The organism is Paracoccus homiensis, from assembly GCF_900111675.1.
Lineage (GTDB): Bacteria > Pseudomonadota > Alphaproteobacteria > Rhodobacterales > Rhodobacteraceae > Paracoccus > Paracoccus homiensis.
Window position 1 is genome coordinate 279,866 of sequence record NZ_FOHO01000003.1, and the last position, 111,511, is coordinate 391,376.

General features: G+C 63.9%; 115 protein-coding genes (2 of these 115 cut by a window edge). 66 read left to right on the forward strand and 49 right to left on the reverse strand.

Translation table 11 applies throughout. The features are described 5' to 3' along the window. Positions 1 to 906, reverse strand: partial view of a Leu/Phe/Val dehydrogenase gene (locus BMX67_RS06015; RefSeq protein WP_090733280.1) — the 5' portion only. It extends 132 nt beyond the left edge of the window; the window shows 906 of its 1,038 coding nt (coding positions 1–906); the start codon lies at positions 904 to 906; its stop codon lies off the left edge, out of view. A gap of 230 nt (positions 907 to 1,136) precedes the next feature. Continuing rightward, positions 1,137 to 1,643: a single-stranded DNA-binding protein gene (gene ssb / locus BMX67_RS06020; protein ID WP_090733282.1), complete on the reverse strand. Its 507-nt coding sequence runs from the start codon at positions 1,641 to 1,643 to the stop codon at positions 1,137 to 1,139. A 219-nt stretch (positions 1,644 to 1,862) separates the two neighbouring features. Here ssb and BMX67_RS06025 point away from each other — a divergent pair, with 219 nt between their 5' ends. Beyond that, entirely contained in the window at positions 1,863 to 2,477 is a 615-nt protein-coding gene (locus BMX67_RS06025; RefSeq protein WP_411958233.1) for a lytic transglycosylase domain-containing protein, read from the forward strand. Here BMX67_RS06025 and BMX67_RS06030 read toward each other — a convergent pair whose 3' ends face one another. The 6 genes from BMX67_RS06030 to scpA all read right to left on the reverse strand — a co-directional run bounded on the left by BMX67_RS06030 (position 2,478) and on the right by scpA (position 8,278). Continuing rightward, positions 2,478 to 2,807, reverse strand: coding sequence for a DUF6665 family protein (locus tag BMX67_RS06030; protein WP_090733285.1), 330 nt, complete (start codon positions 2,805 to 2,807; stop codon positions 2,478 to 2,480). It abuts the gene before it with no gap. A 75-nt stretch (positions 2,808 to 2,882) separates the two neighbouring features. Then, positions 2,883 to 4,172: a homoserine dehydrogenase gene (locus BMX67_RS06035; protein WP_090733287.1), complete on the reverse strand. Its 1,290-nt coding sequence runs from the start codon at positions 4,170 to 4,172 to the stop codon at positions 2,883 to 2,885. 89 nt (positions 4,173 to 4,261) lie between these two features. Then, complete coding sequence (locus tag BMX67_RS06040; protein WP_090733289.1) at positions 4,262 to 4,702, reverse strand: methyltransferase family protein; 441 nt, start codon at positions 4,700 to 4,702, stop codon at positions 4,262 to 4,264. A 3-nt stretch (positions 4,703 to 4,705) separates the two neighbouring features. Continuing rightward, the gene (locus tag BMX67_RS06045) at positions 4,706 to 5,224 is read right to left on the reverse strand and encodes a hypothetical protein (RefSeq protein ID WP_090733290.1); all 519 of its coding nucleotides are present in this window, start codon (positions 5,222 to 5,224) and stop codon (positions 4,706 to 4,708) included. Between the two features lie 2 nt (positions 5,225 to 5,226). Continuing rightward, positions 5,227 to 6,051, reverse strand: coding sequence for a glycosyl transferase (locus BMX67_RS06050; RefSeq protein WP_090733292.1), 825 nt, complete (start codon positions 6,049 to 6,051; stop codon positions 5,227 to 5,229). 91 nt (positions 6,052 to 6,142) lie between these two features. Next, positions 6,143 to 8,278: a methylmalonyl-CoA mutase gene (scpA, locus tag BMX67_RS06055; protein ID WP_090733293.1), complete on the reverse strand. Its 2,136-nt coding sequence runs from the start codon at positions 8,276 to 8,278 to the stop codon at positions 6,143 to 6,145. Between the two features lie 57 nt (positions 8,279 to 8,335). Between scpA and BMX67_RS06060 the strand changes: the two genes are divergently transcribed. Both BMX67_RS06060 and BMX67_RS06065 read left to right on the forward strand, forming a co-directional pair. After that, positions 8,336 to 8,860: a DUF4174 domain-containing protein gene (locus BMX67_RS06060; RefSeq protein ID WP_090733295.1), complete on the forward strand. Its 525-nt coding sequence runs from the start codon at positions 8,336 to 8,338 to the stop codon at positions 8,858 to 8,860. 114 nt (positions 8,861 to 8,974) lie between these two features. Then, positions 8,975 to 9,175 carry a hypothetical protein gene (locus tag BMX67_RS06065; RefSeq protein WP_090733297.1) on the forward strand — a complete coding sequence of 67 codons (201 nt, stop codon included), beginning with the start codon at positions 8,975 to 8,977 and terminating at the stop codon, positions 9,173 to 9,175. Here the strand turns inward: BMX67_RS06065 and BMX67_RS19530 are convergent. Next, a complete protein-coding gene (locus BMX67_RS19530; RefSeq protein WP_175479825.1) occupies positions 9,141 to 9,836 on the reverse strand; it encodes a hypothetical protein in 696 nt (231 codons plus the stop codon). The two genes, BMX67_RS06065 and BMX67_RS19530, sit on opposite strands and share 35 nt — an antisense overlap. Before the next feature lie 69 nt (positions 9,837 to 9,905). Here BMX67_RS19530 and BMX67_RS19535 point away from each other — a divergent pair, with 69 nt between their 5' ends. Further along, positions 9,906 to 10,319, forward strand: coding sequence for a DUF4174 domain-containing protein (locus tag BMX67_RS19535; RefSeq protein ID WP_175479826.1), 414 nt, complete (start codon positions 9,906 to 9,908; stop codon positions 10,317 to 10,319). 43 nt (positions 10,320 to 10,362) lie between these two features. On the opposite strand, the gene BMX67_RS06080 is transcribed toward BMX67_RS19535, so the two are convergent. From BMX67_RS06080 to BMX67_RS06105, 7 genes are all read right to left on the reverse strand, one after another. After that, positions 10,363 to 12,411: an acetyl-CoA carboxylase biotin carboxylase subunit gene (locus tag BMX67_RS06080; RefSeq protein WP_090733302.1), complete on the reverse strand. Its 2,049-nt coding sequence runs from the start codon at positions 12,409 to 12,411 to the stop codon at positions 10,363 to 10,365. 102 nt (positions 12,412 to 12,513) lie between these two features. Beyond that, positions 12,514 to 12,735, reverse strand: coding sequence for a hypothetical protein (locus BMX67_RS06085; RefSeq protein WP_090733303.1), 222 nt, complete (start codon positions 12,733 to 12,735; stop codon positions 12,514 to 12,516). A 63-nt stretch (positions 12,736 to 12,798) separates the two neighbouring features. Further along, entirely contained in the window at positions 12,799 to 13,011 is a 213-nt protein-coding gene (locus tag BMX67_RS06090; protein WP_090733305.1) for a hypothetical protein, read from the reverse strand. A gap of 75 nt (positions 13,012 to 13,086) precedes the next feature. Then, on the reverse strand, positions 13,087 to 13,335 hold the full coding sequence (locus tag BMX67_RS06095; RefSeq protein WP_090733307.1) for a hypothetical protein: 249 nt from the start codon (positions 13,333 to 13,335) through the stop codon (positions 13,087 to 13,089). 132 nt (positions 13,336 to 13,467) lie between these two features. Beyond that, the gene (locus BMX67_RS06100) at positions 13,468 to 13,884 is read right to left on the reverse strand and encodes a hypothetical protein (RefSeq protein WP_090733309.1); all 417 of its coding nucleotides are present in this window, start codon (positions 13,882 to 13,884) and stop codon (positions 13,468 to 13,470) included. Between the two features lie 81 nt (positions 13,885 to 13,965). After that, a complete protein-coding gene (locus BMX67_RS19970) occupies positions 13,966 to 14,097 on the reverse strand; it encodes a hypothetical protein (protein WP_281249146.1) in 132 nt (43 codons plus the stop codon). A 205-nt stretch (positions 14,098 to 14,302) separates the two neighbouring features. Continuing rightward, complete coding sequence (locus tag BMX67_RS06105; RefSeq protein ID WP_090733311.1) at positions 14,303 to 15,835, reverse strand: acyl-CoA carboxylase subunit beta; 1,533 nt, start codon at positions 15,833 to 15,835, stop codon at positions 14,303 to 14,305. A 173-nt stretch (positions 15,836 to 16,008) separates the two neighbouring features. On the opposite strand from BMX67_RS06105, the gene alr reads away from it, so the two are divergent. The 6 genes from alr to BMX67_RS06135 all read left to right on the forward strand — a co-directional run bounded on the left by alr (position 16,009) and on the right by BMX67_RS06135 (position 21,164). Continuing rightward, complete coding sequence (gene alr / locus BMX67_RS06110; RefSeq protein WP_090733313.1) at positions 16,009 to 17,025, forward strand: alanine racemase; 1,017 nt, start codon at positions 16,009 to 16,011, stop codon at positions 17,023 to 17,025. Then, a complete protein-coding gene (locus tag BMX67_RS06115) occupies positions 17,022 to 17,786 on the forward strand; it encodes an MlaE family ABC transporter permease (protein WP_090733315.1) in 765 nt (254 codons plus the stop codon). Before alr ends, BMX67_RS06115 begins: the two co-directional genes overlap by 4 nt. Then, positions 17,783 to 18,493 (forward strand): ABC transporter ATP-binding protein, encoded by a 711-nt coding sequence (locus BMX67_RS06120; protein WP_090733316.1) that lies wholly within the window; start codon positions 17,783 to 17,785, stop codon positions 18,491 to 18,493. Before BMX67_RS06115 ends, BMX67_RS06120 begins: the two co-directional genes overlap by 4 nt. A gap of 157 nt (positions 18,494 to 18,650) precedes the next feature. Continuing rightward, entirely contained in the window at positions 18,651 to 19,727 is a 1,077-nt protein-coding gene (locus BMX67_RS06125; RefSeq protein ID WP_425438966.1) for a PhoH family protein, read from the forward strand. After that, on the forward strand, positions 19,720 to 20,217 hold the full coding sequence (gene ybeY / locus BMX67_RS06130; RefSeq protein ID WP_175479827.1) for an rRNA maturation RNase YbeY: 498 nt from the start codon (positions 19,720 to 19,722) through the stop codon (positions 20,215 to 20,217). The genes BMX67_RS06125 and ybeY overlap by 8 nt, the downstream gene beginning before the upstream one ends. Then, the gene (locus tag BMX67_RS06135) at positions 20,214 to 21,164 is read left to right on the forward strand and encodes a transporter associated domain-containing protein (RefSeq protein WP_090733320.1); all 951 of its coding nucleotides are present in this window, start codon (positions 20,214 to 20,216) and stop codon (positions 21,162 to 21,164) included. Before ybeY ends, BMX67_RS06135 begins: the two co-directional genes overlap by 4 nt. Here the strand turns inward: BMX67_RS06135 and BMX67_RS06140 are convergent. Then, positions 21,158 to 22,114 (reverse strand): alpha/beta fold hydrolase, encoded by a 957-nt coding sequence (locus BMX67_RS06140; RefSeq protein WP_090733322.1) that lies wholly within the window; start codon positions 22,112 to 22,114, stop codon positions 21,158 to 21,160. The two genes, BMX67_RS06135 and BMX67_RS06140, sit on opposite strands and share 7 nt — an antisense overlap. 3 nt (positions 22,115 to 22,117) lie before the next feature. Further along, positions 22,118 to 22,402 (reverse strand): SCP2 sterol-binding domain-containing protein, encoded by a 285-nt coding sequence (locus BMX67_RS06145; protein WP_090733324.1) that lies wholly within the window; start codon positions 22,400 to 22,402, stop codon positions 22,118 to 22,120. A gap of 119 nt (positions 22,403 to 22,521) precedes the next feature. Here BMX67_RS06145 and BMX67_RS06150 point away from each other — a divergent pair, with 119 nt between their 5' ends. The 12 genes from BMX67_RS06150 (at position 22,522) to BMX67_RS06205 (ending at position 33,614) form a co-directional block, all read left to right on the forward strand. Next, positions 22,522 to 23,037: a hypothetical protein gene (locus tag BMX67_RS06150; RefSeq protein ID WP_245739234.1), complete on the forward strand. Its 516-nt coding sequence runs from the start codon at positions 22,522 to 22,524 to the stop codon at positions 23,035 to 23,037. 10 nt (positions 23,038 to 23,047) lie between these two features. Then, the gene (locus tag BMX67_RS06155) at positions 23,048 to 25,894 is read left to right on the forward strand and encodes a helicase-related protein (RefSeq protein WP_090733539.1); all 2,847 of its coding nucleotides are present in this window, start codon (positions 23,048 to 23,050) and stop codon (positions 25,892 to 25,894) included. Beyond that, the gene (locus tag BMX67_RS06160; RefSeq protein WP_090733328.1) at positions 25,891 to 26,166 is read left to right on the forward strand and encodes an RNA-binding S4 domain-containing protein; all 276 of its coding nucleotides are present in this window, start codon (positions 25,891 to 25,893) and stop codon (positions 26,164 to 26,166) included. The genes BMX67_RS06155 and BMX67_RS06160 overlap by 4 nt, the downstream gene beginning before the upstream one ends. Before the next feature lie 37 nt (positions 26,167 to 26,203). Next, a complete protein-coding gene (locus tag BMX67_RS06165; RefSeq protein WP_090733329.1) occupies positions 26,204 to 27,247 on the forward strand; it encodes an NAD(P)H-dependent flavin oxidoreductase in 1,044 nt (347 codons plus the stop codon). A gap of 160 nt (positions 27,248 to 27,407) precedes the next feature. Next, entirely contained in the window at positions 27,408 to 27,746 is a 339-nt protein-coding gene (gene fdxA, locus BMX67_RS06170; RefSeq protein WP_090733331.1) for a ferredoxin FdxA, read from the forward strand. Between the two features lie 368 nt (positions 27,747 to 28,114). Then, complete coding sequence (locus tag BMX67_RS06175) at positions 28,115 to 28,624, forward strand: CarD family transcriptional regulator (protein ID WP_090733332.1); 510 nt, start codon at positions 28,115 to 28,117, stop codon at positions 28,622 to 28,624. Between the two features lie 132 nt (positions 28,625 to 28,756). Next, positions 28,757 to 29,674 (forward strand): manganese-dependent inorganic pyrophosphatase, encoded by a 918-nt coding sequence (locus tag BMX67_RS06180; protein WP_090733541.1) that lies wholly within the window; start codon positions 28,757 to 28,759, stop codon positions 29,672 to 29,674. Next, positions 29,674 to 30,543 carry a TIGR01459 family HAD-type hydrolase gene (locus BMX67_RS06185; protein WP_090733333.1) on the forward strand — a complete coding sequence of 290 codons (870 nt, stop codon included), beginning with the start codon at positions 29,674 to 29,676 and terminating at the stop codon, positions 30,541 to 30,543. The genes BMX67_RS06180 and BMX67_RS06185 overlap by 1 nt, the downstream gene beginning before the upstream one ends. A 184-nt stretch (positions 30,544 to 30,727) precedes the next feature. Then, positions 30,728 to 31,171: a MaoC family dehydratase gene (locus tag BMX67_RS06190; protein WP_090733542.1), complete on the forward strand. Its 444-nt coding sequence runs from the start codon at positions 30,728 to 30,730 to the stop codon at positions 31,169 to 31,171. 30 nt (positions 31,172 to 31,201) lie between these two features. Further along, entirely contained in the window at positions 31,202 to 32,131 is a 930-nt protein-coding gene (locus BMX67_RS06195; RefSeq protein WP_090733334.1) for a bifunctional riboflavin kinase/FAD synthetase, read from the forward strand. Next, positions 32,131 to 32,571, forward strand: a complete 441-nt coding sequence (locus tag BMX67_RS06200) for a YcgN family cysteine cluster protein (RefSeq protein WP_090733336.1) — start codon at positions 32,131 to 32,133, stop codon at positions 32,569 to 32,571. Before BMX67_RS06195 ends, BMX67_RS06200 begins: the two co-directional genes overlap by 1 nt. Next, on the forward strand, positions 32,568 to 33,614 hold the full coding sequence (locus tag BMX67_RS06205; RefSeq protein ID WP_090733338.1) for a threonine aldolase family protein: 1,047 nt from the start codon (positions 32,568 to 32,570) through the stop codon (positions 33,612 to 33,614). Before BMX67_RS06200 ends, BMX67_RS06205 begins: the two co-directional genes overlap by 4 nt. On the opposite strand, the gene BMX67_RS06210 is transcribed toward BMX67_RS06205, so the two are convergent. The 5 genes from BMX67_RS06210 to BMX67_RS06230 form a co-directional block, all read right to left on the reverse strand. After that, complete coding sequence (locus tag BMX67_RS06210) at positions 33,611 to 34,081, reverse strand: CinA family protein (RefSeq protein WP_090733339.1); 471 nt, start codon at positions 34,079 to 34,081, stop codon at positions 33,611 to 33,613. The genes BMX67_RS06205 and BMX67_RS06210 overlap by 4 nt on opposite strands. Further along, positions 34,078 to 34,569: a phosphatidylglycerophosphatase A family protein gene (locus tag BMX67_RS06215; protein ID WP_090733341.1), complete on the reverse strand. Its 492-nt coding sequence runs from the start codon at positions 34,567 to 34,569 to the stop codon at positions 34,078 to 34,080. Before BMX67_RS06215 ends, BMX67_RS06210 begins: the two co-directional genes overlap by 4 nt. A gap of 3 nt (positions 34,570 to 34,572) precedes the next feature. After that, a complete protein-coding gene (locus BMX67_RS06220; RefSeq protein ID WP_090733342.1) occupies positions 34,573 to 35,721 on the reverse strand; it encodes a bifunctional 2-C-methyl-D-erythritol 4-phosphate cytidylyltransferase/2-C-methyl-D-erythritol 2,4-cyclodiphosphate synthase in 1,149 nt (382 codons plus the stop codon). Then, positions 35,718 to 37,898, reverse strand: coding sequence for a phosphoribosylformylglycinamidine synthase subunit PurL (gene purL / locus BMX67_RS06225; protein WP_090733344.1), 2,181 nt, complete (start codon positions 37,896 to 37,898; stop codon positions 35,718 to 35,720). The genes BMX67_RS06220 and purL overlap by 4 nt, the downstream gene beginning before the upstream one ends. Positions 37,899 to 38,205: 307 nt before the next feature. Continuing rightward, on the reverse strand, positions 38,206 to 39,120 hold the full coding sequence (locus tag BMX67_RS06230) for a LysR family transcriptional regulator (protein ID WP_090733345.1): 915 nt from the start codon (positions 39,118 to 39,120) through the stop codon (positions 38,206 to 38,208). Between the two features lie 162 nt (positions 39,121 to 39,282). Between BMX67_RS06230 and BMX67_RS06235 the strand changes: the two genes are divergently transcribed. From BMX67_RS06235 to BMX67_RS06270, 8 genes are all read left to right on the forward strand, one after another. After that, entirely contained in the window at positions 39,283 to 42,672 is a 3,390-nt protein-coding gene (locus tag BMX67_RS06235) for an indolepyruvate ferredoxin oxidoreductase family protein (protein WP_090733346.1), read from the forward strand. A gap of 68 nt (positions 42,673 to 42,740) precedes the next feature. Beyond that, positions 42,741 to 43,553 carry a glutamate racemase gene (locus tag BMX67_RS06240; protein ID WP_090733347.1) on the forward strand — a complete coding sequence of 271 codons (813 nt, stop codon included), beginning with the start codon at positions 42,741 to 42,743 and terminating at the stop codon, positions 43,551 to 43,553. A 20-nt stretch (positions 43,554 to 43,573) separates the two neighbouring features. Further along, positions 43,574 to 44,023, forward strand: a complete 450-nt coding sequence (gene ccmE, locus BMX67_RS06245; protein ID WP_090733544.1) for a cytochrome c maturation protein CcmE — start codon at positions 43,574 to 43,576, stop codon at positions 44,021 to 44,023. A 159-nt stretch (positions 44,024 to 44,182) separates the two neighbouring features. After that, positions 44,183 to 44,794 carry a holin-associated N-acetylmuramidase gene (locus tag BMX67_RS06250; RefSeq protein ID WP_090733349.1) on the forward strand — a complete coding sequence of 204 codons (612 nt, stop codon included), beginning with the start codon at positions 44,183 to 44,185 and terminating at the stop codon, positions 44,792 to 44,794. Then, the gene (locus BMX67_RS06255) at positions 44,785 to 45,327 is read left to right on the forward strand and encodes a holin family protein (RefSeq protein WP_090733350.1); all 543 of its coding nucleotides are present in this window, start codon (positions 44,785 to 44,787) and stop codon (positions 45,325 to 45,327) included. The genes BMX67_RS06250 and BMX67_RS06255 overlap by 10 nt, the downstream gene beginning before the upstream one ends. An 89-nt stretch (positions 45,328 to 45,416) precedes the next feature. Further along, positions 45,417 to 47,378 (forward strand): heme lyase CcmF/NrfE family subunit, encoded by a 1,962-nt coding sequence (locus BMX67_RS06260; RefSeq protein ID WP_090733352.1) that lies wholly within the window; start codon positions 45,417 to 45,419, stop codon positions 47,376 to 47,378. Beyond that, positions 47,375 to 47,833: a cytochrome c-type biogenesis protein gene (locus BMX67_RS06265; protein ID WP_090733353.1), complete on the forward strand. Its 459-nt coding sequence runs from the start codon at positions 47,375 to 47,377 to the stop codon at positions 47,831 to 47,833. Before BMX67_RS06260 ends, BMX67_RS06265 begins: the two co-directional genes overlap by 4 nt. A 66-nt stretch (positions 47,834 to 47,899) precedes the next feature. Further along, the gene (locus BMX67_RS06270) at positions 47,900 to 48,670 is read left to right on the forward strand and encodes an enoyl-CoA hydratase-related protein (protein WP_090733355.1); all 771 of its coding nucleotides are present in this window, start codon (positions 47,900 to 47,902) and stop codon (positions 48,668 to 48,670) included. Here BMX67_RS06270 and BMX67_RS06275 read toward each other — a convergent pair. From BMX67_RS06275 to BMX67_RS06285, 3 genes are all read right to left on the reverse strand, one after another. Then, a complete protein-coding gene (locus tag BMX67_RS06275; RefSeq protein ID WP_090733358.1) occupies positions 48,667 to 49,353 on the reverse strand; it encodes an NUDIX hydrolase in 687 nt (228 codons plus the stop codon). The genes BMX67_RS06270 and BMX67_RS06275 overlap by 4 nt on opposite strands. Next, positions 49,350 to 49,751: a DUF983 domain-containing protein gene (locus tag BMX67_RS06280; RefSeq protein ID WP_090733360.1), complete on the reverse strand. Its 402-nt coding sequence runs from the start codon at positions 49,749 to 49,751 to the stop codon at positions 49,350 to 49,352. The genes BMX67_RS06275 and BMX67_RS06280 overlap by 4 nt, the downstream gene beginning before the upstream one ends. Positions 49,752 to 49,846: 95 nt before the next feature. After that, positions 49,847 to 51,232 (reverse strand): diguanylate cyclase, encoded by a 1,386-nt coding sequence (locus BMX67_RS06285; protein ID WP_090733361.1) that lies wholly within the window; start codon positions 51,230 to 51,232, stop codon positions 49,847 to 49,849. 114 nt (positions 51,233 to 51,346) lie between these two features. On the opposite strand from BMX67_RS06285, the gene BMX67_RS06290 reads away from it, so the two are divergent. The 5 genes from BMX67_RS06290 (at position 51,347) to dacB (ending at position 55,343) form a co-directional block, all read left to right on the forward strand. Further along, positions 51,347 to 51,637 carry a DUF3572 domain-containing protein gene (locus tag BMX67_RS06290; protein ID WP_090733363.1) on the forward strand — a complete coding sequence of 97 codons (291 nt, stop codon included), beginning with the start codon at positions 51,347 to 51,349 and terminating at the stop codon, positions 51,635 to 51,637. A gap of 58 nt (positions 51,638 to 51,695) precedes the next feature. Further along, positions 51,696 to 52,253: a heme NO-binding domain-containing protein gene (locus tag BMX67_RS06295; RefSeq protein WP_139206460.1), complete on the forward strand. Its 558-nt coding sequence runs from the start codon at positions 51,696 to 51,698 to the stop codon at positions 52,251 to 52,253. After that, positions 52,250 to 53,251, forward strand: a complete 1,002-nt coding sequence (locus BMX67_RS06300) for a GGDEF domain-containing protein (RefSeq protein ID WP_090733366.1) — start codon at positions 52,250 to 52,252, stop codon at positions 53,249 to 53,251. The genes BMX67_RS06295 and BMX67_RS06300 overlap by 4 nt, the downstream gene beginning before the upstream one ends. A 65-nt stretch (positions 53,252 to 53,316) precedes the next feature. Next, positions 53,317 to 53,928, forward strand: a complete 612-nt coding sequence (locus tag BMX67_RS06305; protein WP_090733545.1) for a nicotinate-nucleotide adenylyltransferase — start codon at positions 53,317 to 53,319, stop codon at positions 53,926 to 53,928. Continuing rightward, the gene (gene dacB, locus BMX67_RS06310; RefSeq protein WP_245739235.1) at positions 53,925 to 55,343 is read left to right on the forward strand and encodes a D-alanyl-D-alanine carboxypeptidase/D-alanyl-D-alanine endopeptidase; all 1,419 of its coding nucleotides are present in this window, start codon (positions 53,925 to 53,927) and stop codon (positions 55,341 to 55,343) included. Before BMX67_RS06305 ends, dacB begins: the two co-directional genes overlap by 4 nt. A gap of 3 nt (positions 55,344 to 55,346) precedes the next feature. Here dacB and BMX67_RS06315 read toward each other — a convergent pair whose 3' ends face one another. Continuing rightward, positions 55,347 to 55,769 carry a tellurite resistance TerB family protein gene (locus BMX67_RS06315; protein WP_090733548.1) on the reverse strand — a complete coding sequence of 141 codons (423 nt, stop codon included), beginning with the start codon at positions 55,767 to 55,769 and terminating at the stop codon, positions 55,347 to 55,349. Between the two features lie 90 nt (positions 55,770 to 55,859). On the opposite strand from BMX67_RS06315, the gene BMX67_RS06320 reads away from it, so the two are divergent. The 9 genes from BMX67_RS06320 (at position 55,860) to BMX67_RS06360 (ending at position 69,022) form a co-directional block, all read left to right on the forward strand. Next, positions 55,860 to 57,452 (forward strand): lysine--tRNA ligase, encoded by a 1,593-nt coding sequence (locus tag BMX67_RS06320; protein ID WP_090733368.1) that lies wholly within the window; start codon positions 55,860 to 55,862, stop codon positions 57,450 to 57,452. A 165-nt stretch (positions 57,453 to 57,617) separates the two neighbouring features. Next, complete coding sequence (locus tag BMX67_RS06325; protein ID WP_090733370.1) at positions 57,618 to 59,912, forward strand: glycosyl hydrolase family 28-related protein; 2,295 nt, start codon at positions 57,618 to 57,620, stop codon at positions 59,910 to 59,912. 261 nt (positions 59,913 to 60,173) lie between these two features. Continuing rightward, entirely contained in the window at positions 60,174 to 62,129 is a 1,956-nt protein-coding gene (gene acs / locus BMX67_RS06330) for an acetate--CoA ligase (RefSeq protein ID WP_090733372.1), read from the forward strand. A 117-nt stretch (positions 62,130 to 62,246) separates the two neighbouring features. Continuing rightward, positions 62,247 to 62,504 (forward strand): DUF4212 domain-containing protein, encoded by a 258-nt coding sequence (locus BMX67_RS06335; protein ID WP_090733374.1) that lies wholly within the window; start codon positions 62,247 to 62,249, stop codon positions 62,502 to 62,504. Between the two features lie 13 nt (positions 62,505 to 62,517). Then, entirely contained in the window at positions 62,518 to 64,326 is a 1,809-nt protein-coding gene (locus BMX67_RS06340) for a sodium:solute symporter family protein (RefSeq protein WP_090733375.1), read from the forward strand. Between the two features lie 63 nt (positions 64,327 to 64,389). Further along, on the forward strand, positions 64,390 to 66,201 hold the full coding sequence (locus BMX67_RS06345) for a DUF294 nucleotidyltransferase-like domain-containing protein (RefSeq protein WP_090733377.1): 1,812 nt from the start codon (positions 64,390 to 64,392) through the stop codon (positions 66,199 to 66,201). Beyond that, on the forward strand, positions 66,198 to 66,689 hold the full coding sequence (locus BMX67_RS06350) for a hypothetical protein (RefSeq protein WP_090733378.1): 492 nt from the start codon (positions 66,198 to 66,200) through the stop codon (positions 66,687 to 66,689). Before BMX67_RS06345 ends, BMX67_RS06350 begins: the two co-directional genes overlap by 4 nt. 3 nt (positions 66,690 to 66,692) lie before the next feature. Beyond that, entirely contained in the window at positions 66,693 to 67,064 is a 372-nt protein-coding gene (locus BMX67_RS06355) for a response regulator transcription factor (RefSeq protein WP_090733380.1), read from the forward strand. Continuing rightward, on the forward strand, positions 67,058 to 69,022 hold the full coding sequence (locus BMX67_RS06360; protein ID WP_090733381.1) for a 3'-5' exonuclease: 1,965 nt from the start codon (positions 67,058 to 67,060) through the stop codon (positions 69,020 to 69,022). The genes BMX67_RS06355 and BMX67_RS06360 overlap by 7 nt, the downstream gene beginning before the upstream one ends. Here the strand turns inward: BMX67_RS06360 and BMX67_RS06365 are convergent. The 3 genes from BMX67_RS06365 to trpA form a co-directional block, all read right to left on the reverse strand. After that, positions 68,971 to 69,405, reverse strand: coding sequence for a hypothetical protein (locus tag BMX67_RS06365; RefSeq protein WP_139206462.1), 435 nt, complete (start codon positions 69,403 to 69,405; stop codon positions 68,971 to 68,973). The genes BMX67_RS06360 and BMX67_RS06365 overlap by 52 nt on opposite strands. Positions 69,406 to 69,448: 43 nt before the next feature. Further along, a complete protein-coding gene (locus tag BMX67_RS06370) occupies positions 69,449 to 70,171 on the reverse strand; it encodes a molecular chaperone DjiA (RefSeq protein WP_090733384.1) in 723 nt (240 codons plus the stop codon). A 231-nt stretch (positions 70,172 to 70,402) separates the two neighbouring features. After that, entirely contained in the window at positions 70,403 to 71,200 is a 798-nt protein-coding gene (gene trpA / locus BMX67_RS06375; protein WP_090733385.1) for a tryptophan synthase subunit alpha, read from the reverse strand. A gap of 132 nt (positions 71,201 to 71,332) precedes the next feature. Here trpA and ychF point away from each other — a divergent pair, with 132 nt between their 5' ends. Beyond that, the gene (ychF, locus tag BMX67_RS06380; protein WP_090733387.1) at positions 71,333 to 72,430 is read left to right on the forward strand and encodes a redox-regulated ATPase YchF; all 1,098 of its coding nucleotides are present in this window, start codon (positions 71,333 to 71,335) and stop codon (positions 72,428 to 72,430) included. Here the strand turns inward: ychF and BMX67_RS06385 are convergent. From BMX67_RS06385 to BMX67_RS06405, 5 genes are all read right to left on the reverse strand, one after another. Further along, the gene (locus tag BMX67_RS06385; protein ID WP_217645790.1) at positions 72,420 to 73,154 is read right to left on the reverse strand and encodes a gamma-glutamylcyclotransferase; all 735 of its coding nucleotides are present in this window, start codon (positions 73,152 to 73,154) and stop codon (positions 72,420 to 72,422) included. The genes ychF and BMX67_RS06385 overlap by 11 nt on opposite strands. Positions 73,155 to 73,440: 286 nt before the next feature. Further along, on the reverse strand, positions 73,441 to 74,757 hold the full coding sequence (locus BMX67_RS06390) for a TRAP transporter large permease (RefSeq protein ID WP_090733388.1): 1,317 nt from the start codon (positions 74,755 to 74,757) through the stop codon (positions 73,441 to 73,443). Then, positions 74,757 to 75,302, reverse strand: a complete 546-nt coding sequence (locus tag BMX67_RS06395; RefSeq protein WP_090733389.1) for a TRAP transporter small permease subunit — start codon at positions 75,300 to 75,302, stop codon at positions 74,757 to 74,759. The genes BMX67_RS06390 and BMX67_RS06395 overlap by 1 nt, the downstream gene beginning before the upstream one ends. Positions 75,303 to 75,362: 60 nt before the next feature. Beyond that, positions 75,363 to 76,388, reverse strand: coding sequence for a TRAP transporter substrate-binding protein (locus tag BMX67_RS06400; protein ID WP_090733391.1), 1,026 nt, complete (start codon positions 76,386 to 76,388; stop codon positions 75,363 to 75,365). Further along, a complete protein-coding gene (locus tag BMX67_RS06405) occupies positions 76,385 to 76,915 on the reverse strand; it encodes a gluconokinase (RefSeq protein WP_090733392.1) in 531 nt (176 codons plus the stop codon). Before BMX67_RS06405 ends, BMX67_RS06400 begins: the two co-directional genes overlap by 4 nt. 77 nt (positions 76,916 to 76,992) lie before the next feature. Here BMX67_RS06405 and gntR point away from each other — a divergent pair, with 77 nt between their 5' ends. After that, complete coding sequence (gene gntR / locus BMX67_RS06410) at positions 76,993 to 78,039, forward strand: HTH-type transcriptional regulator GntR (RefSeq protein WP_245739236.1); 1,047 nt, start codon at positions 76,993 to 76,995, stop codon at positions 78,037 to 78,039. 15 nt (positions 78,040 to 78,054) lie between these two features. Here gntR and tpiA read toward each other — a convergent pair whose 3' ends face one another. The 3 genes from tpiA to BMX67_RS06425 form a co-directional block, all read right to left on the reverse strand. Next, entirely contained in the window at positions 78,055 to 78,801 is a 747-nt protein-coding gene (gene tpiA, locus BMX67_RS06415; protein WP_090733394.1) for a triose-phosphate isomerase, read from the reverse strand. Between the two features lie 79 nt (positions 78,802 to 78,880). After that, the gene (locus BMX67_RS06420; RefSeq protein ID WP_090733396.1) at positions 78,881 to 79,252 is read right to left on the reverse strand and encodes a HesB/IscA family protein; all 372 of its coding nucleotides are present in this window, start codon (positions 79,250 to 79,252) and stop codon (positions 78,881 to 78,883) included. Between the two features lie 77 nt (positions 79,253 to 79,329). Beyond that, entirely contained in the window at positions 79,330 to 79,686 is a 357-nt protein-coding gene (locus tag BMX67_RS06425) for an SUF system Fe-S cluster assembly protein (protein WP_090733398.1), read from the reverse strand. A 142-nt stretch (positions 79,687 to 79,828) separates the two neighbouring features. Here BMX67_RS06425 and tgt point away from each other — a divergent pair, with 142 nt between their 5' ends. From tgt to BMX67_RS06440, 3 genes are all read left to right on the forward strand, one after another. Continuing rightward, positions 79,829 to 80,962, forward strand: coding sequence for a tRNA guanosine(34) transglycosylase Tgt (gene tgt, locus BMX67_RS06430; RefSeq protein WP_090733400.1), 1,134 nt, complete (start codon positions 79,829 to 79,831; stop codon positions 80,960 to 80,962). Positions 80,963 to 81,061: 99 nt separating this feature from the next. Beyond that, positions 81,062 to 82,231 carry a ribonuclease D gene (gene rnd / locus BMX67_RS06435; RefSeq protein WP_090733553.1) on the forward strand — a complete coding sequence of 390 codons (1,170 nt, stop codon included), beginning with the start codon at positions 81,062 to 81,064 and terminating at the stop codon, positions 82,229 to 82,231. A 4-nt stretch (positions 82,232 to 82,235) separates the two neighbouring features. Further along, on the forward strand, positions 82,236 to 83,222 hold the full coding sequence (locus BMX67_RS06440) for a GNAT family N-acetyltransferase (protein WP_175479828.1): 987 nt from the start codon (positions 82,236 to 82,238) through the stop codon (positions 83,220 to 83,222). Here the strand turns inward: BMX67_RS06440 and BMX67_RS06445 are convergent. Next, a complete protein-coding gene (locus tag BMX67_RS06445) occupies positions 83,219 to 83,962 on the reverse strand; it encodes a PAS domain-containing protein (RefSeq protein ID WP_245739237.1) in 744 nt (247 codons plus the stop codon). The two genes, BMX67_RS06440 and BMX67_RS06445, sit on opposite strands and share 4 nt — an antisense overlap. Positions 83,963 to 84,195: 233 nt before the next feature. Between BMX67_RS06445 and gmk the strand changes: the two genes are divergently transcribed. The 10 genes from gmk to BMX67_RS06495 all read left to right on the forward strand — a co-directional run bounded on the left by gmk (position 84,196) and on the right by BMX67_RS06495 (position 94,318). Then, positions 84,196 to 84,828: a guanylate kinase gene (gmk, locus tag BMX67_RS06450; RefSeq protein WP_090733404.1), complete on the forward strand. Its 633-nt coding sequence runs from the start codon at positions 84,196 to 84,198 to the stop codon at positions 84,826 to 84,828. Then, complete coding sequence (locus tag BMX67_RS06455) at positions 84,825 to 85,346, forward strand: gamma carbonic anhydrase family protein (RefSeq protein WP_090733406.1); 522 nt, start codon at positions 84,825 to 84,827, stop codon at positions 85,344 to 85,346. The genes gmk and BMX67_RS06455 overlap by 4 nt, the downstream gene beginning before the upstream one ends. Continuing rightward, positions 85,343 to 86,452 carry a sensor histidine kinase gene (locus BMX67_RS06460; protein ID WP_245739239.1) on the forward strand — a complete coding sequence of 370 codons (1,110 nt, stop codon included), beginning with the start codon at positions 85,343 to 85,345 and terminating at the stop codon, positions 86,450 to 86,452. The genes BMX67_RS06455 and BMX67_RS06460 overlap by 4 nt, the downstream gene beginning before the upstream one ends. 60 nt (positions 86,453 to 86,512) lie before the next feature. Beyond that, positions 86,513 to 87,268 carry a ribose-5-phosphate isomerase RpiA gene (gene rpiA, locus BMX67_RS06465; RefSeq protein ID WP_090733558.1) on the forward strand — a complete coding sequence of 252 codons (756 nt, stop codon included), beginning with the start codon at positions 86,513 to 86,515 and terminating at the stop codon, positions 87,266 to 87,268. 5 nt (positions 87,269 to 87,273) lie between these two features. Continuing rightward, a complete protein-coding gene (gorA, locus tag BMX67_RS06470; protein ID WP_090733408.1) occupies positions 87,274 to 88,653 on the forward strand; it encodes a glutathione-disulfide reductase in 1,380 nt (459 codons plus the stop codon). Positions 88,654 to 88,765: 112 nt separating this feature from the next. After that, complete coding sequence (gene hflK / locus BMX67_RS06475; protein WP_090733410.1) at positions 88,766 to 89,962, forward strand: FtsH protease activity modulator HflK; 1,197 nt, start codon at positions 88,766 to 88,768, stop codon at positions 89,960 to 89,962. An 11-nt stretch (positions 89,963 to 89,973) separates the two neighbouring features. Continuing rightward, positions 89,974 to 91,146 carry a protease modulator HflC gene (gene hflC / locus BMX67_RS06480; protein ID WP_090733560.1) on the forward strand — a complete coding sequence of 391 codons (1,173 nt, stop codon included), beginning with the start codon at positions 89,974 to 89,976 and terminating at the stop codon, positions 91,144 to 91,146. A 187-nt stretch (positions 91,147 to 91,333) separates the two neighbouring features. After that, positions 91,334 to 92,869, forward strand: a complete 1,536-nt coding sequence (locus BMX67_RS06485) for a DegQ family serine endoprotease (RefSeq protein WP_090733411.1) — start codon at positions 91,334 to 91,336, stop codon at positions 92,867 to 92,869. A gap of 97 nt (positions 92,870 to 92,966) precedes the next feature. Continuing rightward, a complete protein-coding gene (locus tag BMX67_RS06490) occupies positions 92,967 to 93,290 on the forward strand; it encodes a 2Fe-2S iron-sulfur cluster-binding protein (protein WP_090733412.1) in 324 nt (107 codons plus the stop codon). 353 nt (positions 93,291 to 93,643) lie between these two features. Beyond that, a complete protein-coding gene (locus BMX67_RS06495; protein WP_090733414.1) occupies positions 93,644 to 94,318 on the forward strand; it encodes a sugar transferase in 675 nt (224 codons plus the stop codon). Between the two features lie 64 nt (positions 94,319 to 94,382). Here the strand turns inward: BMX67_RS06495 and BMX67_RS06500 are convergent, their stop codons facing one another. The 5 genes from BMX67_RS06500 to trhA form a co-directional block, all read right to left on the reverse strand. Further along, positions 94,383 to 95,135, reverse strand: a complete 753-nt coding sequence (locus BMX67_RS06500; RefSeq protein WP_090733416.1) for a WecB/TagA/CpsF family glycosyltransferase — start codon at positions 95,133 to 95,135, stop codon at positions 94,383 to 94,385. Positions 95,136 to 95,208: 73 nt separating this feature from the next. Further along, entirely contained in the window at positions 95,209 to 95,535 is a 327-nt protein-coding gene (locus tag BMX67_RS06505) for a DUF1330 domain-containing protein (protein ID WP_090733418.1), read from the reverse strand. A 79-nt stretch (positions 95,536 to 95,614) separates the two neighbouring features. Next, positions 95,615 to 96,835: an MFS transporter gene (locus BMX67_RS06510; RefSeq protein ID WP_245739248.1), complete on the reverse strand. Its 1,221-nt coding sequence runs from the start codon at positions 96,833 to 96,835 to the stop codon at positions 95,615 to 95,617. After that, positions 96,832 to 97,473, reverse strand: coding sequence for a bifunctional 4-hydroxy-2-oxoglutarate aldolase/2-dehydro-3-deoxy-phosphogluconate aldolase (gene eda, locus BMX67_RS06515; protein ID WP_090733420.1), 642 nt, complete (start codon positions 97,471 to 97,473; stop codon positions 96,832 to 96,834). The genes BMX67_RS06510 and eda overlap by 4 nt, the downstream gene beginning before the upstream one ends. A 119-nt stretch (positions 97,474 to 97,592) precedes the next feature. Beyond that, entirely contained in the window at positions 97,593 to 98,246 is a 654-nt protein-coding gene (trhA, locus tag BMX67_RS06520; protein WP_090733422.1) for a PAQR family membrane homeostasis protein TrhA, read from the reverse strand. 152 nt (positions 98,247 to 98,398) lie between these two features. On the opposite strand from trhA, the gene BMX67_RS06525 reads away from it, so the two are divergent. The 5 genes from BMX67_RS06525 to BMX67_RS06545 all read left to right on the forward strand — a co-directional run bounded on the left by BMX67_RS06525 (position 98,399) and on the right by BMX67_RS06545 (position 104,030). Next, positions 98,399 to 99,874 carry a trimethylamine methyltransferase family protein gene (locus BMX67_RS06525; RefSeq protein ID WP_090733424.1) on the forward strand — a complete coding sequence of 492 codons (1,476 nt, stop codon included), beginning with the start codon at positions 98,399 to 98,401 and terminating at the stop codon, positions 99,872 to 99,874. A 170-nt stretch (positions 99,875 to 100,044) separates the two neighbouring features. Then, a complete protein-coding gene (gene rpsB / locus BMX67_RS06530) occupies positions 100,045 to 100,824 on the forward strand; it encodes a 30S ribosomal protein S2 (RefSeq protein WP_175479829.1) in 780 nt (259 codons plus the stop codon). Positions 100,825 to 100,906: 82 nt separating this feature from the next. Continuing rightward, positions 100,907 to 101,785, forward strand: coding sequence for a translation elongation factor Ts (tsf, locus tag BMX67_RS06535; protein ID WP_090733427.1), 879 nt, complete (start codon positions 100,907 to 100,909; stop codon positions 101,783 to 101,785). Positions 101,786 to 101,926: 141 nt separating this feature from the next. After that, the gene (locus BMX67_RS06540; RefSeq protein ID WP_090733428.1) at positions 101,927 to 102,511 is read left to right on the forward strand and encodes a (d)CMP kinase; all 585 of its coding nucleotides are present in this window, start codon (positions 101,927 to 101,929) and stop codon (positions 102,509 to 102,511) included. A 52-nt stretch (positions 102,512 to 102,563) separates the two neighbouring features. Further along, the gene (locus BMX67_RS06545; RefSeq protein ID WP_090733430.1) at positions 102,564 to 104,030 is read left to right on the forward strand and encodes an aldehyde dehydrogenase family protein; all 1,467 of its coding nucleotides are present in this window, start codon (positions 102,564 to 102,566) and stop codon (positions 104,028 to 104,030) included. Positions 104,031 to 104,132: 102 nt separating this feature from the next. Here the strand turns inward: BMX67_RS06545 and ade are convergent, their stop codons facing one another. From ade to BMX67_RS06570, 5 genes are all read right to left on the reverse strand, one after another. Continuing rightward, positions 104,133 to 105,827, reverse strand: a complete 1,695-nt coding sequence (gene ade, locus BMX67_RS06550) for an adenine deaminase (protein WP_090733431.1) — start codon at positions 105,825 to 105,827, stop codon at positions 104,133 to 104,135. Between the two features lie 75 nt (positions 105,828 to 105,902). Then, complete coding sequence (gene hisH, locus BMX67_RS06555; RefSeq protein WP_090733433.1) at positions 105,903 to 106,532, reverse strand: imidazole glycerol phosphate synthase subunit HisH; 630 nt, start codon at positions 106,530 to 106,532, stop codon at positions 105,903 to 105,905. Further along, positions 106,532 to 107,119, reverse strand: a complete 588-nt coding sequence (hisB, locus tag BMX67_RS06560; protein WP_090733434.1) for an imidazoleglycerol-phosphate dehydratase HisB — start codon at positions 107,117 to 107,119, stop codon at positions 106,532 to 106,534. The genes hisH and hisB overlap by 1 nt, the downstream gene beginning before the upstream one ends. 45 nt (positions 107,120 to 107,164) lie before the next feature. Then, entirely contained in the window at positions 107,165 to 108,520 is a 1,356-nt protein-coding gene (locus BMX67_RS06565; RefSeq protein WP_411958090.1) for a TrkH family potassium uptake protein, read from the reverse strand. Further along, positions 108,517 to 109,173 (reverse strand): potassium channel family protein, encoded by a 657-nt coding sequence (locus tag BMX67_RS06570; protein WP_090733435.1) that lies wholly within the window; start codon positions 109,171 to 109,173, stop codon positions 108,517 to 108,519. The genes BMX67_RS06565 and BMX67_RS06570 overlap by 4 nt, the downstream gene beginning before the upstream one ends. A 228-nt stretch (positions 109,174 to 109,401) precedes the next feature. Between BMX67_RS06570 and BMX67_RS06575 the strand changes: the two genes are divergently transcribed. Together BMX67_RS06575 and BMX67_RS06580 are read left to right on the forward strand one after the other, a co-directional pair. Next, the gene (locus BMX67_RS06575; RefSeq protein WP_090733437.1) at positions 109,402 to 111,159 is read left to right on the forward strand and encodes a BCCT family transporter; all 1,758 of its coding nucleotides are present in this window, start codon (positions 109,402 to 109,404) and stop codon (positions 111,157 to 111,159) included. 105 nt (positions 111,160 to 111,264) lie between these two features. Beyond that, positions 111,265 to 111,511: the start of a hypothetical protein gene (locus BMX67_RS06580; protein ID WP_175479830.1), read on the forward strand. 308 nt of this gene lie beyond the right edge of the window; only the first 247 of its 555 coding nucleotides appear in the window; its start codon is at positions 111,265 to 111,267; its stop codon lies off the right edge, out of view.

Below are 111,511 nucleotides of genomic sequence, written 5' to 3' on the forward strand. Positions count from 1 at the left end.
GTCGTCCTGACCGTGGATTTCGCTGGCGACGCTGATGATGCCGCCGGCATTGACCACGTAGTCCGGCAGGTAGGTGATGCCGCGTTCCCGCAGCAGGCTGCCGACCGCGGGCGTCGCAAGCTGGTTATTCGCCGCACCGCAGACCAGTCGCGCCGACAGATGTGGGACGTTGTCCTGCGTCAGCACGCCACCCAGCGCACATGGCGCGAAGATGTCGATCTGCGGCTGGAAGATCTGATCCGTGGGGCAGGCGGCAGCGTGCAATTCGTCGCAGGCCTGCTGAACGGCGGCTTGATTGATGTCCGACACGATCAACTGCGCCCCTGCCTGATGCAGCTTCTGCGCCAGCGACATGCCGACGTGACCCAGCCCCTGCACCAGAACCCGGCGACCGGTCAGATCGGCGTCGCCGAACACATGCCCGGCGCCCACGCGCAGGCAGCGGAACACCCCTTCGGCCGTCCAGGGCGACGGATCGCCCGAGCCTTCCGACAGCCCGACCGCATAACGCGTTTCCTGCGCGGCATGGGCCATGTCCTGCGGCGAGATGCCGACATCCTCGGCGGTGTAATAGCTGCCCTTCAGCGCATCGACGGCGCGACCGAAGGCGCGCATCATCCCGGGCGTCTTGTCGCGACGCGCATCACCGATGATCACCGATTTTCCGCCGCCAAGACCCAGCCCGGCCATCGCATTCTTGTACGTCATGCCGCGCGCAAGGCGGGTCACGTCCGCGATGGCGGCATCCTCGTCAGGATAGGCCCACATGCGGCAGCCCCCCGCCGCCGGACCCAGCACCGTCGAATGCAGGCAGATCAGCGCGATCAGCCCGTGTTCGGGATCTGCGGCGCGGACCAGTCGCTCGAAGCCTTCGGGCGGGGTCAGATCGGTGATGGTCAGGGTCATGGCAGGCTCCTCCGGATCGTGATGCGCGTGCTGTGGCGCGGAATTCCGGATGCAGAAACCCCGCCTTTCGCCGTCACGCAAGCGCAGGTTTTTTCGCAAACTGACGACCGCCCCGGCGGAATTTGCGATGCGCGACACCGACGCCCCGCGCAATATTCTGAAGCGGGGATGGTCATGCGAAAGGGGCGGCCCATCGGACCGCCCCTTCGTGATTCGCCGTGCCGATGCGATCAGAACGGGATTTCGTCGTCGTAATCGCTGCGACCGCCACCCGAGGGGGCGCCGCCGCCCGAACCGCCGCCGCGGTAATCGTCATAGCCGCCACCCGAGCCGCCGCCATAGCCGCCGCTGTCACGACCGCCACCGCCGCCGGGCGCGCCTTCGCCGCGGCCATCCAGCATCTGCAGCGTGCCGCCGAAGCCCCGCAGAACGACTTCGGTGCTATAGCGGTCCTGACCGGACTGATCCTGCCATTTACGGGTTTCCAGCTGACCCTCGACATAGACCTTGCTGCCCTTTTTCAAGAAGCGCTCGACCACGTTGACCAGCCCTTCCGACATGATCGCGACCGAATGCCATTCGGTCTTTTCGCGACGCTCGCCCGTGTTGCGGTCTTTCCACTGTTCAGAGGTCGCGATGCGCAGGTTGGCGACCTTGCCGCCGTTCTGGAACGTGCGGATCTCGGGGTCGCGGCCCAGATTGCCGATCAGAATGACCTTGTTGACGCTGCCTGCCATGATGCTTTCCCGGTTCCTTGTATGATCCCGTCCGTCTATCCCAGCCGTGGCAGATGCTGCAAGCAATTCGCGTGGTCCCGGTCGGGGGCGGATTGGGCAAGAAACCGCCGACGACATTCATCCTTTGATCAGGGTCGCGGCAGCTTTGCTGGCGGGAAGGGTTTTTTTCTGTATAGTGGCAAAAAAACGACAGGATCCGAGGGCAGAGTGATGAGTGTCATGTCTCTCATGAAGGTCGCGATTTGTGGCGCGGTCATCGTCGCAACGGCGGCGCCGGTTTCGGCGCAGGGGCTGCGACTGTCGGGAAGTTCATCGAAATCGCGGGCCGAGCAATTCGCACGGCAGACCCGTCTGATGGATTCGCGACTGGCGACGCAGTATCAGCAATCGGCACGGTTACAGCCCAACGGCGCCAATCGCAGCATCGTCGATATCGAATTGTCGCCGAATATCCCCGCCTATCGCGGGCGCAGCAGTCAATACACTTCGCATGCCCGCGCCGCCGCGCGCAAACATGGCATCCCCGAGGATCTGTTTCTGCGGCTGGTTCAGCAGGAATCCGGCTGGAACCCGCGGGCGAAGTCGCACAAGGGCGCGATGGGTCTGGCGCAGCTGATGCCGGGGACGGCGGCCAAGCTGGGGGTCAATCCGAACGACCCGATCGACAATCTGAACGGCGGGGCGCGTTATCTGCGGATGATGTATAACCAGTTCGGCAACTGGAAGCTGGCACTGGCCGCCTATAATGCCGGGCCGGGCGCGGTCACGAAATATGGGGGCATTCCGCCCTATCGTGAAACCCGCAACTATGTCCGGATCATCGCGGGCAGCTGATCAATCGGGGTGGGGCCGTGGTTGCGCCACGCCCATTCTTTTCTGCACGTCGGCCGGGATCTGATAGATCCGGATCACGCGCGGCCAGTCGCGCAGGCCGCTGCTTTCGCGCATCACCATGAATTCCCACGCAATGCGGGCGGCCCTGTCCAGGGATTGTGCGCGGTTTTCGGTATCTGACGCCGAAAGATCAGCAAGGGCGCGTTCCAGCTTGCGTCCGGCCCCGCCAAGGGCCGAGGCTCGCTCGGCCTGAATTTCCTGTTCCAGAAGGTCAGGGTCCGCCTGTTTGCGGGCGGTTTTCCAATCCAGACGCAGCAGGAAATCCGACATGGCGACCTTTCATCAGGCAACGCCATCAGCCTAGCGGGTGGGCGCAGGATCGCAACCCCGCGCCCGCGAAAGGGCCTAGACCTCTTCGATGCGCAGTTCGACCGGCTCGCCGACCAGAACGCCGGTCTTGGGCAGCGCCTCGACGGCATAGTCGATGGCATCTGGCGTCGTGCGGTGGGTCACGACCAGCACCGGCACGCTGGTGTCGCTGTGCTGACCATATTGGCGCATCCGGTCGATCGAGATGCCGGCATCGCCCAGAACCGAGGCGACCTTGGCCAGCGCACCCGGTTTGTCCTGCAGTTCCAGACGCATGTAATAGGCGGCGGGAACGGCGGTGCGGGCGGCTTTTGCCGGGGTCAGGGTGCCTGCGGGCTGACCGAACATCGGCAGGCGCACGCCACGCGCGACATCCACGATATCCGAGATGACGGCGCTGGCGGTCGGGCCTTCACCCGCGCCTGCACCGCGCAGGACGATCTGGCCGACGCTGTCGCCTTCGACCACCACCATGTTGGTGCCGCCGGCCAACTGACCCAGCGGGCTGTCGGCCGGGACCAGACAGGGCGACATGCGCTGTTCAAGACCGCGCGCGGTCATCTGGGCAACGCCAAGCAGCTTGATGCGATACCCCATATCGGCGGCGCGGCGGATATCGTCGATGCTGACACGCTCGATCCCCTCGATCTCGACCGCGTTGAAATTGACCTGCGTGCCGAAGGCGATCGAGGACAGGATCGCCAGCTTGTGGCTGGCGTCGATGCCGCCCACGTCAAGCGTTGGATCGGCCTCCAGATAGCCCAGCTGGCGGGCCTCTTCGAAGACGGCCTCGTAGGGCAGGCCCGCGCTTTCCATGCGGGTCAGGATATAGTTGCAGGTGCCGTTCATCACGCCCATGACGCGGTTGACGGAATTGCCTGCCATCGCCTCGGTCATGGCCTTGATGATCGGGATGCCCCCGGCCACGGCGGCCTCGAAGCGGATCAGCCGGCCAAGCGATTCCGACAGTTCGGCCAGTTCCTGGCCGTGGGTCGCCAGCAGCGCCTTGTTGGCGGTGATGACATCCTTGCCGGACCGCAGCGCGGCTTCGATGCTGTCTTTCGCGATGCCGCTGTCGCCGCCGATCAGTTCGACATAGACATCGACATCATCGGCGGTGGCGACGGCCATCGGATCGCTTTCCCAGCGATAGGACGACAGATCCGCGTCGCGGTTCTTTCGCTGATCGCGGGCGCTGACGGCGGTAATGGTAATCTCACGTCCCGAACGCTTGCCCAAAAGATCTGCATGTTTCTGAACGATCTTGACGACACCGATCCCAACGGTGCCGAGCCCGGCGATGCCGAGGCGCAAGGGGGACGACATGATAGCCTCTTACCTGTTTTCAAGTTCGCGGGTGTTAGCGCGCCATGCGCCGTGATGCAACGATCAAGCGCCCGGAACCTGCCGCAAGGTCAGATCCAGCGCCGCGTGCGTGACCGATAGGTCGCGAACTGCACGGGAAACAGGCGCTGCAGCGCGGCCTCTTCCTTGCGGATAAAGCGGCGGTGGATCACGGCGGCAAAGACCGGCACCAGCAGCAGGCCCAGGGGTGTCGACCAGACCAGCGCCGCCCCCAGAAGGATCATCGCATCGCCCAGATAGATCGGGTTGCGCGACAGGGCAAAGACGCCATCGGTCACAAGGCTGCGGGGCTGGCCATGCGGATCGACCGTGGTGCGGTGCCGCCACATCCGCAGCGCGGCCAGCAGCATCAGGACCAGCCCGGCCGCAATTGACAGCCAGCCGGGCAGGGCCAGCCATGTCGGCCCATGCGGCCAGATCCGCCCCAGCGCCCAGGCGATGCCCAGAAACCCGATCAGCCAGACCGGCGGATAATCGGCGGTCAGTCGCATCGCCTAGTCATCATCATGGCCCGCCCATTCGCCGTCGATCCCGGTCGCCCGCATGATCGACACGACGCGCCGCGCGATGCGCAGCGTGTCGGCATGGATCTGCAACACATCCTCGGCCGACAGGTCGTCGGGAAACCGTTCGCCGCGGGTGTTGATGAAGGTCGGGTGCCAATAGCCCGGCTGCGCGCCCGGCCGCCACGAGGCATGGCACAGAAGGTTTCGTTTCAGCCGCAGCTCGCCCAGAATGTCATACAGCACGTCGCGGTCCCCGATCCGGGCATGGCGCATCGCCGCGCCGAAACTGTCGATCAGCGTCCCAAGACTGTCATCGGCGATGTCTTCCATCCGCCGCAGCCATTTTTCCAGCGCGGCATCATCGGCATCTTCGCCCAGGCCCTGCCGTGTCAGCGAAAAGATCGCGCGTTTCAGCGCCTCTTCCAGAAAGCCGAAGCCAGACACCGCATGGCCCAGCGCGGCGGCCATTTCATCAGACAGGCGGTCGGGGGCACGGGGAAGGGGCATGATCACTCGGTCCACAGATCCTTGACCCAGGGCGTCGGGCGCAAATAGTGGCGCATGTGCTTCACGAAGCTTTCCTTGCGCCGCCCCGCAAGCCCGGCCCGCAGATGTTCCAGCGGGCTTTGATGCGTCAGCGTCGCGTCCCAGCGACCGGCCAGCGCATCGGGCGGGTTCAGCCCGCCCGCAAAGATCACGATCCGCGCCTTTGGCGGAATGCGTGGTTCGCGGAAATAGTTCAGCGGGAAATTCGGCACGCAATGCATCCGGAAATGCGCCATCCAGGCGCGTGGCCAGAACTTGACTCCGCCGGGGGCGTTGCGGGTCACGAAGCGCTGCTCGAAGCGGTATTTGTCCGCCGCTGCCTGCGGATCGGCCTTGAAGATATCCTGCAGCGCGGCCAGCCTGCCCACCTTCATCCGGTAGACCGAGGTCTGACCCATCTTTTCCAGCGGCGTGTTCGGGTTCAGGCCAAGGATCGTGTCCTCGGGATCGCCATAGTCGAAGAATTCGTCCAGCGATCCGGTGATGATGACGTCCAGATCCAGAAACAGCACGGTGCCCGTCACATCCCCCAGATCGCCCCACAGGCGCGATTTGGGCCATTTGCCGAAGGTGCGCTTGGGCGGTTCGTAGTCGAAAACGGGCAGGGGCCGCGCCGCGATGTCGGGATGCAACGCGCTGTCGTCATCGGTAAAGCAATACAGGCGAAAGGGCGGGGTGACGTTCCGCGCGATCATCGCATACAGGCGATTGACATATTCGGGGCCATATTTCGCACCCCATTTGATGCAGATGAACTGCTTGACCGATCCGTTGCGTCCGTCGCTCATGAGACCTCCTGATCTGACCGATAGGTTCCACAGCGGGCGGCCAAGGGCAAGCGCAAGCGCCGCCCGGACCGAAGGCCCGGACGGCGGGGGATCAGGCCTGACGCGCCTCGCGGATCAGCTTCAGGATATCCGCTGCGGCCGAGGGGATGTTGGTGCCCGGCCCGAAGATCGCCTTGACACCGGCCTTCTGCAGGAACTCGTAATCCTGTTGCGGGATGACGCCGCCGCAGATCACCAGAATGTCGCCCGCGCCCTGCGCCTTCAGCGCCTCGATCAGCTTTGGCGCCAAGGTTTTGTGACCGGCGGCCTGGCTGCTGATGCCCACGACATGCACGTCGTTGTCCACGGCATCCTGCGCGGCCTCTTCCGGGGTCTGGAACAGCGGGCCGACATCGACGTCGAAGCCGATATCGGCAAAGGCTGTCGCGATCACCTTGGCACCGCGATCATGGCCGTCCTGACCCATCTTGACGACCAGCATCCGAGGACGGCGGCCTTCCTCCTCGGCGAAGGTTTCGACATCCTTCTGGATCTGGGCAAAGCCCTCGTCGCCTTCGTAGGCCGCGCCATAGACGCCGGCCAGCGTCTTGACCTCGGCGCGGTGACGCCCGAATTCCTTTTCCATCGCCATGCTGATCTCCCCTACGGTTGCGCGGGCGCGGGCGGCCTCGACGGCGGCGGCCAGCAGGTTGCCGCCCTGCGTGGCGCGGCGGGCAAGTTCGTCCAGCGCCGCCTGACAGGCGGCCTCGTCGCGGGTGGCGCGGATGTTTTCAAGCCGCGCGATCTGGCTGGCGCGAACCTTGACGTTGTCCACGTCCAGAATGTCGATCGGGTCCTCCTTGTCCTTGCGGTACTTGTTGACGCCGACGATCACATCCTCGCCCCGGTCGATCAGGGCCTGACGACGGGCCGCCGTCTCCTCGATCCGCAGCTTGGGCATGCCCGAGGCGACGGCCTTGGTCATGCCGCCCATCTCCTCGACCTCTTCGATCAAGGCCCATGCCTTTTCGGCCAGCTCGGCGGTCAGGCTTTCGATGTAATAGCTGCCCGCCAGCGGATCGACGACATTGGTGATGCCGGTTTCCTCTTGCAGGATCAGCTGCGTGTTCCGCGCGATGCGGGCGCTGAAATCGGTGGGCAGCGCGATGGCTTCGTCCAGCGCGTTGGTGTGCAGCGACTGCGTGCCGCCAAGGGCCGCCGACATCGCCTCATAGGCCGTGCGGATGACGTTGTTGTAGGGGTCCTGTTCCTGCAACGACACACCCGAGGTCTGGCAGTGGGTGCGCAGCATCTTGGACCCCGGCTTCTTCGCGCCGAATTCATCCATGATGCGGTGCCACAGCAGACGCGCGGCGCGCAGCTTGGCGATCTCCATGAAGAAGTTCATGCCGATGGCGAAGAAGAAGGACAGCCGTCCCGCAAAGGCATCGACATCCATGCCCGCCGCGATGGCCGCGCGGACGTATTCGCGCCCGTCGGCCAGCGTATAGGCCAGTTCCTGCACCAGGTTCGCCCCGGCCTCTTGCATGTGATAGCCGGAAATCGAGATGCTGTTGAAGCGCGGCATCTCGGAACTGGTGAACTCGATGATGTCGGAAATGATCCGCATCGAAGGTTCTGGCGGATAGATATAGGTGTTCCGCACCATGAACTCTTTCAGGATGTCGTTCTGGATGGTGCCGGACAGGACCGATTTGTCGTGGCCCTGTTCCTCGCCCGCGACGATGAAATTCGCAAGAATCGGGATGACGGCGCCGTTCATGGTCATGCTGACGCTGACCTTGTCCAGCGGGATGCCGTCGAACAGGATCTTCATGTCCTCGACGCTGTCGATGGCGACACCCGCCTTGCCGACATCGCCCTCGACCCGCGGATGGTCGCTGTCATAGCCGCGATGGGTGGCCAGGTCGAAGGCCACCGACACGCCCTGCTGACCCGCAGCAAGGTTGCGGCGATAGAAGGCGTTCGATTCCTCGGCCGTGGAAAAGCCCGCATACTGCCGGATCGTCCAGGGGCGGCCCGCATACATCGTGGCGCGCGGCCCCCGCGTGAAGGGCGCGATGCCCGGCAGGCTGTTCATGTGATCCAGCCCGTCGGTATCGGCCTGCGTGTAAAGCGGCTTGACCGGAATTCCCTCCAGCGTGTCCCAGGTCAGGCTGTCGGGATCGCGGCCCTTCAGCTCTTTCTCGGCCAGTGCGCGCCAGTCCTCCAATGTCGGTTTTGTCATGATCCGTCCTTTCCCGCAGGCTGTCCGATCCTATATTCTGAACAGGATGAGGTGCCGATGAAGTTGAATTTCCTGATCTTTGCGATGGCGCTGGCCGCGATGGGGCCTGCGCGCGACGGGCCGGTGCCCGATATGGATGCCGAAACCCGGCAGGCCGCCCAGCCGCGCAGCCCCGAGGAACTGGCCCAGCCAGCCGCCCCCACACGGGATCGGCCGGATCTGGTGGAATATGCCGCGGATGAGGTCGCGCCGCAGGATTTCCGCTGGAACGCGCGACCGGTGGTGGTGTTTTCCGACACGCCCGAGGATCCGGCATTTCGCGAACAATTGCAGGCGTTGCGGGCGCAGCCGCGCATGTTGACCGATCGCGATGTCGTCGTGATCACCGATGCCGATCCCGATGCCGACAGCGTCTGGCGACAACAGCTGCATCCGCGCGGGTTTTCGCTGGTGGTTCTGGACAAGGACGGGCAGGTCAAGCTGCGCAAGCCCTTCCCTTGGGACGTGCGCGAAATCAGCCGTGCCATCGACAAGTTCCCGCTGCGGCGGCAAGAGATCGGGCGATCCTCGCTTGGCCGGTAAGGGCGGGGGAACCGGGCGGCCCGGTCGCGGTTTTTGTTGCGAAAATGGCCGCGCGACCCTATCTTTGGTGCAGGGCCACAGGTTTCGCGGCCCGCAGCGATGAAAGGTGATGACATGGCCAACCAGTCCGCACTGCGCCAGATCGAACTGCCCGAAGCGGGGCAGGGCGATGTTTCGACGCCGCGCGATGCCCGGCAATTGTCCACCGACGAATTGGTCCGGGACCTGCTGAAAGCCAGCAATTCCAACGAGATCGCAGCCGTGATCGGTTTGCCGCCCATCAAGGGGATCTCCGGTCCGAAGGTGTTTTACTGACCGACCCGGACGCATCCGCGATCCGCATATCCTCGTCTTGCTGCGTTGCGGCATCGGGGGTTTCGGCGTCCTGACGCGCCAAGGCCTTGAACAGGGCATCGACCGCCGCGCGACCGCCTGTCAGGCTTGCCCCCAGAACCAGCATGGCAAGATTTCCGGCCTGACGGGTTTCGTCTGTCAGGCTTAGATAATCCTCCAGCATGTCGCCCGCGCGATTGGGATGATCCTTGGCGCTGCTGCGGATATCCTGCGCCAGCGCGACCCGGACCGCGATCAGCCGGTAATAGCGCACGACCGGGTCGATCACGTTCTGGGGCAGGATATGAACCTGTTCCACCACCGCGCGGAAAATCCGGTCATTCGCATCATGGGGCAGGATCGGCACGTGCTGCTCCGCCAACAGACGCTGGCGCAGCGCGATGCTGGCGGCGGTGTTGTCCTCGGACCGTTGCTGTTCAAGGGCCGCGACATGGGCACGGATCTCGGCCAGCAGGGCGCGCTGGATGTCGTTGACCTGTTCTTGCCGCAGGATACGGTCACGCCGCCGCGACAGCGCATGGGTCCAGAACCAGCCGGCGGCCACGACCCCACCCCCGACAATCGCGGTGACAAGCGCCGCCGCGACGCGTTCGTTCCACAACAGAAGCTGCCACTCGGTCACGCGCGCCCTCCCGATGTGATGGAACCGAAAGTCCTGCGCATGCGTAGCCTTGTAGGACAGGAGGTGACGATGCTGACCCGATTGACCGCAATGATCTGCGCCGCGTTCCCCGCCCTTGCCCATGCGGACAGGGCAGGTGCGCCGATTCCGACCGATGCGCAACCGATCCAGCGCGATACGCTGGATTTGCTGCGTTGGCAGGCGCGGCCGGTCGTGGTTCTGGGGCAGGGGGCGGCCACGGCGGCGCAACTGACCGCGTTGCAGGGGCGGATGGATGACCTGGCCGAGCGCGACGTGGTTCTGCTGACCGATGGTCCGGGTGCCAAGGCCTTGCGCGACACCCTGGGCGACGGTTTCGCGGTTCTGCTGATCGGCAAGGATGGCGGGGTCAAGCTGCAACGCCAGACCCCGGTCGATCCCGATGAGATCATCGGGCTGATCGACACCATGCCCATGCGCCAGCGCGAAGCGCGCGAGGATTGACCTCGCGCAAGGTCGCGCAGGACGGCAGGGGCAGGGTGCGGGCTCACTCGAACTCCATGATCACGTCATCGACCTTCAGGCTTTCACCGGCCTCGGCATTGACCGCCTTGACCTTGCCCTTCTTTTCGGCCCGCAGGATGTTTTCCATCTTCATCGCCTCGACCGTGGCCAGCGCCTGACCTTCCTGCACCTCATCGCCCACGGCCACGTTGATCTTCACGACAAGGCCCGGCATCGGGCACAGCAGCAGCTTGGACGTATCGGCGGCTTCTTTCACGGGCATCAGTTTCGACAGCTCCGCAGCACGGGGGCGGCGGACATGCACCTTCAGATCGGCGCCGCGGGTCCGCAGGCGATACCCGGCGGCGATCTTGTCGACCTTCATCACCAGCCCGGCACCATCGACCGTCAGCCGCGCCAGCGACTGACCGGGACGCCAGTCGCTTTCGACGCGCAGATCGCGGCCTGCGGCGTGAACGGTCGCGCCTTCGCGATCGGCCTGAATGCGCACCGGAACCTCGTGATCGCCGGCGAAGACGACCCAGTTCTCGCCGACATGGCGTTCGTGATTGTCCAGTCGCCCGCTGATCCGACTGCGCCGGATTTCGGCCACGCGATGCATCGCGGCGGCGGCGGCGGCGATGCGGGTCAGTTCGGTTTCGTCAGGCGTGACGCCTGTGAAACCGTCAGGATATTCCTCAGCGATGAAGGCAGTGGTCATGTCGCCCGACACGAATTTCGGGTGGTCCATGACCGCCGACAGGAAGGGCAGGTTATGGCCGATCCCCTCGACCTCGAATTCATCCAGCGCGACGCGCATCGCCTCGATCGCCTCGCCACGCGACGGCGCCCAGGTGCAGAGTTTGGCGATCATCGGGTCGTAGAACATGCTGATTTCGCCGCCATCATAGACGCCGGTATCGTTGCGCACCGCGACGGGGCTGTCGCCATCCTCGCTGTCATTCACCCAATTGCCGGCGGCTTTCAGCGGGCCGGCGGCGATTTCAGCGGGCGGGCTATAGCGGGTCAGCCGCCCGATTGAGGGCAGGAAGCCGCGATAGGGGTCTTCGGCATAAAGACGGCTTTCCATGGCCCAGCCATTGATCGTCAGATCGGATTGCGCGAAGGGCAGCTTCTGTCCATCGGCCACGCGGATCATCTGTTCGACCAGATCGACGCCGGTGATCAGTTCCGTCACCGGATGTTCCACCTGCAGGCGGGTGTTCATTTCGAGGAAATAGAAATTCCGGTCGCCATCGACGATGAATTCGACGGTGCCCGCGCTGGTATAGTTCACCGCCTTGGCCAGTGCCACCGCCTGTTCGCCCATGGCCTTGCGGGTGGCTTCGTCCAGGAAGGGCGAGGGGGCTTCCTCGATCACCTTCTGGTTCCGCCGCTGGATCGAGCATTCGCGTTCATGCAGATAGACCGCATTGCCATGCTGGTCGGCCAGAACCTGAATTTCGATATGGCGCGGCTGGGTGACGAATTTCTCGATGAAGATGCGGTCGTCGCCAAAGCTGTTGGCGGCCTCGTTCTTCGAGGATTCGAAACCCTCGCGGGCCTCTTCCTCATTCCAGGCGATGCGCATGCCCTTGCCGCCGCCGCCGGCACTGGCCTTGATCATCACGGGATAGCCGATCTCGCCCGAGATCTTCACCGCCTCATCGGCATCGGCGATCAGGCCCATATAGCCCGGCACCGTGCTGACCCCGGCTTCCTGCGCCAGTTTCTTCGAGGTGATCTTGTCGCCCATCGCCTCGATCGCCGAGGCGGGCGGGCCAATGAAGGCGACGCCCGCAGCCTCCAGCGCTTCGGCGAATTTGCGGTTCTCGGACAGGAAGCCATAGCCGGGATGCACGGCCTCGGCGCCGGTCTGGCGGATTGCCTCCATGATCTTGTCGATCACGATATAGGATTGATTGGCCGGGGGCGGGCCGATGTGAACGGCCTCATCGGCCATCTTCACATGCAAGGCGTTGCGATCGGCGTCGGAATAGACCGCGACCGTCTGGATCCCCATCTTGCGGGCGGTCTTGATGACGCGGCAGGCGATCTCGCCCCGGTTGGCGATCAGGATTTTCTTGAACATGGGCCCTCCCGGCCGGCAGGCATGAAAAAACCGCCCGAGGCCGACAGGCCCCGGACGGTTTCGGAAACGAGGTCGCGCGGATCGCGCGACCGGATCAGTCGATCACTGGCACAGGCGAACGTCGTCGCACAGCGCACCACCGGCCGCGCCGATCGCAGCGGCCTTGTAGATGTCGCTTTCCTTGCGGTCGCCGACAGCAGCGATGGTTGCGCCCGCAGCGGCGCCGATGGCCGCGCGGTCGATATCGGTCGGATTGATGTTCTGCGTGCAGCCAGCAACAGCAGTCGCGCCGACCAGCGCGGCAAAGCCGAAGATCTTGAACATGGGTTTATTCCTGAAAAGGGGAAAGGCGGCTTGCCCGGCCGTGCCGGACAGGCCGTCAGACGTTTATTCGCACAGTCGGACGTCGTCGCACAGCGCGCCCCCGGCAGCACCGATGGCTGCCCCGCCAATTGCGCTTTCTCCGGCGAGATCAGCAATGACCGCCCCTGCACCTGCGCCGATAAGGGCGCGGTCGGTGTCGGTCGGGTTGATGTTCTGCGTGCAGCCTGCGACCGCAGCGGCCGAGAGCAGGGCGAAAGTGGCGAGTGTCTTTTGCATGGGCTTAAACCTGTATCGTTCGTTGCGTGACGGGAACGCCCGTCACGCACGATTGGTTCAACGTCCGTGCCGCGATCAGTAGCGGCGCTGGCAGACGCCTGCGTCGTCGCACAGGGCGCCGGCTGCGCCACCCAGGGCCGCGCCGGTTGCGATGTCTTCGTCAAGCGCCTTGGCGATGACGGCGCCTGCAACGGCACCACCAGCTGCGCGCTGTGCGTCCGGCGACAGGCCGGTCGCGGTGCCGTAGCCACCCTGAGCGCAGGCCGACAGACCGGCTGCGATGATTGCGAAGCCAGCAAGGCGAAGAAGCGAGGATTTCTGCATGGTATATTGCCTGTATTTACGTCGCCCGGAATGGACGCATGTGAAGTGTGCCGCGCAACTATTGCAGAACTCACGGAAAGGTCAAACTGACATGGGTGTGAGCCGGAACAAGTCGGCAGCAAGTCGCGCATCTCAGTCGTCGTCCTCGTCGTCCCAATCGACCTCTTCCCAGGCGTCCTCGTGATCGTCGTCCTGGGGCGGGGCCTTGGCAAAGATTTCGGGGAAAGAGGCTTCGGCGCGGGCCAGATCGACGCGCAGCAACTGTTCGTAATCGGTCGGGTCCAGTTCGCCTACGGCCAGAACCTCGCGACCGATCAGCCAGGACAGGCGTCCAGCATCCAGATTGCCGCGTTCAAAGGGTTCTTCGCCGAAATGTTCGATCAGCGCGGCCAGAAACCCGGCATCGGCCTTGCGGTCGGCGGGCTTGCGGTCGCGAAAACGTTCGCGGCGCGCGATGGCGGTGGCGCCCGCCTTGCGATTTTCGCGGCGGATGGTGAACTGGAAATCGGTGCCGGGTAGGCGGCCGGGAAAGCCGCGATGCTTCAGCATGTTGCGCCCTTTCTAAGGGGTTCGGGGCGCGGGTGGCGCGGGCGGGCCGTCCGCCCGCGCACGATGTCTGCAAGGCAGGGGTCAGAATTTGCCCTGATAGACCGGCTCGGTCGTGACGGGATCATTCGCCGGGACATAGACGTCAGGCTGTTGACGCTGGCAAGCGGCAAAGGCCGACAGCAGCACGAAGCCGAGAACGAGTTTCTTCGACATGTCTTATCGCTCCTGTAATGCGGGCCTGTTTCGGCCCGACTGCTCGGTTCTGCGCCGACCGTCTTGGCGGCCGGGCACGGCAGGATGATACAGCCGGACCCCATGTCCGAACAACGCGTGTGATGCCCCCCGCGCAGAAGCCGATGGGCCTGTGGCGGTGCTGCATCATTCACGAGGTTGTGCAAATGGGGGCCGAACATCATCATCACAGAGGGATATTGTCGTGCTTTTTCCAAGGGTTCGACAGTTTCTTGCCGCGCAGGCTTGCAAAGGCGCGGGCCACCCGGCGCCGGGTTGAGCGCGGTTGAATAACCTCGTCGATGAAACCTTTTTCGGCGGCGACGAACGGGTTCGCGAAACGGTCTTCGTAATCCTTGGTCCGCGCCGCGATCTTGTCCGCATCGCCCAGCTCGCTGCGATACAGGATCTCGACCGCGCCCTTGGCGCCCATCACCGCGATTTCGGCGGTGGGCCAGGCATAGTTGAAATCGCCGCGCAGATGTTTCGACGCCATGACGTCATAGGCCCCGCCATAGGCCTTGCGGGTGATCACGGTGACCTTCGGCACGGTCGCCTCGCCATAGGCGAACAGCAGCTTTGCGCCATGCTTGATGACGCCGCCATATTCCTGACCGGTGCCCGGCAGGAAGCCCGGCACGTCGACGAAGGTCAGGATCGGAATTTCGAACGCGTCGCAGAACCGGACAAAGCGCGCGGCCTTGCGGCTGCTGTCGATATCCAGACAGCCCGCCAGAACCATCGGCTGGTTGGCGACGACCCCGACAGTGCGCCCTTCAAGGCGGATGAAGCCGGTGATGATATTGCCCGCGAAATCTTTCTGGATCTCGTAGAAGTCGCCTTCGTCCGCGACCTTCACGATCAGCTCTTTCATGTCATAGGGCTGGTTCGGGTTGTCGGGAATCAGCGTGTCCAGGCTTTCCTCGATCCGGGCGGGATCGTCGAAGAAGGGGCGCACGGGCACGGTGTCGCGGTTGTTCATCGGCAGAAAGTCGAACAGCCGGCGAATTTCTGACAGGGCTTCGATGTCATTTTCGAAGGCGCCATCTGCGACGCTGCTTTTCTTTGTATGCGTGCTGGCGCCGCCCAGCTGTTCGGCGGTCACGACCTCGTTGGTGACGGTCTTGACCACATCGGGGCCGGTCACGAACATGTAGGACGTGTCCCTGACCATGAAGATGAAGTCCGTCATGGCGGGTGAATAGACGGCACCGCCCGCGCAGGGGCCCATGATGACGCTGATCTGCGGGATCACGCCCGACGCCATGATGTTGCGCTGAAACACGTCGGCATAGCCCGCAAGGCTGGCCACGCCTTCCTGGATGCGCGCACCGCCCGAATCGTTGATGCCGATGACGGGGGCGCCGTTCTGCATTGCCATGTCCATGATCTTGCAGATCTTCTGGGCATGGGTTTCCGACAGCGAGCCGCCGAAGACGGTGAAGTCCTGCGAAAAGACATAGACCATGCGGCCATTGATCGTGCCCCATCCGGTCACGACGCCGTCGCCATAGGGGCGGTCGGCCTCCATCCCGAAATCGGTGCTGCGATGGGCCACAAACATGTCGAATTCCTCGAAGCTGCCTTCATCCAGCAGCAATTCGATTCGTTCGCGTGCGGTCAGCTTGCCGCGGGCGTGCTGGGCATCGATGCGCCGCTGGCCGCCGCCCAGCCGGGCTTCGTCGCGGCGATGCTCCAGCTCATTCAGAATGTCCTTCATCGCAGGCTCCCTTCCGTGGTTGGCGAACGGTAGCGCGGCTTTGGTCTGTGGAAAAGGAAAGAACGGAAAATTTGCAAAATACCCTCGCGACGATCTGTGCGAAATGCAAATCGGCTAATCCCGGCCGCAAGCGCGGGCTTGACGCGGCGCGGGGCTTGAAGGAAATCGGGTGCATGGGATTGCAGATCGATATCGGGGCCATCGTGGCCAATTGGAAGGCGCTGGCGGCCAATGCGCCGGGCGCCCGCGCAGCCGCCGTGGTCAAGGCCGATGGCTATGGCCTAGGGGCGGATCGTGTCGCGCCCGCCCTGTATCGGGCCGGTGCGCGTGATTTCTTCGTCGCGCTGGCCAAGGAAGGGCGTGCCCTGCGGCCGCATCTGCCTGACGATGCCCGCATCAATGTGCTGTCCGGTCATATGGAGGGGCAGGACCTGACCGGGCTGGTTCCGGTCCTGAACAGCCCCGAACAGTTCTTCCGCGACCGCGCCATGCGTCCCGGCCAGCCCTTCGCGATCCAGCTTGACAGCGGCATGAACCGTCTTGGCATGGAGGCCGCCGAATGGGCGCAGGTCCGGGCCGAGGCGCTGGCCGCGCGTCCCGATTTCATCATGTCGCATCTGGCCTGCGCGGATGAGCCCGATCACCCCGCCAATGCCGCGCAACTGGCCGCCTTTCGCGCGATGACCGAAGGTTGCGACGTCCCGCGATCGCTGGCGGCGACCGGGGGAATCCTTCTGGGCCCGGATTACCATTTCGACATGGTGCGACCGGGCGTGGGGCTTTATGGCGGCATGCCCTTTGCCGATGCCCAGCAGGTCGTGCGGCTGTCGCTGCCGGTCATTCAGACGCGGCTGGTGCAGCCGGACGAATTTGTCGGCTATGGCGCGACCTGGACGGCGGATGCGCCGCGCCGGATCGCCACGGTTGCCGCGGGCTATGCCGACGGCATCCTGCGGGCGCTGTCCTCCAGCGGGGCAAGCCTTTACGCCGATGGGGTGGCCTGTCCGATCGTGGGGCGTGTCTCGATGGACCTGATCACGGCGGATGTGACGGATCTGGCGGGCAGCCCGGCGCATCTGGACCTGATCTGCGCCGAACAGCCCATCGACCGCGTTGCCGACTATGCGGGCACCATCGGCTATGAGATCCTGACCGCCCTGCGCCAGCGATACCAACGGACCTATCTGTGACCCCGATCCGCGCGACCGGACGCGCTGCGCTTGGGCTTTTGCGCGGGCTTGGCGCGGTGGCGCTGTTCACCGGGCGGGGGCTGTTTCGCCTGCGCCCCTTTTATCCGCGCGCCTTTGCTGCGCAACTGATCCAGATCGGCTGGCTGTCGCTGCCGGTGGTTGCCCTGACGGCGCTGTTCACCGGTGCGGCGCTGGCGCTGCAGATCCATTCCGGCGGCGCCCGCTTTCAGGCCAGCGATGTCGTACCTGCGATCGTGGCCATCGGCATGGTGCGGGAACTGGGGCCGGTGCTGGGCGGCCTGATGGTGGCCGCGCGGGTCGCAAGCTCGATCGCGGCCGAGATCGGCACCATGCGCGTCACCGAACAGATCGACGCGCTTGTCACCCTGTCCACCGATCCGATGCGCTGGCTGGTGACGCCGCGCCTGTGGGCGGCGGTGCTGACGGTGCCGTTTCTGGTGGGGATCGGCGATATCATCGGCATCATGGGGGGATGGCTGATCGGGACCAACTCGCTGGGGTTCAATTCGACCGCTTATCTGTCGAACAGCTGGGCCTATCTGGAAAGCTGGGACGTGGCGTCGGGCCTGATCAAAGGCGCGGTTTTCGGGCTGGTGGTCGCGGTCAGCGGCTGCTGGTTCGGGATGCGGTCTGGCCGCGGGGCCGAGGGCGTGGGCCGCGCCACCAAATCCGCGGTGGTCGCCGCGGCCGTCGGCATTCTGGCCGCGAATTTCGTGCTGACGGGGATGTTCTTCGAATGATCGCTGTTCAGGGCCTGTCGAAATCCTTCGGTGACAAGACCGTGCTGGACCGGATCGACCTGTCCGTCGCCCCTGGTGAAAGCCTGTGCGTGATCGGCCAGTCCGGCATGGGCAAATCGGTCCTGCTGAAATGCATTCTTGGCATGGTCGCGCCGGATGCCGGGCAGATCCTGTGGCAGGATCGCCCACTGGACGGTGCGCGTCGTGCCGAATTCATGCAGCAATTCGGGATGCTGTTTCAGGGCGGGGCGCTGTTTGACAGCCTGTCGGTCTGGCAGAACGTCGCCTTTCGCCTGCGTCAGCAGATGCCGGATCAGCAGGCGCGCCGTATCGCCATCGACAAGCTGGCCCGCGTGGGTCTGGCCGCCGAGACCGCAGATCTGATGCCCGCGCAGCTGTCGGGCGGGATGGCAAAGCGTGTCGCGCTGGCCCGCGCGATTGCCGCCGATCCAAGGGTGATCTTTTTCGACGAGCCCACGACCGGGCTGGACCCGATCCGCGCGCGGCGCATCAACGACCTGATCCGCGGCATCGTGCGCAGCACCGGGGCCACCGCGATCACGATCACCCATGACATGGAATCGGTGCGCAGCATCGGGGATCGCGTGGCCCTGCTGCAACAGGGCCGGATCGCCTGGCAGGGACCGGTTTCGCGAATGGATGCCGCGCCTGAACTGGCTGAATTTCTGGGCCATGCGCCGCAATGACGGCGCCCCTCCTGCCGATTTCATGCGCAACATCTGGCCAAATCCGCATCCCGGATCACAATCTGTCGCAATTCTGCCGCAGAATTGTTCACGATGGTCTTGTGCGAATCCCCGTTGATCGCCACCATTGATGATAATGCCTGAGCAGGAGAGAAATTTGGGCCTCAACCCAACGCCCCCCGTTGCGACACATCCTGGCGAAACTCTGCTGGAATTCCCCGATAACCGGCTGCTGATCGATCTGTGCGGTGCCAATGACCGGCATCTTGCACGCATCGAAGAGGCACTTGGCGTGCATATCCTGCGACGCGGCAATCAACTGGCCGTGGTCGGTGGACCCGAAGCACAGGCCGAGGCCGCGCAGCTTTTGCAGGGGCTGTATGCCCGTCTGGAACAGAACCGCCCCGTCAGCCTGGCCGAGATCGAGGCCGCGCTGCGCATGGGCGTGGAGTCCGCGACCGAGACCAGCCCCAGCGAACAGTTGGAAATGTTCGCCGCCGGAAATTACGAATTGCGGACCCGCAAGAAATCCGTCGAGCCGCGTACCGACGCGCAAAAGGCCTATGTCCGCTCGCTGTTCGAACATGAACTGGCCTTCGGCATCGGTCCGGCGGGCACGGGCAAGACCTATCTGGCCGTGGCGGTGGGCGTGACCATGCTGATCAATGGTCAGGTCGACAAGATCATCCTGTCGCGTCCCGCCGTCGAGGCGGGTGAGCGTCTGGGCTTTCTTCCCGGCGACATGAAGGAGAAGGTCGATCCCTACATGCAGCCGCTTTACGACGCGCTGAACGACTTTCTTCCGGGAAAGCAGCTGCAGAAGCTGATGGAAGAAAAGCGGATCGAGATCGCGCCCCTGGCCTTCATGCGCGGGCGGACGCTGGCCAGTGCCTTTGTGGTGCTGGACGAAGCTCAGAATGCCACGCAGATGCAGATGAAGATGTTCCTGACCCGTCTGGGCGAAGGCTCGCGCATGGTGGTGACGGGCGACCGCAGCCAGATCGACCTGCCGCGTGGCATGCAGTCGGGTCTGGTCGATGCCGAGCGCATCCTTGACGGGGTCAAGGGTATCAGCTTCAGCTATTTCACGGCCAAGGATGTCGTGCGGCACCCGCTTGTGGCGCGGATCATCGACGCCTATGACGCCGAGGATGCGGCCGCGATTGCGCGGGGCGAGGGGCCGACCCCTCAGGGGCAATATGCCCCCCGCCGGGCGATGAGGAACGATGGCTGAAGAAATCACCGCAGATTGCGTGATCGAGGATGACCGATGGGACAGCGCCGGGTTAGAGGCGCTGTCTGAACGGGCCGTTCACGCGACGCTGACATGGCACGGGATCGGCGGCGAGGTCGTGGTGATGGGGTGCGACGATGCCCGCATCGCCGCGCTGAATGCCGATTTCCGGGGCAAGCCACGCGCGACGAATGTGCTGTCCTGGCCATCCGTCGAACATGCGCCGCGTGAACCGGGCGCGCGGCCCGATCTGCCCGATACCGAAGAACTGGGCGACATCGCCATCGCCTATGAAACCTGCCTGGCCGAGGCCGAGGCGCAGGGCAAAAGCATTGACGACCACGTCACCCACCTGTTGATCCACGCGGTTCTGCATCTTTTGGGGTATGATCATGAAAACGATCCCGATGCCGAAACCATGGAAGCGACCGAGCGTTCGATCCTGTCGACGCTGAATATTTCCGATCCTTATCAAGAGAAAGTCCAATGAACTCCGAGTCTCGATTATCCGCAGAGCATCTTGACGACGCCCCGGCCTGCGAGGCCGACGGTGTCGGGGGCGAGGGGCGCGACCTGCCTGCCTCGCGCGGATTTTTCGGACGGTTCTTCGACGCCCTGACCGGGCAGGACGAAGACGAGGCCAGCCCGGACAGTGACACGCCGCAAGCCCGGCCCGCGCTGGGTCTGGCCAATCTGCGTCGCATGCGGGTCGAGGATGTGGCCATTCCCAAGGTCGAGATCATCGCCGCACCGCTGGCGATCACGCTGGACGATCTGGTCGCGCTGTTTCGTGAACACGGATTTTCGCGCATTCCGGTGTTTCGCGGAACGCTGGACAGCCCGCTTGGCCTGATCCACCTGAAGGATCTGGCACTGAAGCACGGGTTCGGGCAGGCGGGAAAATTCACGCTGCGGCCGATGCTGCGCCCCTTGCTGTATGTGCCGCCCTCGATGCCGATCGGGGTGTTGTTGCAGCAGATGCAGCAGAAACGCTCGCATATGGCGCTGGTCATCGACGAATATGGGGGCGTCGATGGGCTGGTCACGATCGAGGATCTGATCGAACAGGTGATCGGCCAGATCGAGGACGAGCATGACGAGATCGAGGAACAGGCCTGGGTCAAGGAAAAGCCGGGCCAGTGGCTTGTTCAGGCCCGCACGCCCCTGAACGAGATCGAGGCCGAAACCGGCCTGCGCCTTGCCCGTGACGACGAGGACGAGGAAATCGACACGTTCGGCGGCCTGATCTTCATGCTGACCGGGCGGGTTCCGCTGCGCGGCGAGGTGATCGCCCATGAATCGGGCGCCGAATTCGAGGTGGTCGATGCCGATCCGCGCCGGATCAAGCGTATTCGTCTGCGGCTGCCGGGTGTGTCGGTCACGCCGGCCCGCAAGCCGGCCGAACAGCTGGAACAGGGCCCGCCCGCGGATCAGTAATCGGCGGCGCTGGCGGTGTTGAACTGCGCCAGAACGGCATCGAAGAACAATTGCTGACGCGCGGGCGTTTCCACGATGACCTCGTGCCGCCCGCCGTCGATGTCCAGCAATTGCGCACCGGGCCAGGCTTGGGCACGTTGCCGGATCGCCGTGGCCGACACGATTTTCTCATCGCTTCCCAGCGAAACCAGCATCGGTATGTCCGGTCCGGGCAGGTCGGACAGTCGCCGGCATTCGGTCAGCGCGTGGCGCAGCCAGTCATAGCTGGCGCCCCCGATGGTCAGATCGGGCCATGACACGGCCTCGCGCAGAAGGCGCGACCATTCATCGACATTGCAGGTCAGCAGATTGGTGCTGAACGCCTCGTCCACGAAATAGGTGCCACCGGCGCCGGTGCCGGGGGTCGATCTGCCGCCAAAGCCCGCGCGGGCGGCGATGGCCGTGATCGCCATGGCCATGCGGCGCGGCATCTGACGAAGATTGATGCCCCACATCGGCGCCGAGAAGGCGGCGCTGACGACAGGCAGATCGTCGATCAGCGCGGCCAGTCCGATGCAGCCGCCCATCGAATGGGCCAGCAGGTGCCACGGTCGTGGCAGGTCAAGTTCGCCCACTGCTACCAGCATCTCGACCACGTCGCGCTGATAGTCGCTGAATTCGCCGATATGTCCGGGGCGGGGATCGTCCTGCAACCGGTCTGACAGACCCTGTCCACGCCAGTCGATGGATATGACGTGATAGCCCGCCTGCGTCAGCCGGTGGGCGAAGGGGGAATATTTCTCGATATATTCGGTGCGGCCGGGGAACAGCAGGACGCTGCCCCGCGGCGCGTTGTCTGCGCCGCGCCAGACCGCCAGCCGCAGGCGGACCCCGTCATCCGCCCGCACCCAGAAGGCATCGGCCGGGGGCAGGGTATCGCCGGGAAGCTGGTGGAAAGGCGCGGGCTGCATGGATCAGGACAGGGCCGAGCCCAGCTGCATCGCGACGCCCATGTCGCCGTCGATCTTCAGTTTGCCGGTCATGAAGGCCGCGGCGGGGGCGACGCTGCCATCCAGGATGCCTTCGAAGGTTTCGCGGCTGGCGGTCAGGGTCACATCGGCTTCTTCGTCGCCGGCATGGACGCCCGATCCGTCGATCATGATCGCGCCTTCGTCCTCGATGACGAATTTCGCCGTCGATCCGAAGCTGTCGATCTTCTTGCTCAGCTCTTCGACGGCTGCGTTCACAACTTTGCTCATTTTCTCGCGTCTCCTCGCGCTTTCTCTTTCACCCGGTGGGTGGGGTGGTTTACAGATCGGGTATGCGCCCGGTCCGTTCCGTTTTCTACTCTGCCGTCGCGGCACTGTGCCACGCAACAGTGACGATTCTATTTATTTCCGCAACCGCCTTTGCCCAGGCCGCCGATATGGACGCGCTGTTTCGCCAGCTTGCCCAGCCCGAGGGCGATGGCTGGCGCGTCGCCGAATCCGATATCCTGCGCGAATGGTCGAAATCGGGGTCCGCGTCGATGGACCTGCTGCTGAAACGCGGCGAAGAGGCGCTGGACCTGGGCGATCCGCAGGCCGCGATCGGGCATCTGACCGCGCTGACCGACCATGCGCCGGATTTCGCGACCGGCTATCAGACCCGTGCCGTCGCCTATGCCGCCCAGGGGTATTTCGGCCCGGCCATCGCCGATCTGTCCCGCGCGCTGGAACTGGAACCGCGGCAATTCGCCGCCCTGACTCAGCTGGGCGCCATGCTGGAGGAAATCGGCAGCGAACAGGCCGCGCTGGACGCCTATCGCCGCAGTCTGGACATCCATCCCCATCAACAAGAGGCCATTGACGCGGTCGCCCGTCTGGAACAGACGCAGTCGGGTACCGATATCTGACGCCATGACCATGATTGACAGGGGCCGGGTCACCGCCGTTCTCGGCCCGACCAACACCGGCAAAACCCATTACGCCATCGAACGCATGCTGGCCCATCGCACCGGGGTGATCGGCCTGCCGCTGCGATTGCTGGCGCGCGAAGTCTATGACCGCATCGTCAAGGCGCGCGGCCCCTCGGTCGTGGCGCTGGTCACGGGCGAGGAACGGATCGTGCCGGACCGGGTGCAATACTGGGTCGCCACGACCGAGGCCATGCCCGAGATCGGCGCCGATTTCGTCGCCATCGATGAAATCCAGCTTTGCGCCGATCCCGAACGCGGCCATGTATTCACCGACCGGTTGCTGAACATGCGCGGCCTTCAGGAAACCCTGTTTCTGGGCAGTGACACGATGCGCCCGGCGATTGCCGCCCTTGTCCCCGGCGTGCAGTTTCAGCGCCGCGAGCGGTTTTCCACGCTTAGCTGGGCGGGGTCGAAGAAACTGTCGCGGATGCCCGCCCGCAGCGCCATCGTCGGCTTCAGCGTCGATGATGTCTACGCCATGGCAGAACTGATCCGCCGCCAGAAGGGGGGCTGTGCGGTCGTGATGGGCGCGCTGTCGCCCCGGACCCGCAATGCCCAGGTCGAGATGTATCAGGCCGGTGAGGTCGATTATCTGGTCGCCACCGATGCGATCGGCATGGGGCTGAACCTGGACATCCGCCATGTCGCCTTCAGTGCGACACATAAATTCGACGGTCGCCGCGTCCGCCCGCTGTTTCCGCATGAGCTGGGTCAGATCGCGGGCCGGGCGGGGCGGCACACCGAATCGGGCACCTTCGGCGTCACCGGCGAGGCGCAGCCGCTGGAAGACGGGCTGGTCGATGCCATCGAGAACCACCGCTTTCAGCCGATCAGCCGCCTGATGTGGCGCAATGCCCGGCTGGAATTCGGCACGATGGAGCGGTTGGTCCAAAGCCTGGAAGTCGCACCGGATCATGAAATCCTGTCGCGCGGGCGCGAGGCCGACGATATCGCCGCGCTGAAATCTCTGCGCGACATTCCCGAAATCCGCGACCGCGTGCAGTCCGGCAAGGATGTGCGGCTGTTGTGGGATGTCTGCCGTGTGCCTGATTTCCGGGGCATTTCGCCCGCGGAACATGTCAGCATGCTGATGCGGATCTTCGGTTTCCTGCAGGACGGGCAGATCCCGACCGACTGGCTGGCTCGCGCGGTGCAGCGCATTGACCGCACCCATGGCGATATCGACGCGCTGTCCAAGCGTTTGGCATATATCCGCACATGGACCTATGTGGCGCAACGCAATGGCTGGGTTCAGGACGAAAAGCATTGGCGCGGCGAGACTCGCGCTGTAGAAGACCGCCTGTCAGACGCGCTGCATGCAGCGTTGACCCAACGATTTGTGGACCGGCGCACATCTGTGCTTCTGCGCCGGCTCAAGCAGAAGGAGAGCCTTGTGGCCGAAGTGAACGACAAGGGCGAAGTGACGGTCGAGGGCGAATTCGCCGGCCGTCTTGAGGGATTCCGGTTTCGCCCTGACCAGACCGCGACGGCGGACGAGGCAAAGATGCTGAACCGCGCCAGCTACGAGGCGCTGCGCCCCGAATTCCACCTGCGGGCGGATCGGTTCTACAATGCGCCCGATACCGAACTGGACTTTACCGAACAGGGCGGCCTGATGTGGGGCGACGCCGCTGTCGGCAAGCTGGTCAAGGGCAGCGATGCGATGCATCCCGGCGTCGAGGTGTTCGTCGACGAAGAGGCCGGGGCCGATATCGGCGAAAAGGTAAAGCGTCGCCTTCAGCATTTCATCGACCGCAAGGTCGCTGCGCTGTTCGAGCCGCTGACCAACATGCAGCGTGACGAGGCGCTGTCGGGTCTGGCCAAGGGATTCGCCTTCCGTCTGGTCGAGGCGCTTGGCGTCCTGCCGCGCGATGGCGTGGCAGGCGAGGTCAAGGAACTTGATCAGGACGCACGCGGCGCGCTGCGCAAGCATGGCGTGCGCTTTGGCCAGTTCACCATCTTCATGCCCGCGCTGCTGAAACCCGCGCCGACCCGTCTGCGTCTGGTGCTGTGGTCGCTGGCCGAAGGGCTGGACGAATTCCCCGAAAGTCCGCCCCCCGGTCTGGTCACCATTCCGCATCTGGATGCGGTGCCCGACGGATACTACACGCTGTCGGGCTATCGTCCCGCGGGCGATCGCGCGATCCGTATCGACATGCTGGAACGTCTGGCCGATCTGCTGCGTGCGCAGGACACGCGCGGCGGCTTCGAGGCCAATCCGGACATGCTGTCGATCACCGGCATGACGCTGGAACAGTTCGCCAACCTGATGGAAGGTCTGGGCTATGCCGCCGAAAAGGGCGAGCGTGAAAAGGCCCGCGCCACCGAGGTTGCCGCACCTGCCGCCGAGGCCACCGGCTCTGACGCGCCGATGACCGAGGAAGAAAGCGTTCTGGCCGCCGAAACCCGCGCCAAATGGGAAGCCGAGCAGGCCGAGAAACGCCGCGCCGCCGCCGAAGCCGCAGGCGAAGAGGCCAGCGCCGAGGCCGAAGCTGCCCCTGAGCTGGAGGTGTTCTATACCTTCCGTTGGGCGCCCAAGCCCCGCAACCGTCGTCCGCAGGGCGGCGAAGGTCAGGGCCGTCGCGGCGGTCCGCGCAAGGATGCCACTGCGCGTGAAAACCGTGGCGAGGGCGGCAAGGGCGGTCGCGACGGCGGCAAGCCGCGCGGCAAGGGCGGTCCGAAAAAAGGCGGCAAGCCGCAATCGGGCCCCAAGACCTACAGCGCCCGTCCTGAAAAGAAGGCCGATCCCGACAGCCCCTTCGCCATTCTGGCAGCGCTTAAAGACAAGAAGTGACCGACGGGTCACCGACCCTTCGGCTGGACAAATGGTTGTTCCATGCGCGTCTGTTCAAGTCGCGCGGTCTGGCTGCGGACCGTATCGAGGGTGGGGGTGTCCGTCTGAACGGACAGCCCTGCCGCAAGCCCGGGCGGGCCATCCGCCCCGGCGATCTGCTGGTCGTGTCGGCCTATGGGCAGGTCCGTCAGTTTCAGGTTCTGGACCTTGGGACACGTCGCGGCCCCGCCGCCGAGGCGGCGCTTCTTTACCGCGAAACATCTGCCGACTAGCCTTGCCGCAGCCCGCGCATTTGTGGTTCCCTGTGGCATGTCCAGCGATTTTCTGTCCCGTCTAGCGGTTGATCTGCCGATCTTTCAGGCCCCGATGGCCGGCGTGGCGACCCCGGAAATGGCCGCGGCGGTCAGCAATGCCGGTGGCTTGGGCGGTCTTGGGTTGGGCGCGATGGACGCCACCCTGGCAGAGGACAGCATTCGTCAAACCGGAAAGGCCACCGACCGACCCTTCTGCGCGAATTTCTTCTGTCACAGCAGCGAAGTCCGCGATGCCACGCGGGAAAACGACTGGATCGCGCGCGCCAAGCCGCTTTTCGACAGCCTGAAGGCGGACCCGCCCCAACATCTTCGGCGGATCTATGCCAGCTTTCGCGACGAGGACGCGATGCTGAACGTGGTTCTGCGGACCCGCCCGCGCGTCGTCAGCTTTCACTTCGGCCTGCCGCGCCCTGACCAGATGGCTGCGCTGAAACAGGCCGGCATTCTGACCATGGCCAGCGCGACGTCCCTGGCCGAGGCGCGGCGGATACAGGCAGCCGGCTGTGACGCCGTGATCGCCCAGGGCTATCAGGCGGGCGGTCATCGCGGCATATTTGACCCTGACGGTCCGGATCAACGTCTGACGACCATGGATCTGACCCGTCAGCTTTGTGCCGAATTGACGCTGCCGGTCGTGGCGGCGGGCGGGCTTATGCACGGAGCGGATATCGCGCGGGCGCTGTCATGGGGTGCTGTGGCGGCACAATTGGGAACGGCGTTCGTCGCCTGCCCCGAAAGCCTGGCCGATGCGGAATATCGTGAACGACTGGGCAGGGGCGGCACGGTGATGACCTCGGCGATCTCGGGGCGGCCGGCACGCTGCCTTGAAAACCGGCTGACCGATTGGTGCAGGGGTGCCACCCGGATCCCGGCCTATCCCGACGCCTATGACCTCAGCAAACGGCTGATCGCAGCGGCCCGTGCGGCAGATGCGCCGGGGTTTGGCGCATTTTGGGCCGGAACCGGCGCCGCGCAGGTCAGGCCGATGCCCGCAGGCAAGCTGGTACAGATGCTGGCGCAGGAATGGCGGACCGCATGATGCCGTTGCCGGGCGACACCTGTCCCGACATCGGCGCAGGCCGGGAACATTGTTTCGGTCAGCCATCGCGCGGGCGAATCCCGGTCTTTTCCCCAAGGCCGCACTTGCATGATCTGATGGTGGGGCGTAACTGTCGCGCGATATCGAATTGGAGTGCGCAATGACCTACGTCGTCACCGATAATTGCATCATGTGCAAATATACCGACTGCGTCGAGGTTTGCCCCGTGGACTGTTTCTACGAGGGCGAGAATACCTTGGTCATTCATCCCGATGAATGCATCGATTGCGGTGTCTGTGAACCCGAATGCCCCGCCGACGCCATCCGCCCGGATACCGAGCCGGACATGGAAAAATGGGTCGAGTTCAATCGGAAATATTCCGAAAAATGGCCGGTAATCACGCAGAAGAAGGATCCCATGCCTTCTGCCGCCGAGATGGACGGCGTTGACGGCAAACTGGACCAGTACTTCTCGGAAGCGCCCGGCGAGGGCGACTGATCGGGGCTGTCACATTTTGGTCGCAGGGGCTTGAAAGACTGCGGCCAATCGGGGCGATTCGCGCGAACATTAGCGTGATATCTGATCGGTTGTTTTCGTAACGCGCTGAAACCGTTTTGAAAAACAGGCCGGGCCGGGTTGTTTCAGGACAGCGCGGCGTGGCTTTTTTTGGCGTCATATTTATGCTATGTTGGCAATCATTCGCATCTGATGGAAGTCAGAGGCCCATCGGATGTGCGCCCAATGCTGCCAATACCCGAGCCTTCTGCCGGCGCGGGCAAATAAAACGATGAAAATGGACCGAAGGTGGCATTCGCCGCTTGCGGTTTTTTGTGCCCTTTGAAGGGGCGCTGCCTAGAGGAAGCCATATGTCGAAAGCCAAGAAGAACGAATTCCGCCCCGATGATTTCGTCGTCTATCCTGCCCATGGCGTGGGCCGGATCGTTTCGATCGAAGAGCAGGAAGTCGCGGGGCTTCGGCTGGAAATGTTCGTGATCTCGTTCGACAAGGACAAGATGACGCTGCGCGTTCCGACCTCGCGCGCCTCGGAAATCGGGATGCGTGGCCTGTCCTCGCCCGATCTGGTCGAACGTGCGCTGGACACGCTGAAAGGCAAGGCCCGCGTCAAGCGTGCCATGTGGTCGCGTCGTGCACAGGAATACGAACAGAAGATCAATTCCGGCGATCTGATGTCGATCGCGGAAGTGGTCCGCGACCTGCATCGCAGCGACGATCAGCGCGAGCAGTCCTATTCCGAGCGTCAGCTTTACGAAGCCGCTCTGGACCGTCTGACCCGCGAAGTCGCGGCTGTCGGCGGCCTGGACGAAGGTGCCGCGCAGAAGCGCGTCGATGAGGTTCTGGTCACCCGCGCGGCCTGATCCGCGCCTGCCGATCATTCTTGCAAGGGGCATCCGGATGCGGGCGCCCTTTCGCATGTGGCGCGGCGCGTGGACATCGCGTCGAACGCCACCTATAACCGCCGCAAATTCATGATCCTGCAGAGGCTCAACATGATCAAGGTTTTCGGCCACACCTCCCCTGACACCGACTCGACCGGCTCGCCCATCATCTGGGCGTGGTATCTGAACGAGGTCCGCAAGACGCCGGCACAGGCCGTGCTGCAAGGCGAACCCAATACCGAAGCCGCCTGGATGCTGACCCGCTGGAATCTCGACAAGCCGGACATCATCGGCGGCGTCGAGAAGGGCGAGCAATGCGTCATCGTCGACACGAACAATCCCGCCGAACTTCCCGCGGCGATCAACGATGCCGATGTGATCGAGATCATCGACCATCACATGCTGGCGGGCGGCATCAAGACCAAGGCACCCATCAATATCACCATACGTCCGCTGGCCTGTACCGCAACGATCATGCATGACCTGATCGGCGACGACATGGCCCGCGCCCCGGAAGGGGTGAAGGGGGCGATGCTGACCTGTATCCTGTCCGATACGCTGGAATTCCGCAGCCCGACGACCACGCCGCATGATCGCGCCGTTGCCGAAAAGCTGGCCGCCGATCTGGGTGTGAACATCATCGATTACGCCGCCCAGATGTTTGCCGCGAAATCCGATGTCAGTGCCTTCAGCGACGAAGCACTGCTGCGCATGGACAGCAAGGAATACGAACTGGGCGGAAAAAAGCTGCGGATCTCGGTTCTGGAAACCACCGCACCCGCGACGCTGTTGGCGCGCAAAGATGCGCTGGTTGCGGCGATGCCGGGCGTGGCTGCCGCCGACGGCGCCGACGAGGTGCTGCTGTTCGTCATCGACATCCTGCGCGAGGAGGCGACCTTGCTGGTTCCCAACGATTTCGTGCGTCAGATTGCGGAAACCAGCTTCCAGGCCTCGGTATCGGGTGACACGGTCGTTCTGCCCGGCATCATGAGCCGCAAGAAACAGATCATTCCGGCGCTGGCAGTCTGATGACCCGGATCATTGAAAGCCTGTCGCAGGTCGGCACGAATTACGATGTGCTGTTCTGCGACCTGTGGGGCTGTCTGCATAACGGGCAGCAGCCTTACCTCGCCGCCGTCGCGGCGCTGCAGGAATTTCGGCGCAATGGCGGTCAGGTCTGCCTGATGACCAACGCGCCGCGACCCAATCCCTATGTCATTGCGCAGCTGGATCGCATGGGGGTGCCGCGCGATGCGTGGGACATCGTCGTCAGTTCGGGTGATGCCGCGCAGGACGCGATGTTCGACGGTGCCGTGGGGCGCAAGGTCTGGCATATCGGCACCGACAAGGATGACGGCTTTTTCAACGATGTGCCTGCGGAATGGGCCGACGCGCCGGCGGTCACGCGGGTTCCGCTGGACGAGGCCGAAGGCATCGTCTGCACCGGCCCCTTTGATGAGCGCAGCGAAACACCCGAGGATTACCGCGCGCGCCTGATGCTGGCAAAGCAGCGCGGGCTGAAGATGCTGTGCGCGAATCCCGATATCGTCGTGGATATGGGCGAAACGCGGATCTACTGCGCCGGTGCGCTGGCCGAATTCTATGAGGATCTGGGCGGCACCTCGTATTATTTCGGCAAACCGCATGCCCCGATCTATCAGCGTGCGCGTCGCCTGATGAACCTGGGCGATCAGGCGCGAATCCTGGTCGTCGGCGACGGCATCCGCACCGATGTGAAGGGCGCGATGCAGGAAGGGATCGACTGTCTGTTCGTCACCGGCGGTCTTGCGGCCGAGGCGTTCGGTCCCGATGTCGAAAGCCCTGACGCGGATCTGTTGCGCGAATGGCTGGCAACCCACGGCGCAAGCCCTGAACTGTCCATCGGGCGCCTGCGCTGAACGACATAGACCGGACCAGGGGCCCGTGCGATGCGCGGGCCCTTTTTCGTTGCGACGCGCGGCGTTCTGAATGGTCACAATATGTCCTAAAGTATCACTCATGCGCAATCTTGTTGCTATGCCACGTGATTGCTGCTATGCAGCATCAACCGTCCTGAAACCGGCTTAGATGATGGATAACAGCATGTTTGATAATCTTCCCCGCGGCACGATCGTCATCGAGGATCTTGAAATCGGCATGTCCCGCTATCTGCAAAAGCAGGTGACGGACGAGGATATCGAGATGTTTGCCCAGGTCTCGACCGACCGGAACCCGGTGCATCTGGACGAAGAATATGCACAGGACACGATCTTCGAGGGGCGCATCGCCCATGGTATGCTGACCGCGGGGCTGATTTCCGCGGTGATCGGCGAACAGCTGCCCGGACATGGCACCGTCTATCTGGGCCAGACCCTGAAATTCATGGCCCCGGTGCGTCCCGGTGACATGGTTCGCGCCGAAGTCACGGTCGAGACGATCGACCACGCCAAGCGCCGTGTGACGCTTGCAACCCGCTGCATGGTGGGCGATACGGTCGTGCTGAAAGGCGAGGCGGTCGTGCTGGCCCCAAGCCGCAAGTTCGACTGACGGGGCAGGGTGCCCCGCAAAGGGGGCGCTTTGCACATCCATCGCGATTGGGCCGGTCTGCCTGTCACTGCCCGTGGCGCGACGGTCGCCATGGGAAATTTCGACGGCGTCCATCTGGGCCATCGCGCGGTGATCGAGGCTGCGACCCGCGCCGCCGATGCGCCGCTGGGGATCATCACCTTCGAACCGCATCCGCGCGAGGTCTTTCGCCCCGAAGCTGCACCCTTTCGCCTGATGAATGCCGAGGCGCGGGCAAACAGGCTTGCGCGTCTGGGCGTGCAGCATCTGTATGAACTGCCCTTCGGCCCGGTCCTGTCAGGTCTGACACCGGAATGTTTCGCACGCGATGTGCTGGTCGATGGTCTGGGCGTGCGCCACGTGACGGTCGGAGCCGATTTCTGTTTTGGCAAGAAACGCGCGGGGAACGTGCAGACCCTGACCCGGCTTGGCGACCAGATGGGCTTTGGCGTGACCGCTGTGCCGCTGCTTGGTTCGGGCGAGGCGGAATACAGCTCGACCGCGATCCGCACGGCATTGGCCGAGGGGCGGACCCGTGATGCCGAACGCATGTTGGGTCACTGGCACCGCATCGAGGGCGAGGTCGTGCATGGCGACAAGCGCGGTCGCGATTTCGGCTGGCCCACCGCGAATATGCGGATGGAGGGGCTGCATCTGCCGCGTCTGGGTGTCTATGCCGTTCTGGTCGATGTCCTGACCGGCCCGAACCGCCTGTCCTGCCGCGGCGTCGCCAGCCTTGGCGTGCGTCCCATGTTCGGCCGCAACGCGCCAAATCTGGAAGTGCATCTGTTTGATTTTCAGGGCGATCTTTACGGTCAGCACCTCTCTGTCGCCCTGGTCGAATTCCTGCGCGACGAAGAGAAATTCGACAGCGTCGAAACGCTGATCGCCCAGATCCAGGCCGATGCCGATCAGGCACGCGCGATTCTGGCCGGCACGTGATGCGCGAAAAATTCTGGGACCTGCCGCTGGAAAAGCTGACACCCGATGAATGGGAGGCGCTGTGCGACGGCTGCGGCAAATGTTGCCTGAACAAGATCGAATATGAGGACAGCGAGGAACTGCTGTTCACCCGCGTTGCCTGCAAGCTGCTGGACGGGCATGCCTGTCGTTGTTCATCCTATCAGAACCGGCATGATTTCGTACCTGAATGCGTGGTTCTGACGCCGAAGAAACTGAAGGAAATCCACTATTGGCTGCCCGCGACCTGCGCCTATCGCCTTCGGGCCGAGGGGCGTCCGCTGTTTCGCTGGCACCACCTGATCTCGGGCGATCCCGAAGCGGTTCATCGCGCCGGGGTCAGCGTGCGGGGCTGGACGGTCAGCGAGGCCGAGGTCAGTGAAGAGGATTGGGAAGATCACATCATCGAGGATCTGTCATGAACTTTGCCTCTGACAATACCTATGGCGCGCATCCCGCCGTTCTGAAGGCGATGGTCGATTGCAATGGCGGTGCGGTCGGGGCCTATGGATCCGACCCCGTGACCGAACAGGCCGAGGCTGCGATCCGCGATCTGTTTCAGGCCCCGGACGCCGTGGTGCGTTTTGTCGCGACGGGAACGGCGGCCAATGCGCTGGTCTGCGCACAGCTGACCCCGCCGGGCGGGCGGATCTATTGCCATGACGACGCCCATATCGAGACAAGCGAATGCGCGGCGCCCGAATTCTATACCACGGGCGGCAAGCTGGTGACCCTGCCGGGCGCCGATGGCAAGCTGACGCCGGATGTTCTGGCCGAGGCGATCCGGATCGGCGCGGGCGGTGGGCTGAATGGCGGGCCGAATGCGATGGTCTCGATCACCAATGCCACGGAATGGGGCACGGTCTATACACCGGATCAGGTTGCGGCCCTGGCCCGGGCCGCGCATCAGGGCGGGTTGCCGTTGCATATGGACGGGGCGCGCTTCGCGAATGCTGTCGCGTCGCTGGGATGCGCGCCCGCCGATGTGACCTGGCGTGCGAGTGTCGATGTCCTGTGCTTTGGCGGCACGAAGAACGGCGCCATGGCCGCCGAGGCGATTGTGTTCTTCGATCCCGAATTGGCGAAGGGGTTCGATTATCGCCGCAAGCAGGCGGGCCATGTCTTTTCCAAGCAGCGCTATCTGGCCGCGCAGATGCTGGCGCTTGTCGGTGATGGTCTGTGGCTGGATCTGGCGAGCCGTGCGAACGGGCTTGCCAAGCGGCTGGGCGACGCCGTTCTGGCGGCGGGCGGTCAGTTGCTGGTCCCGGTCGAAAGCAATGCGGTCTTTGCCGCGATTCCGGCGGCTGCGGATGCGCGGGCGCGCGCGGCAGGTGCGGCCTATTATTCCTGGCCCGACAAATCCGCCGAAGGGCTGGATCCCGCGCCGATCCGGCTGGTCACCGCATGGGACACCCCTGACGCGGCGATTCAGGATTTTGCCAAGGCGCTGATCGGCCAGTCCTAGCGCCGCAGCGCGATCAACAGCAGCCGCAGCGCATGTTCGACCGTCGCGGCGCGCACATTGCTACGTCCGATGGCGCCGAATTCGACGGTTTCGGTGGTGACGCCAAAGGCATTCGCCAGACCGAAGCAGACGCGCCCTTCAGGCTTGTGTTCGGATCCGCCGGGTCCCGCGATCCCCGTCACCGAGACGGTCAGCGTGGCATCGGATGCCGACAAGGCACCGCTTGCCATCTCTGCGGCCGTTTCCTCGCTGACGGCGCCGTGGGCCTGCAGGGTCTGGGCGCGGACCGCCAGCATCTGCTGTTTGGCGGCGTTGGAATAGGTGACAAAGCCGCGATCGACGACATCGGACGATCCCGGCACCTCGGTCAGGGCGCCGATGATAAGCCCACCGGTGCAGCTTTCTGCGGTGGCGATGGTGATGCCGCGTGCGCGGGCGGCGTCCAGAACCTCGGCGGCCAGGCTCACATCAGCACCCCATGCGCGACGGCCGCGGCGATGATCGTGGCGATCCCGGCGAACAGCCCGGCCCACAGATCATCCAGCATGACCCCACGCACCCCGCCGTCACGATCGGCACGGCCGACCAGCCAGGGCTTCCAGATGTCGAACAGGCGAAAGAACAGAAAGGCCGCCAGCCAGCCCGGATAGGGAAAGATCTCGGCGGACATTCCGGCAAGATAGAAGGCCGCCGAGGGAAAGCACAGGGCAAGCCATTGGCCCGCGACCTCGTCGATCACGATCTCGCTGCGGTCGGGATCGGACATCCCCTTGCTATAGCGCGGAACGGCCCAGAACCCGGCCACGGTCACCGCGACGGTCGCCACCGCCAGCAGCGGGAAATGCCCGATGCGGTGCAGCAACACGCCCAGCAACACCGCCACCGCCGATCCCCAGGTGCCGGGTGCCGGGCGCAGCAGGCCTGCGCCGAACCAGATGCAAAGCAGACGTTCCATGGCCTAGTCCTTGATCAGGGTTGCGGTGGCGATGGCGGCAATGCCCTCGCGACGGCCGGTGAAGCCCAGCTTTTCGGATGTGGTCGCCTTGACACTGATGCGGGTAGGGTCGAGGCCCATGATATCGGCAAGACGGTCCTGCATGGCCTGCGCATGGGGCCCGATCTTCGGCGCCTCGCAGATCAGCGTCACATCCGCATTGCCAAAGCGGTAGCCATGGCTGCGTGCCAGTTCGGCCGCGTGGCGCAGAAAGATCGCGCTGTCGGCACCTTTCCACTGCGGATCCGAAGGCGGGAAATGCCGCCCGATATCGCCCATGGCCAGCGCGCCATAGATCGCATCGGTCAGTGCGTGCATGCCGACATCGGCGTCGGAATGGCCCGACAGACCCGCATCATGCGGGATCTGGATCCCGCACAGCCAGACGTGATCGCCGGGACCAAAGGCATGTACGTCGTAACCATTGCCAAGACGAATATCCATCCGGGGCCTCAATAGGTGTTCCGCGCGCGCAAAATCGGCGGGATAGGTGATCTTGATATTGTCTTCGCTGCCGGGGGTGATCGCAACCTCGAACCCGGCATTGCGGGCCAGTTCGACATCGTCGGCGGCGTCTGCGCTGGCCCGATCATGGGCCTGACGAATCGCGGATAGCGAAAAACCCTGCGGCGTCTGGGCGCGAAACAGGTCGTCGCGCGGCTGGGTGCCGGTCACGCGCCCTTCTGTGCCGCGCCACAGCGCATCGCTGACGGGCAGGGCCGGGGCGGCGGCATCCGCGCCGTCGATCAGGGCATCGACAACGCCCGCGATCACCGAAGCGCTGACCAGCGGTCTTGCCCCGTCATGGATCAGCACATGGGTGATGTCATCGCCGGGCAGCGCGTTCAGCGCGTTGCGCACACTGGCCGAGCGGCTGTCGCCGCCGGGCACCAGAGTGACCGCCGTGTCAAGGACCGCCTGCGCATGGTCCATGTCATCGGGGTGACAGACGACGACGATGCGCCCGAAGCCACGGAAGGCGGCAATCGTACGATCCAGAACCGGGCGGCCAGCCAGATCGCGCCATTGCTTGGGCAGTCCACCGCCCGCGCGATTGCCGCGGCCTGCCGCGACGATGATCGCGGCAAAGCCCTCGGGCGGTGTCAGGCTCATGCGTGGTCGGGCATGTCGCCCTTGATCGCGGCGGCAAAGGCCCCGCGATACAGCGACGACAGGTCGGACAAATCGGCCGCGTCATCGCCCAGCTGCACGGCGCTGCCGCCGAAACTGCCCACGCTAGCCGCCGGGATCCCGGCCTTTTCCGCCTGTTCCAGCAGCGCAGCCGCGCCCGACGCATCGCAGGCCACAAGATAGCGGGCCTGATCCTCACCGAACAGCTGACCGATATCGTCGCTGATCAGGCGCAGGCCGATGCCGGCCTCTTCGGCCATTTCAAAGGCCGCCAGCGCCAGCCCGCCATCCGACAGATCGGTCGCGGATTTCACAAGCTCGCGGTGGGTGCGCAGGAATTCGCCATGCGCGCGTTCTTGTGCCAGATCGACATGGGGCGCATCGCCGGCTTCAAGGCCGAACGCCTCATAGGCCAGCGCCGATTGTTCCAGATGGCCCTTGGTCGCGCCGATCACGATGGCCACATCGCCTTCGCCCGGAAGGCCCGCGATCAGGTTCGACAGATCGTCGATCAGACCGACGCCGCCGATGGTCGGGGTGGGCAGGATGCCCTTGCCATCGGTTTCGTTATACAGCGACACGTTGCCCGACACGATCGGGAAGTCCAGCGCGCGGCAGGCCTCGCCGATACCTTTGATCGCGCCGACGAATTGGCCCATGATCTCGGGCTTTTCGGGGTTGCCGAAATTCAGGTTGTCGGTCGTCGCCAGCGGCGTCGCGCCGACGGCGCAAAGGTTGCGGAACGCCTCGGCCACGGCCTGCTTGCCACCCTCGACCGGGTTGGCGCGGACATAGCGGGGCGTCACATCGCTGGTGAATGCCAGCGCCTTGTTGGTGCCGTGAACGCGCACGACGCCAGCGCCCATGCCGGGGCGGCGGATCGTGTCGGCGCCGACCTGCGTGTCATATTGATGCCAGACCCAGGACTTGCGGGCGTGGTTCGGGCTGCCGATCAGCGATTTCAGCGCGGCGATCGGCTGAATCGCGGGCAGGGGGTCGGCTGCGGTAGCGGCCGGGGTTTCGACCCAGGGGCGATCGTATTCAGGCGCGCTGGACGACAGTTTCGACAGCGGCAGATCGGCCTTCACATCATTTCCATGCACGATCAGGAAACGGTCCTCGGCGATGGTTTCGCCGACGATGGCGAAATCCAGATCCCATTTTTCAAAGATCGCGCGGGCCTCGGCCTCTTTTTCGGGCTTCAGAACCATCAGCATCCGTTCTTGGGATTCCGACAGCATCATCTCGTAGGCGGTCATGTTGGTTTCGCGCTGCGGCACGGCGTCCAGTTGCAGCTTGATGCCCAGCCCGCCCTTGTCGCCCATCTCGACGGCGGAACAGGTCAGCCCCGCCGCGCCCATATCCTGGATCGAAATGACCGAGCCCGAAGCCATCAGTTCGAGACAGGCTTCCAGCAGGCATTTTTCGGTGAACGGGTCACCGACCTGAACGGTGGGGCGCTTTTCCTCGATCGTGTCGTCGAATTCGGCGCTGGCCATGGTCGCGCCGCCGACGCCGTCGCGCCCGGTCTTGGCGCCCAGATAGACGACCGGCATGCCGACCCCGGACGCGGCCGAGTAGAAGATCTTGTCTGCATCGGCCAGGCCCGCCGCAAAGGCGTTCACAAGGCAGTTGCCATCATAGCTGCGGTGAAAGCGGACTTCGCCGCCGACATTGGGCACGCCGAAGGCGTTGCCATAGGCGCCGATCCCCTCGACCACGCCCTTGACCAGATGCGCGGTCTTGGGATGTTCGGGACGCCCGAAGGACAGCGAGTCCATCGCCGCGATGGGCCGTGCGCCCATGGTAAAGACGTCACGCAGAATGCCGCCCACGCCGGTCGCCGCGCCCTGATGCGGTTCGATATAGCTGGGATGGTTGTGGCTTTCCATCTTGAAGACCACGGCCTGACCGTCGCCGATATCGACAACGCCCGCATTCTCGCCGGGGCCGCAGATCACCTGCGGGCCGTCAGTCGGCAGGGTGCGAAGCCATTTCTTCGACGATTTATAGGAACAATGTTCGTTCCACATGGCACTGAAGATGCCCAATTCGGTGAAACTGGGCTCGCGTCCGATGATGTCCAGAATGCGGTCATATTCGTCGGGCTTCAGCCCGTGCGCGGCGATCAGTTCCGGGGTGATCGACGGTTCCTGCATGTCTGGCCCTTCCTGCCCGTGGAGTCAGGCGGCTTTTAGGACGAACGCGCTGACATGGGAAGGGTGCGGGATGGAACAACCGCCCGCGAGGATAAAAAAAAGCCGGGCACGAGGCCCGGCCTAAGTCCAACAGGGAGGTAGAAGGTGATGCGCGCTTAGGCTGACCATCGCCTTCGCAGCATGATTTATGGGCAGTGTGCGAACGCTTCAAGGAAAAACTTGCTGCATCTGCAACATAGCGGCCATGCAGTGACGGTATGGCTGCACCCGGTCGCTGATGGATGCGGCGTCCGGGCGCAGGCGTGGCCTAATCGCGGTCGCCCAGACGGGTTTCGCTTTGATGGCGGCGATAGGCTTGAATTTCTTCAAGAATGAAGTCGCGAAATGCCGCGACGCGGCGCGTTTGGCGCAGTTCTTCGGGATAGGCCAGAAAGACCGGCACCTCATCCGAATCAAGGTCGGGATAGACGCGCACCAGATCGGGAAAATCCGCGGTCAGGTAATCGGGCAGGACCCCGATGCCGACATGGTTCAGCACGCCTTGCAGGACACCGAAGTAATTATTCACCGTCAACGTCGACATGACGTTCTGCGACAGCAGCTTTTGCACCAGAAGCAGGCCGGCCGTCACCTGCGGCTGATCGGTCTTCTGGCAGATCAGGCGGTGCTTTGACAGGTCCGACAGTTCGACCGGCGTGCCGGCGTTGTCCAGATAATCCTGCGTCGCATAAAGCCGCATGCGGATGTTCAGCAGGCGCCGCCGGATCAGGTCCGACTGGCTGGGTTCCTTCATACGGATGGCGACGTCCGCCTCGCGCATGGGCAGGTCCAGGACACGCTCTTCCAGCATCAGGTCGATCTTCAGATCGGGATATTTCTGATAAAGCTTGCTAAGACGCGGGGCCAGCCACAGCGTGCCGAAGCCCGTGGCGGTGGTCACCTTCAATTCTCCAAAGACGTGTTCCTCGCTGTCGCGGATCCGGGCCGAGGCGCTGTCCAGCTTGCGCACCATGGATGATGTGGCATCAAACAGCAATTCGCCCTGTTCTGTCAGAATCAGGCCGCGTGCGTGGCGGTGAAACAGCGTCGTGCCCAAAGCCTCTTCCAGGGCGCGGACCTGCCGACTGACCGCCGATTGTGACAGATGCAAGGTGTCGCCAGCATGGGTCAGGCTGCCTGCATCGGCAACCGCGTGAAATATTCTTAGCTTGTCCCAGTCCATAGCTATTACAATCCTGCGTGGTCAGCCATGCATTTTTTGCAGATCTCCTTTTCCCCTGCCTGTCCATCACACAGAGGTCAAGACAAGAGTTTTGTCTTTATCGGTCAGCAATTCTGACCTATACTTGCAGCTAAGCCATCTGGCATTTGGAGGAGACGCAGGATGAGCAAGCAGGAATTCTCGCTAGCCGACCGCTTTGATCTGTCGAAGTCACACGTTTTGTTGAACGGCACCCAGGCCCTTGTGCGCCTGATGCTTATGCAAGCGGCACGCGACAAAGCGGCAGGGCTGAATACCGCCGGTTATGTCACCGGATATCGTGGATCGCCGTTGGGGGGTGTCGATCTGCAGATGATGCGCGAGGGCAAGCGCCTGGCCGAATCGAACGTGCTGTTCCAGCCTGGCCTGAACGAAGACCTTGCCGCAACCGCCATCTGGGGCAGTCAGCAGGCCGAACTGCGCGGCGAAGGCAAATATGATGGCGTTTATTCGCTGTGGTACGGCAAGGGGCCGGGGGTCGACCGCACGGGCGATGTGATGCGCCACGCCAATATGGCGGGCTCGTCGAAACATGGCGGCGTCGTCATGGCGATGGGCGATGACCATACGGGCGAAAGCTCGACCGTGCTGCACCAGTCCGATTGGGCGATGATCGACGCCTATATTCCGGTCCTGTCGCCTGCCGGTGTGCAGGAAATTCTGGATTACGGTCTTTACGGCTTTGCGCTGTCGCGTTTCGCGGGCGTCTGGACCGGGCTCAAGACCATGAAGGATACGGTCGAGGCGACCGCCGTGGTCGATGGCGATCCCAATCGGCTGAAATTCGTCATTCCCGATTTCACCATGCCCGAAGGTGGGCTGAACATTCGTCTGGGCGACACCCCGGTCGCGCAGGAAGCGCGGATGATCGACTACAAGCGGTGGGCGGCCGAGGCGTTCTCGCGCGCCAACCGGATCGACCGCAAGCATTGGGGCAAGCCGGGCGCCAAGATCGGCTTTGTCGCCGCCGGCAAGAACTGGCTGGATCTGGTTCATGCGCTGTCGCTGCTGGGCATCGACGAAGCCGAAGCCGAGCGTTTGGGCCTGACCACCTACAAGGTGGGCCAGACCTGGCCCCTGGACATGAAGTCCATGCAGGAATGGTCCGAAGATCTGGACCTGATCATCTGCGTCGAGGAAAAGCGCAAGCTTATCGAGGTGCAGCTGAAAGAGGCGATCTTCGACAATCGCCACGGTCGCCGTATCCACGGCTGGAAGCATGATCGCACCGGCGAGGAACTGTTCCCGACCCGCTATGCGCTGGATCCGGTGATGATTGCCCAGAAGATCGGCGGCATCCTGATCGAAGAGGGGCGCGGCACCGAACATATCAAGGCGGGACTTGCCCGCCTGACCGAGGTGCGCCGCAACGACAACGCGCCCGAAATCGCGACCCGGACGCCGTGGTTCTGTTCGGGATGCCCGCATAACAGCTCGACCCGTCTGCCCGAGGGCAGCCGTGCCTATGCCGGGATCGGCTGCCACTACATGGTTCAGTGGATGGGGCGCGAGACCGAAGGCTTCACCCATATGGGGGGCGAAGGCGCGAACTGGGTTGGCGAGGCTCCGTTCAGCACAAGAGACCATGTTTTTCAAAACCTTGGCGACGGAACTTATAATCATTCTGGGTCTTTGGCGATCCGCGCCGCGGTCGCGGCCAAGACGAATATCACCTACAAGATCCTGTATAACGACGCCGTCGCCATGACCGGCGGCCAGCCGAATGAAGGCGATCTGACAGCGCCGCAGATCGCCCGCGAACTGACCGCGATGGGCGTCGATCCCGTCATCGTCGTCTATGACGAGAAAGAGGATGTCGACCGCAAGCAGTTCCCGTCGGGTCTGCGTTTCGAGGAACGCGCCGAGATGATGGCCGTTCAGCGCGAGTTGGAAGGCGCCAAGGGCGTCAGCGCGATCCTGTATATTCAGACCTGCGCCGCCGAAAAACGTCGTCGCCGCAAAAAGGGGCAGTTCCCCGATCCCGACCGGCGCGTCTGGATCAACCCCGAGGTTTGCGAAGGGTGCGGTGATTGCTCGGTCCAGTCGAACTGTGTTTCGATCGTGCCGAATGACACCGAACTTGGTCGCAAGCGGCAGATCGACCAGTCCAGCTGTAACAAGGATTACAGCTGTCTGAAGGGGTTCTGCCCCAGTTTCGTCACCGTCGAGGGGGGCAAGTTGCGCAAGCCCAAGGCCGAAGCCTTTGAGATCCCGACTTTGCCGCAGCCGGCTTTGCCGACCATCGAAGGCACGCATAACATCGTCATCACAGGTGTCGGGGGCACCGGCGTCGTGACCATCGGTGCCGTTCTGGCCCAAGCCGCGCAGATCGACGGCAAGGGGGCGGGCATGATGGAAATGGCCGGGCTGGCCCAGAAAGGCGGCGCGGTTCATATCCATCTGCGTCTGGCCAACCAGCCTGAAGATATCAGCGCGATCCGTGTTGCCACCGGCGAAGCCGATTGCATCATCGGGGGCGATCTGGTCGTGACCGCCGGGGCCAAGACCATCGGTCTGATGACCACCGACCGGACAGGCGCCGTCGTCAATGACCACGAGATCATCACCGGCGATTTCACCCGCTTCCGCGATTTTCAGGTGCCCTCGGACCGGTTGAAGCTGTCGCTGCAGGCGCGGCTTGGGCGGAAGGTCGCCTTTTTTGACGCCAATGATCTGGCGCTGCGGATGCTGGGCGATTCGATCTATTCCAACATGCTGGTTCTGGGCGCGTGCTGGCAGCAGGGACTGATTCCGCTAAGCCATGATGCGATAGCCGATGCGATCCGCCTGAATGGTGCCAAGGTCGATGAAAACCTGCGCGCGTTCCAGATCGGCCGGTGGGCAGTTGCCTTCCCGGATCAGGTGAAGAAGCCCGCAGAAGTCGTTGAAATGCCTGTTGATCCGGTTGACTACCGGGCCGAGCGTCTGATCGGTTATCAAGGCAAGGGTCTGTCGCGCAAGTTCCGCAAGCTGGTCGATGTCGCGCCACAGGATCTGCGTGAAAGCGTTGCGCGAGGCTATTACAAGCTGCTGGCCTACAAGGACGAATACGAGGTTGCGCGCCTGCATCTGAGTACCGCCGAACAGGTCGCCCGGACATGGGAAGGCGACACCAGGCTGTCCTTCCATCTGGCGCCGCCGATGCTGCCGGGCAAGGATGCCGAAGGGCGCCCGAAAAAGCGTCAGTTCGGTCCTTGGATGTTGAAAGCGTTCAGGGTTCTGGCCGCGATGAAGGGACTGCGCGGTACGCCGCTGGACCCGTTCGGTTACAGCGCCGAGCGTCGTCATGAACGGGCGATGATCCGCCAGTTCGAAGCGGACATGAAACAGATCCTGCCCAAAGTCACGCCGCAAACCCTGCCGATCGCGATCGAATTGGCGGAGCTGCCTCTGACGGTGCGGGGTTACGGTCCGGTCAAGGAAAAGGCCGCCACCGAAGCCGCTCTGCGCCGCGAAGAGCTGTTGGAGCAGTTTCGTCAGGGCGGCGCACCGATGCGTGAAGCCGCTGAATGATCTGAATCATTTTCAAATTCCGTGCGACGGCCTAGAACGGGTCTCGCACGGATATTTGGAGTGGCATCATGGCGGTAGGGGTTTTCGATTCTGGGCTGGGCGGGCTGACGGTGCATCAGGCCATCGCGGCGCGCCTTCCGGACCTGCCGCTGGTCTATCTGGGTGACAACGCGCATGCGCCTTACGGCACGCGCACGGCCGACGATATTTATGATCTGACCTGCACGGGCGTCGAGCGGCTTTGGGCCGAGGGGTGCGATCTGGTGATCCTGGCCTGCAACACTGCCAGCGCCGCAGCCTTGCGCCGGATGCAGGAAAGCTGGCTGCCCGCCGACAAGCGCGTTCTGGGCGTGTTCGTACCCATGATCGAGGCGCTGACCGAACGCCAATGGGGCGACAATTCGCCGCCCCGCAAGGTCGCGGTCAGTCAGGTCGCCTTGTTTGCAACGCCTGCCACGGTCGCCAGCCGGGCTTTTCAACGAGAGCTGGCCTTCCGCGCCGTTGGCGTGGATGTCGAGGCGCAACCCTGCGGTGGTGTCGTGGATGCCATTGAAATGGGGGATGAAATTCTGGCCGAGGCCCTGGTGACCAGCCATGTCGAGGCATTGCTGCGGCGGATGCCCAACCCCGAAGCGGCGATTCTGGGCTGCACGCATTATCCTTTGGTCGAGGATGCGTTTCAGCGCGCTTTGGGGCCAGATGTCGCAGTTTACAGTCAGGCGGGGCTGGTGGCAGAAAGCCTGGCCGACTATCTGGAGCGGCGGCCCGAGTTCATCGGATCGGGCACGCAGTCTGGCTATCTGACGACGGGTGATCCCAAGCGGGTGTCGGGCAAGGCCACGCAGTTTCTGCGCAAGCCGATCCATTTCGAAGCGGCCTGAGGAGGGCAGCCATGGCCGGGATGAAATCGCTGAAGAAACGTCGCCGGATACAGGTTCTGGTTGCGGCCGCGGTCAGTCTGACGGTGGCGACCGGGCTGATCGGCTATTCGCTGCGCGACGGGATCAACCTTTACCGCTCGCCCACGCAGCTGAGCGAGGTCGCGCCGCCCGAGGACGAGTATTTTCAGTTGGGCGGGTTGGTGAAAGAGGGCTCGATCACCGATCGCGGCGGGGTCGAGTTCGATTTCGTGATCACCGACGGCGCGGCCGAGATCCCGGTCAGCTATGTCGGCCGCGATCCGCGCCCCGATCTGTTCACCGAAGGGCAGGGCACCATCGCGAAAGGCTATTACCGGGGCGGTCGGTTCGAGGCCGTGGATCTTCTGGCCAAGCATGACGAAACCTATATGCCGCGCGAAGTGGTTGATACGTTGAAGGAAACCGGCGTCTATCAGGATCCGAACAGCTGATCTGATTGCGTCCCGCGACGGCCGGGGGCCGGCCCCCGGACCCCCGCTGTCACGCGCTTTGGCAACGGCAACGCGCGGAAGGTTAACGGCGGGTTAACCGAACTCGCCCAGCCTGCATGTCCTTGCCGCAGATGCGCGGCGGTCATGAGGGTAAGCGACATGCCAACAGTCGAAGAGATCGCGCGCGGTATCGTGGCCCGCGAAGGCGGCTATGTGAACGACCCTGACGATCCCGGCGGCGCGACCAATTTCGGGGTGACCATCGGGACGATGAGATCCCTTGGTCTTGACCTGAACCGTGACGGTCGGGTCGATGTGGCCGATGTAAAGGCGCTGACCCGCGATCAGGCCGAGGATATTTTTGTCGAGCATTATTTCCGCAAGCCGCGGCTGGCAGAGTTGCCGGCGCCGGTGCAGGCCAGCGTTTTCGACATGTATGTCAATGCCGGAACCAATGCGGTGAAGATCCTGCAACGGCTGACCTCGCGCATGGGGTTTGCCGCGACGGCGGATGGCGCGGTCGGGCCACAGACCATCGCGGCGGCAAGCGCCGCTGCCGAGGCGGCGCCGCTGCATTTCGCGGATGCCTACGGGATCGCGCGGCGCAACTATTACTATTCGCTCGCCGATCAGCGTCCCGCGAGCCGCAAATACGCCAGGACGAAGGCGGGCGGCAAGGGTGGCTGGATCACCCGCGCGGAGGAGTTCATCTCGCCGCGCTATCATCTGACGGCAGCCGAGCATCGCGAAAGGACCGCCAAATGGGCATGATCGACCGTTTTCTGGGATTCGGCCAGGGTGTCACGGCGCTTGGCAGTGCGGCGACGGGCATGGCCGAGGTGTTCACCCAGAACGCCACCCGCAAGATGGAACTGCAAGAAGAGGCTTATGCCCGCGCCATCGGCCAGTTGGGTCTTGAATCGCAGGTGGTCAGGACAGGTTTTTTCGACCGTCTGGTCGATGGTTTGAACCGGTTGCCGCGACCGATGCTTGCGCTTGGGACGATGGCGCTGTTCATCTATGCGATGATCGAACCTGTTGGCTTCGGCGCACGGATGGAAGGGCTGCAACAGGTGCCCGAGCCCTTGTGGTGGCTTTTGGGCGCGATCGTCGGTTTTTACTTTGGTGCCCGAGAGGCACATCATTTTCGCCATCGTGTCTGGCCGGCACGGATCGTTTCCGAAACGCCGGCCACCGCCCAAGCGACGCCCGAAGCCGCGCCGCGCGGATTGATCGCGCGCCCGGATGACGATTTCGCCGACAATGCCGCGTTGCGCGACTGGGTGGCGATGCTGCGCGAATAGGTCACACGCAAAACTGACAGGATGAGGCCAAGGGGGGACTTTCCCCCCTTTTTCCATATCCCTATGCTGCGCGGCATTGGAGGGCCCCGATGATCGCAGAATTCGGCCATTTCGCGTTGCTGCTGGCATTTGCCGTAGCGATCTATCAGATGATCGTGCCGATGATCGGCGCTTCGAAGGGCTGGTTGGGCTGGATGGACAGCGCCCGGCCAGCGGCGCTTGCGCAGTTCGGGCTGACGGCGCTGTCCTTTGCGGCCTTGACCGTGGCTTTTGTGACCTCGGATTTTTCGCTGAAGCTGGTCTATGAGAATTCGCATACGGCCAAGCCCATGATCTACAAGATCAGCGGCGTCTGGGGCAATCACGAGGGGTCGATGCTGCTGTGGGTGCTGATCCTGGCGCTGTTCGGTGCCGCGGCGGCGGCCATCGGGGGAAATCTGCCGCCGACGCTGCGGGCGCGCGTGCTGGCGGTGCAGGCCTCGATCGGGGCGGCGTTCTATGCCTTCATCATCTTTACGTCGAACCCGTTTCTGCGGTTGCAGACGCCGCCTTTCGACGGGCGCGACCTGAACCCGTTATTGCAGGATCCGGGTTTGGCTTTTCATCCGCCCTTCCTGTATCTGGGCTATGTCGGGCTTTCGATGGCGTTCAGCTTTGCCATCGCCGCCCTGATCGAGGGGCGGGTGGACGCGGCCTGGGCACGTTGGGTGCGGCCCTGGACGCTTGCGGCCTGGCTGTTTCTGACCATCGGGATCGCGCTTGGGTCATGGTGGGCCTATTACGAGCTTGGCTGGGGCGGTTTCTGGTTCTGGGATCCGGTCGAGAATGCCAGCTTCATGCCCTGGCTTCTGGCGGCGGCGCTGCTGCATTCGGCCATTGTCGTCGAAAAGCGCGAGGCGCTGAAAAGCTGGACGATCCTGCTGGCGATCATGGCGTTCGGGTTTTCGATGATCGGGACCTTCATCGTGCGTTCGGGGGTCATCACCTCGGTCCACAGCTTTGCCAGCGACCCGGCGCGGGGTGTGTTCATTCTTGGTATTCTGGCGGTGTTCACGGGCGGCGGTCTGACCCTTTATGCCGCCCGCGCGGGCGAGATGACGGCCAAGGGCGTGTTCCAGCCGGTGTCGCGTGAAGGGGCGCTGGTGCTGAACAACGTGTTGCTGGCGGTGTCGGCCTTCGTGGTCTTTGTCGGAACGATGTGGCCGCTGTTCGCGGAGCTGATGTGGGATCGCAAGCTGTCGGTCGGGCCGCCATTCTTCAACAAGGCCTTCACGCCCTTCATGATCGTGCTGGCCGTTGCGCTGCCCTTCGGGGCGATCATGCCGTGGAAACGGGCCGTGCTGTCGCGCAGCCTGCGGCCGCTGCGGATGCCATTGCTGCTGACGGCAGCGGCGATGCTGTTGATCTATGCGGTTTCGACCGGGCGCAGCGCGATTGCGGTGATCGGGGCGGGGCTGGGCGTGTGGCTGATCCTGGGCTCGGCCGCGGATCTGGTTCACCGGACCGGAAATTCCGGACTGTCGCGACTGTGGCGTCTGCCGCGTGCGGATTGGGGCAAGGCGGTCGCCCATGCCGGGCTGGGCGTGACCTTCATCGGCGTCGGCCTGCTGACCGCGTGGCAGACCGAGGATATTCGCGTTGCGCGGATCGACCAGCCCTTCGAGGTGTCGGGTTATCAGATCACCCTGCGGGCGGTGGATGAGGTGCAGGGGCCGAACTATGTGTCGACCATGGCGCGGATGGATGTGGCGCGACACGGGCGGACCGTCGCGACGCTGTTTCCCGAAAAGCGGGTCTACCCGGTTCAGGCCATGCCCACGACCGAGGCGGCGATCAACAATGGCATCTTCCGTGACATCTATCTGGTGATCGGGGATGCGCAGGCCGGCGGGGGCTGGGCGGTGCGCAGCTATGTCAAACCCTTCGCGAACTGGATCTGGCTTGGCTGTATCCTGATGGCGCTTGGCGGGCTGATCAGCCTGTCGGACCGGCGTTACCGTGTCGCCGCGGGCGCACGTCGCGCCCCGGTCAAGGCGGTGCCTGCGGAATGAAACGGCTGGCCCTGATCCTGACCCTGTTGATGACCATGCCCATGTCGGTTCTGGCGGTTCAGCCCGACGAGGTTCTGTCCGATGCCGGACTAGAGGCGCGCGCCCGCCAGATTTCGCAGAAATTGCGCTGTCCGGTGTGTCAGGGCGAGAATATCGATGAATCGAATGCCGCGATCAGCCGCGATCTGCGTCTATATGTCCGGGAACGGCTGGTCGAGGGCGACGACAATGACGAGGTGATCGACGCCGTCGTCGACCGCTTTGGCGAGTTCGTGCTGTTCGAGCCTCGCGCCACGGGCGGTAATGTGATCCTGTGGCTGGCGGGGCCGCTGATGGCATTGATCGCGCTGATCGTCGCCTGGCGCTTCATGCGAAACCGGGCGCAGGTTGTCAGCCCGCGGGCGCAACTGACCGAGGATGAACAGAAGCGGCTGGACGAACTGATGCGCGACTGACGCAGGGTCGTTCTTTCACGCCTTCGAATTTTGGCCATGATGCCCCTGAAAAGAGAGGGGAGATCCATGAGCTACGAAACGATCCAGTTCAACCTGTCCGAGGGCGTCGGCACGCTGATCCTGAACCGTCCCGACGTGATGAACGCGCTGAACCGGCAGATGCGGGCCGAGATCACGCAGGCGCTGACCACGTTGTCGGATGATGTGCGCTGTGTCGTGATGACGGGATCGGGACGCGGCTTTTGTTCGGGTCAGGATCTTGGCGATGCCTCGGCTGCGACCGATATGGAAGCGACGCTTCGCAACGAATACGAACCCATGCTGCATGCGGTGCGCAATTGCCCGGTGCCGGTGATCGCGGCGGTCAACGGCGTCGCTGCCGGGGCCGGGGCCAATCTTGCGCTGGTCGCGGATGTTGTCATCGCGGCCGAAAGCGCAAGCTTTATCCAGGCTTTCACGCGGATCGGCCTGATCCCCGATGCGGGCGGCACCTGGGCCATTCCGCGCGCCGTGGGCACGGCCCGGGCGATGGGGATGATGCTGTTCGCCGACAGCATCCCCGCCAGGCAGGCGGCGGATTGGGGGCTGATCTGGCAGGCGCTGCCGGATGATGAATTCGCCGAAACGGTCGCCGCGCGGGCGCGTCATCTGGCCGGCGGTCCGACCCTTGCCTATAACGGTATCCGACAGGCCCTGACCGCGTCGTTCGACAACGATCTGGATGCCCAATTGCAGCTTGAGGCAAGATTGCAGGGTCAGGCCGGTCGCAGCAGTGATTTCCGCGAAGGAGTGATGGCCTTTCTGCAAAAGCGAAAGCCCAGCTTTACCGGCAGCTAGGCGATCTGCGAGAACCTAGGGACGGGGCCGCGATTGTCGAAGAACGGCACCGTCCGGGGCAGTGGCAGCGGGTCGTGCGGGCCGACCGTCGCGACCAGTTGCGCGACCTCGGCCAGCACGACCTCGGTGATGAAGGGCAGGTCAAGCGCACGGGCCTTGGCCAGCGGCACCCAGTGCAGATGCGACAGCTCATCGCAGGCGCGGCTGAAATCGTCCCGATCGCCGGTGATCTGGTCGGCATCGGCCAGAAAGAAATAGGCATCGAAGCGGCGCGGTCGTCCCGGCGGCGTGATCGCGCGAAAGATATAGTGCATCTGCGACGCGTCGGGCAGCAGCCCGCTGTCACCGTAGCCGGGCCAAGGATTGCGGCTATCGCCGGGCTTGCCGATCATCAGGCCGGTTTCCTCGACCAGTTCGCGCAGGCCCGCCGCCGCGATGGCGCCGGGTGAGACGGTCACGCCATCGCGCGGCTCGGACATGATCCGGGCCACGTTTTCGGGGCTTGGCATGGCGGCAAGGGGGGCCGCGCCGTCATCAGGATCGACGGCGCCGCCCGGGAACACGTATTTCGAGGGCATGAAGGCGGCCTTAGCGCCGCGCATTCCCATCAGGACCGAAGGGCCTTCCGATCCGCGTCGCAGCAGGATCATGGTCGCGGCATCGCGGATCGGTTGATCGGTCATATCGTCGCGTGATCCGGTGCGCCGCCAAACCCGTGCATGCGCCGCGCCCATTGCAGGCCGACCATGGCCCCCTTGATCCGCGGCAGCAGCAGCATCGACAACACAATGGCCCCGATGCCGAAGCTGAGGATCATGGTCATTGCCGAGGGCCTCCACGCGATATAGCACGCCAGCAACAGCGGTGCGCCCAGATGCGAAACGATCAGGATGGTCAGATAGGCAGGACCGTCATCCGCGCGCTGATGGTGCAGTTCTTCGCCGCAATTGGGGCAGTGATCCGCGACCTTGAGAAACGCCGAGAAAAGCCGCCCCTGCCCGCAAGAGGGGCAGCGTCCCAAGGCGCCGCGACGCATGGCCGGGCCGGTTGCGCGTTCCTGCGATTCTGCCAGATCGGTCATGTCCTGTCCTCGACTTCCGGGCCCGCAGCCCACCACGATCACGTCATCTGCCGCAAACATAGGCGATCCGCGTCCACGGGGCCAGCCCTGTGCGCTTATGCCGCGCGTTCGGCCTGTGACAGCATGACCTTGTTGCGACCCATGGATTTGGCCGTCAGTAGGGCGCGGTCGGCGCGTTCCTGGATCATGTCGGCAAGATCCTCGGGCGGCAGATGCCACGCGGCACCCTCGGCGACGGCGACGCCGATGGACAGCGTCGCAGTGATTGTCATGCCGCCATTCGCCCCCGGCAGCGTCACCGGCGACGCGGCGATGTGCTGACGAATGGCCTCGGCGCAGCGAAAGGCCTGAGTCTGGTCGTGGTGGGGCAGCGCGATCAGGAACTCTTCGCCGCCCATGCGCGCGGTCAGCCCGTCGGGCCCGACATGATGCGTCAGGCATTGCGCGACATGCCGCAACACCGCGTCGCCTGCAGCATGGCCGTGGTTGTCGTTCACGGCCTTGAAACGATCCAGATCCAGCGCAAGCAGGGCAAAGCTGGACCGCGCCCCGGTTGCGGCTTCGGCGATCTCGGCCAGTCGGGGCAGGGCGAAGCGACGATTGTAGAGCCCCGTCAGCGGGTCGGTTATTGCAAGCATCATGTTCCGGCGCGCCTCGGCCCGGCGGGAATCGGCGCGTTTCTTGCGTGCAAGCTGTGCCTGAAGGGCAAGGGCCGCAACCTCGACCCGGCCCGGCGGGTTCAGATCCAGCGGCAGGATCTCGCCCGCGCCAAGGTCGAGGGCAATGGATTCCATGTCCTGCCGTTCCGATGAGGTGGCAATGATGAAACCCGCGTTCTTCGACCCCGGACGCGAGCGCAGTTCCGAAAGAAGTCGAAGCCCGTCGCCGTGATTCTGGATGTCGGCGGCGATCAGATACAGATCGACCCCGCGATCGGCGGCGCTGCCCAATGCCTCTTCGGTGTCCATTGTCTGAAAGCGATAGGACAGGTTCTGTGCCAGAAGCCTGCGCCATGCGATGGCGCGGGCCGGGTTGTCGGCGATCAGCGCAATCAGGGGACGGGCCGATTCGAAGCTGGCCTGGGCCTCGGCCATGGCAAAGCCGGGATCTTCGGCACGATCGGCATCGCGCAGCAACCCACGCACCCGCGCCAGCAGCATCAGTTCCGACACATTGGCGTCCAGCACGGCCGTCGCCCCCGCCCGCAGCGCATCCACCCGCGAGGCCGGGTCGGTCATCATCAGCACCGGAATATTCGCGAAATCGGGGTCCTGCGAAAACCTGTGGCACAGTTGGATCGGGTGGGGATCATCCAGCCCACGACCAAGAATCACCAGCGCAGGACGCGTTTCACGGGCCATCCGCAAAAGATCCTCGGCGGTGCCGGTGGTGGTGACGTCATAGCATGCCGACGTCAGCCGCACCTTCAAGCGGATGCGACTGGTGGCCACGCCATCTGCAACAAGGATGCGTGCCGACATTGTTCGCTGCGCCCTTTTCTTTGCCTGCTCCGGGATTGAGAGTTGCCCAAAGATGTTAAAAAAGTGTTTCCAAGCGTTAACTCTTCGTAACTTTCAGACGTCACGAGACATGATATGAGCTTTTCGACCGCCGCAGCCGAGGATCTGGCCCTGCAAGCCCTGGTATTCCTTGCCAGCGATGAAGAAATGGTCGCGCAATTGCTGGCCGCCAGCGGTATCGCGCCGGATGCGTTGCGGCAGGCGGCGCGGGACCCCGATTTCCTGCGTCATGTTCTGGATTTCCTGTGCGAGGACGATCAGCGCATCCTGGCCTTTGCCGCGCAACAATCGTTGCGCCCCGAACAGGTCGTCAGCGCCAGAACCGCGCTTGCCGGGCCCGGCAGCTATGGCTGGCAGCCGGACTGAGCCGTTTCCGCTTTGTTAAAGGATCGCTGCTAACTTGCATGTCGCGCAAGAGGTGGACATGCACAGACTGGTTCAAAGAGCGATCGAAGAATTCATTATCGCCAACTATGGTTCAGATGTCTGGACCAAGGTAGCGACCGCATCCCGGCACCGGATGACAAGCGACGATGAAACGCATGGTCAAAAGGTCATGCATGCCGCGTCCGGGGAATTGCGCAAACCCTATGTCGAGATGTGGGAAGATCTGGGCGCGTGGCTGGCGCGGTTGGAACCTATGCGACGGTTGCTGCGATTCTCGGGGCGCGATTTCAAGGATTTTCTTCAGAATATCGTCGATCTGCCGGATTACACGCGGATGGTGGTCCCCGACCTGAAGATGCCGGGCATGACTGTCGTGACCGAAGATGAGGTGCTGCGCATTCTGGTTCGGCGGCGCGACCCCGAATGGATCCACGCCATCGCAGGGGTGGTCCGGGTCATGGCCGATGACTATGGCGCCCTTGGCCTTATCTGGGTCGAACCTGACGGAATCGCGGTGCAGGTTTCGGATGATTGTTTCGCCGAGGCGCGCGATTTTCATCTGGGTGCCGGCATCCTGCGCGAGGGGTTGGCATGAGCGGACTGAACCTGCCCCTGACGGCGATGGACCGGGTCCTGCCGATGCATGTGATCGTGGACGCGGCCGGGCGCGTGATCGCGGCGGGACCGACGGCGCGCAAGTTGCTGCCACAGGATGACGCCGATCTTGGCAAGCTGCTGTCGGTGCAACGGCCGGTCAAGGACATGGACCTGCCGCAAGCCCTGGCCAAGGTTGCGAAATCCGGTGATCGGCTGGTTCTGCGCAGTTTTGCCGAACCGGTTCTGACGCTGCGTGCACAGGTCGCGCCGTTGCCCGCCGGGCAGTATCTGGTCAATCTGGGTTTCGGCATCCATCTGGGCGATGCCGTGGCGCAACTGGGTCTGACCGCGAATGATTTTGCCGCGACCGATCTGGCGATGGAACTGCTGTTCCTGTTCGAGGCCAATCGCGGTGTGATGCATGAGTTGTCGGTGTTCAACAGACGGCTGGAGGCCGCGCGCGATCACGCCGAGGCGCAGGCCCATACCGATGTGCTGACCGGCTTGCAGAACCGGCGCGGGTTGCAGATGGCACTTGATGCCGCGATCGCCTCGACCCGTGGTGCGACGGATCCGCGGGCCGATGGCGGGTTCGCCATCGTTCAGCTGGATCTGGACCGGTTCAAGCAGATCAACGACCATCTGGGCCACGCTGCGGGCGATGAGATGTTGCGCCATGTCGCAAAGGTCCTGCGGCGCGAGATCCGCAGCGAGGATTGCGCAGCGCGGATCGGCGGCGATGAGTTCGTCCTGCTGCTGCGGGGATTCGTCGATCAGCCCGCGTTGGAACGGCTGGGGCGTCGCATCATTTCGGTGATCGAGCAGCCGGTCACGATCGAAGATCACGTCTGTCGCGTTTCGGCCAGCGTCGGGGTGGTGACCTCGCGCTGCTATGCCCAACCGGATGCCAACCAGATGCTGGGCGATGCGGATGCGGCGCTGTATCGGTCCAAACATGCCGGACGGGGGCGGGTCAGTTTCCACGATCAGCCCTAGGCTGGTGGGGCGATGGTACCAACAGGGGAATTGGCTTTGGCCGGGGCTTGGCTTATGGCAGCGCCATGACACGCGAGTTTCCCATAGCCGTGCCTGGCATGCGGATCGGCTTGCTGGGCGGGTCGTTCGATCCGCCGCATGCCGGACATCTGCAGATTTCCGAGGTCGCGTTGCAGCGATTTCGGCTGGACCGCGTCTGGTGGCTGGTGTCGCCCGGAAACCCGCTGAAGACCCGCGGTCCCGCGCCGCTGTCGGATCGGCTGGCGGCCTGTCGCGAGCTGGTGCAGAACCCGCGTATCGTTGTCACCGATCTGGAAGCGCGGCTGGGCACGCGCATGACCGCAGACAGCATCGCCCTGCTGCGGCAGCATTATCGCGGGGTGCGGTTCGTCTGGCTGATGGGGTCGGACAATCTGGTTCAGTTCGATCAGTGGGATCGCTGGCGCGACATCGCGCAGACGGTGCCGATCGGCGTGCTGGCCCGTCCGGGCACACGGCTTGCGGCACGCCAATCCCGTGCCGCGACGATCCTGCGCCCCTGGCGACTGCCCGAGGCCGGGGCCGGCATGCTGGGCGATGTTCCGCCGCCCGCCTGGGTGCAGATCAACCTGCCGATGTCGCCGCTGTCCTCGACCGCGATCCGCCGCGGTGACCAAAGTTCAGGAGAGCCGAGATGACCGTCTTTTCCCGCCGCGCGATCATTCTGGGTGGTGCCGCCTGGCTGTCGGCTGCAGCCGGTGTTCGGGCCCAGCAGGATACTGGGATGGCCAAGCGCCCGCCCACCCGTCCGGTTCTGGATGCCGACGGCCTGATCGCGCGCGCCGGATTGCCGGGGCGGGTGGCCTATGCGGTGATGGACCCCGATACGGGTGCGGTTCTGGACGAAGGATCGGCAGGGGCGCCGACGCCTCCGGCCAGTATCCTGAAGGTCGTGACGGCCACCTATGCGCTGGATCGTCTGGGCGCGGCGCACAGGTTCCGCACGCGCATTCTGGATACGGGTGACATGCTGGTGCTGGTCGGGGGCGGCGATCCGGTCCTGACCACCGATCATCTGGCCGCGCTGGCCGACAGGCTGGTCGCAACAGGCCGTCAAAGCCCGCAGCGGTTCGCCGTCTGGGGCGGTGCCCTGCCGCGCATGTCCGAGATCGCGCCAGCGCAGGCCGACCACGTCGCCTATAATCCGGCGATTTCGGGGATCATCCTGAACTTCAACCGGGTGCATCTGGGGTGGCGGCGGCAGGACAGCGGCTATCAGATGTCGCTTGAGGCGCGGGCATCTTCGAATTCGCCGCGCGCCTATACGGTGACGGCCCAGCCTGCGAACCAGAACCAGTTGTTCACCTATCAGGACCGCAACGGTCGCGAGGAATGGACCGTGTCGCGTCAGGCGATGGGACGCGCCGGCAGTCGCTGGTTGCCGGTGCGGCGGCCTGAACTATACGCGGGCGACGTGTTTCAGACGCTGTGCCGCGCCAGGGGGCTGGTCCTGCCCACGCCCGAAGTGATCGAGACCCTTCCCGCGGGCGACGAGATTGCGGAACATCGCAGCGTGCCTTTGCGTCAGATTCTGCAGGACATGCTGACATATTCCACCAACCTGACCGCCGAGGTTGTGGGCCTGCATGCCAGCAAGGCGCGGGATCTGCGCGGATCGGCCCGGGCGATGCAGGATTGGCTGGCCGGGCAGGGGCTGGGTGAGGGGTTCCACCTTGCCGATCACTCGGGGCTGAGCGCGCAAAGCCGGGTGACGGCTCTGTCGATGGTCCGGCTGCTGAGCGGGCCCGCGCGGCAGGCGGGGCTGGAAGATATCCTGAAGCCTGACCCGCTGCGCGAGACATTGGGAAAATCCGCGAACGGCACCGCAGAAGTGCGCGCCAAGACCGGGACATTGAACTTCGTTTCCAACCTTGCGGGTTACGCCAATGCACCGGACGGGACCACGATGGCCTTTGCCGTTCTGTGCACCGATGGCGCGCGGCATGCGGCGACGTTGGGGCAGGATCTGCCCGCAGGCGTCATCGGCTGGACCCGTGATGCGAAATTGCTGCAACACGGGCTGATCGAATCATGGGTGGCCCGGCTGGGCTAACCGTCACAGCACGCGGTGCCGGACCTGGGCCGAAAGCTCGATCGCGGCGGCGTGCAGCCGGGCTATCCCCATCTGATGCCGGATTTCGGCCAGCATGGCGATCTCGCCCTCGTAAAGCCGTCCGTCCGCGGCCCCCACATCGCAGGCCAGCGCATAGGCCGTTTCGTAAAGACGTTCGGGCAACGCCTCGGTGATCAGGCCGAACAATGCGTCAAGCCCTTCTTCTTCCTCGAAAAGACTCATTACCGTCTGGCTGACGGCGCGGATGCGATCCTCGTCATACTGGGCAAAGATCGGGGCGTGATCGACCATGCGCTGAATGGCGACAAGCTCGGACGTGCGCATCGTTTCGTCCGAAGCCGAAACCGCGACCATGACGGCGACCAGCGCGTCACAGGGGGAAAAGGATGGCAGGTCGATTGTCATACGCATGTCTCCATTGTTCTGCAGTGAAATTATTGACGATTCACCCGCCGTTCAATAAGGCGTCGTAGCTTGCAAACAGGAGATATAGCGATGACCACCCTGCGCGATGCCGCGATGACGTCCAAGGCCTGGCCGTTCGAAGAGGCGCGCCGGGTGCTGAAACGCTATGAAAAGAAGGACCCCGAGAAGGGGTTCGTGCTGTTCGAGACGGGCTACGGCCCCTCGGGGCTGCCGCATATCGGCACCTTCGGCGAGGTCGCGCGGACCACGATGATCCGCCGTGCATTTGAAATGATCAGCGATATCCCGACCAAGCTGATCTGCTTTTCGGACGATATGGATGGCATGCGCAAAGTGCCCGATAACGTGCCGAACACCGACATGCTGCGCGAACATCTGCAAAAGCCGCTGACCACGGTGCCCGATCCTTTCGGGAAATTCGACAGCTTCGGCGATCACAACAATGCCATGCTGCGCCGCTTTCTGGATACGTTCGGATTCGAATACGAATTCATCAGCGCGACCGACTATTACAAATCGGGCAAGTTCGACGCGACGCTGCTGCGCGCCGCCGAGAAATATGACGCCATCATGGAAGTCATGCTGAAAAGCCTGCGCGAAGAGCGTCAGCAATCCTATAGCTGCTTCCTGCCGATCAGCCCCAGCACGGGCCGCGTGCTGTATGTGCCGATCAAGAATGTCGATGCCAGGAATGGCACCATCACCTTTGATGACGAGGATGGTCAGGAACTGACGCTGCCGGTGACTGGCGGTCAGGTCAAGCTGCAGTGGAAGCCCGATTTCGGCGCGCGTTGGGCCGCGCTGGATGTCGATTTCGAGATGTATGGCAAGGATCACAGCACCAATACGCCGATCTATGATCGCATCTGCGAAATCCTTGGCGGCAAGAAGCCCGAGCATTTCACCTATGAGCTGTTCCTGGATCAGCACGGGCAAAAGATCAGCAAATCCAAGGGCAACGGCCTGTCGATCGACGAATGGCTGACCTATGCGGCCACCGAAAGCCTGTCCTATTTCATGTATCAGAAGCCGAAAACGGCCAAGCGGATGCATTTCGACGTGATCCCGAAGGCGGTGGATGAATACCACCAGCAGCTTCGGGCCTATGCCGATCAGACGCCCGAACAGCAGGCGGCGAACCCGGTCTTTCACATTCATGGCGGCAATGTCCCGGAATCGGACATGGTCGTGCCCTTCCAGATGCTGTTGAATCTGGCATCGGTGGCAGGGGCCAGCGACAAGGACGGGCTGTGGGGCTTTATCCGCCGCTATGCCCCCGAAGCGACGCCCGAAACCCATCCGGGGCTGGATCAGGCCGCGGGCTTTGCGGTGCGGTATTTCACCGATTTCGTGGCCCCCACCCGCAGCTTCCGCCTGCCGACCGAGGTCGAACGTCGCGCGATGGAAGAACTGGCCGCACGTCTGGCGGCCTGGGATCAGCCCGCCGATCCCGAGGCGCTGCAATCGATGGTCTTTGCCATCGGCAAGGACCACGGGTTCGAACCGCTGCGCGACTGGTTCGCGGCGCTGTATCAGGTGCTTCTGGGGGCCGACCAGGGGCCGCGTTTTGGCGGGTTCATCGCGCTTTACGGCATCGACGAAACGCGCGCGCTGATCGAGCGTGCATTGGCGGGCGAACTGGCGGGCGACGCGCTGGCCTGATGTGAACAACCCTTTTGGCGCGGCCCCGCATGTCGGGGCCGTTGCCCTGCTGCCCGTTGCGGCGCACGCCCAGTTTCGGGGTTCTTAACCTTTCATCAACTATTTCTTCGGCTTCAACGCAGGCTCGTACGAGCCCATCGTCGTACCGGTTCGGGGAGATAGGACATGAACATCGCAATCACCAATGGCCTGCTGCTGATGCCGCCCGCGTTTCGGGCCGGTCTGAACGCATGGTCCCGCAGCGACGGCACCTCGGGCAGTCCGACATGGGACAGTGCCGACAATGCCGGCCTGGTTCCGGCCGATCAGGATTTCGGGACCTGCCTGGAAATCTACAAGCAGCAGACGACGACCAGCATCCGCTTTCGGGGTGAAACGCCGATGATCGCGGGCGTCTATTTCCGCGTCTCGGCGCGGGTCAAGCTGGTCGCCGGTGCGCCGTGCAGCGCGCGGATCGCGGGCTGGGCGGGCGACGGACTGCGCAACCATGTGACCGGGTTGGTGGAAACCGGCACGACGGTGCCGCTGCAAAGCTATGGCGAGCCGGTCGAAATCAGTGCCATCGTCGGGGTAGGTTCGCGGCAGGGCGTCGACATGGGTTGGGGTACGCGACCGGTTTATGGCCATTTCGGACTGGATCTGGTCGGGGCCAATGGCGGCGCGATCCGGGTCGAGTCGATCAGGATCGAAGACATCACCTCGGCCTTCGTGCCCTCGCTGATCGACTGGGTCGATGTGCGCGATTATGGTGCGGTAGGCGATGGCGTGACCAATGACCGCGCGGCCTTCATTGCCGCGGACCAGGCCTCGAAGGGTGGGTCCATTCTGGTGCCGGAAGGCACGTTCTTCATCGATGGCGATATCGGGATCAACGCGCCGATCCGGTTCAAGGGCAAGATCAAGACCCCGACGGCGACCAAGGTATCGCTGCTGCAAAGCTTTGATTTCCCGACCTATGCGGATGCGTTCGGCGATGAGACGCTTGGCCTGAAAAAGGCGTTGCAGGCCTTGTTCGGCTATACCGACCACGTCACGCTGGACCTGTGCGGCCGTCGCGTGGACCTGACCGAGCCGCTGAATATCGGGGAACTGGCGCCCGATCTGAACGGCTATTCCAACCGTCGCGTGATCAGCAATGGCAGCATTCTGGCCAAGGCCGGAAGTGCCTGGAATGGCGGATCCTGGAACAGTCAGGCGACCTATGATCCGAACGATCCGCTGACCCTGAAGAATGTGCTGAATGTCGGTGCGATCGAGGTCGGCAGCCGCGTTCTGGGCGCCGGCGTCGGACGCGAGGTCTATGTGAATGCGCGCGACGTCAGCAAAAAGACCCTGACCCTGTCGCAGCCGCTATACGGCGGGGCGGGCACACGGCAATACACGTTCGAGCGTTATCGCTATATGTTCGACTTTTCGGGCGTCAGCCAGATCGACCGGCTGAACTTTGTCGATCTGGATTTCAACTGCGAAGGCGTTTGCAGTGGGATCATGCTGCCTGCCAAGGGGCAGATGGTGGCGATCCGTGACTGTTACATGACCCGGCCCAAGGACCGCGGCATCACCTCGATCGGGCGCGGCTGTCAGGACCTGCTTGTCGATCGCTGCCAGTTCCTGTCCAACGAGATGGAGCTTCCAGCCCAGCAGCGCAACACCATTGCCATCAATGTCAACGCCAATGACGTGAAGATGCGCAACAACCGCTTTGTCCGATTCGCGCATTTCATGGTCGCCAATGGCGGCGGTCACATCATCACTGGCAATCACTGGTTTCAGGGCGACGGTTCTGGCGATGGGCTGCGCTATGCGGGGCTGGTGATGACGCTGACCAATGTGCAGGTCACGATCACCGGCAATTATATCGACAATGCCTCGATCGAATGGACCAATGAACACAGCGCCTTCCCGGATTTCACGGGCAATCAGTACAGCTTTGGCGGGTTGACGATTTCCGGCAACACCTTCCTTGCCAGCAATACGGTGCCCTGGTTCACCTGGCTGACGGTAAAGCCCTATGGCAGCGGGCATTTCATTCACGGACTGACCGTGGTCGGCAATGTATTCAAGGCGCTTTACGGCGAGGTGCAGCGGATCGACCGGGTCGACAATTCGATTGCGGATCTGGACTATAACAACATGCGGAACATCCAGTTCGAAGGGAACATGTTCAACGGGATCCAGACCTATGTCTCGAACCCGCTGCTGGTCACGCATGATCAGAACAGCGCCGCCAAGACCTGGACCCTGCCGGTCATCGAAGGGCTGCCCTTTCAGGGCTGGGTCAAATCGGTGCAGTCGGTGATCGCCGAATCCGCCATCACCAGGGGCAATAATGTCGAGGTGGCCGATCTGCCCTGGGTACAGACCCAGATCGGCGCGTCGCGGCGTCAGATGCGGCTGAACTGGACCAATGCCGTCAAGGGCAGGGTATCGGTCTATGCACGGATGGATCGCCCCGCCTGATTCAACCGAATGCTGTTCCAGTGGCCGTCATGGTTTCCGCCATGGCGGTCGTTTCCTGTCCGGCGCTGACTTTTCTGTGAAGTTTTTACAAATATTCACTTGATCTGGTCAATAAATTTACAAAATAATCCTTATTTAAAAATATGTTAACACAGTGGCGGTTTTGTGTTTAACATGCTCGCAACGGGTAGCTTGCGCCATCCCGTCAAACCGTGGGGAAGGCGGCGCGCAGGCTTGTGACAGTTGCGAGGAGGGGACCGCATGAGCTCTGAAACTATTGGCAAACATCCGATTCCTGCTGGTTTCGAGGATGCCTTGATCAAACCTGCGGATTACGACCGCATGTATGCCGAATCGATCAACGAGCCCGAGGCTTTCTGGGGCCGCGAGGGCAAGAGGCTGGACTGGATCGAGCCTTACACCAAGGTGAAGAACACAAATTTCGCCTTTGGGGATGTCAGCATCAAGTGGTTCGAGGATGGCGTGCTGAATGCCAGCGTGAACTGCATCGATCGTCATCTGGAAACCCGCGCGGACCAGACGGCGATCATCTTCGAGCCTGATGACCCCAAGGACGCGGCACAGCACATCACCTATGCCCAACTGTCCGAGAATGTGAACCGGATGGCCAATGTCCTGCTGAGCCAGGGCATCATGCGCGGCGACCGTGTGGTGATCTATCTGCCGATGATCCCCGAGGCCGCCTATGCCATGCTGGCCTGTGCCCGGATCGGCGCGATCCATTCGATCGTCTTTGCGGGCTTTTCGCCCGATGCGCTGGCAAATCGCGTCAATGACAGCGGTGCCAAAGTCGTCATCACCGCCGATACCGCCCCGCGTGGCGGGCGGCGCACCAATCTGAAATCGAACGCGGATGCGGCGCTGCTGCATTGTTCGGATAAGGTGCGCTGCCTTGTCGTCAAGCATACCGGCGACCAGACCACCTGGATCGAAGGGCGCGACATCGACGTCAAGGAACAGATGAAACATGTCAGCCCGGACTGCCCCCCGCGCCCGATGAATGCCGAGGATCCGCTGTTCGTCCTTTATACTTCGGGGTCGACGGGCAAGCCGAAGGGGGTCGTGCATACCACGGGCGGCTATCTGGTCTATGCCGCGATGACCCATCAATATGTCTTTGACTACAAGGATGGCGACATCTTCTGGTGCACCGCCGATGTGGGCTGGGTCACGGGTCACAGCTATATCATCTATGGCCCGCTGGCGAATGGCGCGACGACGCTGATGTTCGAGGGTGTGCCGACCTATCCCGATGCCGGCCGCTTCTGGGAGGTCTGCGCCAAGCACAAGGTCAACCAGTTCTACACCGCCCCGACCGCCATTCGCGCGCTGATGGGCAAGGGGACCGAGTTTGTCGAAAAGCACGACCTGTCCAGCCTGCGGATCCTGGGCACCGTCGGGGAACCGATCAACCCCGAGGCGTGGAACTGGTATAACGACAATGTCGGCAAGGGCCGTTGCCCCATCGTCGATACCTGGTGGCAGACCGAAACCGGCGGGCATCTGATCACGCCGCTGCCGGGCGCGACCGAAACCAAGCCCGGCTCGGCCACGGTGCCGTTCTTCGGCATCAAACCCGCGGTTCTGGATCCCAACAGCGCCGATCTGATCGAGGGCAATGGCGTCGAGGGGGTGCTGTGCATCGCCGACAGCTGGCCCGGCCAGATGCGTACGGTCTGGGGCGATCATCAGCGCTTCATGGAAACCTATTTCCAGCAATATCCGGGCTATTATTTCACCGGCGACGGCTGCCGCCGCGATCAGGATGGTTACTACTGGATCACCGGGCGCGTCGATGACGTGATCAATGTCAGCGGGCACCGCATGGGCACCGCCGAGGTGGAAAGCGCGCTGGTCGCCCATGAAAAGGTCGCCGAGGCCGCGGTCGTGGGATACCCGCATTCGGTCAAGGGGCAGGGCATCTATGCCTATGTCACCCTGATGAACGGGGTCGAGCCATCCGAGGATCTGCGCGCCGAGCTGGAAAAATGGGTTCGCAGCGAAATTGGTCCCATCGCCAAGCCCGACCTGATCCAATGGGCACCGGGCATGCCCAAGACCCGTTCCGGCAAGATCATGCGCCGCATCCTGCGCAAGATCGCGGAAAACGATTATGGCGCGCTTGGTGACACCTCGACCCTGGCCGAACCGGAAGTGGTCGACGAACTGATCGCCAACCGGATGAACCGGGGCTGACACGGCATTGCGGGGCACCCGTCAGCCCCGAAATCGCGCCCTTCCCCGACGGGTGGGGCGCAGGAGGAGAATACCGACGGGATATGCGACATGTCTGAACAGGGAGGTCCGCAGGACATGAGTGACAGACAATCATCGAACGCCTATTGGCAGGCAAATCTCAAGATCATCTATGTATGTATCGCCATCTGGGCGCTGGTGTCCTACGGCTTTGCAATCATCCTTCGGCCACTTCTGTCCGGGATCAAGATCGGTGGCACCGATCTGGGGTTCTGGTTTGCACAGCAAGGTTCGATCCTGGTCTTCATCGTGCTGATCTTCTTCTACGCGGCACGCATGAACAAACTGGATCGCGACCATGGCGTGGACGAGTGAGGAGGAGTGATCCATGAGCCAGTTTACCCTTAACCTGATTTTCATCGGCCTCAGCTTTGCCCTGTATATCGGCATCGCGATCTGGGCCCGCGCGGGATCGACTTCGGAATTCTATGCCGCGAACCGGGGTGTCAGCCCGGTCATGAACGGCATGGCGACGGCGGCCGACTGGATGTCGGCGGCCAGCTTCATCTCGATGGCCGGTCTGATCGCCTTTACCGGCTATGACAATTCGACCTTCCTGATGGGCTGGACGGGCGGCTATGTGCTGCTGGCCATGCTGCTGGCGCCCTATTTGCGTAAGTTCGGGAAATTCACCGTACCGGAATTCATCGGTGACCGGTTCTATTCGGGCACGGCGCGCATCATCGGCGTGATCTGCCTGTTGATCATCTCGATCACCTATGTGATCGGCCAGATGACCGGCGTGGGCGTGACCTTTTCGCGCTATCTGGAAGTGTCGAACTCGACCGGTCTGTGGATCGGTGCCGCACTGGTGTTCTGCTATGCGGTTTTGGGGGGCATGAAGGGCATCACCTACACTCAGGTCGCCCAGTATATCGTGCTGATCATCGCCTATACGATCCCGGCCGTGTTCATCGCCCTGCAGCTGACGGGTCATGTCCTGCCGCAGACGGGCCTGTTCGGATCGCTGAATGGCAGCGATACCAAGTTCCTGACCACGCTGGATCAGGTTGTGACCGATCTGGGCTTCAAATCCTATACCGGGCATCACGGCAGCACCTTCAACATGGTTCTGTTCACGCTGGCACTGATGATCGGCACGGCGGGTCTGCCGCATGTCATCATCCGGTTCTTCACGGTCCCGAAAGTGTCGGACGCGCGGAAATCGGCGGGCTGGGCGCTTGTGTTCATCGCGCTGCTGTACACCGTTGCGCCGGCCGTCGGCTCGATGTCGCGCTTCAACCTGACCACGACCATGTGGCCGGGCGCCGCGACGGGCGAGACATTCAGCCAGCCGGCCGTGTCGCTGGATTCAATCCAGAACGATCCGGAAAAGGAATGGATGCGCAACTGGCAGGTGACCGGTCTGCTGGACTGGGAAGACAAGAACGGCGACGGTCTGATCCAGTACTACAACGATGGTGGCGAAAGCGAGGCGCTGGCCGCCGTCGTGACCGAGCAGAACCTGCAAGGCAACGAACTGACCACCGTCAACCGCGACATCATGGTTCTGGCAAACCCTGAAATCGCGAACCTGCCTGGCTGGGTCATCGCCATCGTGGCGGCGGGCGGTCTGGCTGCGGCACTGTCCACGGCGGCGGGTCTGCTGTTGGCGATTTCGGGCGCGGTCAGCCATGACCTGGTGAAGGGCGCGATCAACCCCAATATCAGCGAAAAGGGCGAACTGCTGGCGGCCCGGATCTCGATGGCGGTGTCGATCCTTGTGGCGACCTTCCTTGGCCTGAACCCGCCGGGCTTTGCGGCCCAGACGGTGGCGCTGGCCTTCGGTCTTGCGGCAAGTTCGATCTTCCCGGTTCTGATGATGGGCATCTTCAGCAAGCGCATCAACAAGCAGGGCGCGATCGCCGGCATGCTGGCAGGGATCCTGTCGACGCTGCTGTACATCTTCACCTACAAGGGTTGGTTCTTCATCGCAGGCACCAACATGCTGGAAGATACTGCGGCCAACTGGCTGTTCGGCATCTCGCCCGCGTCCTTCGGTGTGATCGGTGCGCTGATCAACTTCGGCGTGGCCTATGTCGTCTCGAACGCCACCGAAGAGCCCCCGGCCCATGTCCAGGACCTGGTGGAATCGATCCGCGTCCCGCGCGGCGCGGGTGACGCCCAGGCACATTGATCCATGAAACGCCGGTCGCGCCCTTGCGGGGGCGCGGCCAATCTTGCAACAGGAAGGTCAGGGATGTCCGACAGCGCCGAATTCATCGCCACGGTGCACCCCTATGACAGCCTGCCGCGGGACGAACAGGCGCGTGTCGCCGGTTTCTTCAGCCACAGGACCTATGCCGCCGGAAGCCGGATCTATCAGTTCGGGGATCTGCTGCCGGGGCTGTACCTGATCCGCTCGGGGCGGGTGCAGGTCACCGACCGGAACGGCAATTCCGTGTCCGAACTGGGCCTGCGCAACAGCTTTGGCGAACGCGGCCTGCTGCGCGACGGGACCGCCGTGACCTCAGCCCGCGCGGTCGAGGACAGCGAGATCCTGATGCTGCCACGGGCCGAGGTGATGCGCCTGATGCAGAGCTATCGCCCCTTTGCCCGCTTCTTCGAACGTGGGCGCGGTGTCGCCGGGCGCAGCACCGATATTGCGACGCTGAAGGTCGGCGAGTTGCTGGGGCATCGCAGCCCTCTGGCCTGTTCACCCGACACACCGATCATTGACGCCGCGAAGATGATGCGCGACGCCGGGGTCAGCAGCGTCGGCGTGACCGATGGCGACAGGCTGGTCGGGCTGGTCACCATTCGCGACATGTCCCATCGCGTGGTCGCCGAAGGGCGCGATCTGCGGCAGGCGGTCTCGGCGGTGATGACCCCCGATCCGGTGACGCTTGCGCCCTCGGCGCTTGGCTATGACGTGCTGTCGATCATGCTTGAGCGGCGCATCGGGCATCTGCCGGTGGTCGAGGATGGGCGCTATGTCGGCATGATCAGCCAGACCGATCTGACCCGCGTTCAGGCGATCAGCGCGCTTGGCCTGATCCGAGAGGTCGCGATGGCCCAGGCCGTTTCCGATCTGGCGCGGATCACGGCGCGCATCCCGCAACTGTTGGTCCAGCTGGTTCGCGCCCATCAGCCGCATGAGGTCATCACCCGGATGATTACCGACATCGCCGATGCGGTGACGCGGCGGCTGCTGGATCTGGCGCAGGAGCGGCTGGGCCCGGCGCCTGCGGGGTGGCTGTGGGCGGCCTGTGGCAGTCAGGGGCGTCAGGAACAGACCGGGGTCAGCGATCAGGACAATTGCCTGATCCTGGCCGATGGCTCCGATCCCGACGACGCCTATTTTCGCGATCTAGCGCGGTGGGTCAGCGATGGTCTGAACGAATGCGGCTATGTCTATTGCCCGGGCGACATGATGGCCACGAACCCGCGCTGGCGTCAGCCGCGCAATGTCTGGCAGGGGTATTTCCGCGACTGGATCGCCCATCCCAGCCCCGAGGCGCAGATGCTGGCCAGCGTCATGTTCGATCTGCGTGCGATCGGGGGCGATGCCGGGTTGCTGGCCGATCTGCAACAGGACACATTGCAGATGTCCGCCAAGAATTCGATCTTCGTGGCGCATATGGTGGCGAATTCGCTGAAACATCGGCCGCCCCTTGGGCTGATCGGCGGTTTTGCGACCATCCGCTCGGGCGAGCATCGCCACCATATAGACATGAAACATAACGGTGTCGTGCCGGTCACGGATCTGGCGCGGGTCTATGCGTTGCAGGGCCGGCTGACGGCGGTGAACACCCGCGCAAGGTTGCAGGATGCCGAGGCGCGCGGCGTGATTTCAGGTGCCGGTGCGCGTGAACTGATCGCCGCCTATGACCTGATCCAGACCGTGCGGCTGGACAATCAGGCGGACCTGATCCGCGCGGGGCGCAGGCCTGACAATTACCTGTCGCCTTCGGATCTGCCGGATCTGGACCGCAGCCATCTGCGCGACGCCTTTGTCGTGGTGCGCGGCATGCAATCTGCCCTTGGGCATGGAAAGGGAATGTTGGGATGACAGGTGTCGGGGTCGAACTTCTGGGCGTTATCGCCGTCGGCATAGGCGCGGCGGCGGTTCTGTTTGCGGGTCTGCACGCGTTGCGAAAGGCGGGGCTGGATCTGCCGCGCTGGCTGTTGCCGGCCGGGATCGGGCTGTCGATGATCGGCTATTCGGTCTGGAACGATTACACATGGTATGGGCGCGCGATGGACCGTCTGCCTGCCGGGGCCGAGGTGCTGATGGTCGGCGAAGACAGCCAGCCCTGGGCGCCCTGGACCTATCTGGCACCGCTGACGGTGCGTTTCGCGGCGCTGGATCCTGCAACGGTGCAGCAGAACGGCCAGACCCGCAGCGCACAGATCATGCTGGTCGAGCGGCGCGGCCAGACCCTTGTCGTGCCGCAGGAATTCGACTGTCAGGCCGGGCGGATCAAGCCATCTCACGGCGATTGGGTCGCCGCGACCAGCGATGACCCCGCCTTTGCCGCTGTCTGCGAGGAGGGCTGAGCCATGGCCAGAATCCTGGTCGTCGAGGACGAGGACAACATCGCCACCGCGCTGGATTTCCTGCTGACCCGCGACGGCCATGACCATGACCGGATGGCCACCGGCGCCGAGGCCGTCAGCCGGATCCGCGCGACCCATCCCGATCTGGTGCTGCTGGATGTGATGCTGCCGGATGTCTCGGGCTATCAGATCGTTCAGGATGTGCGTGCCGATCCCGCGCTGTCGGATGTGCGGGTTCTGATGATGACGGCGCGCGGTTCGGTCGTGGAACGTCGCAAGGGGCTGGCGCTGGGGGCGGACGGCTTTATCGCCAAACCCTTTGAACTGTCCGAACTGCGTTCGGAAATGGCGCGGCTGCTGGAACAGCCGTGCTGACGCGCCTGTCCCTGCGATTGCGGGTTTTGCTGATCTTTGCGGGCCTTGCGGGCGCGGGGGCGGTGCTTCTGGTTCTTGCGCTTCTGGTGATCGGGTCGGGCAGTTCCGATCCGCAGGCGCTGGACGCGCTTGTTCAGGGGGGGCTGATCGCGGGCTTTGGCGGGTTGGCGGCCGTCACGCTGGTCTGGTTCCTGTTCGACCGACATGTCGCCCGCCCGATCGAGGCGCTGGCAGGCGGGTTGCGCACGGGTCAGGCGCCCGATCCCGACGACACGCGCTATCTGGCCGATCTGGGCCCTGCCGCCCGCGATGCCGCCGAGGCGCGGGCCCGTGCCGCCGAAGCCCTGGCCGAGGCGGTTGCCGAACATGCCGCCGAACTGACCCGCGAAAAGGCCACGCTGGAAGATATCCTGTCCGATTTCGGCGCCGGAGCCGTCATGGTCGATCCGCAGGGGCGGGTGGTGTTCTACAACGCGTCGGCGGCGCGGCTTCTGCCCGGTCTGGCGCTGGATCGACAGCTGGATCGGCATCTTCTGCCGGGGGCGTTGCAGGCGGCGGTCGCACGGCTGAACGCGGGGGTCGATGCGACCGATCTGATCTGCCTGACCCATGATGGGGCGCGGCTGTCGGGACGGATGCGGCAGTTGGACCAAGGCACCCTGCTGATCCTTCGGGATCACGCGCCCAACCGCCCCGCGCCGCGTCAGGCGTTGGAAAGCCTGCGGCGTCACGCCGCGACGCTGGTGCCCATGCTGGATGCGCTGGACGGGCCGATGCCCCCCGACCTGACCCGTGCGATCCGGGACGAAGGGCAGGGCCTGGCCCTGGCGACGCGGCACCTGACCGAGATCCTGCAATCCGATGCCATCGGCAGCCGCGCGTCGCTGCCCGAATTGCTGGCCGGCCTGCCGGTCAGGGGCGAACTGCCGCGCCTTTCGGTGATCTGCGAGGCGCAGGCGATGAATGCACTGCTGTCGCTGCTGGTCGATCGACTGGGCCGGACAGGGCATCCCCCGCGGCTGCGCATCATGCCGCAGGACAGTGCCGAGGCACATCTGCGCATCGAATGGCAGGGTGCGCCACTGGCGGTCGAGCAGCTGGACCATTGGCTGGATCAGGCGCCCGACCCGGAACAACCAGATCAAAGCGGCGCCGATATTCTGCAACGTCACGGCACCGGTATCTGGCCCGAGGCGGATGACAAGGGTTGCGCGTTGATCCTGCCGCTGGGGCTTGCCAGCGGCGATGTGACCGGCGGCGGGCTGACCTATGATTTCGCGCTGGCCAGCCGTGGCGCGGCCTCGTCGCGGCTGTCGGACCTGACCTGCGTGGTCTTTGACACGGAAACCACGGGCCTGTCCCCGACCGAAGATCGCATCGTCCAGATCGCCGGCGTTCGCATCGCGCGTGGGCGGCTGACCGGCGAAAGCTTCGAGACGCTGGTCAATCCGGGACGTCCGATCCCGGTCCGTGCCACGCAAATCCATCACATCGACGATCGGATGGTGGCCGATGCTCCCGATCTGACCGCCGCCCTGACCGCGTTTCATCACTTTGCCGAGGATGCGATCCTGATCGCCCATAACGCGCCCTTCGACATGGGGCTGCTGCGCGCGGCGGCTGCCGAAACGGGGGCGCATTTCGACAATCGCGTGCTGGATACGGTGCTGTTGTCGGCGATGGTCTGGGGCGGGTCGGTGCCGCATACGCTGGACGCGCTTGGCGAACGGCTGGACATTCAGATTCCGCCCGAAGATCGCCACACGGCCATGGGCGACACGCTGGCCACGGCCAAGGCGTTCCTGCGCCTGATCCCCGCGTTGTCGGCCAAGGGGATCGAGCGTTTCGAGGATGTCCAGTCAAACGCCCGCAGGTTTCGACGCATGATCGAGGATGCAAATCCGGATCAAAGCTCGATCTCGGGGGCGTCGGGGTCGCGGGGCACGGCGGGCGACTGATCGTCATCGGGTGCCAGATCCAGCGGCGGGGGTGGTGGCGCGTCGGCGCGACGGCGGATGATGATGTCGCCATTGTCCAGCCTCTCGGGCGTCTGGTAATTGCGCAGATCATCTACCAATGCGGTCAGATCGCCCAGCATCGGTCCAAGGTTTGACAACGCGCCCGACATATCCTCGCCCAGACGATTCAGATCCGGCTGAACGTCGCGCATGAAATTGTCCAGAAGGATGCCGACTCCGCGACCGATCAGATCGCCCGGATCATCCTGTTCCAAGCCATCGGGGATCGGCCGATCGGCGGGCGGGGGCGTCCAGTCCTGCGCAGAGGCCAGCGGCGCGGACAGCGTCAGGATCAGGGCGGACAGGGTGAAAAGCATCCTCATGGTCAAAGGATGTGTCCGGGTGCCGTTTCCCGCAAGGGTTTTGTCAGTTGATCGCGGGTTTCTGATGCATGGCGCGAAATTTTTCCCATGCCTCGTTCAGGCGGCGGGTGCGGGCCTCGGCAAGGCGCACGGCCTCGGGGGGAAGGCCGCGGGCGATGGCGCGGTCGGGATGCGCCTCGCGGATCAGGTCGCGCCAGCGCTTGCGCGCCTCGGGCAGGGGGGTGCCAAGCGGCACGCCCAGCACCTCGCAGGGGGGGCAGCCCGCCTTGGGATCGTGGCTGGCGCGGATCGCGGCGACGCGGGCCTGTGTCAGGCCGAAGATGCGCCCGACTTCGTCGATAAAGGCTATTTCGGCTTCGTGCATGTCGCCATCGGCGACGGCGATGATGCACAGCCCCTCGACCACATCGGCAAGGACCGGATCACCCTGCGGGAACATGGCCGCGATGCGGCGGGCCCATGCGTCGAACCCTGCCACATCCTGTCGTGCCAGATCAAAGACCCGCGCCGCGTTCTTTTCCTCGGCGCGGGGGATGATGAACACCCGGCGAAAGGCCGCAACCTCGGATCGGTCCACGGTTCCGTCGGCCTTCGCCAGCTTGGCCCCCAGCGCAATCACCGCGATGGTGAAGGCGACAGAGCGTTCGGGCGGGGTCGCGCTGCGCTGACGGCCCAGAAGCGCGGCCATGCGGTCGCCGATACGCTGCCAGAAGCTGCGGGGCTTTGGCAGTTGCGGGCATCCGGGGCAGTCAGGGCGCGTATCCATGGACCCAAGGTAACGAGGTTTGCAGGGAACGAATAGGGGGTGCGACAACAGGTGACGGAAAGCTGAATGAATTGTCATTCAGCCGTCACAATTGCCTGTCGTGGCAGGATATTTGTCCATCGACACAAGATCATGGAACGTCCCGCTTTTCCGCCCTGAATTTGCAACGCGACATTGTCCGCAAAGGAACGCGTGCCGCGTCCTTGGTACCGGATCCTCGGCGCGGGCCGGTTAGCCCCGATGCGCGCCCTCAGCAAGGCCGCGGACAAAATCCAGGATCTCGGGAACCGGGCGACCTTCACCGATCAGCTTGACGATGGCGCTGCCGACAACGCAGCCATCCGCGACCGAGGCGATCTGTTCGGCCGCATCCGGGGTCGAGATGCCAAAGCCCACGACCACCGGCAGATTGGCGGCGGCGCGAATGCGGGCGACTTCGGGGGCGACCTCGGCGGCATTGGCGGCGGGGCCGCCGGTGATGCCCGTCACGCTGACGTAATAGACGAAGCCGCTGGTATTGCGCACCACGGCAGGCAGGCGGCGATCATCGGTGGTCGGCGTTGCCAGCCGGATGAAGTTCAGTCCGGCCCTGGTGGCGGGAATGCACAATTCATCGTCCTCTTCGGGCGGCAGATCGACGATGATCAGACCGTCCACGCCTGCATCCTTTGCATCGGCCAGAAACTGATCGACGCCGCCGGGCCGGGCATAGATCGGATTGTAATAGCCCATCAGGACGACCGGCGTGGTGTTGTCGGTCTTGCGGAATTCGCGCAGGATATCCAGCGTGCGGGTCACGCTGCCACCGCCGGCAAGCGCGCGTTGGCCCGCGGCCTGGATGGTGGGGCCATCGGCCATCGGATCGGTAAAGGGCATGCCCAGTTCGATGATGTCGACGCCCGCCTCGGGCAGACCCTGCATGATCTGCAGGGCGGTCGCGTCGTCGGGGTCGGACGCCATCATATAGGCCACGAAAGCCTTTTTCTGCTGCTTTTGAAGCCGCGCGAAGGTGTCGTCGATCCGCGTCATATCGCCTCCGGGTCTGTGTTCGGGCCTGTCTGGCGCAACTGTGTCCCGCGTGCAAGCCCGATGATGGCCCAAGGCTGGACTTGGGGCGGTCGGGGCCCTAGAAGGCGCGCAAGATTAGGAAAGGTTGCACCGATGGGCTTTCGTATGGGGATCGTGGGGCTGCCGAATGTCGGCAAATCCACGCTGTTCAACGCGCTGACCAAGACCGCTGCCGCACAGGCCGCGAACTTCCCCTTTTGCACGATCGAGCCGAATGTCGGCGAGGTCGCTGTCCCCGATCCGCGTCTGGATCGGCTGGCCGGCATTGCGGGCAGCAAACAGATCATCCCGACCCGGATCACTTTCGTGGATATCGCGGGTCTGGTGAAGGGCGCCAGCAAGGGCGAGGGGCTGGGTAACCAGTTTCTGGCCAATATCCGCGAAGTGGATGCCATCGCGCATGTGCTGCGCTGCTTCGAGGATGGCGACGTGACTCATGTCGAAGGGCGCGTCGATCCGCTGGCCGACGCCGAGGTGATCGAGACCGAGTTGATGATCGCGGACATGGAATCGATCGAGCGTCGTCTGGCCAACCTGACCCGCAAGCTGAAGGGCGGCGACAAGGAAGCCGTCGAACAGGAAGGCCTGCTGAAACGCGCCCTTGCCGCGCTGGAAAACGGTCAGCCCGCTCGCACAGTTGAAATCGCCGAGGATGAGCAGAAGGCATGGAACATGCTGCAACTGCTGACCTCGAAACCGGTACTGTATGTCTGCAACGTGGCCGAAGACGAGGCTGCCAAGGGCAATGCCCTGTCCGACAAGGTTGCGGACATGGCCAGAGCGCAGGGCGCGGGCCATGTCGTCATCTCGGCCAAGATCGAGGAAGAGATCAGCCAGCTTGACGCCGAAGAGGCCGAGATGTTCCTGGGCGAGATGGGACTGGACGAAGCCGGTCTGGATCGCCTGATCCGTGCGGGCTACGACCTGCTGGGCCTGCAGACCTATTTCACCGTCGGCCCCAAGGAAGCCCGCGCCTGGACCATCCGCAAGGGCACGCTGGCCCCGCAGGCGGCAGGGGTCATCCATGGCGATTTCGAAAAGGGCTTCATCCGCTCGGAAACCATCGCCTATGACGATTATATCGCCGGCAATGGCGAGGCGGGCGCCCGCGATGCGGGCAAGCTGCGCGTCGAGGGCAAAAGCTATGAGGTGAAGGACGGCGACGTCCTGCACTTCCTGTTCAACGCGTGACCTGCCCGTCGCGCAGCGCGGCGATCTGATCGGCGACCAGTTCCTGTAAACGCCACAGGTTCCGGTCGTTGATCCCGGCCTGCCGCAGGTGCAGGACGGTGTTGTACAGGTATTCGGCGCATGATCCGGCGGGGCCACAGGCCCGTGCCAGAACATGCGCCACCTCGTCCAGGGTTTCCTCGGACCCGGTCTTTTCGGGCGGGGTTCCGGCCCAGAAGACCAGCGCACGGGTCTTTCCCGCCGATGTATGCAGATCCATCCAGCGCAGCATATCGACATTCTCGCGATAGCGGATCTCGCGCAGGACCACCCGGCGCAGTTGGCCGATGCGGTCCTGATCGGGCAGCCGATAGATTACCCCGTCGCAACGCCCGCCGCGTTTCAGCGCCATCATCAGGCCATGCTGCCGGGGCGAGCCGCGCCACCTGTTCATGCGCAGGGTAAAGGCGCGGTGCCAGCCAAAGGCGGTCGCACGCCGCTGTTCGACCGCCTCGTGATCCGGTTTCCAGATCAGCGAGCCATAGGCAAAGATCCACAGATGCCCGCCGCCGCATTCGCGGTCCAGACGCCGTGCCAGTTTGTCCAGATCCTGATCGCTTAGCGGTGTCAGGCCGGGTTCGTCGCCCAGATCGGGTTCGGGGCGCATGGTCTGGCGGACCAGTTCGGGCGTCAGCGCCATCTGCGTGTCATGGGTTATGGTGCTGTGTTCGTTCATGATCGACATGTCGTCCCTGGCTTGGCCCCCAATGTAGGGGTTTCAGCCATCGCTGCCACCCGGTGATCTATGCAAATACGGGAACCCTGCTGCACGCTGATCGTTGAGGCCACAGAAACAGCGTAGATACGCGGAGGAGCAAGACAATGAACAGCATCATCTATCTGGTCGGCCTTGTGGTCATCGTTCTGGCGATCGTCGGCTTCGTGCTGTGATCGCGCCCTGATCGGCACCGACATGAAAACACCCGCCACATCGCTGTGGCGGGTGTTCTTGTCTGAAAGACGCGCGGGCGTCAGTACATCGCAATGCCGGGGAACAGGATCAGCATCGCCACGGCCAGGATCTGCAGCATGATGAAGGGCAACAGGCTGCGGAAGATCTCGCCCAGGGATATGTCGGGCGGCGTCACCGATTTCAGGTAGAAGGCGGCAGGCCCGAATGGCGGCGACAGGAAGCTGACCTGCATGTTCATCGCGAACAGCACGCCGAACCAGACCGGATCGTAGCCAAGATCGATCACGATGGGCACGAAGATCGGCATGGTCAGCAACGCGATCCCGACCCAGTCAAGGAACATGCCCAGCACGAACAGGATCGCCATCATGAACAGGATGATGATGATCGGCGTGTCGCTGATGCCGGTGATCAGTTCGGACACGAACTTGATGCCGCCCATCAGGTTGAAGACACCCACCAGAGCCGATGCACCGATGCCGATCCAGACGATCATGCCGACCGTCTGCAAGGTCTGCATCGCCGCGCCGCGCAGCAGTGACCAGCTGAATTCCCCCCGCAGAATGGTCGACAGCATCACGCCCGCAACGCCCACGGCACTGGCCTCGGTCACCGAGGCGATGCCGCCATAGATCGAGCCAAGGACCATGATCACCACCAGAATGGGCAGGAACAGCCCCTTCAGCAGCCGCAGCTTTTCGGCCGCCGGGACCGGTTCGCGCACCGGATCGGGCACCGCGCCCGGCGTCAGATAGGCGCGGGCCAGAATATAGCCGACATATAGCAGCGCCAGCATGAAACCCGGCACGAAGGCCGCGGTGAACAGCTCGCCGATCGAGACATTGGCAGTCAGGCCATAGATGATCAGCACGATCGAGGGCGGAACCATCGTGCCCAGACTGCCGCCCGCGCAGACGACACCGATCGCCAGACGGCGGTCATAGCCCTGACGCAGCATCTGGGGCAGGGCGATCAGGCCCAGCAACACGACCTCGCCGCCGATGATGCCCGACATCGCGGCCAGAACCACCGCCACGAAGATCGTCTGCACCGCAACGCCGCCGCGGATGCGGCCGCCGATCAGGCGCATCGCCTCGAACAGGTCGCGGGCAATGCCCGAACGGTCCAGGATCGCCGCCATCAGCACGAACATCGGAACCGAGACAAAGACAAAGCTGCTGACGAAGGAATAGACGCGGCTGGTGATCAGCGGCACCACGTTCGGACCGAACCACCCCAGCGCGAAGATCAGGGTGACCAGCAATGTCACGAAGGCCAGCGGAATGCCCGTGACCAGCAACAGCAGCAGCAGGGCGAACAACAGACCGGTGCCGGCCTCGATCCCCATGGATTGCAGAGAACCGAAAAACTCCATCAGCGGCGCCCCTTGGCATAATTGATTGCAAGGATCAGGAACTGGATCGCCAGCAACCCCAGCGCGACCATCAGCAGGATCTTCAGCAGACCCGGATAGGCGGGGTTCCACGCACTGCCCGAGGTTTCAAGGTGAAAGCTGCCATCCGGGCGCCATGCCGCACGCTGCACCATCAGCCATGCGGCCCAGGCGAAGGCGGCGGATGACAGCGCGCACACCGCCGAGATCACGATGTCGAACACCCGACGCAGCCCGGCGGGAAGATAGTCATAGACCAGCACAACCCGGATATGCCGATCGCGCGAGGCGCACAGCAGCCCGCCAAAGATGAAGGCGATGGCGCACAGGAACACCGTCGTTTCATGCGCCCAGATCGTGGGCGCGGCGAACACGTAGCGCAGCACGACCTCTTGGATCAGGATCGCCATGGCCGCCACGATGCCCATCGCGGGCAGGATTGCGACGCGATCCACCAGCCGCCCGAAGGCGCCTGCCTCGGGGATGGCCGTGTGTTCTTCGCGCACGACCTCTTCTTCATCTGTCATTGGATATGTCCTCTCGGATCGTGGCGGGCGGCATTGGCTGCCACCCGCCTTGGGTGCGCCTTACTGCGACACCAGACCTTTTTCGGTCAGATAGGCGGTCAGCGTATCATAGACCTTCTGTGCATTGGGCGATTGCGCGGCAACTTTTTCCCATTCGCCCTGTGCGATGGTGCGGAATTTCGCGCGTTCGTCGGCCGACCAGTCATGGACGGTGATCTCGCCGCCTTCCTTGGCTTCGGCGACGGCCTTTTCATCGGCTTCGGCCAGTGCCGCGATCTGACGCTGTGCGAAATCCTTGACCGACTGGGTCAGGACCGCCTGCAGATCTTCGGGCAGGTCATCCCATTTGGTCTTGTTCATCGAGATCTCGACCAGCGGCAGCGAGTGGAAACCCGGATAGACGGGGTGCTGGGCCACGTCGTTCAGGCCCTGCGCCTGATTGGTCGAAAAGACCGAATAGTCGGCAGCGTCGATGACTTTCTTGTCCAGCGAGGTAAAGACTTCGGAACCGGGCAGGTTCACGGGCGATGCGCCGGCTGCGGCAAAGACCGACTGAACCAGACCTTCGGGCGCGCGCATTTTCAGACCCTGAAGATCGGCCACACCTTCCAAGGGCTTGGCGCTGACAAAGGCTTCCAGACCGGGGGTCGTCGCGCCGATGAATTGCAGACCGTAGGGATTCTCGATCTCGTTCAGCAGTTCGGCCCCGCCGCCATTATCGACGAAATCCAGCATCTGCTGGGGGTCGGACCAGGCGCCGACCGGGTTGCCCATCAGGCCAAAGGCCGGGTCCTTGCCCGCGAAATAGGAGAGGTCGGTGATGTGGCCATCCAGAATGCCGGTCGCGATGGCGTCCTGGGTTTCGTTATGTGCGACGATGGATTCCACCGGCAGCAGGTCGATGGCGATGCGGCCTTCCGACTTCTCGGCGACATCGGCGGCCCAGGTCTTCTGCAACTCGAAGTTGGGGTTGCCTGCGGGGTCCGAGGACTGGAACTTGAACTCGTAATCGGCGGCGAAGGCCGGTGCGGCCAGTGCGAACGCGGCGGTCGCGGCCATCAAGGTCCGGCGGGTCAGGTTGGTCATGTCGTCTTTCCTCCTGTTGACGAATCTTCGGTTAGTGCCAGCCGCGACACCGCGGTCTGGATGATCTGTTCGGGCGTCATCTCGACGCTGATCCACAGCGCGTGTTCGGCCTGCGCATCGGGGGGCTGCAGCGCCGCAAGCTGGCTGTCGATCAGGCTGACGGGCATGTAATGGTCCTTGCGGGCATTCATGCGGGCGGCGATCAGGTCACGATCACCGTTCAGAAACACGATGTCCAGCGGGCCGGTGCGCGCGCGCAGGCGGTCGCGATGGGCAAGGCCAAGCGCCGAGCAGGCCAGAACGGCGCGGCCCTGTGTCTGGTTGACCGCATCGCCCAGCCGATCCAGCCAGCCCCAGCGCATGTCGTCGGTCAGCGGCTTGCCCGCCGCCATCCATGCCACCGCCTCGGGGGAATGATAGCTGTCGGCCTCGATGAAGGATGCGCCCAGAGATGCGGCAATGGCCTGCGCGATCGTGGATTTGCCCACGCCACAGATCCCCATGACGAGAATTGGCCGGTCGCTCATCTGAACTGTCTCCTCCCTTTCGGATTGACACATCATGATGACAGCGCTGTCATTCGTCAACCGTCTTTCCTTTCCCAATGATCTGCGCAATCATCAAGATCATGCAGAAAAACCAGAAAATCACATTGGCGGATGTTGCAGAGGCTGCGAATGTTAGCCCTATCACGGTGTCGCGGGCACTGCGCAGTCCCGACAAGGTGTCGCCCAAGGCGCGGGATCGAATCGAACGCGCCATCGCCCAGCTTGGCTATGTGCCGAACCCGGCGGCGCGGGCGCTGGCTTCGGGGCGGACCGATGTCATCGGGGTCATCATTCCTTCGGTGTCGAACAATGTGTTCGCCGAGGTGATGCGCGGGATGTATGACGCGCTGTCGGGCAGCGGCCTGACTGTGCAGCTGGCGACGACCGGATATTCGCCCCTGGCCGAGGAACATCTGATCCGGGTGTTTCTGACGCAGCAGCCCTCGGGCCTGATACTGGCGGGGCATGATCAATCGCCCGCCGCCCGCGATCTGCTGGCCCGGGCGAACTGTCCCATCGTGCAGGTGATGGAGGTGGGGCCGAAGCCCATCGATGTCGCGGTCGGCCTGTCGCATCACGATGGGGCATTTCTGGCCGCGCGGCACCTGATCGAACGCGGCTACCGCGCCCCGGCATTTCTGGGCGCGCAGATGGATCCGCGCAGTCAGCGGCGACTTGCCGGGTTTCGCGCCGCAATGCGCGAGGCGGGCCTGGCCGAGGTCACGCAGGTCGTCACCACGCCGGAACCGTCCTCGGTCAGCATGGGGTGCCGGTTGTTCGCGGATCTGATCGCGCACCATCCGCAGATCGACGCCGTGCTGTGCAACAATGACGACCTTGCGCTGGGTGTCCTGTTCGAGGCGCAGCGCCGCAACCTGTCGATCCCGGACAGGTTGGGGATCTGCGGCTTCAACGACCTGGAAATGATGGAGGCCGCGCAGCCGCCGATCACCTCGGTCCAGACGGATCGCTATGGCATGGGACAGCTGGCGATCGCGCAGATCCGCGACCGGTTGGAGGGCAGGGGGCACCCGGCGGGCACCTCGATCGACCTTGGCTTTGCCTTGCAGATCCGTGACAGCACGGGGGGTTGGCGCGGCTAGGCCGCGCCAACGGCCCTAGTTCGCGGCATCCAGCGCGGTGACGATGCCTGCGAAATCGGCGGCCTTCAGGCTGGCGCCGCCAACCAGCGCACCATCGACATTGGCAATCGCAAAGATCTCGGCGGCATTTCCGGGTTTCACGCTGCCGCCATACAGCAGGCTGCAATCACCCGCGCCCGCCATGTGCCCAGTCAGGCGGTCGCGCATGAAATCATGGACTTCGGCGATCTGGTCCAGGGTCGGCGTGCGGCCCGTGCCGATGGCCCAGACGGGTTCATAGGCGATGACGGTATTCGCGGCATCAGCCCCTGCGGGGATCGAACCGGCAAGCTGGGTCCCGATCACGTCCAGCGTGCTGCCTGCATCGCGTTCGGCCTCGGTCTCGCCGACGCAGATGATGGCAATCAGCCCGACGGCATGGGCGGCCGCAGCCTTGGCCGCGACCTGCGCATCGGTTTCGCCGTGATCCGCACGGCGTTCGGAATGACCAAGGATGACATAGGTGGCGCCCGCGTCCTTCAGCTGCGCGGCAGCGATATCGCCGGTATGTGCGCCCGCAGCATTGGCGTGGCAATCCTGACCGCCCACCGCGATCATGTCACCGGCCCGCGCGGCCATCGGATGCAGCAGGACCGCGGGCGGGCAGATCAACACGTCGCATGCGGGGGCGGGGCAGGCCGCGCGCAATTCGTCGATTTGGTCCAGCGCGGCCAGATTTCCGTTCATCTTCCAGTTGCCGGCGGCAAGTTTGCGTGGTGCCATCATGTCCTCCTGTAGCTGCGAAAGGCTTAGGAGGAACGGAGCCCATGTGCAATCGCCCAAGGCAGGGCGATGGGCGCGACTAGCTGGTGGTGCGCGCGCCTTCCAGCGGTTCGAACCGGACCGATTCCCCGCAGCCGCAGGCATCGGTGACATTCGGGTTGCGGAACTTGAAACCGCTTTCGATCAGGCCCGTTTCATAGTCGATCTGCGTGCCGAAAAGGAACATCTGCGCCATCGGTGCGATCATCACGCGGGCGTCACCCTGTTCGATGACCTCTTCGTTGGAATCCGGCGTTTCCGCCAGCTCCATCGTGTATTCCATGCCCGCGCAGCCGCCCTTCTTCAGCCCGATGCGCAGGCCATAGGCGTTCTTGCCGGCCATCAGCTTGGCGATCTGACGCTCGGCCGCGGGGGTGATGGTGACGGGCGCGCTGCCCGGAACAGAAAACATGGCGAACCTTCGTGTCTTGGTGTCAACCAGATATAAGAAGCATGGGCGCGCGGCTCAAGTCGGGCCGCGCGACGGGCTTACATGAAGCCCAGTTCCAGACGGGCTTCGTCCGACATCATGTCCATGCCCCATTGCGGCTGGAAGGTCATCTCGACATCGACCTGCTTCACGCCGCCCAGGGGTTCGATCGCGTCCGCGACCCAGCCCGGCATCTCGCCCGCGACGGGACAGCCGGGGGCGGTCAGCGTCATGATGACACGCACCTCGTTCTGGTCGTTGATCTCGATCGTGTAGATCAGCCCCAGGTCATAGATATTCACCGGGATTTCCGGGTCATAGACCGTCTTGCAGGCCTCGACGACCGACTCGTAGAGGGGGTGTTCGGTGCTTGAAGGCGCGATCAGCGGCGCACCTTCCATCAACGGCTCTGTCATGGCGTGTTCCTGTCAATTCCGACCAAAGATATAGGGCACGGACCAGCGCGGGTCCAGAGTAGCCCCGCAGCCCGGTTCGCCGCGCGTTGCGAATTCCCCGCCGATTGGCTAAGGACACGCGGTTCCAGACAGCAGGCGCGCCATGACCGACCGTTTCCAATTTACCCTGAATGCCACCGACGGTGCCGCGCGTACCGGCGTCATCGACACGCCTCGCGGCCAGATCCGGACCCCCGCCTTCATGCCGGTGGGTACGGCGGCCACCGTCAAGGCGATGATGCCGGAATCGGTGCGTGAAACCGGGGCCGATATCCTGCTGGGCAATACCTATCACCTGATGCTGCGCCCCGGCGCCGAGCGGGTCGACCGTCTGGGCGGTCTGCACCGTTTCATGAACTGGGATCGCCCGATCCTGACCGACAGCGGCGGCTTTCAGGTCATGAGCCTTGCCAGCCTGCGCAAGCTGACCGAAGAGGGTGTGACCTTCGCCAGCCATATCGACGGCAGCAAGCATGTTCTGACGCCCGAACGCAGCATGGAAATCCAGCGCCTTCTGGGCAGCGATATCGTCATGGCCTTTGACGAATGCCCCGCGCTGCCCGCCTCCGAAGAAGAGGTCGCGAACTCGATGCGCTTGTCGATGCGGTGGGCGCAGCGGTCGCGCGATGCCTTCGGCGACCGTCCGGGCCATGCGCTGTTCGGGATCATGCAGGGCGGCGTGACCCGCGACCTGCGCGAGGAATCGGCCAAGGCCCTGACCGGGATCGGCTTTGACGGCTATGCCGTCGGCGGTCTTGCCGTGGGCGAGGGGCAAGAGGCGATGTTCGGCGTGCTGGATTATGCGCCCGGTTTCCTGCCGCAGGACAAGCCGCGCTATCTGATGGGTGTGGGCAAGCCCGACGATATCGTGGGCGCGGTGCAGCGCGGGATCGACATGATGGATTGCGTGCTGCCGTCGCGTTCGGGGCGCACCGGGCAGGCATGGACCCGTCGCGGTCAGGTCAACATCAAGAATGCCCGTCATCAGGACGATCCGCGCCCCCTGGACGAAAACTGCACCTGCCCGGCCTGCCGCAGCTATTCGCGGGGCTATCTGCATCACGTCTTTCGCGCGGGCGAGATGATCAGCGGCATGCTGCTGACCTGGCACAACCTGCATTATTATCAGGAACTGATGGCGGGGTTGCGGGCGGCCATCGCGGAAGGGCGGCTGGACGGCTTTGTCGCCGATTTCCACGCGGCACGGGCAGAGGGCGATATCGAGCCTTTGGCCTGAGTCCCGCGCGGCGGGGGCTTTCCATCGTGGCACAATCGCTTTAAGTCACGAATTTGGCGGACGAACCGCCCGTGAAGAAAGTTGCCCATGAGCCAAGATATAACAACGATTACGCAGACCGAGGAACTTGCCCGGTTCTGCGAGGCGGCCAAGGCCGCCCCTTATGTCACCGTCGATACCGAATTCCTGCGCGAGCGGACCTATTGGTCCAAGCTGTGCCTGATTCAGCTGGCCATCCCGCCGGCGTCCAGCGCCAAGGAACCCGGCGGTCAGGCCGTGCTGGTGGATCCGCTGGCCGATGGCCTGTCGCTGGAACCGCTTTACGATCTGTTCCGCCACAAGGACACGGTGAAGGTGTTTCACGCCGCGCGGCAGGATCTGGAGATTTTCTTCCACGACGCCAAGCTGTTTCCCGAACCCTTGTTCGACACGCAGGTCGCGGCGATGGTCTGCGGCTTTGGCGAGCAGGTCGGCTATGAAACGCTGGTTCGCAAGATCGCCAAGGCCAATCTGGACAAGTCGTCGCGCTTTACCGACTGGTCGCGCAGGCCGCTGTCGGATGCGCAGAAAGCCTATGCGCTGGCCGATGTGACGCATCTGCGGGTGATCTACGAATTTCTGGCCGAACAGCTGCGCAAGAATGACCGCGAAAGCTGGCTGGTCGAAGAGGTCGGCGTTCTGGAAGACCCCGAGACCTATATCAATCGCCCCGAAGAGGCCTGGCTGAAGGTGCGTACGCGCACCAATTCGCCCCGGTTCCTGGCCATCCTGCGCGAGCTTGCCAAGTTCCGCGAAGCCTATGCCCAGGCACGCGACATCCCCCGGTCGCGCGTGTTCAAGGATGACGCGATGATCGAGATCGCCTCGACCAAACCCGCGACCGAGGCCGATCTGGGCCGGTCGCGCCTGTTGCTGCGCGAGGCCCGCAAGGGCGATATCGCCGCCGGGATCATCGCCGCCGTGAAGGCCGGGTTGGAAGCCAAGGATCTTCCGCAGCCCAAGAAGGACGAACCCGGCAAGCCCGGCAATGCCGCGCTGTCGGATCTGTTGCGCGTGCTATTGAAGGCCAAGGCCGACGCGGCGGGGGTGGCGCCCAAGCTGATCGCGGCCTCGTCGGATCTTGATGCGATCGCCACGGGCGAGCGTGATCTGCCGGCGCTGCATGGCTGGCGGGCCGAGGTGTTCGGCCGCGACGCGCTGCGGCTTGCGGCGGGTGAGATCGCGCTATCGGCCGAAAACGGCGCCGTGCGCGTCGTTCCGGCGCGGTGATCCGATGCGGGATAGGATCAGCCTGGGCCGACCCTATCCCGACGATATCGACAGCATTGTCGCCGCCATGCGCGATCCGGATGTCAGCGGCTGGCTGACCTCGGTTCCCGCAGGTTATGGCCCCGATGACGCGGCGCAGTTCATTGCCGTGGCGGGGGCCGATGAATATGCGATCCGCGTCGATGGCGATCTGGCGGGGATGCTGCGCGCGGGATCTAGTTTCGGCATCTGGGTCATGCCCGGCTATCAGCGCAGCGGTGTCGGGCTGCGGGCCTCGGTTCTGGGGTTAAGCCGCTATTTCCGCGACAGCGGCGCGGCGCATGTCCGCGCGGTCTATCTTGACGGCAATCACCGCAGCGCCGCCCTGCTGGCGCGACTGGGCTTTCAGGACCGGGGCGCGACGCGAACCTGGTCGCGGGCACGGCAGGCCGATCTGCCGGGGCGCAGCCTGCGCCTGTCGCGTGCCGATTTCGAGGCGCGTCACCAGATGCGGCTGATCACGCCGCGGCTGGTGATCGACGGCTATCGCGATGCCGATGCGCCCGCGCTTCACGGCATCGTCACACGACCCGCAGTTGCGCGCATGTTGCAGCGATTTCGCCCCGACATGACGGTTGCCGAAGTCGCGGCATTGTTCACGGCAGAGGCGCTGTGGCCGCCGCTGCGACTGGTCGCGCGTTATCGCGGGCAGGTGATCGGATCAGTTGGCGTGACCGACGATCCCGTGCCGGCGCTGCGCTATTTCATCGACCCGGACCATGCCGAGCAGGGCTTGGGGCAGGAAATGGTCGGGGCGTTCCTGTCGGAATATGTCGCGCGTTTTGATCCGCCGGCGTTTCAGGCAGAGGTGTTCGATGACAACCCGGCCTCGATGCTGATTCTGCGCAATCTGGGCTTTCAGCGCAGCGACGATGTCAGCCGCCGTTCGCCCGGTCGCGACGGCGAGATCCCTGCGGGCGTGTTCCACTGGCGGCGCAGGGGTGGCGCCTAGCTGTCGCTGCCGGAAATCACGCGAAAGCTGGCGCGGCGGGCTTCGGGTGTGTCGGGGGCCTGCGGCTTGGGCGTGCCGGGCTCTGCCGGGCGAAACCTGGCGCGTGGCGGTTCGGCAAAGCCCGCCGCCGAGGGCGAGGGCTGCATCGCGACGGCGCCGTCAAAGACCGGGCTGACGCGATCGTCGGTGATGTCGAAACGGCGCGGGGCCGCGCCCAGATCACCGCGCGTGACCAGACAGCCAAGCGCCCGGTTCACATCGCCCAGATCGGATTTCAGCGGCAACAGCAGCAGGCGCGCCGACAGTTCCGGGCGGGCGTAATCGGCGGGGGCATACAGCCAGAATTCTGCGATCTGCGGGGCCTTGAACACGGTTTCCAGCACATCGGAAAAGCGCCCGCGCGACGGGGCGCTGATGACCGAACACATCGGCATGCCGCGGACTTCCATGCCCATCAGGTCGATCAGATGCTGACCGGCAAGCCGGAAACGCGCCGCGCCGGGGGCGATGCGTTCAAGGATGAAGGAATAGTCAAGAATGCGGCGGATGCCCTGTGGTGCGACATCCGATCTTGCGGGGACTGAACGGCCCTGACGCAGAGATTGCCAGTACTCGCGCATTTCCAGCAGCAGGTGATCGGGCTGGGCGCGTTCGCTGCTGGCCAGTGAAATCAGACGCCCCGCCGGTTTGTCGCGCGGCGGCTCTGACTGCTGAGCGTCGAATTTTTCCTGATCAGACACGATTCCATCCCTTACCGAAAGCGCCAAAGGGATGGTTCACCACACGCATCCGGGCGTTAATTGGTGAGACAAACATACAGTCAGACAGCGCCTGTGCCGAGTCGTTTCCTAACAATTGGTTAAGTTCATCTTGTGGTTGTGTATCGCGGGCGCCGGGGGCAGATGCGGGCTTGACCCCTTGGCGTCGCTGGTCCATCCCGACGCGCAGGCAAGATTACGAAAGAAGGTGCCCCATGGATCGGACCGGGCTGCTGATCATTCTGTCCTCCCCGTCGGGGGCCGGCAAGTCCACCCTGGCGCGTCGATTGATGGATTGGGATCCAAGCCTGCGCTTTTCCGTCTCGGCCACGACCCGCGCCCCCCGCTCGGGCGAGGTCGAGGGTGAGCATTACTATTTCACCAGTGTCGATCAGTTCCGCGCCATGGTCGCCCAGGATCAGATGCTGGAACATGCCGAGGTCTTCGGCAATTACTATGGCAGCCCGCGCGGACCGGTGGAAACCGCGATGCGCGAGGGGCGAGATACGCTGTTCGACGTGGACTGGCAGGGCGGGCAGCAGATCCGTGCCTCGGCGCTTGGGGGACATGTAGTGTCGATCTTTGTGCTGCCGCCGTCGCTGCCGGAACTGGAACGCCGCCTGCGCGGGCGCGGACAGGACAGCGAAGAGGTGATCGCGGGGCGCATGCTGAAAAGCCGGGCCGAGATCAGTCACTGGGCCGAATACGATTATGTGCTGGTCAATGACGATCTGGACGAAACCGAGGCCAAGCTGCGCGCCATCCTGACGGCCGAACGGCTGCGCCGCGACCGGCAGGGCGGTCTGGGTGCCTTTGTGAAGGATCTGATGGCCGAGGAAACGGCATGATCTGGGAACTGGACGGGGTCGCGCCCGACATCGCCGGTTCCGCCTGGGTGGCGCCGGATGCGCAGGTGATGGGGCGTGTGACGCTGAAACCCGGCAGCTCGGTCTGGTGGGGGGCGGTGCTGCGCGGCGACAACGAGGAAATCCGTCTGGGCCAGGGCAGCAACCTGCAAGACCTGTGCGTCTGTCACACCGATCCGGGGCATCCGCTGATCATCGGGCGCAACTGTACCATCGGCCATCGGGCGATCCTGCATGGGTGCCAGATCGGCGACGGTGCGCTGGTCGGCATGGGGGCCACGATCCTGAATGGTGCGCGTATCGGGGCCGGTGCGCTGATCGGGGCCGGCGCATTGATCGCGGAGGGCAAGGAAATTCCGCCCGGTGCGCTGGTCATGGGCGCCCCCGGCAAGGTCGTCCGGCAACTTGACGAAGCCGCGCAACGGAACCTTCTGGCCTCGGCCGAGCGGTATCGCGCGAATGCGGCGCGGTTCCGGGCAGGGTTACGGCGGGTCGAATGAAACCGGCGGCACAGCGGCGATTGGCGGGATTTCTGGATGGCGTTCCCATCGCCATGCTGGCTGTGGATCATCATTCGCGCGTCGTCGCCTCGAATGTGGCGGCACGCAGCCTGTTCGGGATCGATCCGCAGGATCGGCCCTTTGTCACCGTTCTGCGCCATCCTGTCGTCGTTCAGGCCGTCGACTGGGTGCTGGACCCCGAAAAGAACCGCGCCCCGGTGCCCGATCCGGTGCTGCCGGCGCCGCCCGAAGGCGTCGTCACGCTGCGGGCGAACCTGTCTGCCGATGGCCGCGATTTCGCGTCCGAGGTGACGGTCGCGCCGCTGCCCTCGGAATTCGGGCGCGGGGCGACGGTGGCCATTCTGGATCATTCGGTCGCGGAAGAGGCCGAACAGGTCCGCCGCGATTTCGTCGCCAATGTCAGCCATGAACTGAAAACGCCGCTGACCGCGATGACCGGTTTCATCGAAACCCTGCGCGGTCCCGCCCGCAATGACGCCAAGGCCCGCGACCGCTTTCTTGACATCATGGAAAGCGAGGCTGCGCGCATGAACCGTCTGGTCAGCGATCTTCTGTCGCTGAGCCGCGTTCAGGCCGAGGAGCGCCGCCGCCCCTCGGGTCGGGTTGATCTGCCGATGCTGCTGCGCGGTGTCGCCGCGACCATGCAGCCCAGTGCAGAAGCCGCCGATTGCACGATCGAGACGCTGGGTCTGGACGGATCGCTGACCATTCCGGGCGATGCCGACCAACTGGTGCAGGTATTCCAGAACCTGATCCAGAACGCGCTGAAATACGGGGCCTCGGGTGGGTTGGTGCGGATCGTGCTGAAGCGCATCGACCACGAACCGCTGCTGCGCGGTCCGGGATGGTCGGCCACGATCGAGGATCGCGGCGAGGGGATCGACGACATGCATCTGCCGCGCCTGACAGAACGGTTCTACCGTATCGACACCCACCGCTCGCGCGCGCAGGGCGGCACCGGGTTGGGCCTTGCCATCGTCAAGCATATCGTGAACCGCCATCGCGGCCGGATGCGGATCGAAAGCCGCAAGGGCGAAGGCAGCCGCTTCACCGTCATTCTTCCTGAAGGGACGAAACGGGGATAGCCCCTCGCGTCCAAGACTTAGCCTGCCTATATGCAGCCTGCCATCACCAAGGAGCCCTCGATGTCCACCACCCCCGCACATGACCCCGCCAAGCTGGCCGCCGCCCGGGCCGCCGTCGCCTTGGTGCAGGATGGAATGAAACTGGGGCTGGGCACCGGCTCGACCGCCAGCATCATGGTCGAGGTCCTTGCCGAACGCGTCAAGGCCGAAGGGCTGAGCCTGCGTTGTGCCGCGACCTCGAAGGCGACCGCCGATCTGGCAGAAAGCCTTGGCCTGCGGATCGAATCGCTGGACCAGATCGGCTGGCTGGACATGACCATCGACGGCGCCGACGAGGTCGATCCCGACCTGCATCTGATCAAGGGCGGTGGCGGCGCGCATCTGCGCGAAAAGATCGTGGCCGCCGCCAGCGACCGCATGGTCGTCATCGCCGATCCGGGCAAGGTGGTGGATCAGCTGGGTCAGTTCCCCTTGCCGGTCGAGGTGCTGCAATTCGGTTTTGAAACCACCCGCACGCTGATCCGCCGCGCACTGAGCGATCTGGGCCTGGGCGATCACGACGTGCTGCAGCGCCTGAAGGGCGATGATTACTGGGTGACGGATGAGGGCAACTGGATCCTGGACCTGCATCTGCAGGCGATCCCCGATGCACCCGCGCTGGCCCATGCGCTGGCGGCGATTCCGGGCGTCGTGGAACAGGGCCTGTTTCTGGGCATGTGCGAATTGGCGATCATCGGCAAGCCCGACGGCACCGTGGTCAAACTGAACCGGTCCGAAGGGATCGACGCGGATCTGCTGGCTGGCGAAAGGACCTGAGCGAGATGACATTCGACTATGACCTGTTTGTAATCGGCGGCGGCTCGGGCGGCGTCCGGGCCGCGCGTGTGGCGGCGGGCGAATATGGCGCCAAGGTCGGCCTTGCCGAGGAAAGCCGCATGGGCGGCACTTGCGTCATCCGTGGCTGCGTACCGAAAAAGCTGATGGTCTTTGCCTCGACCGCCGGGGCCATGGCCGAAGAGATGCGCGGCTATGGCTGGGCCGATGCCGAAGCGGGCGAGTTCAACTGGGACATGTTCCGCGAAAAGCTGACGACGGAACTGGATCGCCTGGAGCGCGCCTATACCAGCAACGCCGAACGTGCCGGCGTCGAGATCCATCACCAGCGTGCCAAGCTGGCCGATCACCATACCGTGGAACTGGCCGACGGCACCCGCAAGACCGCGAAGCATATCCTGATCGCGGTCGGCGGCCGTCCGGTCAAGCTGAACATTCCGGGCGAAGAGCTGGGCCTGATTTCGGATGATCTGTTCCTGCTGGAAAAATTGCCGCGTCGGGCGCTGCTGATCGGCGGCGGGTTCATCGCCTGTGAATTCGCCACGATCCTGAACGGGCTGGGCGTCCAGACCGTTCAGGCCTATCGCGGCGAAATGGTGCTGCGCGGTTTTGACAACGAGGGGCGCGAACATGCGACCCAGCAGCTGAAGGATGTGGGCATCGACCTGCGTCTGGGGCTGGCGCCCACCAAGCTGGAAAAGCAGGGTGATCGCATCTGCGTGCATTTCGACGATGACAGCAGTGAAACCTTCGACGCGGTGTTCTTCTGCACCGGTCGCGCGCCCTATGTGTGGGATCTGGGGCTGGAAAACACGGCCGTCAAACAGCATCCGAACGGCGCGATCACAGTGGATGAGTGGTCGCAGACCTCGGTTCCCTCGATCTTCGCCGTCGGCGATGTGACCGACCGCGTGAACCTGACGCCGGTGGCGATCCGTGAAGGCCATTCCTTCGTCGATACCGTGTTCGGGAACAAGCCGCGCAACGTCAATCACGACATGATCGCAAGCGCCGTCTATCTGCGTCCGCATGAGCTGGGCTCGATCGGACTGACCGAAGAACAGGCCAGGGATCGCGGCGCGGTCGATATCTACAGCACCGTGTTCCGGCCGATGAAGTCGATGTTCGCAGGCTCGGACGCGCGGACGATGATGAAGCTGCTGGTCGATCCGAACACCGATAAGGTGCTGGGTTGTCACATCTTTGGCCCCGAGGCGGGCGAGATGATCCAGCTGGCCGCGATCCCGATCACGATGGGGGCGACCAAGGCGCAGTTCGATGCGACGATGGCGGTTCACCCGACCGCCGCCGAGGAACTGGTGACGATGCGCAATCCCAGCCGCCGCCACCATCCGGGCACCGAATAGGCGCGGCGGCTTGCCGCAGCAGCCATGCAAACAGGGCAGGGCAGGGTTGACATTTCTGCCCCTGACCCCAGTTTGCAACAGACGGAATTGACAGGGAAAGAAGGTCGACAAGATGGCAAATCAGGGCCCTTGGGGCGGTGGCGGCAATGGTGGCGGGGATGACGGGGATCGCGACAAGCGTCCCGGCAACCGTCCTTGGGGCGACCAACAGCCCCCGCAGGGCGGTCCGCGCCGACCCGGTCAGGATCAGATGCCCGAAATCGAGGACCTGATGAAAAAGGGCCAGGAACGGCTGCGCGTTCTGATGGGCGGCCGCGGTGGCGGTGGCAATCAGGGCGGCGGCGGCGGTCGTGGCCCCGCGGGTCCGGGCTTTGGCCTGAACCGCACCACGCTGGCCATCGGTGCCCTGGTCGCCGTGTCGGTCTGGGCTTTCTCCAGCTTTTACCGGGTGCAGACCAACGAAAAATCGGTCGAATTCCTGTTCGGCCGCGCCGTTGCCGTGGGCACCGAAGGTCTGAACTTTGCCCCGTGGCCCTTCGTCACCGCCGAGGTCGTGTCGGTCACCAATGAACGCGTGACCGAAATCGGCACCGGGCGTTCGGGTCCGATGGATAACGGGCTAATGCTGACCCGCGACCAGAATATCGTGGACATGGAATATCAGGTGGTCTGGAATATCTCGGACCCTGAAAAATTCCTGTTCAACCTTGCCGATCCGGCGGACACGATCCGCGCCGTTGCCGAATCCGCGATGCGCGACATCATCGCCCGGTCGGAACTGGCGCCGATTCTGAACCGCGATCGCGGCACCATCGCCAATGATCTGAAGGACGCCGTTCAACGCACGCTGGACGCCTATCAGTCGGGGATCAACGTGGTCCGTGTCAACCTTGACCGTGCCGACCCGCCCGGCGAGGTGATCGACGCCTTCCGCGAGGTGCAGGCCGCACAGCAGGAACGCGACCGTCTGGAAAAAGAGGCCGATGCCTATGCCAACCGCGTTCTGGCCGAGGCCCGCGGTCAGGCGGCCGCGCTGGTCGAGCAGGCCGAGGGTTATCGCGCGCAGGCCGTGAACACCGCACAGGGTGAGGCCGCGCGCTTCAACTCGGTCTATGAGGAATATGTAAAGGCGCCCGAAGTGACGCGGCGCCGGATGTATCTGGAAACGATGGAGAAAGTTCTGGGCGACGTCGACAAGGTCATTCTGGACGAACAGGGGCAGGGATCGGGCGTCGTGCCCTATCTGCCGCTGGATCAGCTGCGCCGTTCGGGCGGCTCGGGTAACGGTTCGACCGGAGGTGACAACTGATGGCACGCAATCTGAAACTGTCTGCACTGGCCATTCCGGTTCTGGTCGTCGCCGGTGTCGTCGGCATGGCCTCGATCTTTATCGTGGACGAACGCGAAAAGGCGCTGGTCCTGCGTCTTGGCCGGGTCGTATCGGTCAAGGAAACGCCGGGGCTGGGCTTCAAGGTGCCTTTCCTCGACAATGTGGTGAATTACGACGACCGCATTCTTGGCCTGCCGACCACGCCGCTGGAGGTCACGCCGCTGGATGATCGCCGTCTGGTCGTGGACGCCTTTGCCCGCTGGCGGATCACCGATCCGGTGCGCTTCCGTCAGGCCGTGGGCACCGGCGGCGTGCAGGCCGCGCAGGGCCGGTTGGAGCCGATCGTGAACGCCGCCATCCGCGAGGTTCTGGGCTCGGTTCCGTCGACCACCGTGCTGTCGGACGACCGGACCGCGCTGATGAACCAGATCCGCGACGAGGCCCGCAACAATTCGGCGGGGCTGGGCGTGGAAATCATCGACGTGCGCCTGACCCGCACCGACCTGCCCGAGCAGAACCTGAACGCGACCTATGCCCGGATGCGGGCCGAGCGTCAGCGTGAGGCCGCGGATGAAATCGCCCGTGGTGGCGAGGCCGCGCAGCGCGTTCGCGCCGCTGCCGACCGGACCGTGGTCGAACTGACCTCCGAGGCGCAGAAGCGTGCCGACATCATTCGCGGTGAGGCGGATGCACAGCGGAACGCCGTTTATGCCGATGCCTTCGGTCGCGACCCTGAGTTCTTTGCATTCACCCGGTCGATGACCTCGTATGAGCGTGCTTTGCAGGGCGGAAATACGCAGCTGGTCATCGATCCCAGCGGCGAATTCTTCACCTACCTGTCGAATGACGGGGCTGACAGCGCGAACCCGCCCTCGGAGCCGGTGCCGCCGGGTGATCGTGCCCAGCAGCAGCTGGGCCAGACTCAACCGGGCGGTCAGCCGCAGGACGGCGAGGATCTGGTGACCCCGCAGGTGACCGACCGCGAAGGCAAGCCCTTGGGTGAGGCCGCAGGCGTCAAGCTGACCCCGGTTCCCGAAAGCCTTGTGACCCCGCCGCAGCAGGAATCCGAGGTCGTCTCGCCCGAGGCAGATGTCGCGGCCCCCGAGCCGGCAGAGGACAGCGCCCCCGAGGAAGAACCTCAGGAACCGGCGCAGGGCAACTAAGCCATCGGATGGGCGGATCGTCAGGATCCGCCCATTTTGTTTCGGCGGTTGCAATACTTGTCACGATCAGTTCACATCATGAGAGCGTGGTTTATTTGCAACGGCGCGACAGATCGGGTTCCTTGTGGCTTATGTCCCGGCGGCGGACCAACAGCCGCAAATATCCAGAAAAATGAGGACACTCAGCATGAAATCGCTTTCTCCTCGGCATCTTCTGACCGCATCGGCAGTGGCATTGACGATGGGCCTGGGAATTGCTGGCGCACAGCAGGCAACCGATGTCTCGCCCGAGGCGAGCCGTCAGGCGCAAGAGGCCGCCAACAACAATCAGCCGCTTTCGGTCACGACGGATCAGGCCAGCGCGCCCGGCGTCATGCCACAAAGCTTTGCCGATCTGGTTGAACAGGTCGCCCCGGCGGTCGTCAATATCACCACCACCTCGGTCGTGTCGCAGCCGACGGGCGGTCCCGGTTTTCCCGAAGGCAGCCCGTTTTCGGATCTGTTCCGCGATTTCGGCTTTCCCGGCATGCCCGGCCCCGATGGTCAGCGCCGGCCACAGCGCTCGAACGCGCTGGGTTCTGGTTTCGTGATTTCCGCCGATGGCTATATCGTCACTAATAATCATGTGATCGACGGTGCCGACGAGATCGAGATCGAATTCTATGCCGGCAATACCCTGCCAGCCGAAGTGGTGGGCACCGATCCCAATACCGATGTCGCGCTGCTGAAGGTCAAAAGCGATGATGCGCTGCCCTTCGTGAAATTCGGCAACTCGGATGATGCGCGGGTGGGCGACTGGGTGCTTGCCCTGGGCAACCCGCTGGGGCAGGGATTTTCGGCAAGTTCGGGCATCGTATCCGCGCGAAATCGAGAATTGTCAGGGACTTACGACGATTACCTACAGACCGATGCCGCGATCAACCGTGGCAACTCCGGCGGTCCGCTATTCAATCTGAACGGCGAGGTGATCGGCGTGAACACGGCGATCCTGTCGCCCAATGGCGGCTCGATCGGGATCGGCTTTTCGATGGCGGCCAATGTCGTCAGCAAGGTCGTCGATCAGCTGCGCGAATATGGCGAAACCCGTCGCGGCTGGCTGGGCGTCAAGATCCAGGACGTGACCCCAGATATGGCCGAAGCGCTGGCCCTGACGGCCAGCGAAGGCGCGATGGTCACCGATGTGCCCGACGGCCCCGCCAAGGATGCCGGAATGCAGGCGGGTGACGTGATCATCAGCTTTGATGGCGGCGCGGTCGAGGATACCCGCCAACTGGTCCGCCGTGTAGCCGAGGCGCCGGCGGGTGAGGCTGTCGATGTGGTCGTGCTGCGCAATGGCGACGAACGGACCTTGCAGGTCACGCTGGGACGCCGCGAGGTCGCCGAAGGGACCAGCAACGCGCCTGTTACTTCGACCACGCCGGGTGAACAGGACCTGCTGGGCATGACCGTCGCCACGATCACGCCTGAAATCGCCGCGGAACTGGGATTGTCGCGCGACGCACAGGGCCTTGTCGTCAAGACGACCGATCCCGAAGGGGTTGCCGCGGAAAAGGGGCTGGCGCCGGGCGATCTGATCGTCGAAGCCGGGCAGCAGCCGGTCACCTCGCTTGAGGAACTGGAAGAAAGCGTCGCCGCCGCGCGTGAAGCGGGGCGCAAGTCGGTTCTGCTGCTGATCCGCCGCGCCGGAGAGCCACGCTTTGTCGCGTTGCCGGTGCAGGAATAACAGGATCGAAAGATGAACGGGGCGGGCCTGACGGGCCCGCCCCTTTTCAATGGGCGCGGCTTGTCCTAATTGAGCCCGAAGCGAGGAAGGCGGACATATGGCAAAGATTACCTATATCGAGCATGACGGCACCCAGCACGAGGTTGATGTGAAACCCGGCATGACGGTGATGGAAGGGGCGCGCGACAACGGCATTCCCGGCATCGATGCAGATTGCGGCGGCGCCTGCGCCTGTTCCACCTGCCATGTCTATGTCGATCCCGCCTGGCTGGACAAGCTGCCCGCCAAGGATCCGATGGAAGAGGACATGCTGGATTTCGCCTATGAACCCGATCCCGCACGGTCCCGGCTGACCTGCCAGATCAAGGTCACGGACGAATTGGACGGTCTGGTCGTCCAGATGCCGGAACGGCAGATCTGACCCGGTTTCACATGGCAGACGAGGGGGCGGCAGGGGCCGCCCTTTTTCATGTCTGGATCATTCGCTGCGAATCGCGGCCGCGCAGGTAAATGTACTTATCCCCTTTAGGTTGTGTGGAAATGGTTAACCTTATCCTTGGGATTGCCGCGACCTGACGGACATATCCCAAAAGCTAGGTCCGGGGGCTGTTCTTTAAAGTTTTAGCGATGTTCCGGAAGGCAGTTCGGTGCTAACCTGTCCTTGGTCAGGTGGTGTTGTTTTTCTCCATCCGGTGTCGGTCCTTGGATGTCATGCAGCCGTTGTTTCGCATGTCTTCGGGGGGTGTTTTGTGAATATGTTTGCGAGTGGATAGTATGACAGTTGAACACCAGATCTCGAGCGTTGTTGCCCATGCCGATGATGCTCCGGCTCGGTCCAAGCCCTGGTTTTATCGTAGCTTTCTGAAACGTCCGCTGGACCTGTTCCTGATCCTGCTTGCGACCCCCGTGATCGTCCCGCTGATCTTCCTGCTGGCGCTGCTGGTCAAGCGTGACGGCGGCAATGCGTTCTATTCGCAGGAACGCGTGGGTCGCAACGGCAAGATCTATCGCATCTGGAAGCTGCGCAGCATGGTCAGCGATGCCGATGAGGTTCTGCCCGCCTATCTGGCCGAAAATCCCAATGCCCAGGCCGAATGGGAAGAAAATCAGAAGCTGCGCCACGATCCCCGCATCACCCGTCTGGGCCATGTGCTGCGCCGCTGTTCGCTGGATGAACTGCCGCAGCTGTGGAACGTGGTGCGCGGCGATATGAGCCTGATCGGCCCGCGCCCGATGATGCCCAGCCAGCAGATCTATTACACGGGCGATGCCTATTACGACCTGCGTCCGGGCATTACTGGCTATTGGCAGGTCGCCGGGCGCAATCGCACCTCGTTCAGTGCCCGTGCGATGTATGACGATGTCTATGACCGCAACCTGTCGCTTGGCAGCGATATCGGCATCCTGTGGCGCACCGTGGGCGTCGTGCTGCGCGCAACCGGCTGCTGATCCCGATCAGTTTCGACCTTGCATCAGGGCGGCCACGGTTGTGGCCGCTTTTGTCGTTCGGGGGTCAGGTCCGCCGCAGGCCGCGTGCGGCGATCACCTCGGCGGGCAGGATCGCGGCACAGCGCGCATAGCGCGGCACCAGGCGTCGCGGCGCGGTCGCCATGCGCCAGGCCCATTCCATCGCGATCCTGCGCACCCAGCGCGGCGCGCGTGTCTGATTGCCGGCCAGAAAATCCAGACCCGCCCCGATCGAGGCAAAGCCGACCCCCGGCGTGTCCTGCCGCCCGCGCGCGGCCAACAATTCCTGTTTCGGGGCACCAAGGGCCAGAAAGGTCAGGCGCGCGCCGCTGTCCTCGACCTGTTTCAGGATCGCCCCCGCCGCGTCTGATGCCGGATCAAACCCCATCGGCGGGGCGATGATCGCGCTGATGGTCAGGCCCGGAACCTTCGCCCGCAGGTGTTCCGCGGCCAGTTTCAGGGCGGGTTCGGTGCTGCCCACCAGCGCAACGGCGATGCCGTCCTGTGCCGCCAGCCGCGCCAGAGGCAAAACCAGATCCGAGCCGGGCAGCAAGGTCACCTCGCGCCTTGCCATCCGCGACAGCCAGACGATGGGATTGCCGTCGGCGACCACCAGATCCTGCGCCGCATAGGCTGCGCGAAAACCGGGATCGCTGCGCAGCTTGACCAGGTGATCCAGATTGATCGTGGCCAGGGCAAAGCCCTGACCCTTGGCAAAGCGGCGGCTGACCTCGGCCATCAGCGCGGGCATGTCGGGCATGTTCAGGCGGATCGTGTGGTCGCCATATGTGAACTGCATGGACGCTTCCTTGGCGGATTGAACTGCCCGCCTTGTGCCACGTCCAACCCGTCGGAACAATCACCTGCGGCGATTAACCCTTTGGCAGATAGGGAATGCCGCCCGCCAGATCGGTGTCGTCGATCAGGTGGAAATTGCTGATGCTGCCAGCCTTGCGCGCCTTGGCAAAGGGGGCGTATTCGGGATCGGCGGCAAAAGCCTTGGCGCTGTCGCGATCGGGAAACTGGATCAGCGCGATCAGCGTGTTGTCCAGCGGCTTGCCTTCCAGCGTTTCGACATTGCCGCTGCGCGACAGGTATTTGCCGCCGTGACGGGCCGCGATGTCATGCACCTTGGCCGCGTAATCGGGGACCCAGGCGTCGTCGGTGACGGTCACGTCGGCAATCAGATAAACGGGCATCGCGTCCTCCCTCGCAGATGATGGGGCAAGGTTAGACGTGGCCTGCGTGTCGGGCAATCAGACTTTCCGCCCGTGGCGGTCAGGTTCGCGCCTCGGATGGCACAGGGCGCAGCGCAAGCCAGATCAGCGCGCCACCGGCCAGCACAAGAAACGGCAGTATCGCCAGATTGACCGCGTTCCATCCTGTCTGAGGGTCGCCGCCAAGGCAGTTCATCAGCCCGCCCGAGGACAGCGAGGCCAGAAAGACGCCGCTGAACACGACCAGATCATTGATGCCCTGCACACGGCCACGCTCGACCGGGCTATGGGCGCGGGTCAGCATGGCGGTCGCGCCGATGAAACCGAAATTCCAGCCAAGGCCCAGCAGGATCAGCGCACCGAAGAAATGCGACAACTGGACCCCTGACAGGGCGACCGCGCCGGCGAATGCCAGAATGACCAGCCCCGCCGCGACGATCCGCGACGCACCGAAGCGTGAAATCAGATGGCCGGTGAAAAAGCTGGGCGCGAACATGGCCAGCACATGGGCGCTGACAATATCCGCGGCATTTTCCGGGGCGAAGCCGCATCCGACCACGGCCAGGGGCGTCGAAGTCATGACAAGGTTCATCAGCGCATAGCTGACCATGCCGCAAATCATCGCGACCAGAATCCGCGGATCGCGCAGGATCTGTCCCAGCGGTCGGCCCTGATCGGCGCCTTCGGGAACCTGGACGGGTTTCGGGATATCCAGAAACGCGAACAGGAACGGCCCCAGCAGGTTCAGGCCGATCACGGCGATATAGCTGGCCAGAAATGGCACGGCGGTCAGGTCGGTCGTCAACCGCACCAGCATCGGCCCGATCAGCGCAGATGCCAGCCCGCCCGCCATGACCCAGCTGATCGCACGGGCCTCGAACTCGGCGGGGGCGGTATCGGTCGCGGCAAAGCGGAAGAAGCCCTGCGCCGACATGTAGACCCCGGTCAGCAGCGATCCCGCCATGAACAGCCAGAAACTGCCAAGCCACAGGCCCGCGGCCGAAACCGCCGCGCCCATTCCGCCCGCCAGCACCGCCAGCAGAAATCCGGTCTGGCGGCCATGGGTCTGCATCAGCCGCGCCAGTGGGCGTGCCGTCATCGCCGAACCCAGCACGATCATCGAGATCGGCAGCGTCGCGATGCAGGGGTTCGGGGCCAGGATCTGCCCCGCAAGCCCGCCGATGATGAAATTGACCGGCATCTGCGCACCCAGAATGGCCTGCGCACAGACCAGCACCGCCACATTGCGGCGGGCGCGCGACAGGGGGCGATCCGCGCTCAACTGCGCAGCGCAGCGGCGCTGCGGGCGCGATCCTCGATGGCTTTCCAGTTGCCGGCCTGCACGTCCTGATCGGTCACGATCCAGCTGCCGCCGACGCAGACGACATTGGGCAGGGCCAGATAATCCTTGGCATTGCCGGGCGACACGCCACCGGTCGGGCAAAAGCTGATGCGCGGCAGCGGGCCGGCCAGCGATTTCAGGGCAGGGGCCCCGCCCACCGCCTCGGCCGGGAAGAATTTCAGCATGTCGAAGCCGGCATCGGCGGCCCGCATCACCTCGGACGCGGTGACGGCCCCGGGCAGCAGCGGCAGTTCCAGATCGGCACAGGCCTCGATCAGGCGATCGGTGAGACCCGGCGAGACGGCAAAGCTGGCGCCCGCATCCTTGGCGCGCTTGGCGTCGTCGGGGGTCAGCACGGTGCCCGCGCCGACATGGCCGCCTGCCACGCCCGCCATGGCGCGGATCGAATCCAGCGCCGCGTCGGACCGCAGCGTCACCTCCAGCACTGGCAGGCCGCCGGTCACCAGCGCCTGTGCCAGATCGGCGGCGCGGGCCGCGTCCTTGATCACGATCACCGGGACGACCGGGGCCAGTTGGCACAGGGCGCGGGTTGTCTGGGACTGGGTTTCCGGGGTCATGGCGTCACCTTCACTGGCGGAATTTGCGGGCAAAGTGACCCCATCGGCCCATTTATGCAAGGGTGCAGGGTGGGCGGAGGCGATTTTGTGTTAGCGGTATCGGAATGCAGATGCCGGGGTCACACCCGAAAGGCCAGAAAGACGGCCGAGTAATGGACCGCCGCCGCCGTGACCACGAAGCCGTGCCAGATCGCGTTCTGAAAGCGCAGCTTTTCCCACAGGTGGAACACGACCCCGGCGGAATAGATCACCCCGCCGATCACGATCAGGATCAGCGACGAGGCCGGCAGATAGGTCGCCATCGGCCCGATCGCGACAAGGCCGCTCCAACCCAGCAGCAGATACAGGATCACGGCCAGCCGGTCATAACGCCCGGGCAGCAGACATTTCACCGCGATGCCCAGACAGGCGATCACCCAGATCGCGATCAGCAGTCCATGGACACGGGGATGATGCGCCCCGGCCTGCAGGAACGGCGTATAGGTGGCCGCGATCAGGATGAAGATCGCGGAATGATCCAGCCGCCGCATATGCCATTTGAACCGAGAATGCGGCAGCATGTTGTAGGCAAAGGAAATTCCCAGCGACCCGACCAGCCCGACACCGTAGATGCAAGCCGCCGCCACCTGGGCGTGATCGCTGTAGACCGTGGCATAGAAGATCAGCGCCGTTGCCCCGATCAGCGCCAGAACGACGCCGATTGCATGGACGATGCCGTCGGCCAGCATCTCGTGGAAATCATAGGCCCGGCCGAACTTGAAATTTGCGGACATGGTGGAACGCCCCGCGACTGAATAAATACATCTTTCTAGGATGGGGTCGGCTGCGCGATCTGGCAACTTGGCATTCGGGGCAGGTCGCCGGGGTTGCGCATCGCGCAGGACTTGGAAAGAAATAGGACCCTGCGCATCAGGAAAGGCACGGGATGGCACGGGACGGCGATACCCCCAACCACATCACCCGCAATATCCCCGATTACGAGATCCTGTCGGATCGCGACCTGACCCTGATCGAGTCGCAGGCCGAACGCATCCTGTCGCAGATCGGTGTCGATTTCGTCGGTAATCCCGATGCGCTGGACCGTTGGCGTCAGGCAGGCGCCCGGGTCGAGGGCGAAAGGGTGCGCCTGCCGGAAGGGCTGGCCCGCGATCTGTGTGCCACAGCCCCTGCCAGTTTCGTGCAGCAAGCTCGGAATCCCGATCGCAATGTTGTCATTGGCGGACGCAATCTGGTCTGCGCGCCGGTCTATGGCCCGCTGTTCGTGCGCGATCAGCAGCACGGGCGACGCTATGCCGGCTTTGCCGATTTCTGCGACTTTCTGAGGTTGGGGCAGGTTCTGCCGCAGATGCATCACAGCGGCGGCACCGTCTGCGAGCCGACGGACCTGCCTATCGCCACCCGGCATCTGGACATGCTGCTGGCGCATATGACGCTGACGGACAAGCCGCTGATGGGCTCGGTGACCTTGCCCGAACGCGCCAGCGACAGCCTGGCCATGGCGCGGATCCTGTTCGGCGCGGATGTGGTGGATCGTCATTGCGTTCTGTCCGCGCTGATCAATGTGAATTCGCCGCTGACCTTCGATCCGGTCATGAGCCACGCGATCGATATCTATTCCGGGGCGGGGCAGGCGGTGATCCTGGGCAGCTATGTCGTGACCGGCACGACCGCGCCCGCCACGGTGGCCGGGGCACTTGCGCAGACATTGGCCGAGATGATGGCCGGCATCGCCTATACGCAACTGGTGCGGCCCGGCGCGCCGGTGGTCTTTGGCCCCTTCGTCGCGGGCATGGGGCTGGTCACCGGCGCGGCGACCTTTGCCACACCCGAAGTCGCGCAGCTTACGCAGGCGCTGGGTCAGCTGGCACGGCGGCTGGGCGTGCCCTATCGCGGCGGCGGCGCGCTGACCGGATCGAAGCTGCCCGATGCGCAGGCCGGATACGAGGCCGCACAGGGCCTGTCGGTCGCCCTGCAATCGGGGGTGAATCTGATGACCCACGCGGCAGGCTGGCTGGAAAACGGGCTGGTGGCCTGCTTCGAGAAATACGTCATGGATGCCGATCAGCTGACCGCGCTGGCCCATATGGCGCAGGGCGTCGATCTGTCCGACGCCGCGCTGGTGTTGAAGGTCATCCGTGAGGCGGGGCCGGGCGGGCATTATCTGGGCTCGGACCATCTGGCAGATCATGGGGATGGCATGTGGCAAAGCACGTTGATGGACTGCCGCCCCTTCGATCAGTGGCAGGATGCCGGATCGCCCGATGCCGCCATGCTTGCCGCTGATCGCGTGCGGCATTATCTGGACAGCTATCGCCAGCCCGATCTGGACCCCGCCACCGCCTCGGCGCTGGCCAGTTTCGTGACGCGGCGCAAGGCCGATATCGCGGCCTGCGACAGCTAGGGCGCTTTTGGCGACCTGCCCCCTTGCCAAGCGGGCGGAAACCGTCTAATGCCCCGCACACTTCACAGGTAGGGGCGGGCCCTTGCGGGAGACATCCGCAAATCGGTCCACCGGTTGGGGCATATGCCCTGAAATCCCCTGCCCAGGCGCAAACCGGAAAGGACATGGATATGGCGCTTCCCGAATTTTCTCTGCGTCAGCTGCTGGAAGCTGGCGTTCACTATGGTCACCAGACGCAACGCTGGAACCCCCGCATGGGCGAGTTCATCTATGGCGAGCGTAACGGCATCCACATCGTCGACCTGACCCAGACCGTCCCCATGCTGGACGCTGCTCTGCAGGTCGTGCGCGAGACCGTCGCCAAGGGTGGCCGCGTTCTGTTCGTCGGCACCAAGCGTCAGGCCCAGAAATCCATCGCAGACGCAGCCGAGCGTTCGGCACAGTTCTACATGAACCACCGTTGGCTGGGCGGCACGCTGACCAACTGGAAAACCGTCAGCCAGTCGATCAACCGCCTGAAGGCGATCGACGAAACCATGGCTGCCGGCGCGGAAGGCATGACCAAGAAAGAGCGTCTGGGCCTTGAGCGCGAGCAGTCGAAACTGCAGGCGTCGCTTGGCGGTATCCGCGACATGGGCGGCCTGCCGGACCTGCTGTTCGTGATCGACGTGAACAAGGAAGACCTGGCCATCGCCGAAGCCAAGAAGCTGGGCATCCCGGTCGTCGCCGTTGTCGACACCAACTGCTCGCCCGAAGGCGTTGACTACATCATCCCGGGCAATGACGACGCTGCCCGCGCCATCGCGCTGTATTGCGATCTGGCAAGCCGCGCCGCGCTGGACGGCATGTCGGCGCAGATGGGCGCCGCTGGCGTTGACGTCGGTGCCCTGGCCGACACGCCGGAAGAGCTGCTGGACGAAGCTGGCGAAGAAGTCGCAGCCGAGGCCTGATCCGGTATCGGCCCGGAAGTCACGGAATTGTCGTCAGGCGGGGATATGCCCCGCCTGACGTGTTGAACAAAGGAGACGGATCATGGCGATTACCGCTGCGATGGTGAAGGAACTGCGCGAAACGACCGGCGCAGGCATGATGGACGCCAAGAAGGCGCTGACCGAAAATGACGGCAACATGGAAGCCGCTCAGGACTGGCTGCGCACCAAGGGTCTTGCCAAGGCTGCCAAGAAATCGGGCCGCGTTGCTGCCGAGGGTCTGGTTGCTGTCGCCGTGCGCGAAGGCAAGGGCGTTGCCGTCGAGGTGAACTCGGAAACCGACTTCGTTGGCAAGAACGAAGAATTCCAGAACATGGTCCGCAAGATCGCGGCTGCCGGTCTGGGCGTGGACAGCACCGAAGAACTGAACAACGCAGTCGTTGACGGCAAGCCGGTTTCGGAACTGCTGACCGACGCGATCGCCAAGATCGGCGAGAACATGACCCTGCGCCGCCTGGTCAAGGTCGAGGCCCCGCTGGTCGTGTCCTATGTCCACAACGCTGCTGCCGAAGGCATGGGCAAGATCGGCGTTCTGGTCGGTCTGGAAGGTGGCGACGAGGAAATCGGCCGTCAGATCGCGATGCACGTCGCCGCGACCGCGCCCGCCTCGCTGGGTCAGGAAGATCTGGACCCGGCCCTGATCGAGCGTGAAAAGCAGGTTCTGACCGAACAGGCACGTGAATCGGGCAAGCCCGAGGCCGTCATCGAGAAGATGATCGAAGGCCGCATGAAGAAATTCTTCGAAGAAGTGACCCTGCTGGGTCAGAAATTCGTCATCAACCCCGACGTCACCGTCGAAGAGGCTGCCAAGGCAGCCGGCGCCAAGGTTGTTGGCTTTGCCCGCGTCGTCGTCGGCGAAGGCATCGAGAAGAAGGAAGAGGATTTCGCAGCCGAGGTCGCCAAGACCCTGGGCGGCAACTGATCCTTTCCGATCTATCGCCTTGTTCAAAAGGGGCGTCGGCCAGTCGGTCGGCGCCCTTTTCCTATGCCTCGTGCGGTCTTGAAGCCGGGCAAAGGGGGGGCTATTTCCTGTCATGTTCACGCGCAGCCAGGGGGCCATCTCATGCCGTTCATCATTGCCGTCGACGGGCCTGCCGCCTCGGGCAAGGGAACGATCTCGCGCGCCCTGGCGCAGCATTTCGGCTTCTATCATCTCGACACCGGCCTTCTTTATCGTGCGACGGGGGCCAAGGGCGGCGATCCCATCGCTTCGGCGCAGGGGTTGTGCGCCGATGATCTGACCCGCCCCGACCTGCGCAGCGCCGAGGCCGGTCAGGCCGCCAGCCGTGTCGCCGCCATCCCCGAGGTTCGCGCCGCGCTGGTCGATTTTCAGCATCGTTTTGCCCGGCAGGACCCCGGCGCGATCCTTGACGGGCGCGATATCGGCACGGTCATCTGCCCCGATGCCGCGGTCAAGCTGTATGTCATCGCCTCGGATCAGGTCCGGGCCGAACGTCGCGCGGCCGAACTGAACGCTGATCCCGGCGAGATGCTGGAACAGCTGCGTGAACGCGACCGCCGCGACAGCGAACGCGCCACCGCGCCGCTGCGTCCCGCCGATGACGCCGCCGTCTTGGACACCAGCGACATGAGCATCGATCAGGCGGTCGCCCGCGCCATCGCCATCGTCGAGGCCGCGCGCCGCTAGGGCCTTGCGGCCTGCCCGCCGATGCGCGAGGGTCTGCCGCAAGGAGGACCCCATGAACATCGCCACACCATCGCCCGTCGCCGCCTCGGACGGCGTTTTCATCGACAATGCCTGGCAACCATCCGCCAGCGGCCAGACGATCGAGGTGTTCGATCCGGCGACCGGAACGGCTTTCACCCGGATCGCGGCGGGCGATGCGGCTGATATCGACGCGGCCGTCGCCTCGGCCCGGCGGGCCTTTCAGGGCGCATGGGGTGCGCTGACGGCGACCGAACGTGGCCGCGTCCTGACCCGCGCGTCGGTGTTGGTACAAGAGGCGGCGGACGAGTTGTCGCAGCTTGAGGCGCGCGATACCGGCAAGCCGATTTCGCAGGCGCGGGCCGATATTCAGGCAACGGCCCGTTATCTGGAATTCTACGGCGGTGCGGCTGACAAGGTTCATGGCGACACGATCCCCTTCCTGCCCGGGCATTTCGCACTGACCGAGCATGTGCCCTTCGGCGTGACCGGTCACATCATCCCGTGGAACTATCCCGCGCAGATGTTCGGGCGCACGATTGCCGCCTCGCTGGCGATGGGCAATGCCTGCGTCCTGAAGCCTGCCGAAGAGGCCTGCCTGACGCCTTTGCGCCTGGCCGAGATCCTGCGTGAAGCGGGTCTGCCCGCCGGGGCGCTGAACTGCGTTCCGGGCTATGGGCATCAGGCGGGGGCGGCCCTTGCAGGGCATCCGGGCATCGATTTCGTCAGCTTTACCGGCAGCCCGGAGATCGGCGCGGCCGTTCAGATCGCCGCGGCTGGCAACCATATCGGCTGCACGCTGGAACTGGGCGGAAAATCCCCGCAGATCCTGTTCGAGGATGCCGATCTGGATCTGGCCCTGCCGATCGTGATGAAAGCGATCACGCAGAATGCCGGGCAGACCTGCTCGGCGGGGGCGCGTCTGCTGGTGCAGCAATCGATCCTGCCGCAGGTGATCGACCGGCTGAAACACAGCTTTCCGTCGCTGATCGCGGGGCCGCAGGCGGGCGATCACGATCTTGGGCCGCTGATCAGCGCGAAACAGCGGGGCCGGGTTCAGGGGTTCTGTGATCAGGCGGATGCCGACGGCGTCCCGTTGATCGCCGAAGGGCGGATCGATGCCTCGGCGGCTGCGGGAGGCCATTTCATCGCGCCCCGCGCTTACGGTCCGGTGCCACGCGACCATCCCCTTGCCCGGCAAGAGGTGTTCGGCCCGATCCTGTCCGTCATGGGCTTTGTCGATGAGGCGGATGCCATCGCCCTGGCCAACGATACAGAATATGGTCTGGTCGCCGGGGTGTGGTCCCGCGACGGCAGCCGCGCGATCCGGGTGGCGCGTCAGATCATGGTCGGGCAGGTTTTCGTGAATGCCTATGGCGCGGGCGGGGGGATCGAGCTGCCCTTCGGCGGGATGAAGAAATCGGGCCACGGTCGCGAAAAGGGCTTTGATGCGCTTTATGAATTTGCCGCCACCCGGACGATGGTGATCCGTCACGACTAGGTCGCGGATTTCGCCTGCATCTTCGCGCTGTGGGCGGGGGGTCCGGGGGGCTGGCCCCCCGGCCACCGCCGCCGCAGGCGGCAGGCAAGGGCGCGTGGCGGGTCAGGCGATGATCTCGAACCGGGTGACATCGACCATGCCGCGATCGGTGATCTTCAACGCGGGAATGACCGGCAGCGCCAGAAACGCCAATTGCAGAAACGGCTCTTCCAGCGTCACGCCCAGCCCCTCGGCCGCCGCGCGCAGACGTGTCAGATCGTCGCGAACGGTCTCGAACGGGTTCAGGCTCATCAACCCGGCCACTGGCAGGGGCAGCTCCGCCAGGATCTGACCACCCTCGGCGACGACAAAACCGCCCTCGATCTGCGACAGACGGTTCGCCGCAAGGGCCATGTCTTCGTAATCGGTGCCGACCACGGCGATATTGTGGTGGTCATGGCACACGGTCGAGGCGATGGCCCCGCGCTGCATCCCGAATCCCTGCACGAATCCCGTCGCGACATTGCCGTTCTTGCCGTGGCGCTCGATCACCGCCATGCGGATCAGGTCGCGCGACGGATCGGGGCGCTTGTCGCCATCGCTTGGGGCGATGTCCTCGGTCAGATGCCGGGTGATGATCTTGCCTTCCATGATCCCGATCACATCGGTTCGGGTCCGGTTGCCACCACAGCGAAAGTCCTTGGCCTGAAGTTCCGGCGCCCTGACCGATCGACGCGCGACCGGCGCCACCTGACCCCGCGTCGCGAATGCCTCGTCATCGACGACCCGGCCGCCACATAACACCAGTTGCGCGTGACAGCCCCGCAGATCATCCACCGCGACGATATCGGCCCGCAGCCCCGGCGCGACCAGGCCGCGATCCTTAAGCCCGAACGCCTCGGCCGCAGAAAGCGAGGCCGCGCGATAGACCGCCAGTTCGGGCGAACCGCGCGCGATCAATTCGCGGATCATATAGTCCAGATGCCCGTGTTCCGCGATGTCCAGCGGGTTTCGATCATCGGTACACAGGCACATATAGGGTGCGGTGCGGTCGTTCAGGACCGGCTGCAATGCCTGCAGATCCTTGCTGACCGACCCCTCGCGGATCAGAACACGCATCCCCTTGCGCAATTTCTCCAGGGCCTCGTCCGCGGTCGTGGCCTCGTGTTCGGTGCGGATGCCCGCCGCGATATAGGCGTTCAGATCCTTGCCCGACAGCTGTGGGCAATGGCCGTCGATATGGCCGCCCTGAAACAGCCGCAGCTTGGCCATCGCGGCGGGATCGCGGTGAATGACGCCGGGGTAATTCATGAACTCGGCCAGACCGATATTCGACGGATGGCCCATCACCTGTTCCAGATCGGCGGCGTCGATGCGTGCGCCCGAGGTCTCCATCTCGGTCGAGGGGACGCAGCTTGACAGCTGCACCTTCAGATCCATTAGCAGATGTTCCGAGGCCGCCTGAAAATAGCGGATGCCGTCCAGCCCGATGACATTGGCGATTTCATGGGGGTCGCAGATCGCCGTGGTGACGCCACGCGGGGTCACGCAGCGGTCGAATTCGAACGGGGTGACAAGGCTGCTTTCGACATGCAGATGCGTGTCGATGAAGCCGGGAACCAGCGTCAGCCCGGTGACGTCGATCACCCGTGTCGCGTCGTAATCGGCACCGATCCCTACGATCACTTCGCCGCAGATCGCGACATCGCCGGCGATCATGGACCCGGTGATCAGGTCAAGAACCTGTCCGCCGCGCAGGACCAGATCGGCGGTTTCGTCGCCACGCGCCTGCGCGATCCGTTGTTCCAGATTGGTCATGGAATCCCTTGTCCGTCAAAAGCTGTCGGACAGGGAAACCCGTTTCGGTCCGCGCGTCCAGTCCCGAAGCCGCGATCAGGGCTTCCAGCGCAGGAAATTGGCGATCAGGCGCAGGCCGATGTCCTGCGATTTTTCGGGGTGGAACTGCGTACCGATGATGTTATCGCGGCCCACGACTGCCGTGACGGGCCCGCCGTAATCGACATGGGCCAGAAGATGGGCAGGGTCGGCGACGCAGAACTGCCAGCTATGGACGAAATAGGCGTGATCGCCCGTGCTGATCCCGTCCAGCACCGGATGCGGGTTGTCGATCACCAGATCGTTCCAGCCCATATGCGGCACCTTCAGGCCCGGCGCGGCGATCGCCTGCACCTCGCCGCCGATCCAGTCAAGCCCGGCGGTGGGACGGTATTCATGCCCGGTCGTCGCCAGCATCTGCATGCCGACACAGATCCCCATGAAGGGCACGCCACGGTCCAGCACCGCCTCGCGCAGCGCCTCGGCCATGCCGTCAACCTCGCCAAGCGCGGTGCGGCAGGCGGGAAATGCGCCGTCGCCCGGCAGAACGATCCGGTCCGCGCGGGCGGCAATATCGGGGTCAGATGTGACCTGCACCTCGGCCCCGATTTCGCGGCCCATCAGCTGAAACGCCTTTTCGGCGCTGTGCAGATTGCCGCTGTCATAATCGACCAGCGCGACGCGCATCACAGCGCCCCCTTGGTCGAGGGCAGGATGCCGGCCATGCGGGGGTCCGGCTCGACCGCTTCGCGCAGGGCGCGGGCAACGGCCTTGAATGCCGCCTCGGCGATGTGGTGGCTGTTGAAACCGTCCAGCCGCGCGACATTCAGGCTAATGCCGCCATGCGTGGACAGGGCCTGAAAGAATTCGCGCACAAGCTGGGTGTCGAAGCTGCCGATCTTCTCGGTCGGAAAATCGACATTCCAGACAAGATAGGGCCGCCCCGACAGATCCAGCGCCGCCCGCAGCAGCGATTCGTCCATCGCCAGCAGAAAACTGCCATAGCGGCGGATGCCCTTCTTGTCGCCAAGCGCCTTGCAAAGGGCCTGACCGATCGCGATCCCGGTATCCTCGACGGTGTGGTGATCGTCGATATGCAGGTCGCCCGTGGCCCGGATCGTCATGTCGATCAGGGAATGGCGCGACAGCTGGTCCAGCATGTGGTCGAAGAACCCGACGCCCGTCTGATTGTCATACCGGCCCGTACCATCGAGGTTCAGCGTCACCTCGATCTGCGTTTCGGCGGTGTTGCGGGTAATCGTCGCTTCGCGCATGTGATGTCCTTTCGTCGCGCGGGCCTTATAGGCCGGGCAGGGGCGTCAGCCAAGATGCACCTGACCTTCGGGGTATCGAACGCGGGGGGTAACGCGGGTGGCAAGGAAAAAACCAAGGGTCAGCGGCCCGACCCGGCCCAGAAACATCACCACCATGATCACCCCGCGGCCAAAATCGGTCAGCTCGGCGGTGTAGCCCCGGCTGAGGCCGGTGGTCCCGAAAGCCGAGGCGACCTCGAACCCGATATCAAGGAAATGGCCATCGTGGCTGGCGACCATGACGAAGACGGCGGTAAAGACCAGAACGGCGGCAATGGCGATCAGGGCCATCACCTTCAGCACCTCGTCCAGACCGATGGAGCGGCCAAAGGCCCAGATCTCGTTCCGGCGGCGAAAGAAGGCCAGCGTCGCCAGCAGCATCACCATCAGCGTCGTGACCTTGATCCCGCCCGCGGTCGAGGTCGGCCCGCCGCCGATCATCATCAGCGCCATATACAGAAGCGAGGTCGAATCGTGCAGTCCGCCGATATCGGTGGTGTTGAACCCCGCCGTGCGCGTGGTGACGCCCTGAAACCACGCGATCGTCAGGCGGCCAAGGGCGCTGTCCTCGGCGCCCAGGGTGCGCGGGTTGTTCCATTCCAGCAGCGCCGTCAGCCCGACCCCGATCACGATCAGCGCGGCGGTCCCCACCAGCATCAGGCGCGTGTGCAGCGACCAGCCATGCCAGAAACGGCGGTTGAAGATATCCGACAGCACGACATAGCCGATGCCCCCGACGATGAACAGGAACGGGATCACCACGTTCACGATCGGGTCGGTGGCGTACTCGGTCAGCCCGGATGAAAAGGTCGAGAACCCGGCATTGTTGAAGGCCGAGATGGAATGGAAGATCGCGTGCCACAGCCCCGGACCAAGGCCCGTGCGCGGCATGAAGGTCAGGCACAACAGCATCGCGCCCGCGATCTCGGCCATCAGGACCACGCGAAAGATCGTCCGCACCAGCCGCATCAGCCGGTCATAGGATGTCTGGTTCAGATCCTCGCGCAGATAGGCGTGATGGGCGATCCCAAGCGGCATCCCAAGGGCCGAGAACACCAGAACCGCGAAGGTCATCAGCCCCAGCCCGCCCAGATGGATCAGCACCGCCAGAACCAGCTGCCCCCAGAAGGTCAGCGCATGTTCGACATCGATCACCGACAGCCCGGTCACCGTCACCGCCGAGGTCGAGGTGAACAGCGCCTCGCTTGGCGTCAGGGGCGTATGCGCCATAGGCGGCAGCAACAGCAGCAGCGCCCCGATCAGGATCAGCACCATGTACAGAACCGCCAGAACGGCGGGCGGTGCGGTATGGCCCAGCCAGCGCGCAAAGGCACGGCGGGTCCGTTGCAGTGGCCTGATCACAACCGGTCGCCGAACTGCGTCAACTCGACCCGCCGTCCCAGCAGCAGCAGGCGGTCATTTGTCATCAGGACGGGATCGCGTTGCGACAGGTCGACATATTCGGTGCCGCGCATCATTCCCAGCGTGACGATGCCCTTGTCGATCTGCAGATCCGACAGCTTGCGACCCTTCAGCCGTTCCGGGATCAGAAGGTTCACCACCGAATAGCCGTTCCCCAGCGCGACATAGTCCTGAACGGCGGGGTTGTTCAGCATCTGCGCGGCATGGCGGCCCATCTCCAGCCCCGGCAAAAGGACACGGTCCGCGCCGATCTTTGACAGGATGCGGTGATGGGTCCGGCTTTCAGCCTTGGCCCAGACGGCGTCCAGACCGATCAGGCGCAGGTTCATCGTGGCGATGATGCTGGATTCCAGATCGTTCCCGATCGACACCAGCCCCACATCATAGCGATCCACGCCAGCCTCGCGCAGCGCACCTTCATCGGTCGCGTCCAGGATCACCACATTCGACAGCTGTTCGGCCAGCATGGCCACGCGGCGATGATCCTGGTCGATGCCCAGAACGCGATTGCCAAAGCGCGCCAGTTCGGTTGCGACCACGCTGCCAAAGGCGCCAAGGCCGATGACGACGAAGCTGCGTTGTTGCCTGCCCAATTGGTCCTCCGGGGGGCTGCCAAAACGTCGCGGATACTGCGTCCGGGTTTCCGCCTCGTCAAGATATCCCTCCGCGAGGTCGTGTTTTGGACATCATGCGGCGCTTTCAAGGAACTTTCCGGCCGGATTCGCCTTTCTGATGTAAATGTGAAATAAGCCCGGCTTTCCGGCGGGAACCCGCTTTCGCCGGTCCGACCCGATCGAAGACAAAAGACGAGAAAGGGACGAATGTCAGATCTTCCTCCAAATCAACCCCCGAAACGCCCGCACAAGGGTCACAAGGGGCAGCCCGGCGATCCGCGCCGTGAACGCGATGCGCTGAGTGGGCGCTTTGAACCGGACCCCGAGCCTGCGCCGGAACCGGAAGTCGAGGCGCTGCCCGCGCCCGAAGGGCCTACTCAGATCATTGATACCGATTATGAAATCGGCCAGAACAATATCGAGGGGCGGATGCCCTTCGCCTTTGACGTCCACAACCCCGTCTTCGGGATCTCGGCGGTGGCGGTCGTTCTGTTCACCGTCGTGACGCTGTTGTTCCCGACCCAACTGGAACCCGTGTTCAACGGTCTGCGCGATTCGCTGACCTCCAATCTGGACTGGTTCTTCCTGCTGGCGGGCAATGTCTTTGTGCTGCTGAGTCTGTTCCTGATCTTCAGCCCTCTTGGCAGCGTGCGTCTGGGCGGTCCCGAGGCCACGCCGGATTTCAGCCTGACGGGCTGGTTCGCGATGCTGTTCGCCGCAGGTATGGGCATTGGCCTGATGTTCTATGGCGTCAGCGAACCGATGAGCCATTTCGATACGGCACTGGGCGGCGTCACGATGGAAGATGGCGTTCGCACCGACTGGGCGCCGCTGAACGGCGCCGAGGGCGACGAGATGGCCGCCCGTCGTCTGGGCATGGCCGCGACGATCTTCCACTGGGGCCTGCATCCCTGGGGCATCTATGCCGTCGTCGCGCTGGCACTGGCGCTGTTTGCCTATAACAAGGGCCTGCCGCTGACGCTGCGCTCGGTCTTCTATCCGATCTTCGGGGAACGGATCTGGGGAACGCCGGGGCACATTATCGACGTGCTGGCCGTGCTGGCGACGCTGTTCGGTCTGGCGACTTCGTTGGGTCTGGGCGCCGAACAGGCGACTGCGGGTCTGAACTTCCTGTTCGGTCTGCCCGCGGACAACCTGACCAAGGTGATCCTGATCCTGTGCATCACCGGCGTCGCGACCTGTTCGGTCGTGCTGGGCGTGGAAAAGGGCGTGAAGCGGCTATCGGAAATCAACATGGTGCTGGCCTTCCTGTTGCTGGGCTTTGTCATCATCGTCGGCCCGACCTGGGCGATCATTTCGGGCTTCTTCGGCAATCTGGGCGCCTATGCACGTGACCTGATCCCGCTGTCGAACCCGTTTGGCCGCACCGATGACAACTTCCGCAGCGGCTGGACCGCGTTCTACTGGGCGTGGTGGATCAGCTGGTCACCCTTTGTCGGCATGTTCATCGCCCGCGTCAGCCGCGGTCGCACCGTGCGGCAGTTCCTGATCGCCGTGCTGATCGTGCCGATGCTGATTTCGGTTCTGTGGATGACCGCGCTGGGTGGCACTGCCATCAGCCTGACACTGGACGGGGTCAGCACGATCTCGGACGCGGCGCTGGAACTGAAACTGTTCGAGATGCTGGCGCAATTGCCGCTGACCGCGATCACCAGCTTTATTGGGATCGTGCTTGTGATCGTGTTCTTCGTCACCTCTTCGGACTCGGGCAGTCTGGTGATCGACACGATCTCGGCGGGGGGCAAGGTGAACTCGCCCGTGCCGCAGCGCGTGTTCTGGTGCGGGATCGAGGGCATCGTCGCCATCGCATTGCTGCTGGGCGGTGGGCTTGGCGCGTTGCAGGCCATGGCCGTGTCCACGGGTCTGCCATTCACCATCGTCCTGCTGGGCGCCTGTTATGCCATCGTGAAGGGCCTGATGGCCGAGCGGCGGGAACTTGCCTGAACAGGCCTGAACAAGCATCGGAACGGGCGGGATTTTCCCGCCCGTTCTTGTTTTATCGCGCAGGCGGTGCGACAACCGATGAAATCGTATCAAGGGACCGACGTTATGAGCGACATCGCCGCCAGTGAACGCCGCCTCAGCGCCGCGCTGGACCGTATTGACCAGATCCTTGAGGCGGGCATCCGCCCCGCCGCCGCGCCCGTGCCGACGGACGACGCGCAGATTCAGGATCTTGTGTCTGAAAACAATCGCTTAGCCGCTGAACTTGCGGCACTGCGCGAGGATCGTCAGGGCCCGGTCGAGGCGCAATTGGCCGAGGCGCGCACCCGTCTGGCCGCCGCCGCGGACGAGG

What these genes read in the sequence shown, in the direction of transcription:
- ssb (WP_090733282.1), bottom strand. Translation starts at nt 1,643, where the DNA reads ATGGCAGGCAGCGTCAACAAGGTCATTCTGATCGGCAATCTGGGCCGC.
- BMX67_RS06025 (WP_411958233.1), top strand. Translation starts at nt 1,863, where the DNA reads ATGTCTCTCATGAAGGTCGCGATTTGTGGCGCGGTCATCGTCGCAACG.
- BMX67_RS06030 (WP_090733285.1), bottom strand. Translation starts at nt 2,807, where the DNA reads ATGTCGGATTTCCTGCTGCGTCTGGATTGGAAAACCGCCCGCAAACAG.
- BMX67_RS06035 (WP_090733287.1), bottom strand. Translation starts at nt 4,172, where the DNA reads ATGTCGTCCCCCTTGCGCCTCGGCATCGCCGGGCTCGGCACCGTTGGG.
- BMX67_RS06040 (WP_090733289.1), bottom strand. Translation starts at nt 4,702, where the DNA reads ATGCGACTGACCGCCGATTATCCGCCGGTCTGGCTGATCGGGTTTCTG.
- BMX67_RS06045 (WP_090733290.1), bottom strand. Translation starts at nt 5,224, where the DNA reads ATGCCCCTTCCCCGTGCCCCCGACCGCCTGTCTGATGAAATGGCCGCC.
- BMX67_RS06050 (WP_090733292.1), bottom strand. Translation starts at nt 6,051, where the DNA reads ATGAGCGACGGACGCAACGGATCGGTCAAGCAGTTCATCTGCATCAAA.
- scpA (WP_090733293.1), bottom strand. Translation starts at nt 8,278, where the DNA reads ATGACAAAACCGACATTGGAGGACTGGCGCGCACTGGCCGAGAAAGAG.
- BMX67_RS06060 (WP_090733295.1), top strand. Translation starts at nt 8,336, where the DNA reads ATGAAGTTGAATTTCCTGATCTTTGCGATGGCGCTGGCCGCGATGGGG.
- BMX67_RS06065 (WP_090733297.1), top strand. Translation starts at nt 8,975, where the DNA reads ATGGCCAACCAGTCCGCACTGCGCCAGATCGAACTGCCCGAAGCGGGG.
- BMX67_RS19535 (WP_175479826.1), top strand. Translation starts at nt 9,906, where the DNA reads ATGCTGACCCGATTGACCGCAATGATCTGCGCCGCGTTCCCCGCCCTT.
- BMX67_RS06080 (WP_090733302.1), bottom strand. Translation starts at nt 12,411, where the DNA reads ATGTTCAAGAAAATCCTGATCGCCAACCGGGGCGAGATCGCCTGCCGC.
- BMX67_RS06085 (WP_090733303.1), bottom strand. Translation starts at nt 12,735, where the DNA reads ATGTTCAAGATCTTCGGCTTTGCCGCGCTGGTCGGCGCGACTGCTGTT.
- BMX67_RS06090 (WP_090733305.1), bottom strand. Translation starts at nt 13,011, where the DNA reads ATGCAAAAGACACTCGCCACTTTCGCCCTGCTCTCGGCCGCTGCGGTC.
- BMX67_RS06095 (WP_090733307.1), bottom strand. Translation starts at nt 13,335, where the DNA reads ATGCAGAAATCCTCGCTTCTTCGCCTTGCTGGCTTCGCAATCATCGCA.
- BMX67_RS06100 (WP_090733309.1), bottom strand. Translation starts at nt 13,884, where the DNA reads ATGCTGAAGCATCGCGGCTTTCCCGGCCGCCTACCCGGCACCGATTTC.
- BMX67_RS19970 (WP_281249146.1), bottom strand. Translation starts at nt 14,097, where the DNA reads ATGTCGAAGAAACTCGTTCTCGGCTTCGTGCTGCTGTCGGCCTTTGCC.
- BMX67_RS06105 (WP_090733311.1), bottom strand. Translation starts at nt 15,835, where the DNA reads ATGAAGGACATTCTGAATGAGCTGGAGCATCGCCGCGACGAAGCCCGG.
- alr (WP_090733313.1), top strand. Translation starts at nt 16,009, where the DNA reads ATGGGATTGCAGATCGATATCGGGGCCATCGTGGCCAATTGGAAGGCG.
- BMX67_RS06120 (WP_090733316.1), top strand. Translation starts at nt 17,783, where the DNA reads ATGATCGCTGTTCAGGGCCTGTCGAAATCCTTCGGTGACAAGACCGTG.
- ybeY (WP_175479827.1), top strand. Translation starts at nt 19,720, where the DNA reads ATGGCTGAAGAAATCACCGCAGATTGCGTGATCGAGGATGACCGATGG.
- BMX67_RS06135 (WP_090733320.1), top strand. Translation starts at nt 20,214, where the DNA reads ATGAACTCCGAGTCTCGATTATCCGCAGAGCATCTTGACGACGCCCCG.
- BMX67_RS06140 (WP_090733322.1), bottom strand. Translation starts at nt 22,114, where the DNA reads ATGCAGCCCGCGCCTTTCCACCAGCTTCCCGGCGATACCCTGCCCCCG.
- BMX67_RS06145 (WP_090733324.1), bottom strand. Translation starts at nt 22,402, where the DNA reads ATGAGCAAAGTTGTGAACGCAGCCGTCGAAGAGCTGAGCAAGAAGATC.
- BMX67_RS06155 (WP_090733539.1), top strand. Translation starts at nt 23,048, where the DNA reads ATGATTGACAGGGGCCGGGTCACCGCCGTTCTCGGCCCGACCAACACC.
- BMX67_RS06165 (WP_090733329.1), top strand. Translation starts at nt 26,204, where the DNA reads ATGTCCAGCGATTTTCTGTCCCGTCTAGCGGTTGATCTGCCGATCTTT.
- fdxA (WP_090733331.1), top strand. Translation starts at nt 27,408, where the DNA reads ATGACCTACGTCGTCACCGATAATTGCATCATGTGCAAATATACCGAC.
- BMX67_RS06175 (WP_090733332.1), top strand. Translation starts at nt 28,115, where the DNA reads ATGTCGAAAGCCAAGAAGAACGAATTCCGCCCCGATGATTTCGTCGTC.
- BMX67_RS06180 (WP_090733541.1), top strand. Translation starts at nt 28,757, where the DNA reads ATGATCAAGGTTTTCGGCCACACCTCCCCTGACACCGACTCGACCGGC.
- BMX67_RS06185 (WP_090733333.1), top strand. Translation starts at nt 29,674, where the DNA reads ATGACCCGGATCATTGAAAGCCTGTCGCAGGTCGGCACGAATTACGAT.
- BMX67_RS06190 (WP_090733542.1), top strand. Translation starts at nt 30,728, where the DNA reads ATGTTTGATAATCTTCCCCGCGGCACGATCGTCATCGAGGATCTTGAA.
- BMX67_RS06200 (WP_090733336.1), top strand. Translation starts at nt 32,131, where the DNA reads ATGCGCGAAAAATTCTGGGACCTGCCGCTGGAAAAGCTGACACCCGAT.
- BMX67_RS06205 (WP_090733338.1), top strand. Translation starts at nt 32,568, where the DNA reads ATGAACTTTGCCTCTGACAATACCTATGGCGCGCATCCCGCCGTTCTG.
- BMX67_RS06215 (WP_090733341.1), bottom strand. Translation starts at nt 34,569, where the DNA reads ATGGAACGTCTGCTTTGCATCTGGTTCGGCGCAGGCCTGCTGCGCCCG.
- BMX67_RS06220 (WP_090733342.1), bottom strand. Translation starts at nt 35,721, where the DNA reads ATGAGCCTGACACCGCCCGAGGGCTTTGCCGCGATCATCGTCGCGGCA.
- purL (WP_090733344.1), bottom strand. Translation starts at nt 37,898, where the DNA reads ATGCAGGAACCGTCGATCACCCCGGAACTGATCGCCGCGCACGGGCTG.
- BMX67_RS06230 (WP_090733345.1), bottom strand. Translation starts at nt 39,120, where the DNA reads ATGGACTGGGACAAGCTAAGAATATTTCACGCGGTTGCCGATGCAGGC.
- BMX67_RS06235 (WP_090733346.1), top strand. Translation starts at nt 39,283, where the DNA reads ATGAGCAAGCAGGAATTCTCGCTAGCCGACCGCTTTGATCTGTCGAAG.
- BMX67_RS06240 (WP_090733347.1), top strand. Translation starts at nt 42,741, where the DNA reads ATGGCGGTAGGGGTTTTCGATTCTGGGCTGGGCGGGCTGACGGTGCAT.
- ccmE (WP_090733544.1), top strand. Translation starts at nt 43,574, where the DNA reads ATGAAATCGCTGAAGAAACGTCGCCGGATACAGGTTCTGGTTGCGGCC.
- BMX67_RS06250 (WP_090733349.1), top strand. Translation starts at nt 44,183, where the DNA reads ATGCCAACAGTCGAAGAGATCGCGCGCGGTATCGTGGCCCGCGAAGGC.
- BMX67_RS06255 (WP_090733350.1), top strand. Translation starts at nt 44,785, where the DNA reads ATGGGCATGATCGACCGTTTTCTGGGATTCGGCCAGGGTGTCACGGCG.
- BMX67_RS06260 (WP_090733352.1), top strand. Translation starts at nt 45,417, where the DNA reads ATGATCGCAGAATTCGGCCATTTCGCGTTGCTGCTGGCATTTGCCGTA.
- BMX67_RS06265 (WP_090733353.1), top strand. Translation starts at nt 47,375, where the DNA reads ATGAAACGGCTGGCCCTGATCCTGACCCTGTTGATGACCATGCCCATG.
- BMX67_RS06270 (WP_090733355.1), top strand. Translation starts at nt 47,900, where the DNA reads ATGAGCTACGAAACGATCCAGTTCAACCTGTCCGAGGGCGTCGGCACG.
- BMX67_RS06275 (WP_090733358.1), bottom strand. Translation starts at nt 49,353, where the DNA reads ATGACCGATCAACCGATCCGCGATGCCGCGACCATGATCCTGCTGCGA.
- BMX67_RS06280 (WP_090733360.1), bottom strand. Translation starts at nt 49,751, where the DNA reads ATGACCGATCTGGCAGAATCGCAGGAACGCGCAACCGGCCCGGCCATG.
- BMX67_RS06285 (WP_090733361.1), bottom strand. Translation starts at nt 51,232, where the DNA reads ATGTCGGCACGCATCCTTGTTGCAGATGGCGTGGCCACCAGTCGCATC.
- BMX67_RS06290 (WP_090733363.1), top strand. Translation starts at nt 51,347, where the DNA reads ATGAGCTTTTCGACCGCCGCAGCCGAGGATCTGGCCCTGCAAGCCCTG.
- BMX67_RS06295 (WP_139206460.1), top strand. Translation starts at nt 51,696, where the DNA reads ATGCACAGACTGGTTCAAAGAGCGATCGAAGAATTCATTATCGCCAAC.
- BMX67_RS06300 (WP_090733366.1), top strand. Translation starts at nt 52,250, where the DNA reads ATGAGCGGACTGAACCTGCCCCTGACGGCGATGGACCGGGTCCTGCCG.
- BMX67_RS06305 (WP_090733545.1), top strand. Translation starts at nt 53,317, where the DNA reads ATGACACGCGAGTTTCCCATAGCCGTGCCTGGCATGCGGATCGGCTTG.
- dacB (WP_245739235.1), top strand. Translation starts at nt 53,925, where the DNA reads ATGACCGTCTTTTCCCGCCGCGCGATCATTCTGGGTGGTGCCGCCTGG.
- BMX67_RS06315 (WP_090733548.1), bottom strand. Translation starts at nt 55,769, where the DNA reads ATGACAATCGACCTGCCATCCTTTTCCCCCTGTGACGCGCTGGTCGCC.
- BMX67_RS06320 (WP_090733368.1), top strand. Translation starts at nt 55,860, where the DNA reads ATGACCACCCTGCGCGATGCCGCGATGACGTCCAAGGCCTGGCCGTTC.
- BMX67_RS06325 (WP_090733370.1), top strand. Translation starts at nt 57,618, where the DNA reads ATGAACATCGCAATCACCAATGGCCTGCTGCTGATGCCGCCCGCGTTT.
- acs (WP_090733372.1), top strand. Translation starts at nt 60,174, where the DNA reads ATGAGCTCTGAAACTATTGGCAAACATCCGATTCCTGCTGGTTTCGAG.
- BMX67_RS06335 (WP_090733374.1), top strand. Translation starts at nt 62,247, where the DNA reads ATGAGTGACAGACAATCATCGAACGCCTATTGGCAGGCAAATCTCAAG.
- BMX67_RS06340 (WP_090733375.1), top strand. Translation starts at nt 62,518, where the DNA reads ATGAGCCAGTTTACCCTTAACCTGATTTTCATCGGCCTCAGCTTTGCC.
- BMX67_RS06345 (WP_090733377.1), top strand. Translation starts at nt 64,390, where the DNA reads ATGTCCGACAGCGCCGAATTCATCGCCACGGTGCACCCCTATGACAGC.
- BMX67_RS06350 (WP_090733378.1), top strand. Translation starts at nt 66,198, where the DNA reads ATGACAGGTGTCGGGGTCGAACTTCTGGGCGTTATCGCCGTCGGCATA.
- BMX67_RS06355 (WP_090733380.1), top strand. Translation starts at nt 66,693, where the DNA reads ATGGCCAGAATCCTGGTCGTCGAGGACGAGGACAACATCGCCACCGCG.
- BMX67_RS06365 (WP_139206462.1), bottom strand. Translation starts at nt 69,405, where the DNA reads ATGAGGATGCTTTTCACCCTGTCCGCCCTGATCCTGACGCTGTCCGCG.
- BMX67_RS06370 (WP_090733384.1), bottom strand. Translation starts at nt 70,171, where the DNA reads ATGGATACGCGCCCTGACTGCCCCGGATGCCCGCAACTGCCAAAGCCC.
- trpA (WP_090733385.1), bottom strand. Translation starts at nt 71,200, where the DNA reads ATGACGCGGATCGACGACACCTTCGCGCGGCTTCAAAAGCAGCAGAAA.
- ychF (WP_090733387.1), top strand. Translation starts at nt 71,333, where the DNA reads ATGGGCTTTCGTATGGGGATCGTGGGGCTGCCGAATGTCGGCAAATCC.
- BMX67_RS06385 (WP_217645790.1), bottom strand. Translation starts at nt 73,154, where the DNA reads ATGTCGATCATGAACGAACACAGCACCATAACCCATGACACGCAGATG.
- BMX67_RS06390 (WP_090733388.1), bottom strand. Translation starts at nt 74,757, where the DNA reads ATGGAGTTTTTCGGTTCTCTGCAATCCATGGGGATCGAGGCCGGCACC.
- BMX67_RS06395 (WP_090733389.1), bottom strand. Translation starts at nt 75,302, where the DNA reads ATGACAGATGAAGAAGAGGTCGTGCGCGAAGAACACACGGCCATCCCC.
- BMX67_RS06400 (WP_090733391.1), bottom strand. Translation starts at nt 76,388, where the DNA reads ATGACCAACCTGACCCGCCGGACCTTGATGGCCGCGACCGCCGCGTTC.
- BMX67_RS06405 (WP_090733392.1), bottom strand. Translation starts at nt 76,915, where the DNA reads ATGAGCGACCGGCCAATTCTCGTCATGGGGATCTGTGGCGTGGGCAAA.
- gntR (WP_245739236.1), top strand. Translation starts at nt 76,993, where the DNA reads ATGATCTGCGCAATCATCAAGATCATGCAGAAAAACCAGAAAATCACA.
- tpiA (WP_090733394.1), bottom strand. Translation starts at nt 78,801, where the DNA reads ATGGCACCACGCAAACTTGCCGCCGGCAACTGGAAGATGAACGGAAAT.
- BMX67_RS06420 (WP_090733396.1), bottom strand. Translation starts at nt 79,252, where the DNA reads ATGTTTTCTGTTCCGGGCAGCGCGCCCGTCACCATCACCCCCGCGGCC.
- BMX67_RS06425 (WP_090733398.1), bottom strand. Translation starts at nt 79,686, where the DNA reads ATGACAGAGCCGTTGATGGAAGGTGCGCCGCTGATCGCGCCTTCAAGC.
- tgt (WP_090733400.1), top strand. Translation starts at nt 79,829, where the DNA reads ATGACCGACCGTTTCCAATTTACCCTGAATGCCACCGACGGTGCCGCG.
- BMX67_RS06440 (WP_175479828.1), top strand. Translation starts at nt 82,236, where the DNA reads ATGCGGGATAGGATCAGCCTGGGCCGACCCTATCCCGACGATATCGAC.
- gmk (WP_090733404.1), top strand. Translation starts at nt 84,196, where the DNA reads ATGGATCGGACCGGGCTGCTGATCATTCTGTCCTCCCCGTCGGGGGCC.
- BMX67_RS06455 (WP_090733406.1), top strand. Translation starts at nt 84,825, where the DNA reads ATGATCTGGGAACTGGACGGGGTCGCGCCCGACATCGCCGGTTCCGCC.
- BMX67_RS06460 (WP_245739239.1), top strand. Translation starts at nt 85,343, where the DNA reads ATGAAACCGGCGGCACAGCGGCGATTGGCGGGATTTCTGGATGGCGTT.
- rpiA (WP_090733558.1), top strand. Translation starts at nt 86,513, where the DNA reads ATGTCCACCACCCCCGCACATGACCCCGCCAAGCTGGCCGCCGCCCGG.
- gorA (WP_090733408.1), top strand. Translation starts at nt 87,274, where the DNA reads ATGACATTCGACTATGACCTGTTTGTAATCGGCGGCGGCTCGGGCGGC.
- hflK (WP_090733410.1), top strand. Translation starts at nt 88,766, where the DNA reads ATGGCAAATCAGGGCCCTTGGGGCGGTGGCGGCAATGGTGGCGGGGAT.
- BMX67_RS06485 (WP_090733411.1), top strand. Translation starts at nt 91,334, where the DNA reads ATGAAATCGCTTTCTCCTCGGCATCTTCTGACCGCATCGGCAGTGGCA.
- BMX67_RS06490 (WP_090733412.1), top strand. Translation starts at nt 92,967, where the DNA reads ATGGCAAAGATTACCTATATCGAGCATGACGGCACCCAGCACGAGGTT.
- BMX67_RS06495 (WP_090733414.1), top strand. Translation starts at nt 93,644, where the DNA reads ATGACAGTTGAACACCAGATCTCGAGCGTTGTTGCCCATGCCGATGAT.
- BMX67_RS06500 (WP_090733416.1), bottom strand. Translation starts at nt 95,135, where the DNA reads ATGCAGTTCACATATGGCGACCACACGATCCGCCTGAACATGCCCGAC.
- BMX67_RS06505 (WP_090733418.1), bottom strand. Translation starts at nt 95,535, where the DNA reads ATGCCCGTTTATCTGATTGCCGACGTGACCGTCACCGACGACGCCTGG.
- eda (WP_090733420.1), bottom strand. Translation starts at nt 97,473, where the DNA reads ATGACCCCGGAAACCCAGTCCCAGACAACCCGCGCCCTGTGCCAACTG.
- trhA (WP_090733422.1), bottom strand. Translation starts at nt 98,246, where the DNA reads ATGTCCGCAAATTTCAAGTTCGGCCGGGCCTATGATTTCCACGAGATG.
- BMX67_RS06525 (WP_090733424.1), top strand. Translation starts at nt 98,399, where the DNA reads ATGGCACGGGACGGCGATACCCCCAACCACATCACCCGCAATATCCCC.
- rpsB (WP_175479829.1), top strand. Translation starts at nt 100,045, where the DNA reads ATGGCGCTTCCCGAATTTTCTCTGCGTCAGCTGCTGGAAGCTGGCGTT.
- tsf (WP_090733427.1), top strand. Translation starts at nt 100,907, where the DNA reads ATGGCGATTACCGCTGCGATGGTGAAGGAACTGCGCGAAACGACCGGC.
- BMX67_RS06540 (WP_090733428.1), top strand. Translation starts at nt 101,927, where the DNA reads ATGCCGTTCATCATTGCCGTCGACGGGCCTGCCGCCTCGGGCAAGGGA.
- BMX67_RS06545 (WP_090733430.1), top strand. Translation starts at nt 102,564, where the DNA reads ATGAACATCGCCACACCATCGCCCGTCGCCGCCTCGGACGGCGTTTTC.
- ade (WP_090733431.1), bottom strand. Translation starts at nt 105,827, where the DNA reads ATGACCAATCTGGAACAACGGATCGCGCAGGCGCGTGGCGACGAAACC.
- hisH (WP_090733433.1), bottom strand. Translation starts at nt 106,532, where the DNA reads ATGCGCGTCGCGCTGGTCGATTATGACAGCGGCAATCTGCACAGCGCC.
- hisB (WP_090733434.1), bottom strand. Translation starts at nt 107,119, where the DNA reads ATGCGCGAAGCGACGATTACCCGCAACACCGCCGAAACGCAGATCGAG.
- BMX67_RS06575 (WP_090733437.1), top strand. Translation starts at nt 109,402, where the DNA reads ATGTCAGATCTTCCTCCAAATCAACCCCCGAAACGCCCGCACAAGGGT.